Source organism: Parvularcula oceani (genome assembly GCF_000733125.1).
Taxonomy (GTDB): Bacteria; Pseudomonadota; Alphaproteobacteria; order Caulobacterales; family Parvularculaceae; genus Parvularcula; species Parvularcula oceani.
In genome coordinates this window covers 167,434-278,463 of record NZ_JPHU01000003.1, presented here as the reverse complement: position 1 = coordinate 278,463, position 111,030 = coordinate 167,434, and the positions used below count along the sequence as shown (strand labels likewise).

Sequence of the window (111,030 nt, the reverse complement as noted above, 5' to 3'; positions counted from 1 at the left end):
AGACCGCATTCGCGCGGGGATTGATCCGCGCGGGCTGCGGCGCCGAGGAGGTTCCGAGCCCGAGCTTCGCCATCGTCCAGCCCTATGAGGGAACGCCGCCTCTTTACCATCTCGACCTCTACCGCCTTAATGATCCTTCCGAGCTCGAGGAGCTGGGACTGGACGACATGCTGGATACGGGCGTCGTGCTGATCGAATGGCCTGAAAAGGCCGAAGGCTGGCTTCCGGCCGATCGCCTGCGCGTCACCGGACGGATGCTGCCGGACGGCGCGCGGGAATGGCGGTTTCGCAGAGGGTAGGATGGCGAGCGGGACGAGGGCCGCAGAGCGCGAGGCGTTCCTGAAGAGCACGGACTGGAGAGGGGCGCGTCTCGCGCCGCTGCCGGCCGACGCCTCCACGCGCAGCTATGTCCGCCTTCATGGCGGGCCGTCGCCGGCGCTCCTGATGGATGCGCCGCCCGCCGCCGAAGGGGCGGCCTGTCCGCCAGAGGCGAGCCCGCAGGAGCGCGAGGCGCTCGGCTACAATGCGCAGGCGCGGCTTGCGGGGCCGAGCCTCCATGCCTTCGCCGAACTGGCTTCGTGGTTGCGGGCGCGGGGGGTGCGGGCGCCCCGGATCCACGCCGCCGACGAAAAGGCGGGCTTCGCCGTGATCGAGGATCTCGGCGACGACCTCCTCGCGCGCAAGGCCGCCGATCCCGCGGCCGAGCGAGTCCATTACGGCCGCGCCCTCGAAGTGCTCCACCGCCTGCGCGAGGCGGGGGCCGTGGCCGGACAGGCCGGCGCATGGCCGCTCCAGACCTATGACGACACGGCCCTCATGGCCGAACTCCGCCTGCTGACGGAATGGTATTTCCCCTTCGCGGGCATCGCTGCGCCGGAGGGGGCCGAGGCGGCCTTCGAGGCCGCATGGCGCGAGGTGCTGGCAGGGCTCGGCCCGCGCGATACGCTCGTCCTGCGCGATTTCCACGCCGAGAACATCCTGGTGCTGGAGGGCGAAGGCGCCGACGGCGTCGGGGTCATCGATTTCCAGGACGCGCTGGTCGGCCATGCCGCCTACGACCTCGCCAGCCTGATCGAGGATGCGCGGCGGGACATCGCGGCCCCGACCGCGCAAGCGCTCTATGACGACTACGTCTCCGCCCTGCCTGACCCGTCCTCCTTCGAGCGGGACTATGCGATCCTCGCGGCGCAGCGGAACACCAAGATCCTCGGCATCTTCGCGCGGCTCGTGAACCGCGACGGCAAAGAGAAATACCGCGCGCTGATGCCGCGCGTGCGCGGGCACCTCGCCCGTGATCTCGAACGCGCGCCGCTGAAGCCGGTGCGGGACTGGACCGAGCGTTACCTGCCGGAGGTCCTTCATGGCTGAGATCGACACCGCCATGGTCCTCGCCGCCGGGCTCGGCACCCGCATCCGCGCGATCGCGGCGGGCAAGCCCAAGCCGCTGGTCGAAGTCGGCGGCCGCGCCTTGATCGACTATGCGCTGGACGAAGTCGCGCGCGGCGGGGCCGGGCGGGCCGTGGTCAATGTCCATTACGAGGCGGACCAGATCGAGGCGCATCTGAAGGACCGCGCCGCCCCCGCCATCACCATTTCGGACGAGCGCGATGCGCGGCTCGAAACGGGCGGCGGGCTGATGCGGGCGACGCCGCTTCTGGGCGAGGGGCCGGTCTTCTGCACCAATACCGATGCCATCCTCGAAGGCGGCGCGGCGCGGCTTGCCGAAGGCTGGCGCGATGCCGAGATGGACGCGCTCCTCCTGCTCGTTCCGCAGGAGCGCACGAGCGGCTATGCGGGGAGCGGGGATTTCTGCCTCGGGGCCGATGGGCGGGTCTCCTGGAACGGCGAGAGCGAGAAGCTGGTCTTCACCGGCCTCCAGGTGATCCATCCGCGCCTCTGGGCCGGGGAGGAGCCGCGCGCCTGCTCGACCCGCGAGTTCTGGGACCGCGCGATGCGCCAGGGCCGCCTGTTCGGCCTTCTCCATGACGGCTTCTGGATGCATGTCGGCGATCCCGAAGGACACGCGGCCGCGGAGGCGCGGCTTGGGAGGGGGCGGTGACCGCTCCGCTCTCCGACCTCTTCTGCGATGGTCCCGCCCTCTACACGATCCCGGCCGGGCGGCCCTTCCTCGCCGATCTCGCCCGCCCGCTGATCGAGGCGTATAGGGACGACCCCCTCGGGCTGGCCGATGTCACGATCTACCTGCCCAACAGGCGGGCGACGCGGGCGCTGGCGAGCCAGTTCCTGGAGCTTGGCTCCGAAGCGGTCCTCCTTCCCCGCCTCCGCGCGCTCGGCGATGTCGACGAGGAAGACCTCTCGATCCAGGACGCGCCGCTATCGGCCGAGGAGGCGCTGCTGCCTGCGGCGGAAGGGGTGGAGCGCCGCCTCGTCCTCGCCCGCCTCCTGCGCGCCGCGAAGGAGGCGCAGGGCGGGGCCGTGCCGTCCTGGCCCGCAGCGCTCGCAGGGGCGGACGAACTCGCCCGCCTGCTTGACGATTTCCACACTGAGGATGTGCCCTTCTCGCGCCTCGGCGCCCTCGTCACCGACGATGCCGTGCCCCAGGGCGCCATGCACTGGCAGCGCTCTCTCGACTTCCTGCGCGTCGTCACGGAAGCCTGGCCCGGCTGGCTCGCCGAGCAGGGCCGGATGGAGGGGGCGGCGCGGCGGCGGGCGCTGGTCGACGCCCTGACGAAAAGCGTCGGCGCCCATCCGCCGCGCGGACCGGTCATCGTCGCGGGGTCGCTCGGCACCATCCCCGCCACGGCGCGGTTCATGGCGCAGGTGGCGAGCCTGCCGCAGGGCCTCGTCGTCCTGCCGGGCCTCGACCGGGAGCTCGACGAGCGCGCCTGGGCGCAGATCGAGCCGCCGCACCCGCAGGCGCTGTTCAAGGCTCTCCTGAATAACAGCTTCGACGGCCTGGAGCGCGGCGCGGTCGAAGCCTGGCCCGGCAGTCCGGCCCGTCCCGAAGAGGCGAGCCGCAGAGCCTTCCTGTCGCTGATCCTGCGGCCGGCCGAGGCGACCGATGACTGGTTCGGCCGCATGCGGCAGTTCCGCGAGCATGACGATCTCGGCCGCGCCACTTCCGGCCTGCGCACCGCCGTCGCGCGGAACGAAGACGAGGAGGCGAGCTTCATCAGCCTCCTCCTGCGCGAGACCCTAGCCGAGGAAGGGAAGACCGCGATCCTCGTCACCCCCGACCGGACGCTGGCCCGCCGCGTGCGGATGAAGCTCGGGGCCTGGGGCGTGCGGGTGGACGATTCTGGCGGCACCCCGCTCGGCGCGACCTATCGGGGCACCTTCCTGCGCGCGGTCGCCCACTGGCTCTGCGATGTCAGCCATCCCGTGCATCTTTGCGCCGTTCTGAAGCACCAGCTCTGCGGCATGGGCCGCGGCAAGGCCGAGTTCGCCGCCATGCTGCGGGATCTCGACCGGGCGCTGCGCGGCCTGCGGCCGGGGCCCGGCTGGGACGGCCTGCGCGCGGCCTTGACCGCCCGCTGGGCGCGCCAGGTCGGCAGCGAGGACCGGCTGGACGCCGTCCTCGCGCTGATCGCCGATCTCGAAGCGGCCACCGCGCCTTTCGAGCAGGCGGCGAGCGGAGAGGCTCTGGTCCGGGCATTGGTCGAGGTCGCCACCCGGCTCGCCGCCACGCCCGAACAGGAGGGCGAGGAGCGGCTGTGGCGCTTCGAGGACGGCGAGGCGCTGAGCCTGCATCTCTCGCAGCTTCTCGCGGCCGGCCCCCTGCTGCCGGACATCTCCCGCCGCGGCTTCGGCGGTTTCGTCGACACGGCGCTCAGCGGTCCCGTCGTGCGGCCCCGCGGCGGCACCCATCCGCGCATCGCGATCCTCGGCCTCCTCGAAGCGCGCCTTCAGCATGCGGACAGGATCATCCTCGGCGGCCTCAACGAAGGGGTCTGGCCCGACGATGCGCGCTCCGACCCCTTCTTGTCCCGGCCCATGCGCGAGGCGCTCGGCCTGCCGAGCCCCGAGATGATCATCGGACGCTCCGCGCACGATTTCAGCCAGCTCGCCGCCGCGCCCGAGGTTTTCCTCACCCGGGCCGAGCGGGCGGGGCGGGGGCCTGCCAAGCCCTCGCGCTGGATGGTCCGCTTCGAGAGCTTCCTCAAGCATACGGGCGAAGAGGTCTCGAGCGCGCCGCGCCTCCGCACGCTGATCGCCCGCCGCCATGGCTGGGACAAGGCCGAGCCGGCGCCGCGGGTCGAGCCCCGCCCGCCCGCCGCCGCCCGCCCGCGCAGGCTGTCGATCAGCGACATCACCACGCTGCTGCGCGATCCCTATGCGATCTACGCCTCCAAGGTGCTGCGCCTGCGCGCTCTCGATCCGCTGGACCGGCCGGTCGATGGCGGCGCCAGGGGCACCTTCTATCACGGCCTGTTCGAGGATTATGTGCGCGCGCATCCCGAACGACGGGGGAGCGATGTGCCGGCCATCCTTCAGGAGCTGGCGGGCGACGCCTTCGACCGGCAGGCCCTGCCGCCGCACCTTCGGACCCTGTGGCGCTCGCAGATGGCGCTCGCCTTCGAAAGCTTCGCCCTGCTCGAGGATACGGTGCGGGCGGACCATGCGCCCGCCGGGATCGAGGTCAGCGGCGAGTGGCGCTTCGAGGTCGGCGGCGAGGAATTCATCCTGCATGGCCGCGCCGACCGGATCGATCGGCGGGCGGAGGACGGCGCGGCGCTGATCCTCGACTACAAGACCGGCACGCAGGTGCCCACGGTCGCTCAGGCCAAGACCTTCAACCCGCAGCTCAGCCTGACCGCGCTCATGCTGCGCGAGGGGGCCTTCGCGGATCTCGGGCCGATGGAGACCTATCGGGTCGCCTATCTCGAAAGCCTGCCCAAGGAGCGGCAGACGGAGGTCTTCAAGAAGAACCGGTCCCTCGCCGACGACGAGCTGCGCGAGGAACTCGCGCTCGTCGAGGAGCGGCTGAGGGACCTCCTTTGCGTCTTCTGCGACGAGGCGACGCCCTATCTCTGCCAGCCCCGGCCCTTCATGGAGAACTCTTACGGTCAGTACGACCATCTCGCCCGCCGGGGCGAATGGGGCGCTGCGGGAGGAGAAGATGGCTGACGGCACCTTCACCGTGCTCGAGGACACGACCGCCCGCCAGCGCGCCGTCGCGGACCCGGCCGCCTCGGCCTGGGTCTCGGCCAATGCGGGCTCGGGCAAGACTCACGTCCTGATCCAGCGGGTGACCCGCCTCCTCCTGCCGCGCGAGCGCGAGGACGGCAGCTGGAGCGACGGCACGCCGCCCTCCAAGATCCTCTGCATCACCTACACCAAGGCGGCCGCCGCCGAGATGGCGAGCCGTCTCTTCGGGACCCTCGGCGCCTGGGCGCTGATGGAAGACGATGCGCTGCGCGAGCAGATCCGGAACATGACGGGCGAGGCGCCGCCCGACGAGGTCCTGCCGCGCGCCCGCCGCCTCTTCGCACGCGCGCTCGAGACGCCCGGCGGCCTCAAGATCCAGACGATCCACTCCTTCTGCGAATCCGTTCTCGGACGGTTTCCGGTCGAGGCCGGGGTCGTGCCGGGCTTCAAGGTCATGGAGGAGGCGGAGTCCGAAGCGCTGCTGCGCGAGCTGGTCGATGGGCTGGCGGAGACGGCGCTCCGCGAGGAGCCGGAGCTGCTGGAAGATTTCGACCTCCTCGGGCGGCACTATCGCGAAGACGCGCTGCGCGGCCTCCTGCGCGAGCTGTCCGGGCGGATGCGCGAGATCCGCGCTGCGGCGGGCGGCGACGAGGGAGGGTTCTGCAGCGCCTATTTCGCCGAGCATGGCCTGGCGCCGGGCGCGAGCGAGGACGATTTGGTCCGCGCTGCGGCGGGACGCCTCGACAGGCTCCTCCTGCGGGAGATCGCGACGCTGTTCGGGCAGGGGGGCAAGAAGGACGAAGCGCTCGCCGAGGCTGCATCCTTGTTCTTCGAGGACGAACTCGCCGGAACGCGCGCGCTCGCCGGCATTCTCTGCAAGGTTGATGGCGGACCCACCCAATTCGTCGGCGGCAAGAAGGTCCTGCCGCTGATCGAGGACTGCGCCGACCGCATGCGGATGATGCAGACCGTGTTGGGCGAGGTGAAGCAGGCGCCGAGCATCATCGCCTTCTGCGAAGCGAACGCCGCGCTCCACCGCCTCGGCTTCGCCGTCGCCCGCGCCTATGACGCGCGCAAGGCCGCGCTCGGCGCGCTCGATTTCTCCGACCTCATCGACCGCACCGTCACCCTGTTCGAGGATACCTCGCAGGCCTGGGTGCTCTACAAGCTCGACCAGGGCCTCGACCACATCCTCCTCGACGAGGCGCAGGATACGGGCGCCCTGCAATGGGCCGTCTTCGAGAAGCTGGCCGACGAGTTCTTCGCCGGCGAAGGGGCGCGGCCCGAGGACGGGGAGGGCGGCCGCACCGTCTTCGTCGTGGGCGACAAGAAGCAGTCGATCTATTCCTTTCAGGGCGCGGACGCCAAGCTGTTCGACAAGAAGCTCGGCGAGCTGACCGAGCGGCTCGCTGTCGGCGGCTATCCCTTCCGGCCCGAGACGCTCTATCTCTCCTTCCGCTCCTCCGCCGCCGTTCTCGAAGCGGTCGACGCCATGTTCGAGGGGGAGGCGGCACGCGGCGTGCTGGGCAAGGGGCATCAGGCGCACAGGCCGGTCGATCCGGCGCGCCATGGCCGGGTCGAGCTCTGGCCCCTCGTCCCCAAACCTGAAAAGGCCGAGGACGAACCCTGGGACGCGCCGATCAATGCCCGCGGAGAGAGCGATCCCCGCCGCGTCCTGGCAACGGAGATCTGTGAGCGGATCAAGAGCTGGATCGGGCGAGAGCGGCTCGCGCAGAACGGGCGGCCCGTCCGCCCCGGCGACATCCTGATCCTCTGCCAGACCCGTGGCGCGCAGTTCCAGGAGGTGGTGCGCGAGCTTGCCCGGGCCGGCATTCCGACGGCGGGCGCCGACCGCGTGCGGCTGTCCGAGGATGTCGGCGTGCGCGACCTTCACGCCCTGCTGCGCTTCTGCGTGAACAGCGCGGATTGCCTGAGCCTCGCCGAGGTCCTGAGATCGCCCTTCTGGAGGCTGACGGATGACGAGCTCTTCGCGCTCGCCCATGGCCGCTCCGGCACGCTCTGGGCGCGGGTGAAGACGGAGGCGGAAAAGGACACCGTTCTCGGGCGGAAATGCCGCCTCGCCCGCGACGAGATCGAGGCGGCGCGCACCGAAGGCCTGCGCGGCGGCGCCTTCGCGCTCATGTCCTCCGTTCTCGAGAACGGCCATCCGACCGGCTGGCAGCGCCTGCGCATGCGCCTTGGCGGCACTTCGGACGAAGCGGTCGAGGAGGTGCTGGCCGAAGCGCTCGATTTCGAGGCGCGCGCGCCGCGCACCCTGCAGGGCTTCCTCGCCCATCTCGACGCCTTCGAACGGGACGTGAAGAAGGAGGCGGGAGAGGGCGGCGACACCGTTCGTGTGATGACGGTCCATGGCGCCAAGGGGCTGGAGGCGCCGATCGTCATCCTTGCCGATGCGGGCCATAGGACGCGCCGCCAGGACATGCTGGTGCCGCTCGGAGCCGGGGAAGGGGACAGCTTCGCCCCGACCCCCGGCCGCTATGCCTGCGTGCCAGGGGGCAAGTCGTCCGATACCCCCGTCAGCGCCGCCGCGCGCGCCTATGCCGAGCGCCTCGCCGCCGAGGAACGGCGGCGCCTCCTCTATGTCGCCGCGACGCGTGCGGAGGAACGCCTCTATGTCTGCGGCACGCAAGGGCAGTCGGGCGGCTTCGACAAGGAGCGCGAGGATCTGGACGGCGCCTGCTGGCACACGCTCGTCCAGCTCGGCTTCGAGCGCCTTTCCGGCACCGAAGAGGCGGAGGAGTTGTGGGGCGGCAAGGTGCTGCGCTTCGAGCATGGCAGCCGCGCTGCCGAGACGGCGGCGGCGCTGCGCGAGGACGCGGAAGAGGAGGCTTGTCCCGGGTGGCTCTTCGAGAAGGCTCCGAAGGAGGAGGCGGACGCCCTGCTGTTTCCTTCGGCGGGGCCGCCGGGGGCCGGTGACGAGGAGCGGATCGACGAGGGGCCGGCCTATGCGCCCGGGCAGAGGGGCGCGGCGGACCCCTATGCGCGCGGCTTCGCGATCCACGCCCTGCTAGAGCGCCTGCCGGACCTGCCGCGCGGCGAGCGCGAGGCGCGCGGCCGGGCGCTCCTCGCCCGTTTCGCCGCCGGTGCCGATGTGGAGACCCGCGGCGAGTGGCTGGCGGAGGCGCTGCGCGTTCTGGACGATGCCCGCTTCGGCACGGTCTTCGGGCCGGGCAGCCGGGCGGAGGTGCCGGTGCAGGGGCGCGTGGGCGGGCGCGCCTTCAGCGGCCAGATCGACCGGCTTCTCGTGACGGATGAGGAGATCCTGATCGTCGACTTCAAGTCGAACAGGCCGCCGCCGGCGGAGCCGGAAGGCGTGCCGCGCAGCTATCTCTACCAGATGGCCGCCTATGAAGCGCTCATCCGCCGCGTCTATCCCGGGCGCGATGTCCGTTCCGCGCTCCTTTGGACCTATGCCCCGCGCCTCATGCCGCTGCCGTCAGACCTGCTGGAGGGGGCGTTAGGATAACGGGGGCGGGCGCCGTCTTGCGCTCTTCGCACGCCGCCTTAAGTCCCCTGACAATGGCAGATGTGGCGAAGGAGGCCGCGATGGCGATCAAGACCGTGACCGATGACAGCTTCTCCTCGGACGTGCTCGGCGCGTCGGGATTGGTGCTGGTGGATTTCTGGGCGACGTGGTGCGGGCCCTGCAAGCAGATCGCGCCTGCGCTCGAGGACATCGCCGGCGACATGTCGGGGCAGATCGAGGTCGCCAAGGTCGATATCGACGAGAACCCCAATACGCCCGGCCAGTACGGCGTGCGCGGCGTGCCGACCCTGATGATCTTCAAGGACGGCGAGCCGATCGCGACCAAGGTCGGCGCCGCGCCGAAGAGCCAGCTCGAAAGCTGGGTCAAGGAGACCGTCGCGAACGCGTAAGCCTCTCGCGCCGTCCGAAAGAAAAGGCCCCGCCGAGGCGGGGCCTTTTTTCGTCTGCGCGCCGGATGCCGCGGCCAGGACCTCAGCGCCGCGCCTCCGCCCTGTCGCCTGCGGCCTCCGCCGACGCTTCCCCGGGCTCGTCGGCCATGTCTGCCGGCGCGGGCTCGACCACGATATCGGTCGCCGCCGGCGCGGGAGGCTGCGCGCCTTCTTCGGCGCTGAACTCGTCTTCCTCGGCCCGGCCGCGCCCTTGCGGCGCGGGCGGCGCGCTGAGGCGCAGAAGCTCGTCCTCGGTGAGGCCCATCGAGACGGCTTCGAGCGGCGGCGGGGCGAGGCGGCCATGTTCGCCATATTCCTCGATCAGGCGCCGCCATCCTTCGGTGGTGAGGGAGAAGGTGCCGTCCTGCCCGGGCAGCGGCTCGCGCGGCGCGGCGGCGGCGCGTTCGCGCCACGGCCTGCCGGCCCCCTCGCCATGCTGGCCCTCCATCAGATCGGCCATGGCGATGAAGGTGCGCGGACCGGGCTGCGTCTTCAGAAGCGGCTCGAGAAGCGCCTTCGCCTCGGAATATTCGCCGAGCGCGATGTGCTGCTGCGCGAGGAGGAGGCGGCTTTCCTCGTGCTCGGGGTTCTGAGCCGCGAGCTTGCGCAGCCGGGCGACGCGCCGGCTCTTCTTCGCATCGCCGAGAAGGTCTTCCATCGTGCGCGCGATCGCGGGATGAGGCGTCTTCGCCCAGGCCGCGTCGAGAATCTTGTTGGCCTTCGAAGTCTTGCCCGCTGAGGCATCGAGGCGGGCGGCGAGAACGGCGGCGGGCACGAAGCCCGGGCTCCGCTTGAGCGCCGCCTCGGCGTCCTTGCGGGCCGTTTCCTGATCGCCGCTGTCATGGGCCGCATAGCCCTGTGCGGTCAGAAGGGCGGCCTCTTTTCGCTTCGTCGCCTCGTCCTCCTGGATGCCCTGCTTATGGGCGAGGCGGAGCGCTTCGCGCGCATCGCCCCAGGCGCCCCGCTCGACGCTGAGCGCGTAGACGCTGTCGAAGGCCCAGGGCGCGCCCGGGCGCAGGCGGAAGGCCCTGTCGGCATAGGCCTTGGCCTCATCCTTGTCCCCGCGCGCCATGGCCTGGAGATAAAGCCCCCGCAGGCCCAGAAACTCGGTCTCAGGCGCCTCCAGCATGGCGGCATAGGCGTCCCGCGCGGTCGAATCATCGCCCGCGAGATGCGCCGCCTGCGCCGTCAGGAGCCGGGTCAAGGCAGGCTGTTGCAGGTGGCGCGTCGCGAGCTTCGCATTGCGCTGGGCGTCGTCCGCATCGCCCGCGGCGACCGCTTCCAGGCCGCGGGTCAACGCCGTCATGCCCCGCTCCTGCTGCCGGTCGTCCCGCCGCCGGCGCACGCGGGCGGGAAGGCCCGACAGCCACGCGATGATCGACGTGCCGAAGATCAGCAGGACGCCGGCCACGAGGGCGACGCCGATAAAGGCGGCCGTCGGCCCCACCACCGACTGGTCGCCGATGCGCACCTCGGTCAGGCCCTCGATATCGGCGAGCCAGATCGTTAGTGCGGTGACGGCCAGGACCGCCAGAAGGTAGACGAAGATGCGGATCATGGGATCAGTCCGAAATGCCGCAGCGGAAGGGCGCCGTCACTCATCCGGCCTCGACCAGAACGGCCTGCTCGAGCGCGTCGAGACGCTCGCGCACGCGGGCCTTGGCATCGGCATCCTGGATCCAGGGCTGGAACGCTTCGGCAGCCGCGCCTTCGAGCGCGCGGAGTTCGCGAACGGCAGCGCCAAGATCGCCCTGCTCCAGCGCGACTTCGGCGCGGGAGATGATGGCCGACGGCGTATCGCCCTCGACATCGCCGAGTTCGCGCACGGTGAAGAGGCCGGTCAGATTGGCCCAGAGGCGCTCGAAGGGACCCTCGGCGCTTTCGCGCCGGGCACGGGCCAGGGCCTCGCGCGCCGCCTCCCGGAACCGCTCGCGCAGCTCGGCATCGGTCGGCAGGCCCGTTCCGGCATAGCGCCGGGCGAAGTTCAAGGAGCGGGCATTGGGCGCCAGGCGCTCGACATCGGCCAGCTGGCGCTCGAAGGGACGGCCCTGTTCGAGTTCGGTGCCGAGGCTCGACAGGGCGAGGATCAGCACGCCCTGCTGCGTCGCCGTCACGTCGCGGTTCTGGAGCACTTCGAGACGGTCCTGAAGCTGCGCGATGCGCTGGCTCGACCGCTGTTCCTGCTCGGTCATGGCGGAGCGCAGCGCCTGCACCTCGCGCTCGGTCTGCGCGATGACGGTCTGGATGCGTTCATCCGTCTCCGCCAGCACTTCCTCGCGCACATCGGCGCGAACGGCGTTCAGGCGCTCGTCGAGATTGGGATCCGCCCGCACCACCGCCGGACGCGGCTGGATCGGGGAGGGGCCTTGGCCGGTTTCGGCCTCGCCGGCATCCTCGTCCTCGGCCTCATCGGCCGGAGAGAGCGAGGTCACGCGGCCCGTCGGCCGGGTCACGAAGGGCGTGCTCTGGCTGTCCTGTTCGGGGCGGCTCGCGGGGGTCGAGGGGCGGGCGAGTTCGGCGGGTGCCTGAGCCTCGTCCTCGGCCCCTGCCTGTTGCGCTTCCGCCTGCGGGGTTTCGGCTTGTCGTGCTTCTTGCCGGCTGGCTTCTGCGGCGCGGCGCGCCTCGGCCTCCCGCTCGGCGCGCAGAAGCGCGGCGCGGCGGCGCGCGGCCTCCTGCATCCGGCTCTCCTGCGCGTTCCCGGCGGCGGGAGCCTCGGCCTGCGCGGAAGCGGCGGGTTCGCCGTCCTGGCCCTGCGCTGCAGGCTCTTCTTCGTCCGTGGCCTGCTGCTCGGCACGCCGCTCGGCGGCGCGGGCGCGCAGGGCGCTGATGGCGCGTGTCCGTTCCTCGTCCTGAACGGCATCCTGCCCGCCGGTCACCGGAGCGGCCGTGATCGGTTCATCGTCGCCATCGGTCGCTTCCATCCGCGCAGCGGCCGCCGCAGCGGCGGCGATGGCGGCGCGCTGGGAGGGACGGAGCGCTTCATTGCCCGCCGCATCGGCCTCGACCGCGGCCTCGCGGGTGCCGGGCGCGGCGACGGCGACGATCGGGCCCTCGGCCGGATCGTCGAGTTCATTGCCGGGGAAGGGCGCGGTGTCCTCCGCATCGGTCACGACGATCCCGTCGCGCCCTGCGAGGTCCGCATCGTCGCCGTCGAAGGCGCCGAGGAAGAAGGCGATCAGCGCGATCACCGCCAGCGCGACGACGAGGATGATCAGCCAGGTCGCGCCGCCGCCTTTCTTCTTGTGGGGGCGCCCCGCAGTGCCTGTTCGGTCCGTCGTGCCGGACGCCGCCGCATCCGCCGTGCCGAGCGTCTCGCCGCTCTGCACGCGGTCCTGGTCCACGATCTCGGCATCGACCGTCTCGGGAGCGTCCTTGTCCGTGCCAGCCGGCTCCGAGACCGTCACCTTCTCCGCTTCGGGACGGGTCGTATCCGCCTCGGATTTGTTCTTGGGGTCGTTGGAAGGTGTCTTCGGCGTCTCGTCAGCCATGATGCCTCGCCTTGGGTCCGCGTGATCGGGCGCTCCGCTGCGGAGCAAGCCTCATGCAAAAGGGGATCGGCCCTCGCCGTCACCCCTCCCGGCTTATGTGCGGCGGGCCGAAAGGATGTCAACGAAACCGCTGAGGTCGCGCCGGTCCGAGACGATCACGTCCGCGAAGGGAATGTCGACCGCCTCGGCCACGGCCGGACTGAGAGCGGCGCAGCGCGTGTTCCGCAGTTCGTCCTGAAGACCTGCCTCGCGCACGAGGCGGCAGAAGAGCCTCGCCGAGCGCGGCGAGAAGAGAAGGACGAAGGACAGCCCGGCGCAGATCGCGCCGCGGGCCTCCGGCGGAAGCGCCGTCTCGGCCACGGCCTCGTAAAGGGCGATGGCCTGGACGGGCAGCCCTTCGCGGCTCAATCTTCCGGTCAGATCGCCGGCCAGCGCCGTGCCGCCGACATGGAGGACCCGGCCCGGCCGCTCCTTCGCGATCAGCGCGGCGAGCGTTTCGACGTCTCCTTCGGCCACGCCCGCTACGGGCAGGCCGGCCTCGCGCGCGGCCTCGGCGGAGGCGGGGCCGACGACATAGCAGGGCCGGACGGAGCCGCCAGCGGCCCGCCATGCCCGCACGCCATTGGCGGAGGTGAAGGCGAGGGCGTCGCAGTCCGGGGCGTCTTGCAGCGCATGGGGCCGAAGCGCGATCCGCATCAGCGGCGCGACGATCGGGTTGAAGCCATGCGCCTGGACTTCGGCGGCGGTGCGGTCCGCATCCGGCTGCGGCCGGGTGATGAGGACGGTGCTCATCGCGCCAGCATGGCCCTCAGCGCAGGTCCTGCCTCTTCGGCCAGCTCCGCGCCCATCTCCGCCCCCGCGGCAAGCGCGTCGAGAAGGCAGGCCTCGTGATCGCGCCCGGCAATGGCGATCTCGCGCTCGCGCCGAAGCGAACGTGTCCCGTCGAGGGTCAGGATCTGCGCCTCGAAGCGCAGCACGCCCTTCTTCTGGATCGCCAGCCCCGCCATCGGCGTGCGGCAGGACCCGTCGAGCGCCGCGACGAAGGCCCGCTCGGCCGCCGTCGCGAGCTCTGTCGGAATGTCGTTGATCCGCGCGCAGGCGGCCATCGCCGCCTCGTCCTCTCTCCGGGCCTGAACGCAGAGCGTGCCCTGGCCGAGCGCCGGCAGCATGACGTCCGGGTCGAGCACGCGGCGCTTCACGTCATCGCGGTGCAGGCGTTGAAGGCCCGCCTCGGCGAGGAAGGTGCCCTCGGCGGCGCCGTCTTCGAGCTTGCGCAGGCGGGTCTGGACATTGCCGCGCATCTCCACGACCCGGAGGTCGGGGCGGCGGCGCAGGAGCTGCGCGGCGCGCCGCACCGAGCTCGTGCCGACAGGGGCGCCTTCTGGCAGGCCGTCGAGGCTGCGCCCGTCCGTGGTGACGAAGGCGTCGCGGGGATCGTCGCGCGGCGGGGTCGCCGCCTGGACGAGGCCGTCTGGCATCTCGGCGGGCATGTCCTTCATCGAATGGACGGCGATATCCGCCTCGCCCGTCAGGAGCGCCATCTCGATCTCCTTGACGAACAATCCCTTGCCGCCGATCTCGGCGAGGCTGCCGGTCTGCTTGCGGTCCCCCGTGGTCACGAAGGTCAGGAGAGGGAAGGCCGCCTCGGCTTCCGCTTCGGGAATGGCGTGGGCGGCGGCGAGACGGCGGCGCACGGCCTCGCCCTGCGCCACGGCGAGGGGCGAGCGGCGGGTCGCGATGCGTAAGAAAGGATGGCCCGGCATGATCGGGGTGCTAGGCGGGGCGGCATGAAGGCGCAAGAAATGCTCGTGCTCGGAATCGAGAGCAGCTGCGACGACACCGCGGCGGCCGTGCTGCGCGCGGGCGAGCGGCCGGAGGTGCTGTCCTCCGTCGTGGCGGGTCAGGACGAGGATCACGCGCCCTTCGGCGGGGTCGTGCCCGAGATCGCGGCGCGCGCCCATGCCGACCGGCTCGACGCCGTGATCGACCGCGCCATGGCCGAGGCGGGCGTCGCCTATGACGAACTCAGCCTCCTCGCCGCGACGGCAGGCCCCGGCCTCATCGGCGGCGTCATGTCCGGTCTGACCGTGGCCAAGGGCCTGTCTCTCAGCCTCGGCATTCCGCTCCAGCCGGTGAACCACCTCGCTGGCCATGCCCTGTCCGTCGCGCTCGAAGAGCCGGTCGACTTTCCCTTCCTCCTGCTCCTCGTCTCGGGCGGCCACACCCAGCTCGTCCTGGTCGAGGACGAAGCCACTTTCCAGCGACTGGGCACCACGATCGACGATGCGGCGGGAGAAGCCTTCGACAAGACGGCCAAGCTGATGGGCCTCGGCGCGGGCGGGCCTGCCGTCGAACGCGCGGCGCGCACCGGCGATGCCGCACGCTTCGCGATGCCCCGGCCGCTGATCGGGCGGAAGGGCTGCGACTTCTCCTTTTCGGGGCTCAAGACCGCCGTGCGGCAGGCCGCCGAGGAGGCCGCGCCCCTGTCCGAAGGCGACAGGGCGGATCTCGCCGCCTCCTTCCAGGCGGCGGCCGTCGATCACCTCGCCCGGCGCACCGCCGCCGCGATGACGGCGGTGGGCGGCCGGACGAACAGGCTCGTCGCCTCCGGCGGCGTCGCGGCGAACACGCTCCTGCGCGAATGCCTCGGCGCGCTGGCCGCAGAGGAGGGCTGGCGCCTCGTCGTGCCGCATCTTCGCTATTGCACCGACAATGCCGCCATGATCGCCTGGGCGGGCGCCTGCGCCTTCCGCGGCGGCGGCGAGGCAGAGCCGCTCGCCTTCTCGCCCCGCGCGCGCTGGCCGCTCGATGCGCGGACGGCCGGAATCGGCGGCGGCAAGAAAGGCCCCAAGGCCTGAGGAGTTCGAGATGAGCGTCGAGAGAGATCCCTTCGGCAGCGTCTATGTCGCCGGTGCCGGCTCGTGGGGAACGGCGCTCGCCGCGCTCTGCGCCCGCGCCGGGCGGAGAACCGTGCTCTGGTCGCGGGGCGAAGAGGTGGCCGAGGATGTGCGCCGGAACCGGGTGAACAGCGCCTATCTGCCGGAGATCGCGCTGCCGGACAGCCTCGAGGTCACGACCGACCGCGCCGCTGTGCGCGAGGCCGAGGGCGTGCTGCTCGTCGTCCCCGCCCAGGCCGCCCGCAGCGAACTCGAACGCCTGCGCGAGGCGTCGGGCGGCGCGGCCCTGCCCGTCGCCCTGTGCTGCAAGGGGATCGAGCGGGGCACGGGCCGCCTCATGCATCAGGTCCTGGCCGAGGCTTGGCCCGAAGCCCTGGGCGCGGTGCTCTCCGGGCCGAGCTTCGCGGCCGATGTGGCGCGCGGCCTTCCGACCGCCGTCACCCTCGCGGATAAGGACGAAAGCTGCGGCACGCGCTGGCTCGGCACGGTCAGGACCGAAAGCTTCAGGCCCTATTACTCCCCGGACGTGCTCGGCGCCGAGCTCGGCGGCGCGATCAAGAACGTCCTCGCCATCGCCTGCGGCGTGGTCGAAGGGCGGGGCCTCGGCGAAAGCGCCAAGGCGGCGCTGATGGCGCGCGGCTTCGCCGAGGCGCGGCGCTTCGCCCTCGGCATGGGCGCGCGGCCCGAGACGCTGGCGGGGCTGTCGGGTCTCGGCGACCTCATTCTGACCTGCTCCTCGCGCCAGTCGCGCAACATGTCGCTCGGCTACGAGATGGGGCAGGGGCGCAGCGCGGCGGACATCATCGCCGAGCGCCGGACGGTGAGCGAGGGCGCCGCGACCGCGCCCGTCCTTCTCGGCCTCGCCCGCGAACGCGATGTCGAGATGCCGATCACCGAGGCGGTGGCGGGCCTCGTCGCGGGCGACGTCTCGGTCGAGGCCGCCATCGCGGACCTGATGAGCCGCCCGCTGAGGATCGAGGGATGAGCCGCGTCTTGAGGCACGGTTAAGCCTCGCGCGTTAGGGCGGCGGGGGGCCGTCCAGCGAAGGAGGGGGGATGCAGTTCCAGACCTATGCGCCGATCTCGACCGCGCTGCATTTGCGCGTCGGCTGCGATCCGCGCGCCTCGTCCTATCGGCGGGTTCTCGACGCGCTGCCGGAGGATGACGGAACCTTCCGCGTGCCCAACCGCGCAGCGCTCGCGGCGGCGGAGTTCGAGGACCTGTCCGAAGACGGCTACGACCTGCGCCTCGCCGTCTGGACGCCGCCCGCGAAAGAGGGCGAGGCGGCGATCTGCTATCACATCTATCAGACGGGCGTGACCATCGCCGAGACGGTGCTGGATATCGAAGGCCCGCCCGATGCGGAGCATCTGGAGCAGGAGGTGCAGCGCCGCACCCGCGCCGTCCTGGCCGCGCATGAAGAGAGGCTGCATGCGCTGCTCCTCGACCTGGCGGCCAGGCTGCCCCGGGACCTGCTGCGCGACGAGCCTCGGGACCGCCTGAGCACGGGCAACTGGATCTCGCGCGCCGCCATCCTGACCGATGCCGACCGCAAGGACCCGGCGGTGGAAGCCTTCGTCGAGGACTGGCTGCGCCACACGATCCGGCCGGAGGACGCCGAGGCCGTCCTCAGCGGGCGCTGCGACCACTCCATGACCTGGCTCAACTATGTCGTGGTACGGACGAGCGAGGAGCGCTTCGAGCAGCTCACCTCGGTCATGCGCATCTCGCAGGCGGTGTGGACGGCGCAGGACCGGCTGAACAAGACGCTGCGCGAGACCCTGTCGGTCAACCTCCACTCGCCGAAGATCCGCGAGGCCGCCGAAGAGCTGCGCGCGGGGCGGGCCCGGATGCAGATGCTCCGCATCCAGTACGAAACGCTCCAAGGCTATATGAACCGCGAAAAGCTGCGGCTGCTCGAAGACATCATGGACGGGTGGGGCTTCTCCCGCCTGATGACGCTCGGCGAACGCATGGTCGCCCTCGCATCCGCCCGCATCGACGAGATCCAGGCCCAGCGCGCCGAGCGCGGCAGCCTCGTCACCGACCTCATCCTCGTCGGCATCGGCCTCATCGCGGTCCTGGAGCTGTCGCTCTACCTGACCGAGTTCAGCCGCGAGATGCTGACCCGGCCCGCGCTCGGCTATAATGACGAGCGGGTGTCGGACATCCTCTCCTTCTTCGCAGGCGTGGACGCCGACACCATGTTCGGGTCCGGCCTCGCCCTCGTGACCATCCTGGGACTGATCTATGTCTACTGGAAGACGCGCCGCTAGCGCTCTCCTCCTTCTGTTGGGCGGGCTCCTCGCCGCGCCGGCCGCCGCGCAGGAGGCGCTGGCGGTCTATACGGACAGCTGGCGGCCATTCGTCAATCCGCAAGGCGAGGAGAGCGGCGCGGCGACCCGCGTGATGCGCCTCGTGGCGACGGAGATGGGCATGGAGCCCGAGATCAGGCGTTTCGACTTCGCCTACACCTACCGCCTCGTGCGCGAGGGGCGGGTGCCTCTGGCCTATCCCTATATCCCGACCGATGCGCGCGAGCGCGAAGTGCTGTTCTCGGAAGAACCGATCCTGTCCATGCGCAGCCGGGTCTATCTGAACCGCCGCTTCCTGTCGCCTGCGGCGTTCTTGGAGCGGGAGGCGGCGGGCACGCTGCGCCTCGGCCGGGTGGCGGGCTATGCCTATGGGCCGACGATCGACGCGCTGATCGCGGCGCAGGACGCGGAGGCCGCCGCCTTCGCCAGCGACCGTGACGCGCTCGCCGCGCTTCTCGCGGGCGAGGTCGATGCCGTGCCCATGGCCGCTCCCGTGGCGCGGGCGAGCCTCGCGCGGGAATTCAGCGCCTACGAGAAACTGGTGCAGGCCGTGCCGGACGTCCAGGACGAGACTCCGCTCCACGCGATCGCGCCGCGCACCCCTGCGGGCGAAGCGCTGATGGCGCGGTTCGATGCCGCGCAGGCCCGGCTCCTCGAGGCCGGCCTCCTCATTCCGGGCGAGACCCTGCCCGCCCCGCTGCCCGACCGCGAACGGGACCGCGGGCGGATCATTCCTGCCGAAGGCTATCCGATCGCGCTCGGACGGCTGCCGGGCGAAGCGGGGAAGGGGGCTTGCGTCGAAACCCCGCCCGAGCGGCGGCAGGAGGGGGGGAAGTTCCCCCTGCCGCCGGGGACCAGCCTCATGATCCTGGCCTGGAGCTGCAGCGCGGAAAGGCCCGGCACCGGCGCGCGGCTCTACCGCACCATGACGGATGAAAGCCTTGTCCTCGTCCTCGACGGGCCCGCGGCGGGCCGCGAGCTCCTGGTCAAGAACATGCACATCGCGCTCGGCCAGTGATGCTGGATCTCATCGGCTGGGCGGGCACGCTTCTCTATCTCGTCAATCACGGCCTCCTCTCGCGCGCTGGCGGGGCGGCGGACAGGCGCTATTACGTCCTGAACCTCATCGCGGCGGCGGCCCTGACCTTCACCTCCGCGATCGAGGCGTCGTGGCAGGCGGTCGGCACCAACGCCTTCTGGACCGTGCTCAGCCTCTACGGGATCTTGGGCCTCGATGACGGCCCGGCGCTTCCCCTTCGGCCGAAATGGCTCCTGCCGCCGCTGGCGGCCTTGGGGGCGGCCGGCATCGCGGCTGCTCCCTTCGCGCCGCTCCTGGGCGCAGAGGCGCTCGGCTGGGCCGGCACGCTGACCTTTTCGCTGTCCTATCTGCTCTTCTCGGCCGGACGCATCGTGCGCAGGGACTTCCTCGGGCTCAATGCCCTCGCCGCGCTCGCGCTCATTCCGATCCTGGCAATCGACGGCAACTGGCCGGTCTTCGGGCTCGAAGTGGCGTGGTTCGTCTTGTCCGTCTGGGGCTGGCGCAGCGTGCGCGGGGTGGCGGCTAGCCCGCCGCAACCCGCTCGCGGCGCAGATCGCTCGCCCGGCGCTTGACGCTCTCGGTCTTGAGCTGCCCGCAGGCGGCGCCGACATCGCGCCCGCGCGGGGTGCGGATGGGCGAGGCATAGCCCGCCCGGTTGATGATCTCGGCGAAGCCCTCGATCCGCTCCCAGTCCGAGCATTCATAGGGGCTGCCGGGCCAGGGGTTGAAGGGAATGAGGTTGATCTTGGCCGGGATGCCCTTCAGCAGGCGGACAAGCTCGCGCGCTTCGGCATCCGAATCGTTCACGCCCTTCAGCATGACATATTCGAAGGTGATCCGTTTCGCGTTCGAGGTGCCGGGATAGCGGCGGCAGGCATCGAGAAGCTCGGCGATCGGCCATTTCTTGTTGATCGGCACCAGCTCGTCGCGGAGTTCGTCATTCGTCGCATGCAGGCTGATCGCCAGCATGGCGTCGGTCCGCTCCCCGAGCGCGTCCATCTGGCTGACGACGCCCGAGGTCGAAACCGTGATCCGGCGGCGCGAGATCGAGATGCCTTGGCCGTCCGAGATGATGTCGATGGCGCTCGCCACGCTGTCCAATGCGTAGAGCGGCTCTCCCATGCCCATGAAGACGATATTGGACAGCTTGCGGTCGTCGCGGCCCGAGGGCCATTCCTCGATGTCGTCCTTGCAGGCCAGGACCTGGCCCACGATCTCGGCCGCGGTCAGATTGCGCACGAGGTTCTGTGTGCCGGTATGGCAGAAGGTGCAGTTCAGCGTGCAGCCCACCTGGCTCGACACGCAGAGCGCGCCCGCCCGGCCGACGCCGGGAATGAACACGGCCTCCGCCTCGATGCCGGGCCCGAAGCGCAGAAGGTATTTGCGCGTGCCGTCATTGGAGACATGCCGCTCGACCATTTCGGGCCGCGACAGGTCATAGGCCCGCGCCATCGCCTCGCGCATCGGCTTGGCGATATTGGTCATCGCCTCGAAATCCGTGGCGCCGTGATTGTAGAGCCAGCCCCAGACCTGGGATGCGCGCATCTTGGCCTTCTTGGGATCAAGGTTCAGGTCCTCGGCGAGGCGCGCGGCCAACTCGGGCCGGGTCAGCCCGATCAGGGTCGGCTTGGCGGCGGCGCGCTGCGGCGCGCGGTCGAGAAGTGTCGGCACGGGCGGCCCCCGGAAATCACGTTGCGGCGAAACTTGCGAAGCGGAACATAAGGTCTCTCATCCGGTTTCGCGAGCGGGGGCCTGTACAGGGAAAGGGCGCCGAAGGCCAGCGGCGCCGGAAGGGTCACTCGTCGTCGAAGACGAGGATGTCGCCCGGCTGGCAGTCCAGCGCGCGGCAGATCTTCTCGAGGGTGGTGAACCGCACGGCCTTCGCCTTGCCGGTCTTGAGGATCGACAGATTGGCAATGGTCACGCCGACCGCATCCGAGAGCTCGGTGAGGGACATGCGCCGTTCCTGCAGCATGCGGTCGAGTTGGACGTTGATGGCCACGGTCGTGAGCGGTTCCTTTCCTTCCCGTAACACCAAATGTGTTGCGGAAGTGCCGGGCCGTTACAAGGCCTTGTTGCCAAGGCGGTGCACGGCCCGGTCTGTTGCGGGGGCCAAGGCTAGACGATCAGCGTCAGGTCGTTCATGGCGCCGAGCACGCCGACGGCGATGAAGACGGTGGCCACGGCGGCGGCGATGTTGGGCACGCTGGACATGACGAGGGCGGGCAGTTTGCTGAGGGACATGGATCGGACTTTCTTTCGGTTCGGGTGACAGGATCGACAAGGCCTCGTCGTTATTCGATATGAGTTTGCCGTTTTTCGATACAAGAGGGCGTTGTGAAAAATTTCGATTCGCGCAGCTTCGACGGCGACCGGCTGGTCCTCGCCAGCCACAATCAGGGCAAGCTGGCCGAGCTGAGGGCGCTGCTTTCGCCTCTTGGAATCAGCGTCTTGTCCGCGGGCGAAGCCGGACTGACAGCGCCCGAAGAGACCGGCGCGACCTTCGAAGAAAATGCAGCGCTCAAGGCGCGCGCTGCGGTCGGGGAGACCGGCCTGCCCGCTCTGGCCGACGATAGCGGGCTGTCGGTCGACGCTCTGGGCGGCGCGCCGGGCGTCTATTCGGCCCGCTGGGCGGCGGCGGACGGCGACCATGCGCCCGCCATCGCCCGGGTGGAGCGGGAGCTCGGAGAACAGGATCCGGCTGCGCGATTCGTCTGCGTGCTCGCGCTCGCCTGGCCTGACGGCCATGTCGAGTTGGCGCGCGGCGAGGCTGCGGGCCGCCTCGTCTTTCCGCCGCGCGGGGAGAGCGGCTTCGGTTACGATCCCATATTCGTGCCCGAAGGCGAGGCGCGCAGCTTCGCGGAGATGACTCCCGGGGAGAAGCGGGCCCACTCGCACCGCTCGCGCGCCATGGCGGCGATGATGGACAGAGTCTTCGCCGCGCGATGAGCCGCCCGACCGGCCTCTACGTCCACTGGCCGTATTGCGCGCGGATCTGCCCCTATTGCGACTTCAATGTCCGGCTGGCCCGGGACGTGGGCGAGGCCGCGTGGGCGGCGGCTTTCCTCGCCGACCTTGCCTATCTGCGCGACCGCCACGGCCCACGCCCGCTCGTCAGCCTCTATGTCGGCGGCGGCACGCCGAGCCTGATGCCGCATTCCGTGCTGGGGGCGCTGATCGAGGCGGCGGACGAGACATTCGGGCTTCTCCCCGGCGCCGAGGTGACCCTCGAAGCCAATCCGAACGACGTCGCGCCCGCCGCGATCGCGGCGTGGCAGGCGGCGGGCGTCACCCGGCTGTCGCTCGGCGTGCAGAGTTTCCAGAACGAGGCGCTGGCCTTTCTTGGCCGGGATCACGATGCGGAGCAGGCGCGCCGGGCGATCGACCTCATGCTGGGCGGGTTCGAGCGGTCCACCTTCGATCTCATCTATGCCCGCCCCGGCCAGGGCCTCGCGGAATGGGAGGCGGAGCTGAAGACGGCGCTCTCGACCGGCATCCTTCATCTCTCGCTCTACCAGCTCACCGTGGAGCCCGGCACGGCCTTCGGCCGCGCCGTGGAGCGGGGGCGCTGGCAGCCCGCGCCGGAGGGGCTGAGCGCGGACAGCTACGCCTTGACGGATGCGGTGACGCGGGCGGCGGGCCTGCCGCTCTACGAAGTGTCGAGCCATGCGGCACCCGGCCATGAGGCCGTGCACAATGCTCTTTACTGGGCCGATGCCGACTGGCTCGCCATAGGGCCCGGCGCGCATGGGCGGCTGACGACCGAGGGGAGGCGGATCGCGACGGAAGGGCAGCGTTCGCCAGCGCGCTATCTCGCCGCCGCGCCCGAGGAGCGCCTCGCCGAAGAGCCGCTGTCGCGCGAGGACTGGCTCACCGAGAGGATCGCGGGCGGCCTGCGTCCCGCCGCTGGCCTGCCCCTGGCCGAGCTCGGCGATGCCGCGCCGCTCGTCCGGCAGGCGGCAGCGCCTCTTCTGCGAGACGGGTTCCTGGTGCTGGAGGAGGGGCGGCTCGCCGCCACGGCCGAGGGGCGCCTCGTCCTCGATGCGCTGACCCTGGAACTCAGCGCGGCGCTGTGAGCGCGCGGGGCGTCAGCTCGCTTCCTGCGTCTCGCCTTGCGCCTCGCCCGTCCAGCGTTCGATCATCGAGAGGAGGTCGCTCGGGTCGAAGGGCTTGGAGAGGAAGTCGTTCATGCCCGCTTCGAGGCAGGTCTCGCGGTCGGCCCGCATGGCATTCGCCGTCAGCGCGATGACCGGCAGGCGGGCGCTGGCCGGGTCCGGCAGGTCGCGCAGGCGGCGCGTCGCCTCGAGCCCGTCCATGACCGGCATGTGCATGTCCATCAGGACGATGTCATAGGGCGCCTGCGACAGGGTCTCGAGCGCTTCCTGGCCATTTCCGGCGACGTCGACGTGGTGGCCCGCACGCTTGATGATCGCGGTCGCGAGAACCGCATTGATCTGATTGTCCTCCGCCAGAAGGACCCGGCGCTTCGCGCCCTGCCGCTTGGGCGCCAGTCCGGCGGCGTCGAGCCGCTGCTGCGGTTTCAGTTCCTCGCCCTTGGTCACCAGCCGTTCGGCCAGGCTGGCCTGGCGGATCGGCTTGATCAGATAGCCGTCGAAGCCCGCGCGCTTGAAGGCCTCGAGCCGGCCGCGCGCCAGCGGCGACAGGAGGACGAGCGCATGGTCGGCGGCCTTGGTCAGCTTCTGGCCGGCGGCTGCCGCGATCGGCAGGTCGCAGAGGAGGGTCGCCCGGCCCTCGCGGGCGAGCGCGGCGGCGGCCTCTTCGGCCGTCTCGACGAAGACCGTCCGCCTCACGCGCAGCGCGTCGAGCTTGAGGGCGAGGGCCCGGCGCAGGATGGGCGATGCGGTCGCGACGACGACGCTGTTCTCGGGCGCGGTGAAGGTGCCGCCCGGCTCTGCGCTGACGGCTTCGAGCGGAACGGTGAAGGTGAACTCGCTGCCTTCGCCGACGCGGCTGTCCACGGTGATCCGCCCGCCCATGGCCCCGACAATGCGCTGCGCGATCGTCAGGCCGAGGCCGGTGCCCTCATATTGCCGCGCGCGGGTCTCGTCGGCCTGCGCGAACTCCTCGAAGATCTTCTGGGCGGCGGCCTCGGTGATGCCGATGCCCGAATCGCGCACCACGAACCGCATCGCGGTCCGGCCATCGGGCAGGGTGTCGCCGTGCAGCTCGATGATGACGCCGCCTTCCTCGGTGAATTTCACGCCATTGCCCGCAAGGTTCAGCAGCACCTGGCGCAGGCGGCCTTCGTCGCCGCGCAGGCGGGCGGGCACCTTTGGCGAGACGAAAGAGGCGATTTCGAGATCCTTGTGCGCCGCGCGCGGAGACAAGAGTTCGGTCACGGACTGGACGAGGGCGGCCGGATCGAAGGGGTGATCGTCGAGCTCGAACTTGCTCGCCTCGATCTTTGAGTAGTCGAGAATGTCGTTGATGAGCCCCAGCAGGGCCGAGCCGCTTTCGCGCACGGCTTCCGCATAGGCTTTCTGATTGGGGTCGAGACCTGTATCGAGCAGGAGGCCCGTCATGCCGAGAATGCCGTTGAGCGGCGTGCGCATCTCGTGGCTCATGGTGGCCAGGAAGCGCATCTTGCTTTCGGAGGCATCGGCCGCCGTCTTGGCCAGCGTCTTGAGGTGCTGCCAGCTCTCCCGGTCCCGCGTGACATCGAGGCCCAGCCACAGCGTGCCGGTATCGATCTCCGAGGGCCGCCATTCGATGAGGCGCCGGCCTTCTTCGAGCTCGATCGCCGTGGTGAACCGGCCGTCATCGCCGGCCTTCTGGCGCATGGGCGAGAAGCCCTGCGGCATCGCGGATTCGTGGAACGGCTTGCCGAGCAGATCCCGGTCCAGTTCCTCCATGCAGGCGTTCGTGCGCACGACGAGGCCGGCCTCGTCGGTCAGCACCGCGAAGAGAGACAGCCGGTCGAGGAGGTCTTGAGAAGGTGTCATGGGCTACCGTGCGCTTCGCCGTGCACTGTGCCCCGGAAGGCTTGCTATTCCGTTGCAGGGCCGCCCTCTGACGCTTCTGTGAAAAGTTTCAGACCGATAGGCTCTGGCCTTGGCCCGGCGAGGGCACGCCGGGCTCGCGCCGGCGGAAGCTGATGGCCTCCGCGATGTGGCGCCGGCGGACCGCATCGACGCCGTCCAGATCGGCGAGGGTCCGCGCGACCCGCAAGGTGCGGGTATAGGCGCGGGCCGAAAGCGACAGGGTCTCGCAGGCGCGCACGAGCAGGGCGGTTCCGTCTTCGTCGGGCTGGGCGACGCGCGCCAGCTCGGTCTCGCCCAGCGCCGAATTGAGCGGGGCCAGCCGCTCTTCCGCCGAGCGCTCTTCTTGGGCCGCCCTCGCCGCCGCCACGCGCGCGGCCACGACCGCCGTGCCCTCGCCATCGGCCGGACGGGCGAGGTCGAGCGCGCTGACCGGCGGGGTGTCGATCGCGATGTCCATGCGGTCGAGGAAGGGACCCGAAACGCGCGACTGGTATTTCGCCTCGCAGTCCCTGCCCTGGCCGCAGGCGCGTCCCGACGCCTTTCCGTGACCGCAGCGGCAGGGGTTCATCGCGGCGACGAGCTGGAAGCGGGCGGGGTAACGCACATGCGCATTGGCCCTCGCGATCATGACGTCTCCCGTCTCCAGCGGCTGGCGCAGGCTGTCGAGCACCTGGCCCGAGAACTCCGGCATTATGGAGCAAACTCACCAGATAAGGTGATGACATAACCATCAATGGTGAGTAGCTTGGGGCATGACCTATGAACGCCCCAACACCGTCTCCGGTCTGGTCGCCAAGCATAAGGAGCTGTGCGACCTCCGCGACCGCTACAAGGCCGAGATAAAGAAGCTCACGGTGGACATAGACCACCTGGACGCCTGCATTCGCCTGTTCGATCCGAACGCCGACACCTACGCCATAAAGGAGTACGTGACGAAGTACCGGGCCGAGAAGGGGCAGGTGAAGCGCTTCGTGCTCGCGCAGTTCCGAGAAGCGGACGGGCCGCTCACGTCCCGCCAGATCACCGAGGCTTGGGCGAAGGATCGCGGCCTAGCCGCCGACGACGCGACGCTCACCACACTCCGGAAGCGCATCGGCGCCTGCATCAAGGCCTGCAAGGAGCAAGGGCTGGTCGAAGGCGTCGGCATGACAACCGATCACGACGCGCATGGGCCTTACAAGCTGTGGCAGGTACGCGAGAGCGGATAAGAAATGGGGCGCCCCGCGGGGCGCCCCTGTCTTCTCACGCTGCGGGAGGAAAGTCGTCCGGCAGATCATTCGCGGGCGGTATTGCCGAGAACTTACGTCCTGACTTCACGTCCGCAACACGCCCAAAGTTCAGGCCAAAATACGACGTGATACGTGCGTAGTTATAGCCTTCGCTCAGGGCCTTCTTAATCACCGGCACCATTTCCGGCGTGAGTTTCTGGTCTTGCATAACGTGCCTTTCTGCACGCTGCGCAACCACTCGGCGGTTGACGGATTCTCCGGAAAGGTGGAGAACCGTATTGCTTATGTGTCCGCCAAGCGGTCACGGGTTACGGGCTGCGACCATCGCAGCTCGATAGGCGTCGGGCGAGGTCGGGGACAGGATACCAGCCTGCCCCCTCCCTTCACGCCCTACGGCGCTGCCAACATGGTGGGGTGTAGAGACCCTGCCATGTCGCGGCCTTAGTTATGGGCATCGCAATCTTCCTCCTTACTGATACCCAGCGCGATTCGTTTCGCGCTGGGTCTCTTTACATGCGACTCCTCCAGCGCCGCAACCCCTTCCGCCGTTTTTGCTGATTGCGCCACTGCGCCATTTCCGCTAACTCCGCGGTTGACGTCAGGAAGCGAGTAAAAACATGGCCCGTGGCAGAAGCCCGAAATACCCGAACCTACCCCTGCGAAAAGCAATCGAGGCAGCATCAGCGGTGTTCTCGGCCGACCGCAGCAATCCGGTAGATCGGGAGGTGGTCGCGAAGCACATGGGGTACAGCGGGCTGACCGGGACTTCCGACAAGGCCATGAGCAGCGTGATGCAATATGGACTGCTCGAAAGAGTCGCGAAGGGGGAGGTCCGCGTATCTGCGCTCGCGCAGGACATCATCATTCCAGAGAACGAAGAGCAGCGCCGGGAAGCCCTTCGAAAGGCGGCCAGTCATCCGCCATTGTTCAAGATGATTGCGCAACGGTTTCCCGACGGCCAGCCGTCAGACGACGCCCTGCGCACATATCTTCTTCGTGCGGAGTTTCTTGACCGGGCAATCGGCCCCGCTGTTGCCGCTTACCGCGACACACAAGCATTTTTGCAGCAAGAGAACGCGATGGACAGTGGTGGAAACACCTCCAGGCCGGAGGCAGATTTGCACCCGTCGGAGGCCAGAGCGGCCCCTGACCGCGACCTCTCTATAGGTGCTTACGTTCAGTGGGAACCTAACGGCGTCGCGCAGTTCAACCCGCCTCGACGGGTCCGGGCCATTTCTGATGACAAGGCTTGGGTCTTCGTCGAGGACAGTGAGACAGGTGTTCCCATGTCTGAATTGTCTATCGCGACACCGGCCGCCGCCGAGAGGTCTCAACCGCCAACGATGCCTCTGCCCGCAGAGGACGCCACACCGAAAGCAGGAAGCCGTCGCGCGGTGTTCCCGCTGTCAGAAGGTGACGTGTCGATCGTCTTTCCAGAAGGCCTCTCTAGGGATGGCTTGGAGGAGCTTGATGCCTACTTGCAGATCTTCCTGAAACGCGAGTGGAAGCGTCACAACGATACGGAGGCACAGTAATGGCCTACTATGTTGTTAAAATACGCCTTCGCGATCCTGACTACCTTATGCCGCCAATTGTTGTGAATGTCGGGACTGAGGACGAGGCCTATGAGCTGACGAAATATTATCATCCTTCCTCCGCGGATGAGGTAAAAATCGCTGCTGTCAGGCCGGATGTGGCAGAGGCGGCCTACGGCGCCATCCCACTAGGAAAGGGCATGATTGCCAATGATTGGGTATGGTCCGAAGCCGCGGCGTCGGAACTTGGCGGGGTGAAGATACTCGAAGGCTAGGCTCTCCGTTGCCAGTACCCGCACCACGCCGCCGACTTCGGCGCTACCGCCGCAGCACTCACGAGCATGGCGAACTGGTTGCCGTTGGATTGGCGGCGCGCGTCCTCGCGCCACGCCATTTCGTCGGCGTAGGCGCTGAGATAGTCGCCAGCGATGTGGTGGTGCGTCCCGACCTCGGCGCGGCGCAGACGGCTGAAGAAGCTCTCGGCTTGGTTGGTGCAGGCGCCGTCCGCCGAGTAGGCCTTCTGGTGGTTGATCCGCTTTATCGGGAAGTAGGCCGCCAGCTTGTCCCAGTGCGAGGCTTCGTCCGCGTGGACAGTGGCATCCTTCGCGACATTGGCGCGAGCGATGGCGACACCTTCGGCTTCGGCCTTGCCGACATGCGTGACGGTGCGGCCGCCGCGCTCGCGCACGGCGATGACGACCTGACGCTTGCCGTTCTGGTGGACCTTCTTGCGGCGGTCCTTCCGGTCCTCGCGCTTGTTCGCAGGCTTCACATAGCCGCCGAAATAGGCGCCATCGACTTCCACGTTGCCTTTGAGGGCGCCTTCCTGGCGGGCCAGCTTTATGGACTCGCGCAGCTTGTGCAGGAGCACGAAGGCGGCCTTATAGTCGCAACCGAGGTCGCGGGAGAGCTGAAGGGCGCTGTAGCCCTTGGCGCCGTTGGTGAAGATCGCGATGGCGCCGAGAATATCGCGCAGGCTGAGCTTGCGGCTGTGGAAGATGGTGCCTGAGGTCAGGCTGAACTGCTTCGTGCAGGCCTTGCACTTCCAAACCGGGCGGCTCTTGAGGTCATAGTGCTCGGTGCCGCCGCAGGCGGGGCAAACCGGCTCGCCGTCCGTCTCTGCCCAGCGGATCGACCGGAACGCCTTGGCCGCTTCCGCGTCGGACATGCGGAGCACCTTGATCAGCGAGAGGGTCTTCGCGGCGGGGGAGAGCAGGAAGTGTTGAGCCATAACCAATCACCATATTTGGTGATAACCAGATACGGTTAGACCTAGGCCGCGTCAAGTGCTATCTCACCAAAGAAGGTGAGAAAAGGTACACCGGCATGAGCACCGCGACCGCGTCGAAGCGCAGCAAGCCGCCCGCGCCCTCCAAGCGCAAGGACGATCCTGTGCTTCAAGAATATGAGGAGCGGGCCAAGGCGACGATAAGAGCCGCGATGAAGGAGCGGGACGCCGACATGAAGGCGCTGACCGAAGGGCTGGCCGCGCTCGGCGTGCGAATCAGCGAAGGCGGGCTCGCCAACAAGATAAGCCGGGGCAGCTTCTCCGCCGCTTTCCTGCTTCAGTGCCTCGACGTGCTGGGTGTGGCGCCCCCGGACGCCCTGGGCCGGGAGAAATAATACCTCTTTATGACGCTTCTTGAGCATGCAACGGCGCTTGGGGATGTATTGCGCGCAATCCCGGCCCCGACCGAAGAATGGAGTGAGATTGTTGGCCACCTCGCCTGGCCGGTGACTCTCATCCTTTTTGCCTCACTCCTGCGGAAGGAAGTTCAATCTGCAGCGGGCACGATAGCCAGACGGCTCGAGACGGACGACATTGAGGCCGGAGGCTTCAGGATGAAGTCCGGGGACTCGCAATACGACCTTGGGGACGATGAAGATGACCATGCAGAGCCTGATCTATTCGGGCATGAATCAGACATAATAGAGACTATATTTGAATTTCTTTCTATTGAGGGGAATTATTCACGGCTCGTTGACTGGATGGAAGCCAACCTTGACAAAGGCCATTCTATAGACGATTTTCTAACAGCGACAGAATTCGCCGATGAACGTTTGCGTTTTGTTCAGCATGTTGTCAGGGGAGGGTGAGGTGAAAAAGAAGGTATTTACCAACGTTTCAGCGAAAGCCGCCGAAGGCATCAGGCGTGTTTATGAAAAGCAGGGCGCTGAAGTTGAGATCTACGCTCGGCACAGCGGCAAATCGACGGTCGTCGTTCGCTTCCATTCTCCGAGATCATGGTTTGGATTGCTGGGGGGCGGACCGCGTAAGCGCGAAAAGGCCGCCGCCTAGCTAATCACCTTATTTGGTGAGTTTGCTCCATAATGCCGGAGAACTCCGGCAGCTCGTCGAGGAAGAGGACGCCTCTATGCGCGAGGCTCGCTTCGCCGGGCTTGGCCCGCATGCCGCCGCCGACCATGGCCGCCATGGAGGCGGAATGGTGCGGCGCGCGGAAGGGGCGGGCGCGGCTCAGCCGCCCTTCCTCGATCAGGCCGGCCACGGACTGGATCATCGACACCTCGAGCATCTCCCGCGGCGTGAGCGGCGGCAGGAGGCCCGGCAGGCGGGCGGCCATCATGGACTTTCCCGATCCGGGCGGGCCGGTCATCAGGAGGTTGTGCCCGCCCGCCGCGGCGACTTCGAGCGCGCGCTTGGCGGTCTCCTGCCCCTTCACCTCGGACAGGTCCGGCACGTTCGCGCCGGAGGCGAGCTCTCCGGGCTCGGGCGGGGAGAGGACCTGCGTCCCCTTGAAGTGGTTGGCGAGCTGGATCAGCGATTTCGGGGCCAGCACTGCCGCGCCGTCGCCCGCCCATGCGGCCTCCGCGCCGGACCCTTCTGCGCAGATCAGGCCGAGGTCGAGGCCGTTGGCGGCAACGGCCGCGGGAAGGGCGCCCGCCGTCGGCTCGATCGTGCCGTCGAGGCCGAGCTCTCCGATGACCGCATAGCCTTCGGCCGCATCGGCGGGCATCGCGCCCATCTCGACCATCAGCGCCACCGCGATCGGCAGGTCGAAATGGCTGCCCTCCTTGCGCAGATCGGCGGGCGCGAGGTTCACCGTGATCCTCTTGGGCGGCAGGCCGAGGCCGATGGCGGAGAAGGCGGCGTGAATGCGCTCGCGCGATTCCGAGACGGACTTGTCGGGCAGGCCGACGATGAAGAAGGCGGGATTGCCGCCCGAAAGCTGGCATTGGACAGAGACGGGCTTCGCCTCCACGCCCTCGAAGGCGAAGGTTGTAACGCGGCTGACCATGACGAATCCTCGCTGCCCGGGCTGCAACCTGTCCGAGAGTGCGGGCGCAGGGCAAGCGCAGTCTGCGGCGAATCGCGCAGCCTCCTCACAACCTTGACGATTCCTCGCTCCTATCCTCACAGTCGCCGCAATACCGGCGTCCAAGAACGACAAACGCGCCGGTCAGGGAGGAACGGGACGTGAGGAACGACAAGAAGAAGGATTTCGCGGTGAGGCTGGCGCTCACCGGGGCGGCGGCGCTTCTGGCGCCTATCATGCCCGCGGCGGCGCAGACGGCCGGTTTCGACCGGCAGATCACCTTCGGCGACAGCCTGTCCGATGGCGGCGCCTATGCGGCCTTCGTGCCCCCGGGCGCAGGCAGCTTCACGACCAATCCCGATCCCGTCTGGGTCGAGGTGCTGGCCGGGGGGCTCGGCCTGACGCTCGATCCCGCTTCGCAGGGCGGCCTCAACTTCGCCGAGGGCGGCGCGCGCGTCGCAACGCCACAGCCGCCGGGCCTCTTCACCCAGACCAATATCGCCGCGCAGATCGACGGCTATCTCGCAGGCGGCGGAACCTTCTCGGCCACCGACATCGTCACCCTGCAAGGCGGAGGCAACGACATCTTCGCGCTGCAAAGAGGGGATGCGACGCTGGCCGACATCGATCAGGCCGGCCGCGACCTCGCGGCGCTGGCCCAGCGCGTGGTCGATGCGGGCGCGGGCACGCTCGTCCTCGCCAATGTCCAGACGCTCGACCTCTTCAATCAGCCCTTCGAGGCGGCGCTGGCAGAACAGGGCACAAACGCGCTCTTTCTCGACGTGGACGGCCTCTATGGCGAGATCGCCGCGGATCCCGCCGCTTTCGGCTTCACCAATCTGACCGATCCCGCCTGCACGACGTCGAGCTCGCTCAGCTGCCTGCCGGGCGATTACGTCACCGCGGATGCGAACGAGACCTATCTGCTCGCCGACAGCGTCCACCCGGCGGGCCGGGCGCAGGCGATCCAGGGAAACATGGCGCTCGCCGCCGTGCTGGCGCCCGCGCAGATCGGCCAGCTCGCCTATGTGGGCGAGGCGGAGCTGCTGCGCACCGCGTCGGCGGCGGAAACCCTCGCCAGCGCGGAAGGCGCGCCGGGCCTTCTGCGCCTGATCGGCGGGGTCAGCTATGGCAGCTTCGAGATCGCCGGGGACCAGCAGCGCGTCGGCCTCGAGGACGACAGCTGGACCTTCCGTGCCGGGATCGAGGCGGAGAAGGAGGCGGTGCTGGGCTTTACGAGCCTCGGGACGGGGCTCTTCGTCTCCTACGGCCTCGGCGATGGCAGCTTCGGTCAGGGACGCGGCGGCTATGACAGCGAGAGCCTGACCGGCACGCTCTACATGCGCGGCAAGCTCGGCGGGCTGCGCCTGCGGGGGCAGGCCACCTATGGCGAGATGCAGTTCGACGAGGTCACGCGCGCGGTCGCGCTGACCGACGACCTCACCCGCTTCGAGATGGGCGATACGCAGGCGGAGCTGTTCGGCGGCTCGGCGGAAGCGGCATTCGCCCTCGTCGATCTCGCCATATCGGTCTCGCCGCTGGTCGGTATCTCCTATGTCGATGTGCAGATGGACGGCTATGCGGAGGAAAGCGGCACCGCGACCGCCATCGCCTTTTCCGATACGGATTTCTCGGCGACGCGCGGCTATGCGGGGATCGAGGCGCGGGGCGGCCTTCTGGGCGTAGAGCCCTATCTCCGCGTCGCCTATTTCGAAAACCTGGGCGATGACGACGAGCGGCTGATCACGGTGACGCCCGAGGGGGCGCCGGTCAGCTTCACCACCGGCGCCTATACGGCCGATGACAGCTATGTCGGCTTCGAGGGCGGCGTGTCGTTCGAGCCCGTCGGCGGCATCGGCCTCGCCTTCGGCGTCAGCGGCCAGGCGGAGCGGGAGGATATCGACCGGCTGAGCGCGACGGCGCGGCTCTCCTTCACGTTCTGACCGCCTGAAGAAAAGGTCCGGCCACGCATGAAGGGGCGGCGGATGCGCCGCCCCTTCGCTTTCGTCCCGAGCCCGCTTCAGCGGCGGCCGCGGCTCTCGCGGGCCGAGTTGCGGCGACCGGCGTCGCGGGCGCGGCGCAGGCGTTCCGCCGTCTCGACCTTGCGATCGAGCGCGAGCGACTCGTTCATCACGTGGTAGATGTAGTTCTGCTCGACCGTGCCGTCGAAGAGATAGGCCTTCGGCCCGCCCGCATAGATCGCGACATCCTGCCCGCCATGCGTCTCCGAGCCGGCCGGGACGAGAGCGGTCTGGTTGTAGTTCTTGTCCGTGACCGGAACGCCCGCATCGCGCGGATCGGGGCGGACGGTCGGCGTGTCGAAGAAGGGCGAGGAGCCGCCATTCGCATAGGCGAGGGTGGTATAGGGCTTGCCGTCCGCGGCCAGAACCGGACCCGGCAGCGGCTCTCCCGCCGCATCGACCGTGTCGGCCATGCCGAGTATGTCGTTGTCGAGCGTCGGATAGCCGGCCATGGTGAAGACGTGGCCGTGGTCGGCAGTCACGATGACCAGCGTGTCGTTCAGGTCGACCTTGGCGAGCGCCGCTTCGATCCCGTCGTCGAAGGCCTCGGTATCGCCGAGCGCCCGGGCGGCGTTGACGCCGTGGTGGGCGTGGTCGATCCGGCCTGCTTCGACGACCAGCATGTAGCCGTCGCGGTTCTGAGAGAGGTTGTCGATGGCGTAGGACGTCATCTCGGCGAGGCTCGGCTCGCCGCCCGCGCTGTCGTCGCGGTCGAGCTCGTATTGCAGATGGCTCGACTCGAAGAGGCCCAGCACCTTCGCATCCGCCGGCAGCGCCTCGAATTCGCCCTTGGTGAAGACGGAGTAGTGGTTGGGCGATTTCGCTTCCCACTCGGCGGTCAGGTCGCGGTTCACACGGCGGCCCGAATCGCCTTCGGGACCTTCCTGCCCGGAGGTGAGGAAGTTGCGGCGGCCCCCGCCGGGGGCCAGCTCGATGCCGTCACCCCAGGGAAAGTCGATCAGCTGCGAGGCGATGTCCGGGCAGTCCGTGCCGCCAGGCAGGCCGTCCAGATTGATGTCGCCGTCATTCTCAAAATTGCGTTCGACGACCTGGGCATAGGTCGCGGCGGGCGTCGCATGGGTGATGCGCGCGGTCGAGATGACGCCGGTGGACAATCCCGCGGCCTCGGCCAGGCCGAAGATCGGCGTGAGCTTGTTCTCTTCCGGTGCCGTGCAGTCGCCGCGCGTCGTGATCGGCAGATAGTTGATGAGGCCCTGCTTCGTCTTCACCCCCGTGACCATGGCGGTCATCGTGCCGGCGCTGTGGGAACCTGGACATTGGTGTTGTAGGTCTTGGACAGCGCGACATGGGGCAGGGTCTCGAAGTCGAGGATATTGCGCACGCCGGGCAGGTCGTCGCCGTCACGCTGGCCTTCATAGATCCGGCCTGCGGTCACCGTCGTCGGGCCCATGCCGTCGCCGACGAAGAGGATCACGTTCTTCGCGGTGCCGTAGATCGGCCGCTTGGCGCGGTTCGCTGCGAGCGCATCCTGCGCCAGGTCCCAATATTCTGACTGCTGACGGGCGTCTGCGAGATCGGGCGCGTCCTGAGCGCCGGCGGTCGCGGTGAAGGCGAGGAGGCTCGCCCCCAGCGTAAGGATCGTTTTGTGCACGGATGGTCTCCCGGGGTTTGGTGACGCGGCCGTGATAGTGCCATTGTGTGACAGTTGAACGAATAAGAGAGAAGTAAAATCAGCAAGAAGCGCAAGTATTTCGCATATAGTGAAAACAAAAGAGCCCCGCGGAAGGATGTCCGCGAGGCCCTGAATCTTTGCAGTCTTTCTTAGCTGCGGCGGGCGCGGCGGCGGAGGAGGCCGCCGAGGCCGAGGGCGGAGGCGAAGAGGGGCAGGGCGCCCGGAAGCGGGATCGCTTCGGCAAGCTCGTTCAGAGAATAGAGCTCGCCTTCGATGTCGAAGAGCTCGAACCCCGTGAAGACGATGATGCTCGTCGAGCCGTCGGTATTGCGGAAGGTCAGCTCGGTCGCATCCGCGAAGGCTTCTGACATGGCGATGCCGACGATGTCGCCGAGCGTGGTGGCGAGGTCGAAGCCGATCAGGTCCTCGCCTTCCCCGCCATCGAACAGCGTGCTCTCCGTGCCGCCGACAAATGCGCCGAAGAGGCCGTCCAGATAGACGTCGTCATCGCCCGCGCCGAGGGACACCGATCCGTCCATGACCGCGCCGCCTTCGATCGCGAACATGTCGGATCCTTCGCCGAGCAGCACGTCTCCTTCGATCGTGCCGCCGGAGAGGAGGTCGACGATGTCGTCGCCCCGGTCGAAATCGATGCCGATGCCGCCCGTGCCGGCGATCAGTCCGGCATTGGAGACGACGTGGCCGCCCGTGTTTCCGCGATCCTCGAGAATGCCGATCTCGCCGCGGATCGTGCCGTCATTGACGATCTCGACGCTGCCTTCGCCCTCGTCGACATCGATGCCGGCTTCGGCGCCGTCTTCGGTTGCGGTCAGGCCCCGGGCGCGCGATTCGATGAGGCCGCTTTGCGCGTTGAAGATCGTGCCGCTGTCGATGTCGATGCCGTCGCCATTGATCAGGCCGCCATAGATCGTGCCGTAATTCGCGATATCGCCGTTGAGCTGGACCTGGACGCCGTCCTCTCCGCCAGAGGCGATCAGCGCGCCCTCTTCATTGGTGACGAGCGCATCGTCGCCCGCTTCGAAGACTTCGTCGTAAGCGGTGATCGAGCCGTAGTTCTCGAGCGTGCCCCGATTGCCGGTGCCGAGCACGACGCCCCGATTGCCGTCGCCGTCGCCGCCTTCGATCGCGCCGAAATTGACGACGGTGATGTCGTCGAGCTCGTCGCCGTCCACGGCGTCGTCTGCGGCCGTGATGGTGCCGTCATTGACGAGCGTGCCGCCCGCGCCGAGCACGACGCCATCCTCGCCCGCCTCGATCAGGCCCTGGTTCTCGACGCGGGAGTCCATGCCCTCGAGCACGACGGCATCCTCCTCGGCGGAGACCGTGGCGGCGGGGACCACCGAGAGGATCGCGCCGTCGGCATCGGTCTCGAACCCGTCCGTATCCGTACCGGTGCAGACGATGGCGGAGCCATCCTCTTCGCATTCGGCATGGGCCGGCGTGGCCAGAAGGAAGGCAGGCAGGAAAGTCGACAAGAGAAGTGCGCGGCGCATGGGGATCTCCCTCAGGTTACGCCCTGCGCCTATGTGGTTTCCTTAACAGTTTCTTGACGCGATGTGAGATTCGTATGCGGAGCGCACGGCGTGCGCGGAAGTGCGCACATCGTGCACTGACGGATCACGCCTTGGCGCGTTCGGTCCAGTCCCAGAAGAGGGCGGCGAGGTCCGGACCGCCGAAGCGGCGCAGCTCCTGAACGCCCGTCGGGCTCGTCACGTTGATCTCGGTGATGAGGCCGCCGATCACGTCGATGCCCGTCAGGACGAGGCGCCGCCGCTTGAGCTCGGGGCCGATCGCGGCGCAGATCTCCCGGTCGCGCGCCGACAGCTCTGCCGCCTCGGCCCGCCCGCCCACATGCATGTTCGAGCGGGCCTCGCCTTCGGCCGGGACGCGGTTGATCGCGCCGACGGGTTCGCCGTCGAGCAGCAGGATGCGCTTGTCGCCCTGGCGGACAGCCGGAAGATAGCCCTGCGCGATCACCGGAACGGGGCCGCCGAGCGCGTTGGGCGGGGTCAGGAACATCTCGAGGAGGCTGGCGAGGTTCTGGTCGTCCGGGCGCAGGCGGAACACGCCCGCTCCGCCATTGCCGTAGAGCGGCTTGACGATGATGTCCCCGTGCTCCTCGCGGAACTCGCGGATGGCGCGCGGATCCGCCGAGATCAGCGTCGGCGGCATGAGCTCGGGGAAGTCCATGACGAAGATCTTCTCGGGCGCGTTCCGGATCTCCGCCGGATCGTTGAGCACGAGCGTCGTCTCGGGCAGCGCCTCGAGGATGTGGCAGCCGGTGATATAGGCCATGTCGAAGGGCGGGTCCTGGCGGATCAGGACGACATCGGCCTCGGACAGGTCGCGCAGCTTCGCCTCGCCATAGCGGACATGGTCGCCCTGCTCATGGGTCAGTTCGATCACTTCGTGGGCGAAGGCGCGGACCTTTCCGCTTTCGAGGCGCAGGGTCTCGACGCCATAGGTCCAGACCCTGTGCCCGCGCGCCAGCGCCTCATGGGCAAGGGCGAAGGTCGTATCCCCCCGGACCTGCACCCCGTGCATGGGGTCCATCTGGATGCAGATGTCGAGTCCGGGCATGGGGTATCGCTTTCCGTGTCAGCGCTGCGTGCGGCGGCGGGGATCCCCCACATAGGCGACATGGCTGACGACTTCACGCACGCCGGGCACCGCTTCGGCCTGCGCGATCACGCGCTGGAGCTCGTTGGGGCCCTGCGCGACGCCGAGCAGGTAGACGATGCCCTGGCTGACGACGATCTGATAGTTGTTCCGGTAGATGCCGCTATCGGTGAGGAGCGCGGCGCCGAGCCGCTGGTCGATCAGCGCGTCCGCCGCGCCCTGCCGCATCGAGGTCTGTTCGGCGACGCGGACTTCGTCGATCACCTCGCCGACCCCGCCGACGCGCCGCGCCTCGGCGAGAAGCGCCTGATGGGTGGCCTGGTCCGGGACGGTGCCCGCGAGGAGCAGGCGCCCCTCGAAGACGGAGACGTCCACATCCGAGGTGTCGATGTCGCGATTGGCGAAGAGCCGGCGCTTCATGCTGAGATCGGCGCCGACATCGTCGATGCCCGCGCCGAGCGTGCGGTTCTGCACGCAGCCTGTGGTCATGCCGAGCGCGGCGAGGCCGCAGAGCAGGGTGCGAACGGGAAGAGTGCGGTTCTGCATATGCGTCTCCGGTCGGGACAGCGGCGCGCGCAGGAGCGCCGGGGGAATTGCGCGTCCTCCCATTATCCCTACCGGCGGGTTAAGGAAGCGCGAAAATTCGTAATCATCCTGCCGGTCGCGCTCAGGACCGCCAGGCATCGGCGTGATGGCGGGGCAGGGCGCCGGCGACGGTCACGATGTCGAAACGGACAGGCGCATCGAGCGTCCGCAGCCTCTGCGCCTGCCATGCGGTCGCCGCGGCCTCGATCCGGCGGCGCGCCCTCGGCGTGACGGACAGGAGGGCGGCCGCGTGATCGGCGCGCGCCTTCACCTCGACAAAGGCGACGAGGCGTCCGCGCCGGGCGATCAGGTCGATCTCGCCCGCATGGCAGCGGAAGCGGCGCTCGAGGATGCGGTAGCCCTTGAGGCGCAGGAGGAGGGCGGCAAGCGTCTCGGCCCTCCGGCCGGCGCGCTCGGCCGCGACGCGGCTCGCCTTCGCCCTCAAGGCTTCAGGGCGAGCGCGCGGGCATAGAGGTCGCGCTTTGGCAGCCCCGTGCGCTTGGCGACCATCGATGCGGCATCCTTGACCCTGTGTCCGGCCAGCGCCTCGCGCAGAAGGGCGTCGATATCCGCCTCGCTCGGCGCGGCATCCGGGGCGGGGGGATGGATGATCAGGACGATCTCGCCCTTGGTCGGGCTCTCGGCGAAGCGGGCGGCGAGATCCGCCGCATCGCCCTCGACGACCTCCTCATATCGCTTGGTCAGCTCACGGGCGACGGCGACGGTGCGGCTTCCGAGGCTCTCGGCGATATCGGCGAGCGCGCTTGCGAGGCGCGGGGCGGTCTCGAAGAAGAGAAGCGTTTCCTGCCGGTCCGCCAGCGCGGAGAGCGCGCTCTTCCGCGCCGCCGTCTTGGCGGGCAGGAAGCCATGAAAGCTGAACCGGTCGGTCGGCGCGCCCGAGACGCTGAGCGCGGTCAGGGGCGCGGAGGGGCCCGGCACCGCATGGATGCGGATGCCGCGCGCCCGCGCCTCGCGCACCAGCTTGTAGCCGGGATCGGAAATCAGCGGCGTGCCCGCATCCGAGACGAGCGCCAGCGCTGCGCCCGCTTCGAGGCGGTCGAGAATGCCCGGCCGGACGCTCGCGCCATTGTGGTCGTGATAAGGCTGGAGCCGCGCCTCGATCCCGAAGGCGGAGAGGAGCTTGCCGGTCACCCGGCTGTCCTCGCAGAGAACGGCGTCCGCGCCGCGCAGCACGCGCAGCAGGCGCGCGCTGGCATCGCCGAGATTGCCGATCGGGGTCGCGGCGACATAGAGGCCGGGTTGCAGAGGTGTGTCTTCCACGCACCAGCTCTGCTCGCCTGCGCAAACGCCGTCAACAGACAAGGGCTTGCCGCCTTCCGCGCGATTGTCGCTGCGGGGAGCCTGCCCTATGGTTGCGTTCAAAAGCATTTCGCGAGGGATACCCATGACATCACGGCGCGGCGGTTTCCGCCTGACGGCGCTTGCGCTCGGCCTCCTGGCGCTCGGCGCCTGCGAGACGCCGCGGGCGCCCGAGCGGCTTCCCACGCCCCGGCCGGAGGTCACGGCCCGCCCCGCAACGCCGCCCGAACGCGATCCGGATGCCTTCGCGACGGTGCCGACGCAGCAGCGCGACGAGGTCGTGCGGGTGGCGCTCCTGCTGCCCTTCACCTCGACCTCGGACAATGTGGAGACCGTCACCGCCGCCATGCTGAAGGCGGCGCAGATGGTCGCTTTCGAGAGCGACAACGAGCAATACCTGCTGATCCCCAAGGATACCGGCGGCACCGTCGACGGCGCCTATGCGATGGCGCGCGAGGCGATCCAGGAAGGCGCCGAGATCATTCTCGGCCCGCTCTTCGCCGATTCGGTCGAGGCCATCGCGCCGCTCGCGCGGGCCTCGGACGTGCCGGTGATCGCCTTTTCCTCGGATTCGACCGTGGCCGGGGACGGCATCTACCTCCTCAGCTTCCCGCCCGAGGACGAGGTCAGCCGCGTCACGGATTACGCGGTTTCGCAGGGCTATGCCCGCTTCGGCATGATGGCGCCCTATACCGAGTTCGGCGACCGGGTGGCCCGCGCCTTCTCAAGCGAGGTCTATGAGCGCGGCGGCGAGCTCGTTCACACCGAGCGCTATGAGCGCTCGGCGGACGCGATGATGGAGCCCGCGCGCCGCCTCGCCGAATATGCCGCCGAGGAATTCGTGCCGAGCTATCCGGACGAGCCCGATTACAGCGATCCGGGCCGCGATCCCGAGGCCGAGCGCCGCGACTATGGCGACGAGGCCTATGACGCGCCCTATTTCGAAGAGCGCTATGACGTGCCTCCGGCCGAAGAGGGAATCGTCGGCCTGCCCAATGGCCCGGATGTCGGCTTCCAGGCGGTCCTCCTGCCCGAGCAGGGGCGCCTCCTGCGGGCGCTCGCGCCGCTTCTGCCCTATTACGACGTGGATATCCGCGAGGTGAAGCTGCTCGGCCTCTCCTCCTGGAACAACCCGCTCCTGACCCGTGAGCCCGCTCTGCGCGGCGGCTGGTTCGCGGCCCCCGACCCCGCGCTCGCCGAGGGCTTCAAGCAGCGCTACGAGCAGGCTTACGGCGAGGTGCCGCCGCGCCTTGCGAGCCTCGCCTATGACGCGGCGCTGCTGACCGCGCGCCTCTCCGAACTGCCGCCGCGCCAGCGCTTCGCGCCCCAGACCATTGCCAATCCGAACGGCTATCTCGGCGCGGACGGGCTGTTCCGCCTGATGGAGGACGGCACCGTCGAGCGCGGCCTCGCCATCCTCGAAATCCGGCCTTCCGGCATTGCCGTGGTCGACCCGGCGCCGAGGAGCTTCGCGCCCGCCCAGGGGTATTGAAGGGGCTGCAAGCAGCCTGCGGGCGGAACCATCGCCCCGGGCGCGGCATTGGCGGGCCATGCTCCGCACGATGTCCGCCTGTCTTCTGCTCTTCTGGATCGGCCTGTCCGCAGCCTCGGCGCAGACAGGCGATCCGCGCCGCTCCCAGCCTGCCGGAGAGGAGGGCCCCGCCTTCGAGGCGCGGCTCGACGCGCCCTCGGCGCCCTTGCGGGTCGGCATCGCCGAACGCCCGCCTTTCTCGCTGCGCGGAGAGGACGGCACCTGGCAGGGGCTGGCGGTCAATCTCTGGCGCACCGCCGCCGAGGATCTGGGCTTCGACTACGAATTCGTGGAGCTGTCCGAGGACGGCCTCATCGACGCCGTCGCCGACGGGCGGGCGGATGTCGCCCTGCCGGTCTATGCGACGAGCGAGGCCGCAGAGCGGGCGGACCTCGTCTTCCCCTTCTACACGGCCACGCTCGGGGTCGCCGAGCAGCCCTCGAACTCGTTCGTCGACACGGTGATGAACCTCTTCTCCTGGCAGTTCCTGCGCATCATCCTCTATCTCTCCGTCCTCCTCCTGATCGTCGGGGCGATCGTCTGGCTGCTCGAGCGGCGGCGCAATGACGACCAGTTCGACCGGTCCTGGCTCAAGGGCCTCGGCGACGGGTTCTGGTGGGCGGGCGTCACCCTCACCACGATCGGCTATGGCGACAAGGCGCCCCGGACGACGAGCGGCCGGGCGGTCGCCATGCTGTGGATGCTGATCGGCCTCTCGGTCAGCGCCGCGCTGACGGCGGCGGTGGTGTCGGCGACGGATATCCGGTCGCGGAGCACGGACGATCTCGCCGCCTATGTCGGCAAGAAGACCGTGGGTGCCGTTCCGGGCACCGGGGCCTTCGACTATCTGGACCTCAGCGGAAAGGCGCCCCGGCGCTTCGACACGCTCGGCGCGGGGCTCGAAGCCGTTGCGGACGGCGAGATCGACATGTTCGTGCACGCCGCGCCGGCTCTGCGCTTCACCGCGCAGGGGCGGGGAATGAACCTCGACGTCTCAACGACCAGGGCCGAACCCTTTTTCGTCACCATGGCCGTGCGCGACGACGACGCGCTCGCCGAGACGCTTGAGCGGGCGGTCGTGACCCGCGCGACGACCAGCGCCTGGTGGTCCCATGTCGACCGCTGGATCCCGGAGGGCCGCCAGAGATAGCCGGGCGATCACGCTGTTGCGAGAAGGGAACAGTCCGGCATGGCTTCTGCTTCTTAACGGATCGTGAAAGCGGGGAGGGGCCGAGCGCCTATAGGATGAACCCATGAGCACAGCGAGGACACCGACCGCACCGGCCCTGACATCGACCAAGAGCCGCTTCGCCAATGCCGCCGAACGCGCGCATACGGCGGCAGAAGAGGCCTGGCACGCCGCGACCCACGGCATCGGCATCCCGCTCGCGGTCACCGCGCTCGTCTTTCTCGTCCTCAAGGCCCATGCCAATGCCGGCGCGGCGGAGATCGCGGCCGTGTCGATCTATGGCGGGTCGGCCATCCTGCTCTATCTCGCCTCGACCGTGTATCACGCGGCGTTCGGATCGGCCTTCCAGCCTTTCCTCGGGGCGCTCGACCATTCGGCGATCTATCTGAAGATCGCGGGGTCCTATACGCCCTTCGCGGTGATCACGCTGCCCGGCGGCACGGGGCGCGCCATCCTGATCGCGGTCTGGGCGGTCGCGGCGATCGGCATCGCGCTGAAACTGGTCGCCCATTGCCGGTCGAGCCTCCAGCAATGGGAATGGCTGTCGCTCGCGGCCTATGTCCTGATGGGATGGATCGGCATCTTCGTGATCGGCCAGCTCTTCACCGGCCTGCCGCTGGCGGGCTTCGTCTGGCTGATCGCGGGCGGCGTGTGCTTCTCGGTGGGCGCTGTCTTCTATGCTTGGAAGCGGCCCTGCTACACGCACACGGTCTGGCACCTCTTCGTGCTGGCGGGCAGCGCCTGCCATTTCATCAGCATTTACGGCTTCGTCCTGCCGAGCGAGGTGGCCTGACCGCCGACGCTCCCGCGCCGGCGGCCCGATCCCTCAGAGGATGAATTTCGACAGGTCGGCATTGCCCGCCAGCCCTTCGAGGCGCGCCTCGACGAAGGCCTTGTCGACGGTCACGGTCTCGCCCTTGCGGTCCGCCGCTTCGAAGGAGACCTCTTCGAGCACGCGTTCGAGGATGGTGGCGAGGCGCCGCGCGCCGATATTCTCGACATTGGCGTTCACCTGCGCCGCCGTGTCGGCGAGGGCGTCGATGCCGTCCTCGGTGAATTCCAGCGTCAGCCCCTCGGTCTCCATCAGCGCCTTGTACTGCTTGAGGAGGCTCGCATCCGTATCCGTCAGGATGGCGCGGAAATCCTCGCGCGTCAGGGCCGACAGCTCGACCCGGATCGGCAGGCGGCCCTGAAGCTCAGGGAGGAGGTCGGAGGGCTTGGCGGTGTGGAAGGCGCCCGAGGCGATGAAGAGGATGTGGTCTGTCTTCACCTGGCCATGCTTGGTCGCGACCACCGCGCCCTCGATCAGGGGGAGGAGGTCGCGCTGCACGCCCTCGCGGCTGACATCGGCGCCCTGGCGGTCCGAGGACTTGGCGACCTTGTCGATCTCGTCGAGGAAGACGATCCCGTCATTCTGCACGGCCTCCAGCGCCTCGGCGGTGATCTGCTCGTCGTCGAGCAGCTTGTCGCTCTCGTCGGCGATCAGCGGCTCATAGGCCTCCTTGACGGTCATCTTCTTGGTCTTGGTGCGTCCGCCGAACGCCTTGCCCATCATGTCGGACAGGTTGATCATCCCGACCGAGCCGCCCGGCATGCCGGGAATGTCGAAAGTCGGCATGGAGCCCGTATCCGAGACCTCGATCTCGACCTCGGCATCGTCGAGCGTGCCTTCGCGCAGGCGGGTGCGGAAGCTCTCGCGCGTGGCTTCCGAGGCCGTCTCGCCGACCAGCGCGTCGATCACGCGGTTCTCCGCCGCCTCGCGCGCCTTGGCCTTCACCTCCTCGCGCCGCCGGTCGCGCACGAGGCCGATCGCGACCTCGACGAGGTCGCGGACGATGGAATCGACGTCCCGGCCGACATAGCCGACCTCGGTGAACTTGGTCGCCTCGACCTTCACGAAGGGCGCGTCGGCGAGTTTGGCCAGCCTGCGCGAGATCTCGGTCTTGCCGACGCCCGTCGGGCCGATCATCAGGATGTTCTTGGGCGTCACCTCCGAGCGCAAGAGCCCGTCGAGCTGGCGGCGGCGCCAGCGATTGCGCAGCGCCACGGCCACGGCGCGCTTGGCGTCCTTCTGCCCGATGATGAAGCGGTCGAGTTCCGCGACGATGGTCTTGGGGGTGAGGTCGCTCATGCTTCGATCGTCTCCAGGGTCAGCCTGTCATTCGTGTAGACGCAGATGTCGCCCGCGATCTTCATCGCCTTGCGCACGATCTCGTCCGCGGGAAGGTCCGTGTTCTGATAGAGGGCGAGGGCCGCGGCCTGCGCGTAGTTCCCGCCCGAGCCGATGGCGATGACGCCGCCGCCGTCCTGCGCCTCGGGCTCGATGACGTCGCCGAGGCCCGACAGCATGAGGGTGGTGTCCTTGTCGGCGACGATCATCAGCGCTTCGAGGCGCCGCAGATAGCGGTCCGTGCGCCAGTCCTTGGCAAGCTCGACGCAGGCGCGGGTCAGCTGTCCCGAATATTGCTCGAGCTTGGCTTCGAGCCGTTCGAGCAGGGTGAAGGCGTCCGCCGTCGCGCCTGCGAAGCCCGCTATGACCTTTCCGTCCGCCAGGCGCCGCACCTTGCGGGCATCGCCCTTGGAGACGGTGTCGCCCATCGAGACCTGCCCGTCGCCGCCCACGGCGACGGTTCCGTTGCGGCGGACGGCGAGTATCGTTGTCATAGAGGCTCCGGATCTGCGTGCGGGTCAGGTGGGGATCGTCCTGCTAGGCCGAAACCCCGGCGCGGAAAACAGCTCCGGCGCTTGCCGGCGGCTCCATCCGGCGTAGCTTCCCGCCATGACGGATCATTCTGCCAAGACCTTCATCGTGACCGGCGCCAATACCGGCGTGGGGCTGGAAACCGCGCGCGGCCTCGCTCGCGCGGGCGCGCGTGTCCTATTGACCGTACGCAGCGCGAAGAAGGGGGAGGCCGCGCTCGACGAGCTGCGCCGCGATACCGGCAGCGACAAGCTGAGTTTCGTAATACTCGATCTCGGCAGCTTCGGCAGCATCGAGACCGCCTCGGAGAAGCTCTCCGAGCGGTGCGACAGGATCGACGGCCTCATCAACAATGCCGGGCTCGGCGCGGCGAGCGAGGGGCGGACCGAGGACGGCCTGCCGCTCGTCATGGGCGTGAACTATATCGGCCCCTTCCTTCTGACCCGGCGCCTGCTTCCGCGCCTTCTCGAAACGGCGCGCCAAGAGGGGCAGGCGCGGGTGGTCAATGTCTCTTCCCTCGCGCACCGCTTCGCGCGCCGTTTCGATCCCGAGAACCTCCTGCCGGACCCCCGCCCGAGGGCGCGGGACGCCTATTCGGAAAGCAAGCTTGCCAATCTGCTGCACGCGCGGGAGCTGGCGCGTCGCCATGGCGGGGAAGGGCTGCATGCCCATGCGGTGCATCCGGGCTTCGTCGCTTCCGACTTCGGACGCGCGGAGCATTTCCCCGGTCCCTGGCAGCTCGTCTTCAAGGCGACCCGGCCCTTGCAGATTTCGCCCGCAAAGGGCGCGCGGCCGTCCCTCCATGCGGCATTGTCGGAGGAGGCGGGCCGGACGAACGGGCTCTACTGGACGAAGGCCACGCCTTCCGATCCCTATCTTCCCGAAGATGCGGAAACCGTTCAGGCGCGTCTCTGGGCAGAGACCGAGGCCTTGATCGAGGCGGAGCGCGGCAGCGCGTCAGCTTGAGGCCGCAACTCTGCCGAACGATGCATGAATTTGCCCGCCTTTTGACAAGATTTGAGGTGCTTTGTGTGTGCGTAGAGAACAGAATAAGGTATTTTTTGGATTAACGTTTCCGTGACTTTAACTCTACCGGGCGGCGCCATAGCTTCTTGGAGACGGCGGCGAGACCCCGCCGCAGCGAACTGAAGGAGACTTCGATGACCCGCTTTCTGACCGCTTCCGCCTCCGCCCTGGCGCTCACCTTCGCCGGCGCCGCCTTCGCCCAGGACACCGAGACGGACATGCTTCCGCCGGTCCAGGACGATGAGACGATCACCCAGGAAGAGAACAGCTGGGACGAGCAGGCGACCGAAGACGAATACATGGAGCCTCAGGGCGACGCCAATTACGACATGGGCGAGCCGATCGAAGAGGAAGAAGACCTCTATGCCGACGAAGTCGAAGGCGACGAGGTCGAGCCCGAAGAGGGCGAGCTCTTCGAGGACGAGGAAGGCTACGAGGACCCCGACCTCTAAAGCCTGCCGCCCATCCCTGCACCGGACGCCCCCGCCGAAAGGCGGGGGCGTTCGCGTTTTGCGCGGAGTGTCTTTATAGGAGGGATGCGCCTCCGGGCGCGGCGAAGGAGACGAGACCGCAATGCCCCTCGATACAGCGACCCCGGCCAGAAGCGCCGAGCGCAGCCGCAAGACCAAGGAGACGGACATCACCGTCCGGATCGACCTCGACGGCACGGGCCATGCGGATGTCGAGACCGGAATCGGCTTTCTCGACCACATGCTCGAAGGCTTCGCCAAGCATGCGCTGTTCGACCTTCACGTGCGGACCAAGGGCGACCTTCACATCGACGGGCATCACACCACCGAGGATACGGGCATCGTCATGGGCCTCGCGCTCAAGGACGCGCTGGGGGACATGGGCGGCATCACCCGTTTCGGCTCGGCCTATATCCCGATGGACGAGACGCTCAGCCGCGCCGCCGTCGACATTTCGGGCCGCCCCTATCTGATCTGGAAGGCGCAGTTCACGCGCGACAAGATCGGCGACATGGACACCGAGCTCTTCCGCGAATGGTTCCACGCCTTCGCGATGAATGCCGGCCTGACGCTCCACGTCGAGACCCTCTATGGCGAGAACAACCACCACATCGTCGAGAGCTGCTACAAGGCGCTCGCCCGCGCGCTCAAGCAGGCGGTGACGCCCGAGCCGCGCCTTGGCGGCGCCGCCGCCTCGACCAAGGGGTCCTTGGGGTCCTGAGACACCTTCGCGCTTGCTCTGCGGGCGCGAACCGCTAGTCCTCGCCGCATGTCAGTCGTCTGTCTCATCGATTACGGCTCCGGGAACGTGCATTCGGCGCGCAAGGCGCTGCTTCATGCCGCAAGCGAAGCGGGCCGGGGGCAGGAGGTCGTCCTGTCCTCCGATCCCGAAACGATCCGGTCCGCGGACCGCCTGGTCCTGCCGGGCGTCGGCGCCTTTGCGAGCTGCATGGGCAGGCTCGAAGCGGCGGACGGCGTGATCGCGGCGCTGCGCGAGGCGGTCTCTTCGGGCCGCCCCTTTCTCGGCATCTGCGTCGGCATGCAGCTTCTGGCGGACAGGGGGCTCGAGCATGGCGACACCAAGGGCCTCGGCCTCATCGGCGGCACCGTCCGGCCGCTTGAAACCGGCGCGCTCGCCTCGCCGCATATGGGCTGGAACACGGTCGCGCCCGCAGGCGCGCCTCATCCGCTCCTTCCGCCAGAAGGCGACGCCTATTTCGTTCATTCCTACTGCTTCGACCCCGCTGACCCGTCGGATGTCGCGGCCGAATGCGATTACGGCGAGCGCTTCCCCGCCATGGTCGCTCGCGGCAATGTCGCGGGCACGCAGTTCCACCCCGAGAAGAGCCAGGGCTTCGGCCTGAGCCTTCTCCGAAACTTCCTGGAGTGGCGCCCGTGACTTTCGAACTCTGGCCCGCCATCGACCTCAAGGGCGGCGAATGCGTGCGCCTTCTGCATGGCGACATGGCGCGGTCGACGACCTATGCGAAGAGCCCGGCGGCCCAAGCCTGGCGCTTCCGCGATGCGGGCTTCGACCGGCTGCATGTCGTGGACCTCGACGGCGCCTTCGCGGGGCGGCCCGAGAACGCGGAAGCGGTCCGCGCCATCCTCTACGAAACCGACGCCAAGGTGCAGCTCGGCGGCGGCATCAGGGACCGGGAGACGATCGAGAACTGGCTGGAACTCGGCCTCACCCGCGTCATCCTCGGCACGGCGGCGGTCAAGGACCCCGCCCTCGTCAAGGGCGCGGCCAAGGCGCATCCGGGGCGTATCGTCGTCGGCATCGATGCGCGAGACGGCATGGTCGCGACCGAGGGTTGGGGCGAGGCCTCAGAGCTGACCGCCGAGGACCTGGCGCTTCGTTTCGAAGACGCAGGCGTCGCCGCGATCATCTTCACCGATATAGGCCGCGACGGCGCGCTTACCGGCGTCAACGTCGAGGCCACGGCCGCGCTCGCGCGCAGGCTGAGCATTCCCGTCATAGCCTCGGGCGGCGTGCGCGACGTAGACGACATCAAGGCGCTGAAGCTGCACGAGGAAGACGGCGTGGCGGGCACGATCCTCGGGCGATCCTTGTACGAAGGAACGATTCACCCGGCGGAAGCGCAGGCGGTGGCGGCGGCATGACGCTCAAGGCCCGCATCATCCCCTGCCTCGACGTCGCCAATGGCCGCGTGGTCAAGGGCGTCAATTTCGTGGACCTGCGCGATGCGGGCGATCCGGTGGAGGCCGCCGCCGCCTATTCCGATGCGGGCGCGGACGAGATCTGCTTCCTCGACATCACGGCCAGCCATGAGGGGCGGGACACGCTTCTCGACATGGTCACCCGCACGGCGGAGCGGGCCTTCTGCCCCCTGACGGTCGGCGGCGGCGTGCGCTCTGTCGAGGGGCTGCACGCGCTGCTTGCCGCAGGGGCGGACAAGGTCGCGATCAATTCGGCCGCCGTGCGCGATCCCGCCCTCATCACCGCTGCCGCGCGCGATGCGGGCAATCAATGCGTCGTCGTCGCGATCGATGCGAAGCGGGTGGAGGAGGGCCGCTGGGAGATCTTCACCCATGGCGGCCGCACCCCGACCGGCATCGACGCGGTGGAGTTCGCGCGCGAGGCGGCGGACAGGGGGGCTGGGGAGATCCTGCTCACTTCGATGGACCGCGACGGCGTGCGCTCGGGATACGACCTCGCGCTGACCCGCGCCGTGGTGGATGCCGTCTCGGTCCCCGTCATCGCGTCCGGCGGCGTCGGCACGCTCGATCACCTCGCCGAAGGCGTGCTCCAAGGCGGGGCGAGCGCGGTGCTCGCGGCCAGCATCTTCCATTTCGGCGACCATACGCTGGACGAAGCCAAGCGGCACATGGCGCAAAGGGGCATCCCGGTGAGGCTGACATGAGCACGATCGGACAGGCGCTCGACGCCCTGATGGCGACGGTCGAGGCGCGCAAGGGCGCGGACCCCGAGACCTCCTACACGGCAAGCCTGCTCAGCGCCGGCCCCGCTCGCTGCGCCAAGAAGCTCGGCGAGGAGGCGGTCGAAGCCGCGCTCGCAGGCGCTCTTCAGGACGAAGAAGAGCTGACCGCCGAAGCGGCCGACCTCCTCTACCACCTCGCCGTGCTCCTCGCCGCCAACGATGTCGGCTGGGACCAGGTGGCGAGAGAGCTCGAAGGCCGGACGGGGCAGTCCGGCCATGAGGAAAAGGCGAGCCGTTAGAGGAGGCCCGCTTCCTTGCCGAGCGCCTTGAGGCTCTTCTCGGGGCGCGGGCCCATATGGCTGATCACCTCGGACGCGGCGAGCGAGCCGAGCTGGGCGCATTTGGCCAGCGGCCAGTCGCGCGTGAAGCCGTAGAGGAAGCCGCCCGCATAGGCGTCGCCCGCGCCGGTGGTATCCACCAGCTGCTCGGGCATGACCGCCGGAACCGCCTCGGGCTCGGCGTCCGGGCCGAAGACGATGGAGCCATGCTCGGAGCGCGTGACGGCGGCGAAGGGCACGAGGCCGCGCAGCGCTTCGACCGCCGCATCGACAGTGTCCGTCTTCGTCAGCGCCATCGCCTCGTCCTCATTCGCGAAGAGGAGGTCGACGCCTTCCTTCAGGAAGGCCATCAGCCCGTCATATTGCCGCTCGACCACGCCCTTGTCGCACAGGGTCAGGGCGACCTTGCCGCCCGCCTCGCGGGCGGCCTTGGACGCCTTGGCGAAGGCGTCGCGCGGATCGTAGCTCTCGAAGAGATAGCCTTCGAGATAGGTCACCGCCGCGCTCTTGATCTCGTCCTCCGCCACGTCGCCCGGCGCGACATGCCCGGCGGCGCCGAGGAAGGTCGCCATGGAGCGCTCGGCATCGGGGGTGACCGAGATCAGGCAGCGGCCGGTCGGGATGCTGTCATGGACGCCCGTGTCGAAGGCGACGCCGATCTCGCGCATCGAGGTCCGGTAGACCTCGCCCAGCGCATCGTCGCCGACCTTGCCGACGAAGCGAGCTCTCCCGCCGAGGCTTGCGAGGCAGGCGACCGAATTGCCCGCAGAGCCGCCCGCGACTTCGGCGGTCGCGGCGAGAGCGCCGGTGATCTCTTCGGCCTTGGCCGTGTCGATCAGCACCATGCCGCCCTTGGGCACGTCGTGCTTCGCCAGAAAGGCGTCATCGGTGTGCCCGAGCACATCCACGATTGCGTTGCCGACGGCGATCACGTCTATTTCGGTGGTCATCTGGAGGAGCCCCGTTCTTGTCCTTCTTTCGCGTCATAGCCGTTCCCGCCCTCGCCGCAACGGCGCTTGCCGCCTGTTCCACGACGACGGCGCCCGAACCCCTCGCGCCGGTCACCACGCGCAGCGCCGCGCCCGCAGCGCCGGTCATGGCCGCGCCCGTCCGGCCCGTGCGGGTGCCGGGGCCTTCGCCCGACACCTTCATCGGCCGTCCGGTGGATGCGCTCGAAGCGCTTCTGGGCGAGCCGGACCTCGTGCGGCGCGAAGGGGCGAACGAGTTCCGCCGCTATGACGTCACCGATAGCTGCCGCGCCTATGCGGTGGTGATGCCGGCCGGCGGCAATGTGGCGAGCCTGACGACGGGCCATGCCGTGCAGGGCGTCGAGGCGCCCGCCTTCGAGGATTGCACCGCCCGCGAGGTCGTCACGGGCGCTTGAGGGCGGCGCTGCGCGCCCGGCGGATCCACTCGATCACGCTGGCCGCGACGCCCAGAAGGCCCAGAAGCGCGGTCAGGATGAAGACATAGGCAAAGCCGCGCTCGTCGATCAGCTCGCCGAGCAGGCCGCGCCCGAGCACCGCGACGAGCAGGCTCAGCGAGGCGAGGATCGCGTATTGCACGGCGGCGTAGTGCTTGTTCACGAGGCCGGAGAGATAGGCGACATAGACGACGCTCGCGATGCCGACGGCCAGGTTCTCCGCCGCGATGACCAGCATCAGGCGCCCGAGGCGGTCGCCGATCTGCACGTCGTCCACCGCCAGCAGGTTCACTACCCAGTTGAGCGCCGGGAAGATCGTGTCGAGCCGCAGCGCCGCGATGAAGGCATCCGTATAAGCCGCATCGAGCGCGAGGTCGGCATAGAGGAGGTTCGTCGCCGCGGCGAGCACGGCGCCGACGACGAGCGCGGGCATCTGGCCGAGCAGCTTCAGCATCGCGCCGCCCACGCCGACCCCGGCAATGGTCATCAACACGCCGAAGGTCTTGGAGGCGGCTGCCACCTCGATCAGCGAATGGCCGAGGCCGCCATTCACCTCGGGCGCGCCGAGATAGAAGGGATAGGCGAAGGCGCCCCAGACCCCGTCCGCATAGCGGTAGAAAAGGACGAGGAAGACGATGGGGATCAGCGCGAAGCGGAAGCGGCTGACGAGGTCGATGAAGGGCTCGAGCAGGTTGCGGTAGAGCGTGTCGAGCGGCCCGGTGCTCATCGCATGGTCGTGCAGCCGCTCGCCCGTCTTCCGCATCACGCCGATGGCGGCGAGGATGGGCGCGAGAAGGCAGGCCGCGACGATGACGGGCCCCGCATAGAGCGTGAAGTTCCGCGTGCTCGCCGACGGGTCGAGCGCGAGGATGTATCCCATGAAGCCGAGCACAACGGCGAGGCTGAGGCCCCATGCGCCGAGCACCGGCAGAAGGAAGCGCCGCCGCTGCGCCGGGCTCAGCGAGCCGCCGAGCACGATGGGCTGGTCCTGCGCCGCCTCTTCGGCATCGACCGCAGGGTCGGGCACGAAGAAGACGGCGGCGAAGCACACGCCCACGAGGCCCGCGATCGCCCACCATGCCGCATCCCAGCTCGCGTTCTGGGCGATGACGAAGGCCACGGCCGCCCCGAAAAAGGCCGCCGTGCGATAGGAGAACTGCTCGATGGCGACGAGGCCGTTCAACTCGTCCTCGTCTTCGGCGATCCGGATGCGCCAGCCGCCGATGGCGATATCCTGCGTCGCCGAGGCGAAGATCGCGATCAGCGACAGGAAGGCGACGAGGCCGAGGCTGTTCGTCGGGTCGAGATTGGGCAGCAGGAACAGGACCGGCGTGATCAGGCCGAGGCTCAGGAGGATCCAGGAGCGCAGGCGGCTCATCCCCCGGATGCGGCCGAGCCCCGGCGGGCTGTAGGCCCCGAGGAGCGGCGACCAGAGGAACTTGAAGACGTAAGGCAGGCTCGACATCGAGAAGACGCCGATCGACTTCGCATCCACCTCATAGGCGGTGAACCAAGCGATGATCGTGCCGGTGAAGACCGCATAGGGCAGGCCCGAAGCAAAGCCCAGGACCGCCATGGCCGCGCGCTTGCCGAGCGTGAATCCGGTCCGTCGAGCGGCAGGCGCCGCCATGTCAGTGCTGCTCATCGAAGTCTCCGAGGCGCCGAGGCTAGCCGACTGAGCGGGCGAAGGGTTAACGCCATCCTAAAGCCTCGGACATGTTTCTGGCGCTACCGCCTTCGGCTACTTGAGCGCGTGTTCGCGGCTTTGCCGCTCACGGGGTAGGCGGCATGGTTCGGAGTCGGCGGATAAAGAGGATGGGCAGGATGACGACGCAGCGGAAGAGATTTCGAAATCTGATCGGAAGCGTTCTGTCGAGCGGGCTCCTCCTTTCGGCCTGCGCCACTCCCTCACAGCAGCCGGTCGATGCCGAGGCGCTGCCCGCACCGGCGGCTGCATCACCTCTTGCCCCGCCTTCGCTCGCCTTTCCGGGCCTGTTCCAGGCCGTGGCGCTGTCCGGCCTCTACGAACCCAAGGACTGGGCCGATGCGCGGCCTTTGGCCGAGCCGGAGGCGATCCTGGCGGAGTGGGAGGCGATCGGCGCGCCGCGCGACAGGACCCGGCTGCGCGGCTTCGTCGAGGCGAATTTCGAACTGCCGGGCGAGGTCGCGGCCGATCCCCTCGACCTACCCGAGGACCGCACGCTCGAAGAGCATATCGACCTCCTCTGGCCGGTGCTGACGCGGGAGGCGACGGGCCTAGTGGCCGAGGACGGCTCGCTCCTGCCGCTGCCCGAGCCCTATATCGTGCCGGGCGGGCGGTTCCGGGAGGTCTATTACTGGGACGCCTATTTCACCATGCTCGGCCTGAGCGGCGAGGCGGAAGCGCTTCGGGCGGACATGGTCGAGAACTTCGCGAGCGAGATCGACGCCTATGGTTTCGTGCCGAACGGCAACCGCACCTATTATCTCAGCCGCTCCCAGCCGCCCTTCCTCTTCGCGATGATCGCCCTTCTGGACGAAGACGATCCCGCCAGCGCATGGGCCGCGCATCTCGACACGCTGATGGCGGAATACGATTTCTGGATGGAGGGCGCGGAGGGCCTCGCGCCAGGGAACGCATCGGCCCGCGCCGTGCGGCTGGCGGACGGAGCGGTCCTCAACCGCTATTGGGATGCTCGCGACGTGCCGCGCGACGAGAGCTATCCCTACGATGTCCGCACCGCCGCCAGGACGGCCCGGCCCTCGGCGGACGTCTATCGCGACCTGCGCGCCGCGGCGGAGAGCGGCTGGGACTTCTCCTCGCGCTGGTTCGGAGAGGGGAGCGATCTTGCCAGCACCCGGACGACGCGCATCCTGCCGATCGATCTCAACGCGCTTCTCTTCGGCCTCGAAGAGGCCATCGCGGGGGGCTGCGAGCGGGCGGGGCGGCCCGGTTGCGCGGCCCGCTTCGAAGCGGCGGCCGCCGCGCGCCGGGAGGCCATGAGCGCGCATCTGTGGGACGGGGCGAGCGGCCATTTCGCCGATTACGATCTCGATGCGGGCGGCCCCACCGGCCGGCCGAGCGCCGCCATGCTCTACCCGCTCTTCTTCGGCGCCGCGACGCAGGAGCAGGCCGACAGTACCGCCGATGCGGCGATGCGGCTTCTGCTCGCGCCGGGCGGAATGCTCGCCACGCCCCGCTGCACCGAGGAACAGTGGGATGCGCCCAATGGCTGGGCGCCCCTGCAATGGATCGCGGCGGAAGGGCTGTCCCGCTATGGCGAGGACGCGCTCGCCGAAGAGGTCGCGGCCCGCTGGGTGCGGACGGTCGCCCTGGCGTTCTGCGAGACCGGCAAGCTCGTCGAGAAATACGACGTCATGCGGCCCCGGCCCGGCGGGGGCGGCGAATATCCGACGCAGGACGGCTTCGGCTGGACCAATGGCGTGACCGCGGCCCTGATCGAAGAGCGTCCCGCCCTCGCGCCGCTCGGGCAGGTCAGGGTGCTCGGCGATGCGGCGGCCTGCGCCGGGGCCGTGAGCGAGGCAGTGCGTTAACGCAGCCTAAAGTCGCGCGCTGTTCTGTGGCCCGAGCGCCGCGGGAGCGATCATGAGTTTCACGAGACGAGCTGGGATGGCGATCCGTCTTCTTGCGGCGATCCTGCTGCCGGTGGTGCTGGTCTTCTCCCATCGCAGCGTCACCATGATCGCGCTGCTGGCCGGGCTTGCGGGCCTCTTCGCGCTCAGGGGCTACCGCCCGCCGATCTGGGGGCTGATCGCTCTTCTCCTCACCGGCTACGCCGCGGCGAGCGCGCTGTGGTCGCCCTATGGCGATGCGGCCTCCTGGCCCCTCTACCTCCTGCTTCTGGCGCTGACGGGCGTGGGCCTGGCCCGCTCGGAGGACGCGGTTTCCACGCGCGTCTTCGTCGCTGCGGGCGCCTTGTCACTCCTCCTCCTCGGGCTCGAAGCGGCGACGGGCGGAGTGCTGCGAGACCTCGTTCCGCCGGACAACCGCCCGGACAAGGACGATGTGTCGACCGCGCGCGGAATCGGCATCGCGGTCAGCCTCGCCCCCGGCATCCTTCTCGCGCTGGTGCGCCAAGGGCACCGCCTCCTCGCGCTCGGCCTCGGCGTCCTTCTCCTTTTCGCGTCGAGCCGCTTCGGGATCGCCGCCAATCTCCTCGCAGCGCTCGCAGGCCTTCTTTGCGCAGGCCTCGCCTATGCCGCGCCGCGGCGGACCCTGCGCCTCCTGACCCTGGCCGCCTTCGCTGGCTTCGCGGCGATGCCGATCCTCTCGGTGCTCCTGCCGCCGGCCGACGAGATGGCGAGTTGGACCGCCGGTCCCGCCTCCTGGCGCCAGCGCCTCATCATCTGGAAGACGATCTGGCCCGCCGTCACCGACAGCCCGCTCACCCTTCTCTTCGGCCACGGCGTCGAGGCGAGCCGGGTCTTGGGCGAACAGGCCGGGCGGATGGTGCTGGCAGGGGTCGATGTGCGGCTCGATCTCGTGCCGACCCATCCGCACAACCTCTTCCTTCAGATCTGGTACGATCTGGGCCTCATCGGCGTCGCTCTGACCCTCTGCGCCCTCGGCCTCGGCGCGCGCAGCCTCGCCGACGAGGCGGACGACCGGGGACGGACGGCCGCCGTGGCCGCATTGTTCGGCGCCACCCTCGTCTTCGCCTCCGTCGAGACGAGCCTCTGGACCCTGTGGCGCGTGGCGGCGCCCATGCTCGGCGCCTGGCTGATTCTGGCCGCGGCCCGCATCCCCGCGCGGCCGCGGAAGCGCGGCTGACGGTTCAGCCCGCCCGCCGCTCCTCGATCCACTCGTCGATGCGCGCTTCCAGAACGGGCAGGGGCATCGAGCCGTCGAGCAGCACCGCGTCGTGGAAGGCGCGGATGTCGAAGTCATCGCCCAGCGCCTCTTCGGCGCGCGCCCGCAGCTCCAGGATCTTCAGCTGGCCGAGCTTGTAGCTCGTCGCCTGTCCCGGCCAGACCGAATAGCGCTCGACCTCGCGGGTGACGGCGGCGCGCGTCTCGCCGGTATGCTTGACCATCCAGTCAATGGCCTCCTCGCGGGTCCAGCGCTTGTCGTGCAGGCCGGTATCGACGACCAGGCGCCCGGCGCGGAACAGCTCGGACTGCAACCGGCCGAGCTGGCCGAGCGGATCGCCCTCATACATGCCCATCTCGTCGGCGACCTTCTCGGCATAGAGCGCCCAGCCCTCGCCATATTCGGAATAGAACATCATGTTCCGAAGGAGCGGCATGTCCTCCACGTCCTGTTGCAGGGCGATCTGGAAGTGATGGCCCGGCACCGCCTCGTGATAGGTCAGCGTCTTGAGCGTGTAGCGCGGCCAGTCCGACGTGTCCTTGAGGTTGATCCAGTAGATCCCCGGCCGCGTGCCGTCGAGGCTCGGGCTCGTGTAATAGCCGCCCGGCGCCGAATCCTGCTCGTAGACCGGGATGCGCCGCACCTCGACCGCCTGCGGGGGCAGGGTGCCGAACCAGTCCGGGGCGAGGGCGTTGATCTGATCGACCTGGCCGCGCAGGGAGGCGAGCAGCTCTTCCTTCGCCTCGTCCGTATTGGGATAGATCATCTCGGGTCTTCGGCGAGCTGCTGGAAGCGCTCTCCCGCGGTGCCTCCGGTGATCCCCATCTCCTCGAAGATGGCGTTCATCTCCGCCGAGATCCGCTCGACTTCGGACAGGCCGAGCTCATGCACTTCGGCGGCCGTCATGCCCGAGGCGCCATAGCTGTCGAGGGCGTGCTGGTAGAAGGCCGCGCCCCCGTCGAGGCGCCACACGCCCGCATCCTGCCCGGCCGCATCGCGCAGGGACAAAAGCGCCTCGCGCAGGTCCGCATAGGCGGGATAGACGACGCGCTCGACCGCGGCTTCCGCATCCTGCGCCAGCCGGCCGCGCTCTTCCGCGCTCAGATCGCCGATGCCGGACAGGCCGCTTCGGAAATGGGTCACGAGCGGATGCTCGCCTGCGGGCGCCTCCGTCAGCGTCTCGATCGAGCCGGCAGCGCCCGTCAGCGCGAAGACCGGCGGGACCACGCCGCGTTCCGCATCCAGCAGCAGGCTGTCGCGGGTCTCCGCCAGCGCCCGCCCGATCTCGCGCAGGCGGGCGATATAATCCCGCGCTTCCTGCGGCGTGGTCAGCGGCTGTTCGGTGAGGAGCAGGCGCGGCAGCTCGATATGGGGGCCCGAAAGCTGCGTGACGATATAGGGCGGGTTCGAGCCCAGGACGGCGCCGCCGCCGAAATCGTACTGGTTGCGCGCCGCAGCCGTTTCATAGGCGTTCAGAAGCACGTCATAGGTGACGAGCGCCGTGCCCGACAGCGCTTCGCGGTCGATCCCCTGAAGGTCGCGCAGGAACTGGTCGTTCAGCTCCAGCGCCTCGTCCCGGGCGAGCGGCGAGTAGTCGCGCAGGCGCGCGCCATAGCCCTCGCCGCCGATATCGGTGCTGACGCCGAGCGAGGTCGCAGCCTCCGGCGCCCGCTCAAGAACGGTGCGCGCATGCCGCTCGGCGAGCGCCATCAGCGCCGCGTTCTGGGAGGCGTAGGCGGTGTCGCTCGCGGCGGCCTCCCGGACCGCCGTCCGGCCCTGCTCGGCCGATTCCGCCTGTTCGGTGCTGCAGGCGGGAAGAGCCATGATCGCGCCGCTGCCAAGAAGGGCGGCCAGGAGCAGTCGTTTCGTCATCGTGATGCGCCTTCCATTCGGTCGCGCCCTTGTAGCGAAGCATGGGGAGTGCGTGAAGCAGCGCCATCCGGGGCCGAATTCCTTCCCGAAAACAAGAAGGAACTTCCTTTCGAGCGATCTGTTGACGGAGTCCGCTGCGACAGGCCCCTTCGATGAGCAAGACCCCGCCCGCTCCCAAACCCGTGACCGCCTTCCGGGATTTCATCGGTGGCCGGGACTTCCCCTGCGTCGGCGCCAAGTCGGCTCTCGGCAAGGAGCAGCTGACCCATCTCGTGCTCGAGGACATGGCCTCGGAGGGGGAGGACAGGCGCCTGCTGCGCGCCTTTTACGGCTTCGTCGACAACTACCGCCAGAATCCGGCCCTGTTCACGAGCTTCGCGGTCAGCTGGCGCGGGCCGCGGGGGTTGAGCGAGCGGGCGTTCGAAGCGCTTCTGTGGGAGCGTCTCCGGGCCCTGCACCGGCTCGACCGGGGCGAGCATGACTGGGACGAGCGGGTCGATCCCGATCCGGACAGCCCGCATTTCTCGTTCTCGCTGCGCGAGGAGGCCTTCTTCGTCGTCGGCCTGCATGACGGGGCGAGCCGGATGGCGCGGCGGTTCTCCTATCCCACCCTCATCTTCAACCTGCACGACCAGTTCGAGAGGCTGCGCGAGGAAGGGCGCTATCAGAAGCTGCACGACACGATCATGGCGCGGGACGAGGCGCTTCAGGGCGAGCCGAACCCGATGATCGCCCGCCACGGCGAGGCGCCCGCCGCGCGGCAGTATTCGGGCCGCAAGGTCGACGAGGACTGGGAATGCCCCTTCTCCCCGGCTAGCGAGCAAGGATGACCAACCGCATCCCGCCGCGCAGCGGCACCGCATTCACGCTTTCCGCCGGGCAGCATCTGACCGTGATCGATCCCGAAGGCGGGCAGGTCTCGGACCTCGTCGCCTTCGCGCGGGACGACGTCGCCGAGTTCCTGTCCAACGGACGGACCTTCGATTACGGCGAAAGCATCAAGGTCGCGGGCGAGGGAACGGTGTTGTGGTCGAACCGGTCCCGCAAGATGCTCACGATCACGCGGGACGATGTGGGCGTGCACGACTTCCTGCTGACACCCTGTTCCAAGGAGATGTGGGGGCTCCTCTACCCGGAGGAGCCGCCGCATAGGGGCTGTCTCGGCAATCTGGCCGAGGCGCTGGAGCCTTACGGTGTCACGCGGGATCAGGTGCCGACCGCGTTCAATGTCTTCATGAACGTGCCGGTGCGGCCCGACGGCTCTCTCAGCGTCGAGCCGCCGGTGTCCAAGGCCGGAGACGCGCTGACCCTGCGCGCCGAGATCGATCTCGTGATCGGCCTGACCGCCTGCTCGGCGGGCGCGTCGAACGGCTATGTCTACAAGCCGATCGACTGGATCGTCGAATAGCGCTCTCGCGCTTCAGAAATTCGCGCGCCGCTCTTCGGGAACGCTGCGCAGGGCCGCGCCGAGACCGATGGCGAGGTGCAGGCTCACGAAGCCGAGCAGGGTGATCGTCGCCGCCGCGATGAGGGCGAGCGTGCCCAGGCGCGGGTCGATGAGGAAGCCGAAGCTGACCAGCGCTGCGGTGACCAGAAGGACGGTCGCCGTCATGAGCGTCGAGAGAAGCCAGCGCTCGGTTCCGGCAGCGGGCGTTGCGGACAGCGCGGGGGCGGCGGTGTGCGGGAAGGCATGCATGATGGCATCTCCTTTTCTTGTCGGACGGACGCGGCCGATCGGTTCGGCCGCGGCGGCGCCGGTCCCGCCCCGGCCGGGAGAGCCCGGCGAGCGCGAGAGACCATTGCCTTTCGCACTGCAACATAAACGCTTCCCGGCGCCGCTCAACGCGTGGTAGGGCAAGACACTCGTGACCTCGCGTCATGAATGGAGCGGGAAAACCGTCACATTCATGCGCGAGCCCACGGGGACAGGGCAGCTCGGGGACAGGGATGGACAGTCTCGGGGAAATCAAGGTCTTCGCCGAAGTCGTCCGGACGGGCAGCTTCGCGGGCGCCGCCCGCGCCCTCGCCATTACTCCCTCCGGCGTGAGCCGGACTCTGGCGCGTCTCGAGGAGCGCCTGGGCGTCCGCCTCCTCAACCGGACCACGCGCTCTCAGACCCTCACCGAGCCGGGAACGCTGCTCTACGAGCGGGCGCTGCGCATTCTCGAAGAGGTCGAGGAGGCCGAGACGATCGTCCGGGACCATAGCGGGCAGCTCAAGGGCAGCCTCAAGGTCGCCGCTACCGATGCGTTCACCATCCTCGTTCTCGTGCCCTTCCTGCGCGAATTCCTCGACCGTCATGAGGGGCTGTCGGTCACGCTGACCCATGGCGACGGCGCGATCGACATGCTGGGAGAGGGCGTCGATCTCGCCATCCGCTTCGAGCGTCCGACCAATGCTGGATTCGTCTCGCGCAAGATCGTGGACGACCCTTACGTGCTCTGCGCTTCGCCGGATTATCTCGCCCGCTGCGGGCAGCCGGAGCGTCCCTCCGATCTCGCCCGCCATGCCTGCCTGACGGTCCATGCGCGCGGGCGGACCAGCGACCGCTGGAGCTTCGCGAAGGACGGCCAGACCGAAACGCTGCACGTGAAGGCGCGGTTTTCCGGCATCGGCCTCGCCGTGCGGGAGGCGGCGCTGGCGGGGCTCGGGATCACGCGCCTCGCCCATTACGTCGTGCGGCCGGAAATCGAGAACGGCACGCTGGTGCCGCTTCTCGAGGATTACGTGCTGGGCGAGGACCGGGCCATCCATGCGGTCTATCCGAGCCGCGAGTTCCTCGCTTCGAAGACGCGGGTCTTCATCGACGAGCTCTGCGAGTTCAGCCGCAGGTCCGCGCCGAGGCTGTCGGAACGGGCCGGGCGCGAGGCGGGCTGAACGAGAAAGGGCGCCCCGCGGGGCGCCCTCCGGACATTCGGGAAGAGGACCGCTCAGTCCTTCTTCTCTTTTTCCTTGCCGGTCTCCTGGTCAACGACCTTCATCGACAGCTTGACCTTGCCGCGATCGTCGAAGCCGAGAAGCTTGACCCAGACCTCGTCGCCTTCCTTGACGACATCGGTGGTCTTCTCCGGGCGGCCTTCGTCGAGCTGGCTGATATGCACCAGGCCGTCACGCGGGCCGAAGAAGTTGACGAAGGCGCCGAAGTCCATCGTCTTGACGACCTTGCCCTTGTAGATTTCGCCGATCTCCGGTTCGTCCGTGATCGACTTGATCCACTTGACGGCCGCGTCGATGTCCTTCTGGTCGGAGGAGGCGACCTTGATCACGCCCTCGTCGTCGACATTGATCTTGGCGCCCGTCTGCTCGACGATCTCGCGGATCACCTTGCCGCCGGCGCCGATGACGTCGCGGATCTTCTCTTTCGGGATGGTCAGCGTCTCGATGCGCGGCGCGAATTCGCCGAGTTCCTCGCGGCTCTCGCCGAGGGCCTTGTTCATTTCGCCGAGGATGTGCATCCGGCCGTCCTTCGCCTGGGCGAGGGCGGTCTTCATGATGTCCTCGGTGATCCCTGCGACCTTGATGTCCATCTGGAGGCTGGTGACGCCTTCGGACGTGCCGGCCACCTTGAAGTCCATGTCGCCCAAGTGGTCCTCGTCACCGAGGATGTCGGACAGGACCGCATGCCGATCGCCTTCGAGGATCAGGCCCATGGCGATGCCGGCCACGGCGCGCTTGATCGGCACGCCCGCATCCATCATCGCGAGCGAGGAGCCGCAGACCGTCGCCATGGAGGACGAGCCGTTGGACTCGGTGATCTCCGAGACGAGGCGGATGACGTAAGGGAACTCGTCCTGGTCGGGCAGGACCGCCTTCACCGCGCGCCATGCGAGCTTGCCGTGGCCGATCTCGCGGCGGCCCGGGCTGCCCATGCGGCCGGTCTCGCCGACCGAATAGGGCGGGAAGTTGTAGTGAAGGAGGAAGTTCTCCTTATAGGTTCCCTGAAGCGCGTCGATGAACTGCTCGTCGTCCGCCGTGCCGAGGGTCGCGACCACGATGGCCTGCGTCTCGCCGCGGGTGAACAGGGCCGAGCCGTGCGTGCGGGGCAGGATGCCCACTTCGCCGAGGATCGGGCGGACCGTCTTGGTGTCGCGTCCGTCGATGCGCGGCTTGCCCTCGATGATCGCGCCGCGGACGACGTTCGATTCGAGCTCCTTGAGCAGGCTCGACAGGATCTGCGCGTCGATGCCGTCGGGGTTCTCGTCCGAAGCGGCGAGCTGGTCATGCGCCTTCTGCTTGGCGGCCGACAGGGCGGCGACGCGCTCGGACTTGTCCTGGATGCCGTAGGCGGCGCGGATGTCCTCGCCGACCAGGCCTTCGACCTTGGGCATGTGCTCGGAGTGATCCGGCGGGGTGTAGTCCCACGGCTCCTTGGCGCACTGCTCGGCGAAGGCGATGATCAGGTCGATGACCTCGCGGCTCGCCTCGTGGCCCTTCATGACCGCGCCGAGCATGACGTCTTCGGAAAGTTCCGACGCCTGGCTCTCGACCATCATGACGGCGTCCTGCGTGCCGGCCATGACGAGGTCGAGATCCATGTCGCCGACTTCGTCGACGGCCGGGTTCACGACATATTCGCCGTCCTTGTAGCCGACGCGCGCCGCGCCGATCGGGCCCATGAAGGGGATGCCCGAGATCGTCAGCGCGGCGGAGGCGCCGATCATCGCGACGATGTCGGGATCGTTTTCGAGGTCATGGCTCATGACGGTGCAGACGACCTGCACCTCGTTCTTGAAGCCCGGCGCGAAGAGCGGACGGATCGGCCGGTCGATGAGGCGGCTCGTCAGCGTCTCCTTCTCGGAGGGACGGCCTTCGCGCTTGAAGAAGCCGCCGGGGATGCGGCCCGCGGCATAGGTCTTCTCCTGGTAGTTCACGGTGAGCGGGAAGAAGGACTGGCCCGGCTTCGCCTCGCGCTGACCGACCACGGTCGCGAGAACGGAGGTGTCGCCATAGGTGACGAGAACGGCGCCGTCCGCCTGCCGCGCGATGCGGCCCGATTCGAGGGTCAGCTCCCGGCCTGCCCACTCGATGGTTTTCTTGGTGATGTCGAACATGAAATTCGTCTTTTGGTTGTCCGCGGAAGCCGGATTGCCCCCGCGCTTTGGGGTTCGTTTCTGATCGCTTACGAACTGGGGCGCTTGTGAACCGCGTGCGCCGCCGATGCAACCGCGAGGGGGATGAGGGATCGTCAAGCGCCCTTAGCCGGCCTCAGAGGCAGGGGGCGAAGAGCCCTTCGAGCGTTTCGGCGAGCTTGCGGATGTCGTGCCGGGCCTCGACGCGCCGGCGGCCCTCCTTGCCCTTTTCGGCAAGGGCGCGGGGCGTGGCTTCGAGGCAGGCGCGCACCGCGCCGCGGATATGCTCGACCGAGCCCGCGGGGAAGATCCAGCCGCAGCGCTCGTCCAGCAGTTCGGGAATGCCCGCGATATAGGTCGACAGGGCCGGGCGCTCCATCGCCAGCGCTTCCATGATGACGATGGGCAGGCCTTCGGCGAAGCTCGGCAGGAGGAGGGCGCGGGACTGGCCGATCCGCGTCCGCACTTCGGCATTGGAGGCCCAGCCGGTCAGCTCGACATGCCGCTCGAGGCCGAGCCGCGCGACCTCGCCCTCGATCTCGCCGCGCGTCTCGCCATCGCCGATCAGCACGACCTTGAGGTCCGGATAGTCCCGGGTCAGCGGCGCGATCGCCTCGGGAATGAGCGTCTGGCCCTTTTGCGGGCACAGCCGCCCGACGCAGACGAAGGTGTTGCTGCTGTCGGGCGCGCCCATGGGCGCGAAATCCGACAGGTCGATGCCGCAGCGGGCGATATGGATCTTGTGCCGGTGCTGCATGCCGCCCCAGCGCATGAGCTGCATCTTGGAATAGTGGCTGATCGCCACGGCGAAGGCGGCGTGCTCGACCTTGAGGTCGTAGCGGTTGGATTCCGGATCGGTGAACTCGTCCGGGCCGTGCGCGGTGAAGCTGTAGGTCGGCCCGCCCATCAGGCGGCACAGCATGGCGACGGCCGGGGCATTATTGCTGAAATGGCAATGCAGATGCGTGACGCCGTCGGCGGCCGTGCGCTGCTTGAGATAGGCCGCTTCGGCGAGATAGGCGCTCGGACGGACGATTCCGTCGACACCCGTGGCGAGTTCGCGCAGGGCGCGGCCGGCCCGCGCGACGCCAGCGCCGTTCGCGGCGAACTCGGCGGCCAGGGCCCTGCCGAGGCCGGCGGCATTGCCCGTCAGGACGTATTGGGTCGCTTCCTGCTCGGCGCGGTCGGCGGGGTCGACCAGCTCCTGGTCCCAGCGCCGCACGGCATAGCGGGTGACCGGCACCCCCCGTTCCTCGAGCGCGTGGATCTCGCGCCGGATGAAGGTGCCGGACGTTACCGGATAGGTATTGAGGAGATAGCCGAGGCTCACGCTCTGTTCCGTCCGGTCAAGAAAACGCCCGGCGCGCTGCGAAAAGCGTGCCGGGCGGGAAAGCGGGGGCGCTTAGCGGCGCAGGCCGAGGCGGGTGATGAGGTCGCGATAGCGCTCTTCGTTCTTGCCGCGCACGTAATCGAGCAGGCGGCGGCGCTGGCTGACCATCTTGAGGAGGCCGCGGCGCGAGTGGTTGTCCTTCTTGTGCTCCTTGAAGTGCTCGGTGAGGTTGTTGATCCGCTCGGTGAGGATCGCGACCTGCACTTCGGGGCTGCCGGTGTCGCCTTCGCCGCGCGCATATTCCTGCACGAGCTCGTTCTTGCGGTCCGCAGTGATGGACATGGTTCTTTCTCCGTGCGCCGTGTTCTCATGTCCCGCGCCGGGGCGCCGTCCAGCGGGGGGAAGCGCGCAGCTAGCGGAGGCATCGAAAAGGCGCAAGCCGCAGCGAAATCCTAAGCCGCGTTAACCAGTCGGCAACTTCGGGTTGCGTACACCGCAACCTATGATAGCGATCCTTGGACTTGGCGTCACCGTTTGCATGGTCTTCGGCGGATATATCCTCGCCGGGGGCAAGCTTTCCATCATTCTGCACTCGCTGCCCTTCGAGATGATGATGATCGGGGGGGCGGCCACCGGCGCCTTCCTGGCCGCCAACGACTTCTCGACGATCAAGCATGCGGGCGCGGATCTCCTGGCGGTCATCAAGGGGCCGAAATGGAAGAAGCAGGACTACCAGGACCTGCTCTGCCTGATGCACGAGCTTCTCGCCGTGCTCCGCGACAGCCCCGTCGAGATCGAGGCCCATATCGAGGATCCGGAGAACTCGGCGATCCTCGCGCGCTACCCGAAGATCCAAGGCGATCCGGCCGCGGTCGAGATGATCTGCGACACAGTCCGCTCGATGACGCTGCAATTCGACAACGCCTTCCAGGTCGAGGAGATGCTCGAAAAGCAGCTCTCCCAGATGAAGGAAGACAGCCTTCACGGGGCGCATGCGCTCTCCAATGTGGCCGATGCGCTGCCCGCCCTCGGCATCGTCGCGGCCGTCCTCGGCGTCATCAAGACCATGGCCTCGATCGACAAGCCGCCCGAGGTCCTGGGGCAGATGATCGGCGGCGCCCTCGTCGGCACCTTCCTCGGCGTCTTCCTCGCCTACGGCATGGTCGGCCCCTTCGCCGCCCGCGTGAAGTCGGTCCGCGAGGAAGAGCATTCCTTCTACGGGCTGATCCGCGAGGTCCTCGTCAGCTCCCTGCACAGCCATCCCGCGCCGATCTGCGTCGAGGTCGGCCGCCGCAACGCCCCTCACAAGATGCGCCCCTCCTTCCAGGAGATGGACGATGCGATCCGTGAACTGAAGAAGGTGGCCTGACATGTCCGACGCGATCACCGCCAGCCTGTCCCGCCAGACCGGCCTCCTCAAGGAGCTCTCCGTCCTCGCCGGGAACATCGCCAATGCCGGGACCGCAGGGTTCAAGCGCGAGGCGTCCGTCTTCACCGAATACGTCAACGCCGACCTCGCGCCGGGCGGGGTCGCCATGGGGGCTCTTCGCGGCCGCTATGCGGTGATGGAGGAGGGGGCGCTGGTGGAGACCGGCGGCACATACGACCTCGCGCTGACGGGCGAAGGGTTCTTCGGCATCCAGCGGGACGGCGAAGTGCTGCTCACCCGCGCGGGCCGCTTCCAGACCGATATGGAAGGCCGGCTGATCACGGCGCGAGGCGATCTCGTCCTCGACGAGGGCGGCGGCGCCATCGAGATCCCGCAGGAGGCCGCAGAGGTCGTCTTCAGCCCCGACGGCACTCTGTCGGCGGACGGCCTCGCCATCGCGCAGATCGGCGTCTTCGACGCGCCGCAGGCCTCGATGAAGCGGGTCGGCGACACGCTCTGGCGGCCGGAGGGCGGCTATGCCCCGCGCGAGGACGCGCAGCTGCGCCAGGGCTTTCTCGAGCAGTCCAATGTGAACCCCGTCGCCGAGATGGCGCGCCTGGTCGAGGCGCAGCGCCTCTTCGAGGCCGGCCAGAATCTCATCGAAACCGAACACCGCCGCATGGACGCGCTTCTGCGTGCCCTCAACGAGTTGAGATAGGATGACCAACGCCCTTCGCATCGCCGCCACCGGCATGGCCGCCCAGCAGACGCGGGTGGATACCATCGCCAACAATATCGCCAACATGTCGACCACGGCCTATGCGCCGCGGCGCGCGGCCTTCGCCGACCTCATGTACCGCCAGGAGCTGACGCCCGGCGCGGTCTCCTCGCGCACCGGGACGCTGGTGCCCGGCGGCATCCAGATCGGCCTCGGCGTGCGCACCGCCGCCGTCACCGCCGACCGGGTGCAGGGCACGCTGACCTCCACCGGCGCCGATCTCGACGTCGCCATCGAAGGGCGCGGCTTCTTCGACGTCGAGCTGCCCTCGGGCGAGATCGCCTATACCCGCGACGGGCGCTTCAGCCTCGACCCACAGGGCACTCTGGTGAACACGGACGGCTTCCCGGTCTCGGGCGGCATCACCGTGCCCGAGGATGCGCGCGGGGTCAGCATCACCAATGACGGCGAGGTCTATGCACTGTTCTCGGACGGCACCGGCGGACAGCTCATCGGCACGCTCGGCCTGACCGTCTTCGCCAATGAAAAGGGCCTCGAGGCGCTGGGCGGCAATCTCTTCCGCGAGACCGAGGCCTCCGGCGCGCCGGGCGGCGGGGTCGCGGGCGTCGAGGGGGCGGGCTTCATGCGCCAGGGCTATCTCGAGGATTCCGGCGTCGATGTCGTCTCGGAGATCGCCGAGCTGATCGAGGCGCAGCGGGGCTATGAGCTCAATTCCAAGGTGCTGACGGCGGCCGACGAGATGTACGCCGCGGCCACGCGGATCAAGTGATGATCGGCCTCGTCCTCTCGCTCGCCCTGCTCGGCGCCGAGCCGCATGTCCTCGCGGCGCGGCCGCTGCCGCGCGGGACGGTCATCACCGCCGATATCGTGGACAGCCAGGGCGCAGACCTGTCGGGCTATCTCGGCAAGCAGCTCCGCCGCCCCGTCTTCGCGGGAAAGCCGATCCTCGCTTCGGACCTCGCCGCGCCGGACGCCGTCGCCCGCCAGTCGAACGTGACGGTCGCTTTCAGGAAGCGCGGCCTGACCCTCAGCCTGCCGGGCCGCGCCATGCGCGCGGGCGCGGTGGGCGATGTCGTCACCGTGCTGATCGACGGCAGGCGGCGCCCGGTACGCGCGGTGGTGACCGGCCCTGGCGAAGTGGAGATCGGACGATGAGAACGCGCCTCCTCCTCCTCGCGGGGCTCTGCGCCTGCGCCTCGGCACCGGAGCCGGTAGAGCCCGAGCCCCGGCCGAACCTGCCCTATGAAACGGCCGTGCCGGCGGCGGGCAGCCTGTGGAACCAGGACCCGCAATCGCTTTTCGGCAATCGGCGGGCGCGGGACATCGGCGACATCCTCACCGTCATCGTCGAGATCGACGAAGAGGCCGAGATCGGCAATGAGGTCAGCCGCAACCGGGCCAGCAACCAGACATTCGGCCTGCGCGGCCTGTTCGGACTGCCCCAGCTCGCGGCGGACGAGCTGCCCGGGGGCGCGACGCTCGACCCCGGCGTCGATTTCGACCGGCAGCAGGCCCAGTCGGGCGGCGGCAATCTGCGGCGGGAGGACCGGGTCACCCTGCGCCTCGCCGCCCGCGTCACCGACCGTCTGCCCAATGGCGATCTCGTCATCCAGGGGCACCAATCCGTGCAGGTCAATTACGAAGAGCGCATACTGCGCGCCGCCGGCATCGTCCGGCCCGAGGACATCTCGCGGTCGAACACCATCACCCACGACAAGATCGCCGAGGCGCAGATCGGCTATGTCGGGCGCGGCGCCATCGACCGGGCCGTGCGTCCGCGGGTCGGCAACCGCCTGCTCGACATCATCGTTCCGTTCTAGGAGGAAGACATGAAGCTCGCGCTCGGGATCGCCGCCAACATCGCCGCCGTGGCGGCCGGCACGGCAGGGGGCACCCTTTTGAGGCCGGACGCGGCGGACGCGGCACCGGCCGCCGAAGCGCAGGAGGCAGCGCCCGTCGCCCATGCCGATGACGGGCCGAAGCCGCCCGAAGCGGAAGCGGCGGTCATGGCCGCAACAGAGGGCGCAAGCGGAGCCGCATCAGAGGCCGCAGCCACTGCCCCGACGGACGCGCCCCGCAAGCATGGGGCCGAAGAGGCGAAATCCGACCCGGGCGCCGAGGACAGCCATGCCGGCGCTGAGGCCAAGGACACCTATACGATCAGGTTCAGCCGGCCCTTCATCGTCCCGGCCGCCGATGGCTGGCGCACGCAGGCGCTGGTCGTGCTCAATCTCGGCGTCACGATCGACCAGAAAAGCGGGGAGGCGATGGACGGCCTCGAGATCAAGATACGCGACCGCATCATGACCGCGCTCGTCGCCTATGCGCATGAAGGCGGCTTCGACGGCCCGGTCGCCGATCCCTACACGCTGGAGCGGGTGCGCGACCGCGCATCCCGCGCGGTCGCAACGCTCTTCGAAGACGGGCACCAGGAAGTGCTGATTGCCGACATGATCAAGAAGACCGTCTGAACGCGCCGCCCTGAGGTCCGAGGAAGGCCCCGCCTGACCGGCGGGGCCTTCGTGCTATTCGGCGGCGGCGAGCCTCTCGAGGATCGATTCGAGATGGCGATTGGTCTGCACCTGCTGCTCGAGCGAGGAGAAGGTGGCGAGCTGCTCGACGAAGGCCGTCGAATCGAGCGGGGTCAGCGGGTCCTGGTTGCGGATCTGGGTCGTCAGCAGGGAGAGGAACTGCGTCAGCTCCTCGGGCTGCCCTGCCTGCGGCGCGCCGCTGGCTGGGGCCGCCGCGCTCGAGGCGGGGGCGTTGGCGAGGGGAGAAAGTGTCGTCATGGGTCCTCCTGTCAAAGACGGATATCGACCAGTCCGAGCGGCGCGAGGCGGGGCGCATCGGCCGCGAGGACGGGCAGGGGCCGGGGGGCGGCATGGGGCAGGGCCACGGGCCGCCACCGTTCTCCACGGTCGGGCGGCGCGTCGCGCTCTTCTGCGAATTCGATATCGATGTCGCCGAACCCTCCTTCGAGAAGCTCGCGCGCCAGCGCGCCGCCGCCGCGGCGCAGCAGGGTCAGCGTATCGGGCTCGGCCGCGCTGACCACGGCCTTCACCGCGTCGCCGGTGAATTCGAACTCCACGCGAACATGGCCGAGGCTCGGCGGATCGAGGCGCACCTCGATCGCCCGCTCCTGCGGGCGGCTCACCACGGCCCGCGCGATCTGGGCCGCAGCGGCATCCGGCTGCGCCTGGACCTGGATGGTGTCTGCACAAAGCGGCGCCGCCGGGGCGGGTTGGAGCGGGGAAGGCATCGCAGGCGCGCTGAACGGCGGGGCCGCGGGAGCGGCTGGCGGCAGAGGCGCGGCCTGCGCACTCGGCGAAGCGGCGTCGCCCGAGGGGCGAAGCGGGGTGAATGTCCTTGTAGCCTCGCCCGCATCCCTGGGCGATACCGCTGCGGGCGCCTTCCCGTCGGGAACGGGGGGTGCGGACTGTCCGTCTGCCGCCGAAGGCCGGATGGGCGAGGCCTGAGCGGCGCCGGGCATCGCAGGCAGGGCTGGCTGCGGCAGCGGCCGTCCGCGCCGGCCCGCCGGAGGCATGGCGGCGCCCTCGTCTTTCTCCGCCAGCTCTGCTTCGGCGCCTTGCGCCCGGGCGGTGTCGGGGGGCGCATCGTCCGCGAGCAGGCCTGCCTGCGGCATGTGCGCTTCGGCGGCCGCTTCGCTGTTCTCGTCGGGAAGGGTGCCGAGAAAGCTCAGGAACCGGAATGCGGGCTGCGCGGCCTGCGGCGACGGCGGGCAAGGCCGCTTCGGCGCCGCCGAAGGCCCGCTCAAGGGAAGAAGAGAACTCGCTGGCATGCGACCAGAAATTGCAGCAAATGGTTTACTATACCTTTACGTGCAGGGGGCGAGTTGGCACAACCAGACCAAGCGAGGTGCCCATGCTGATTCCGACCCACACGACCTTCAATGCAACGCCTGCGGATCGTCGCGATGCCGAGGCGCCGCTGCGCGACGCGGCGAAGGACCTTCACCGCCAGTTCCTCGTCCAGATGCTGAAGGACGCGAAGCTGACCGAAGCGCTCGGCGCGAAAGGCGGCGAGGCGGCGGCCCTGTCCGGCTTCGCCGCCGATGCGCTCGCCGGACGAATGGCCGAGGCGCAGCCCGAACTCGCCGAGCGCATCTATCAGGCGCTCCAGCGTCCGGAGGGGGCATGACGGAGATCAGGGGTGTCGCGGCGGCGGTCGTCGCTCTGGCCGACGCGATCGAGCGGGAGAACGACGCTCTTCGGCGCGGCGACATTTCCGCCGTGGCCGGAGAGCAGGAAGAGCGCGAGCTTCTGCTCGATGCGGTCGAGTCCGGCATGGCCGCGCGGAGCAGCATGCTCCCGCAGGAGATGGGCAGCGCGGCGCGCCGCCTCGCCAGGCTGGCGGAGGAGAACCGGCGCCTGATCGCCGCCACGGAGGCGGGGGTGCGGGCGGCGGAAAAGGCGGCGCAGACGGCGGCCTATGCCGCCGATGGCTCCGCTCTCAGGACCGAGCAGGGGCAGCGGACGCGCCACCTCTGACGCGTTTACCCTTAGTCAATCAAGAGGTGCGATCACTCGGACACCGCAACCGGAAGTTGCGGGTGAGCGGCAGGGCCTAGGATGGGATGCCTGCCGGTCTTTTCCGAGGAAACTGGCATGTCCAGCATCAACTTCAACCAGTCCGCAATGGTCGCACTCGACACGCTGCGCGACATCAACTCCAACCTCAGCCGCGTCCAGAACGTCATCTCGACCGGCAAGAAAGTCGCCACCGCCCGCGACAACGCGGCCGTCTGGTCGATCTCGACCGTGATGAGCACGGACGTCTCCTCCTTCCGCGCGATCACCGACAGCCTCAATCTCGGCGCGGCCACCGTGGGCGTCGCCCGTTCGGCGGCCGAGCAGGTGACGGGCCTCCTCCAGGAGATGAAGACGCTCGTCGTCTCCGCCCAGGAAGAGAACGTCGATCGCGGCAAGATCAACACCGATGTCCAGGCGCTGAAGACGCAGATCGAATCGATCGTCGACGCGGCGCAGTTCAACGGCCTCAACCTCCTCAAGGGCGGCGGCTCGATCGAGCTTCTCTCCTCGCTCGACCGCGATTCGGACGGGTCGGTTTCGGTCGCGAACATCTCGGTGTCCAAGCAGGACCTGCAGACGGATGCCGAAGTCTTCGGATCGGCGGGCGCCATCACCAAAGGGACGGTGGCCGGCGACGGCACGGTGACCAACACCAACGCCACGACCGTTACCTTCTCCAGCCAGGAGATCGTCGAAGGCGACAGCTTCCGCGTGACGGTCGACGGCACGGCCTACGAGTATGTCGCCCGCGACGGCGATACCTCGAACGACGTGGTCCGCAATCTCGCCGGCCGCATGAGCGATGCCGCCGTCGATGTGACCTTCACCGCCGCAGCCGACCCGGCAACGGGCGACGCGGTGCTGACGGTCACCAACAACACGGGTGTCGATGTCACCACCGCTGTCGCTCAGAACTCGGGCGGCACTGCGGGCGGCGGCCTCGCCGAACTCAACGGCATCGATGTCTCCACCGATGCTGGCGCGACCGACGCCCTCAACAAGATCGAGGGTCTGATGCAGGCCGCGATCGGCGCTTCGGCTCAGTTCGGCTCGGCGCAGAACCGCGTCGACATCCAGAACGACTTCATCCAGTCGCTGATCGACTCGATGGAAGCGGGCGTCAGCGCCCTGACGGATGCGAACCTCGAAGAGGCTTCGGCCCGCCTTCAGTCCCTGCAGGTCCAGCAGCAGCTGAACATCCAGGCGCTGACCATCGCGAACCAGTCGCCCCAGTCCATCCTGGCGCTGTTCCGCTGATCCAGGATCGGCGCGGGGGCGCGAGCGCCCCCGCGCCTTCTTCTTTTTCCCAATGACAGGAGCCGTCTCATGCATTCATGCGGGTATGCTGCCGCGCAACGCCAGACGCTTTCGGGCCGAGATCTCGAGCGCGAAGTTCTGACCCGGATCACCGCCAGGCTTGCCGCCGCCGATCCGGACCTGCCGGGCGGCAACACGGCCCTGTTCGAGGCGCTGGAGGACAATCGCCGCCTCTGGTGCGCGCTCGCCGTCGACCTGGCGCAGCCCGCCAATTTCTGCCCGCCCGCGCTGAAGGCGAGCCTTCTCAGCCTCGCCGCCTTCGTCGAGCGGCAGACGAGCCTCGTCCGCGACGGGGGCGGCGACAAGGCCATCCTGGTGGAGATCAATCGCAATGTCGCGTCCGGCCTTTCGATGAGAACGGCAGAGGCGGCCTGACGTGAGCGGCCTCGTCCTGAACCTGCGTCCCTACGAGAAGGTCCTGATCGGCGGCGTCGTCCTGCAGAACGGCCAGCGGCGCGGGCAGCTTCGTGTTCTCGACGAAAAGGCTAGCGTGCTGCGCCTGTCCGAGGCGCTCCACCCCGATGCCGTCAAGACGCCACTGACACGCGCCTATTACGCAGCACAACTTCTGGTCAGCGGCGATGCCCCAGAGGGCGAAGGGCACCCCATCCTCCAGCGTCTCCTGGCCGATGCCGTCGGCGGGTTCGAAGGCTTCTCCTTCGCTTCCACCCTGCAAGAGGCCGCCGAGGCCGCAGGGGCGGGCCAGTACTGCCGCGTCATGCGCCTTCTGAAGCCTCTCCTGCCCAAGGAGGCAGCCATCCTCTCGCGCTCTCGCGGCGACCGGCAGGACAGATTGCCCGAACATGAACCGGAAATGGTTTCGTTAACCGGCTAGCAACCATAGGCTGTGCATCTTCGGGTTTCGTTAAGCATAACGGAGCCCGTTCATGTTTCCCAATCCCAGCCTCCTGAACCTCAGTTCGGCCATGGCCCGCCATGCCGGCCATGTGCACGAAGTGACCGGCAGCAATATCGCCCGCGCGGACATGCCGGGCGCGACGGCGAGCGAGGCCGCAGGCTTCGCCGAGGCCCTCCGCGCCCTGTCCGAAGGTGAGGCCGTGAGCGCGCGCGAGGGCCGCGCCCCCATCTCTCTCGACGAAGAACTCGTCCGCATGGCGCAGAATGCGACGCGGCACGACATGGCCGTGACCGTATGGTCGCGCACGCTCGACATGGTGCGCATGGCGGGGGCGAGCCCGCGATGAGCATTGATCCCATTCTCGGCGCGATGAAGGCGGCCTCGACCGGCATGGAGGCGCAGACGACGCGTCTGCGCCTGTCCTCGGAAAACCTCTCCAATGCCGACACGCCCGGCTATCGGCGCAAGCTCGTCGCCTTCCGGGCGGACGAAGGCGGCGTCTCCGTCGGCCGCGTGCAGCTCGACCGGACGGAAGGCGAGCGGGTCTTCGACCCCTCCCATCCCCTGGCCGACGCGAACGGCACGGTCCTCATGTCCAATGTCGACATGATGGTGGAGCTCGCCGATGCCCGCGAGGCGGGGCGCAGCTTCGATGCCAACCTCCAGGTCTTCAGCCAGGCCCGCCGCCTCTATGACGGCCTGCTCGGAATCCTCAAGCGATAGGGAAGGATACGGAATGTCGATCCAGATGATGAGCGCCGTGAACGGCTACGGAAACCTCGCCGAAACGCTGAAGGCGAAGCCCGGCAATCCGGCGGCGGAGGGCATGGCCCGCTTCGCCGAGGTCTTCGACAAGGCCGATGCCGCGACGCAAGGCTTCGCGGCTGGCCATGTCGATGCGCAATCGGTGGTCGAGGCGATCAGCCAGGCGGAGATGGCGCTTCAGACGGCGGTCACGATCCGTGACCGGATCGTCGGCGCCTACCAGGAAATCCTGCGCATGCCGCTCTGAAAGCGGTACTTGGGGAAGGGGAGAGTCCGCGTGACCGAAACCGATATTCTCGACCTCCTGAGGGAGGCCCTGGGGTCGGCGGCGCTGATGTCGCTGCCGCTTCTGCTGGCAGCGCTTCTCACCGGGCTGATCATCGGCCTGTTGCAGGCGCTGACCTCGATCCAGGAAATGACGCTGACTTTCGTTCCCAAGATTGGCGTCATGCTGCTCGTCTTCTGGGCGAGCGCCGGAATGATGGTGGGCCTGGTCGTCAAGCTCTTCGACGACCGCGTCCTCGCTTTGATCGCGGCTTGAGGTTCCCATGTCCCTGACCAAGCTGCCCCTCTCCTCGACCGTCGGCCTGGCGCTCGGCCTCATGGCGGTGCTCGTCATGATGGTGCTGCCCGTGCCGCCCATCGTGCTCGACCTCGGTCTCACGGCCAGCTTCGCCTTCGCGATCCTGATCTTCACGGTGACGCTCTTCGTCGAACGGCCGCTCGACTTCTCGTCCTTTCCGGCGATCCTCCTCGTCTCGCTCCTCCTGCGGCTTTCGCTCAACATCTCCTCGACCAAGCTGATCATCGGCGAAGGGCATACGGGAACGGGCGCGGCCGGAAGCGTGATCGAGGGCTTCGCCATGTTCATCATGGGCGGCAATCTGGGTCTCGGCCTGATCGTCTTCATCGTGCTGATCATCGTGAACTTCATGGTGATCACCAAGGGCGCAGGGCGGATGGCCGAGGTCGGCGCGCGCTTCGCCCTCGACGCCATGCCCGGCAAGCAGCTCGCCATCGACGCGGATGTCGCGGCCGGGGCGATCAGCCATGAAGAGGCCAAGGCCCTCCGCGCGAAGGAACAGGAAGAAACGGCGTTTCTGGGCTCGCTCGACGGCGTCTCGAAATTCGTCAAGGGCGATGCGGTCGCGGGCCTCCTGATCACGCTTCTGAACCTCGTCGCGGGTATCGGGATCGGGATGGTCTCGCATGGCGTCTCCTTCACCGACGCCCTCCAGAACTATTCGATCCTGACCGTGGGCGACGGCCTCGTCAGTCAGATCCCGGCGGTCATCATTTCGGTCTCCGCCGCGCTTCTCCTGTCCAAGGGACGCGGGGAGGGGGCGGTCGACCTCGCCCTCCTGCGCGAACTCGGCGGGCGGCCCGAAGCGCTCGGCACCGTCGCGGCCGTGCTCGTGGTCTTCGGCCTCTTTCCCGGCCTGCCGCTCCTGCCCTTCCTCGCCGGCGCCGGGGGGCTCGGCTATGCCGCCTGGCGCGCGCGCAAGGTGGTGCCCGAAGACGCTCCTCCCACAGAAGAGATCGCGCCCCGGCGCGAGCCGAGCCTCGGCGACCTCCTCGACGTCGATGACATCCATATCGAGCTCAGCCCCGATCTCGTCGCAGCCATCATCGAGGGCGATGGCAGCTTCGATGGCCGCGTCGACAAGATCCGCCGCTTCGTCATCCAGGAATTCGGCTTCATCATGCCGCCGGTCCGGGTCACCGACCGCGCGACGCTCGCCCCCGGCAGCTACGAGATCAAGGTCCAGTCGGTCACGGCGGCCGAGAACGCGCTGCGCATCGGCCGGCACCTTGCGCTCGTCGGAGAGGGCACGCTTCCGGACGTGCCCGGAGAAACGGTGCAGGAGCCGGTCTATGGCGCCAGCGCCCGCTGGGTCGACGCGGCGGGCAAGGACCGCATGGTCCTCGAAGGCGTGACCGTGGTCGACCCCGCCGAAGTCCTCGCCACCCACCTCCTCGAAACCGTGCAGGCGCAGTTCTCCCGCCTGATGACCCGCCGCGCCCTGCGCAGCATGCTCGACGCCTTCTGCGAGGTTTCCGACCCCGAGCGGGCGCAGGCCAATCGCCGCTTCCTCAACGAGATCGTGCCCGAAAAAGTGCCCCACGACCTCCTCCAGCAGGTTCTGCGCGACCTCCTCTCCGAGCGGGTCTCCGTCCGGAACCTGCCGCTCATTCTCGAGGCCATCTGCGAGGCGCGCGGGCCGGATATGCGGATCGAAGCCATCGTCGAGCATGTGCGCCGCCGCATCGCCTTCCAGTTCGTCAGCCGCCTGACCACGGGCGAGGGGCAGCTGCCCGTCGTCCAGCTGACCGAGAGCTGGGAGAGCGACTTCAAGGCGCATGAAGGCGAGGAGGCCGTGGCCCTCCCGCCCGCCCTCATCACCCGCCTCGCGGGCAAGGTGCGCGCCGCGCTCGACCAGGCGGCCGAAGGCGGCGCCTATCCGGTCATCGCCACCAGCGCGGCGCGGCGTCGCCTCGTCCGGGGGCTCCTCTCGAACCAGGGCGTGCGCAACCCGGTCCTGTCCTTCGACGAGATCGCGGGCTCCGCCCGGCCGCTCGTCCTGGGGACGGCGTGAGCGAACTCCTCCAGTCCCTGGGGCCGCTGGCGGGGATCGCGCCGCTGGTGGTCCTGCCGGCCATCGCGCTCTTCACCCGCATGTCGCTTCTCGTCTTCCTCCTTCCCGGCCTCGGCACCCGCGCCATTCCCGTCCGTGTGCGCCTGATCGCAGCGCTGGCCGTGACTGCGCTCCTCTTCCCGGCCGTCGCGCCGCTGGTGGAGGAGGGGCCGGTCCTGCCGCTCCTCGCAGGCGAGGCGCTGGTCGGCGCCTTTCTCGGCTTCGGCTTCCGCGTGCTCGTCTTCGCGCTGTCGATCGCGGGCACCATCGTGGCGCAGGCCCTGTCGCTCAGCCAGATCTTCGGCGCGGGCATCTCGGAGGATTCGAGCACCACCGTCTCGACCCTGCTCACCCTCGCGGGCGCCGCCTTGTTCCTGACGGCCGATCTGCATATCGCGGCCTTCGGCATCCTCCTCGACAGCTACAGGACCTTTCCGCCCGGCGGCTATGAGGGCGCCAGCGGGCCCATCGCCCAGGCGGCGCTTTCGGCCTGCGCGGATGCCTTCGCCTTCGGCCTCTCCCTCGCGCTGCCCCTCGTCCTCCTCAATCTCGCCTACAACGCGCTTCTCGGCGTCCTGAACCGCGCCATGCCGCAGCTCATGGTGACCTTTGTCGGCATGCCCGCCATCACCTTCGGCGGCATCGCGCTCCTGACGGCGGCGGTGGGCGGCATGCTGATCGTCTGGATGGACAGGGCGCAGGCCCTGTTCGGGAGCGTCCTGCCGTGAGCAAGGAGGACGCCGGCAACAAGTCGTTCGAGGCGACGCCCGACCGCATCCGCAAGGCGCGGCAGAAGGGCGATGTCGCGATCTCGACCGATGTGGCGGTCTTCGCGTCCTATGCGGGCTGCCTTCTCGGCCTTCTCCTCGCGGGGCGCGCCGCCTTTTCCGCGGCCGAGGCGCTGTCGGGCGTCTTCAACGCGCCCGAAGCCGTCGCGGGTACGCTGCTCCGCGGGGGCGGCGCAGGCCTCTCCGCTGCGGGCTTCGCGCCTGTCGGAGCCATCGTCCTTCCCGCCGCTGCCCTCGTGGTGGCGGGCATATTCGCGCAGCAGGCTTTCGTCTTCGCGCCGAGCAAGCTCAAGCCGGCCCTGTCCAAGATCCACCCGGTCGAGAACGCCAAGAAGAAATATGGCGGGCAGGGCCTCGGCGAATTCGCCCGCAGCGCGATCAAGATCACCGCCGTCGCCTGCCTCGGCTCGGCCTATCTCTGGTCGCGCCGCGACGGCTATCTGGCGGCGACCGGCCTTCATGCGGGGATGCTGCCCGGCATGCTGCGCGGCGAACTCTTCGGCGTTCTCGGCCTCGCCGCGCTTGTCGCGGCGCTCGTCGCCGGCATCGGCTTTCCCTTGCGCAGGATGCAGCACGCCCGCCGCCTGCGCATGACCCGCCAGGAAGTGCAGGACGAGAACAAGGAAAACGAAGGCGACCCGACGCAGAAACAGAACCGCAAGAAGCGGGCGGGCGAGATCGCGCGGAACCAGATGCTGCGCGACACGGCCGAAGCGGACGTCGTGCTCGTCAACCCGACCCACTATGCCGTCGCGCTCAAATGGGATCGGCGCAGCGACACGGTGCCGGTCTGCGTCGCCAAGGGCGTCGACCACCTGGCGCTCGCCATCCGTCAGCGGGCTGAGCTCAGCGGCGTGCCCGTGCGCGAGGACGTGAGCACCGCGCGGGCGCTCCATGCCGCGGTTGAGGTCGGCGAGACGATCCGGCCCGAGCATTACGCCGCCGTCGCCGCCGCCATCCGCTTCGCCGAAGCGATCAGGCGAAGATCGGGTCGCGCGTCAGCCTGAGGGCCTGGCGGCCGCGATCCTTGCCAAGCTCGGCCTCGGCGATCTGCCGCCTCGTCTCTCCGCCCTCGACCATCACCGCGACCGCATCGACGGACGCTGCGGGCAGGGGCAGGACCATGCCGGGAGTGAATGCCGCGACCTCCCGCGCCGTGACCTCCCAGCTGTCGAGAACGGCGGCCAGTATGACCGGCGCCGCGGAGGCGGCGCGGCGGGCGCCCGGCGCCCCTGTCACGACCGGAGTCGGCGCGGCGAAACATTCCGTGTCGCGCGTGACGAACACGGTGATGGCGGCGCTGACCTCGCCGGCCGTGAAGGGCAGGCGGACATGGAGGACGGGACGCGCTTCCTCCTCCATGCCCAGAGGCCAGTCGAAGAGCGGTTTTTCCTCATCGAGGGCCAGGTGGACCTCGAAAGCCGTGTAGAGCTGGCCGAGGACCGCCTCGATCACCGGGCGAAGCAGCAGGCCGTCGAGAAGGGCGGGCGCTTCGGGATCTTCGGTGCCGGGCGAGGCGCGCAGCAGCAGCGCGGACAGGCGCAGCGCATCGCTCCGGCCGATCCGGACCCAGGACCCCGCTCCCGAAGGCGACGTCATGGCGAACAGGACGCCCGGCTCGGGCGCGGCCGCGCGCATGTCGGGCAGGGCGATAAGGTCGATCAGGGGCGTCTCGGCGGCAATGTCCGCATCGAGAAGGCGGCTGAGATCGGGCAGCATGCGCTGGCTCGCCTCGTGCCAGCGCCGCGAATTGTCGAGGAAGGCTTGCGGGAGGGTGACGGTCTTCCGCGTCAGGCGCCTCAGATGGGGTTCGGTCACGGCCGGTCTCCAGACGGTTCGTAGGGGACCGTTACACGCGAGGCGGGTTAAGCGACCTTTTACACGCATAGGTTACGGCGCTTATTCTTTTCTCAAGGAGCGCCCGCCGTGAGCGTCCAGCCCATCATCGTCAAACGCAAGAAGACCATCGCCAGCGAAGGCCATCACGGCGGGGCGTGGAAGGTCGCCTATGCCGACTTCGTCACGGCCATGATGGCCTTCTTCCTTCTGATGTGGCTCCTCAACGCCACGACCGAGGAGCAGCGGGCGGGCCTCGCCGACTATTTCGATCCTTCCGTGCCGATCTCGGCGATCTCGGGCGGGGGCATGGACATGATGTCGGGCGACAGCGTCTACGCCACCGAAAGCCTGGCCCATGACGGCCATGGCGGCGCGGGCGACGATTACGAGCTTCGAGGAGAGATCACGCGCAGCGTTCTCGGGGCGCTGAAGGACGTGATCGACGAGAACCAGGTCAAGGTAACCCTGACGCCGGAGGGCACGGTGGTCGACCTGATCGACGCGGATGGCGCGCCGCTCTTCGCCCTTGGCGGCTCCGCGCCATCCGACCTCCTGCGGGACGTCGTCGCGAAGGTTACGCCGGTCCTGGCCGAGAGCGGCCGGCGTGTGAAATTCGTCGGGCATACGGACGATATCCCGTTCCGCAAGGGCGCGGCCTATTCCAACTGGGAGTTGTCGGCCGATCGCGCCAATGCCGCGCGGCGGCTGGCGCTCGCGGCGGGATTCCCGATCGCGGCGATCTCCGAGGTTTCGGGGCGGGCGGACCGCCAGCCGGTGAACGGCGATGCCTCCGCGGCCGAGAACCGGCGCATTTCGATCATCATGCTGAACGAGAGCGTTTCGAGCGGATCCGTTAACTCTTCGGTCACTCCCTGAGCTCTACAACTCAAGATAGAAACAACGGAGTCATGCAACCATGTCCATGTCCTCCTCCCTGAACGCCGGCGTCATGGGGCTGAACGTGAACGCGACGCGGCTGGCCGCGATCTCGAACAACGTCTCGAACGCCTCGACCTTCGGCTATAAGCGGACGGAGGCGAATTTCGCGTCCATGGTCCTGCAACAGCGCCGCAACGCCTATGCCGCGGGCGGCGTCCGCGTCGACACGACGAAGCTCGTGGACACGCGCGGTTCGCTGATCTCGACCGGCCGCTCGACCGACATCGCGGTCGCAGGGCGCGGCCTCCTGCCCGTGACCACCCCCGGCGGCGTGAACGAGGGCGGCGAGAACCGCTCGCTGCTCCTGACCCCGACCGGCGACTTCGCCCCGGACCAGGACGGGTTCCTGCGCACCTCCGGCGGGCTGCACCTGCTGGGCTGGCCGACCGATGCCAGCGGCGATCCGGGCGCGATCTCCCGCCGCTCGGGCGAGAGCCTTCAGCCGGTCAACATCAATGTCGCGCAGTTCTCCGCCCAGCCGACGACGCGCATCGAGCTCGGCGTGAACCTGCCCGCCACGGCGACCGAGGCAGGCGGCCTCGGCGATCCCTTCGTCCTTCCGCTCGAATATTACGACAATCTCGGCAAGCTGCAGGAGCTGACGGCGGAATTCACGCCCGACGTGTCGGGGACCGGCGCCTCGAACAGCTGGACGGTCACACTGACGGACGAGGCGCAGATCCCGCCCGCGCAGGTCGGCACGCTGAACGTCACCTTCAACGACACGCCGGAGGCGGGCGGGACGCTTGCCACGGTGACCCCGGGGAACGGCGCGACCTACGATCCCGCAACGGGCGAAGCGCAGCTGAACCTCTCCTCGGGCCCGGTCTCCATCTTCGTCGGCAAGGAAGGCCGCAATGAAGGCCTGACCCAGCTCTCGGCGAGCTTCTCGCCCTATGCCGTCGCCAAGAACGGCGCGCCTGTCGGCGATCTGTCTACGGTGGAAATCGACGGGTTCGGCCGCCTCCAGGCGATCTACGACAATGGCTTCCGCCGCACGATCTTCCAGATCCCGGTGGCGGACGTGCCGAACCTCAACGGGCTCAACCCGACCGACAACCAGGCCTACACAGTCAGCCAGGAAAGCGGCGACCTCTATCTGTGGGATGCGGGCGAGGGACCGGTGGGCGAGACGGTCGGCTACGCGCTGATGGAAAGCACCACCGATATCGGCACCGAAATGACGGACCTGATCAAGACGCAGAGGGCCTACACGTCCAACGCCAAGATCATCCAGACCGTCGACGAGATGCTTCAGGAAACCACGAATATCATCCGTTGACGAATTAGAAAGCTGATCCCGTGACCTTCTCCTCGGCTCTTTCCAACGCGATCTCGGGCATGAACGCCGCCACCACGGCGATCCAGGTCCGGGGCCACAACGTCGCCAATGCCATGACGCCCGGCTATGCGCGGCGCGACGTGATGCTGACGGCGCGAAGCCCTTCGGGCGGCGTGCTCGTCGAGACGATCCAGCGTGCCGAGGCCGGCCGCCTCGGCGGCCTGCGCCTCGCCGCCGATGCGACGAGCGCCGGCGCTATGGCGAAATCGGATGCGGCGGGCGAACTGAGCCGGCTTCTGGGCGAGCCCGGTGACGAGGCGGGCCTCTTCGCCCGTTACTCACGGCTCGAAACCGCGCTCGCCGATCTCGCCGCCACGCCGGAATCTGCGGCCTATCAGAGCGCTGCTCTGGACGCGGCGAACGGCCTGACCGCCGCCTTCCGCAGGATCGGCGACGCGGCGCAGGCCATGCGCGGCGACGCCGATGCCGGCATCGCTGCGGGCGTCGATGCGGTCAACCGGGCCCTGCTGGGTCTCGAAGAGATGAACGAGCGCGTCACTTCGGAAGGCAACGCCCTGTCCGACATGCCAGAGCAGCGCCAGAGGCTCATCAACACGATCGGCGAGCATCTTTCGATACGTGTGCAAACGAATGCGCGTGGCCAGGTCCGCATCGCCACGGCCGAGGGCGTCCCGCTGCTCGGCGACGAGGCGCGCCTTCTGAGCTTCAGGCCGGCCGGCGTCGTCGCGGCCGGGCAGACGATGGCGACCGGCCACCTGTCTGGCCTCTCCGCCGGGGGCATCGACATCACGCCCGGCGAGGGGGTGCAGGCTTCGGCGGCCGGAAAGATCGCCGGGCTCTTCGCGGTCCGCGACGCGACCGTTCCGGCCTTCTCCTCCCGTCTCGACGCGCTGGCCGAGAACCTCGTTTCGCGCTTCGCATCCGACGCGTTCGACCCGACCAAGGCGCCGGGCGCGGACGGCCTCTTCACCGGCACGCCCGGCCCCGGCGCGGCGAGCCGGATCGGCGTCAATGCTGCCGTCGATCCCGAGCGGGGCGGAGCCCTCTGGCGCCTCCGCGACGGGTTGAGCGCGACGGTTCCGGGCCCTGCAGGCGCATCGGGCATCCTGCCCGCGCTGAACGCCGCGCTGTCCGAACCTGCGGCCGTGCCGGACGCCACCGGCAGCCCCTCCGCCTACAGCGCCTCCGATGCGGTGGCGGCCTTTTCCTCCTCGCTCGGCACCGAGCGCCTCGCCGCAGATGCGCGCGCCGCCGCGGTCGGCGCTTCTGCCGATGAGCTGCGACAGCAAGCGCTGTCTGCCACCGGGGTCAATACGGATCAGGAGCTTCAGAGCCTTCTCCTGATCGAGCAGGCCTACGCCGCGAATGCCCGCGTCGTTCAGGTCGTCTCAGACATGATGGCTCGCCTGCTGGAGATCTGATCCATGATCCGCGCACTTCCAGACCTGCTGTCGTCCTCGCTGTTCTCGAGCGTCACGACGCGGCTTCGCGCCGACCTCGACCGGTCCGCGATGGAAGCCGTGACGGGCACCCGCTCGGACGTCACGCAAGCTTCGGGCGGAAAGCTCGGGCAGGTCCATAGGGTTCGAAACATCCTCGACCAGTCGAATGCGACGCAGACCCGCCTCGCCCTCGTGACCGGGCGCTACACCCATGCCTCCGCCGCGCTGAAGGGGGCGCGGGAAGCCGTCGGCACTCTGGGGGTCGAGGCGATCACCAATGCCGTCTCGCAGAGCGCCTCAGCGATCAAGGCGAGTTCCGATGCCGCCCGCTCGGCCATGGGCGCGGTGGTGACGGCGCTCAACGCCCGCTTCGACGGACGTTCGCTCTTCGCAGGAGCGGCGGCAGGGCAGCCCGCGCTGGCCCCGGCCGAGGCGATGCTGTCCGAGATCGGCACCGCGCTGTCCGTTGCGCCGGATGCGGCGTCCAAGCGGGCGGCGCTCGATGCGTATTTCGCCCCCGGCGGAGGGTTCGAAGCGAGCGCCTATGGCGGGGCCGATAGTGACGCGGCCAAGGTCGTCCTGCCGGACGGGACGACGCTTCCGCCTGCCATGCGGGCGGACAGCCAGGCGGCGAAGGACCTTTTGAAAGGCCTCGCCTTCGTCGTTCACGGCATCGACCTGCCGCCGATGGAGGTCGTGGACTGGGTGCGGCAGGGGGCGGACCTGATCCGTTCGGGCACCGAAGCCCTGACGCTCGAAGAGGCCCGCCTCGGCACCGCCCTCAAGCGTCTCGGCGAAGCGACCGAGCGGGAGGCCGATGGCCGTCTGGTGGCCGCCGAGACGCTGGACCGGATCGTCGGGCGGGACGCCTATGAGGCGGCCTCTGAGACGCAGCGGCTGGAGACGCGGCTGGAGGCGGCGTATACGCTGACCTCCCGCCTGGGACGGCTCTCCCTGACGAATTTCCTGCGATGAGGGGGCTCCTCCTCGCAGGGCTTTCGGCCCTCTCGCTCCTCTCTCCCGCGGCGGCGCAGACGCAGGTTCGGCTCAAGGACCTCGTCGATGTCGAGGGGGTCCGGGGCAATGAGCTCCTCGGCTATGGCCTCGTCGTGGGCCTGAACGGCACGGGCGATACGCTGCGCAATTCGCCCTATACGGAGGAGGCGCTTCAGAGCCTTCTCGAGCGCCTCGGCGTCAATGTCGCCGAGGAGCGCTTCCGCCCCGACAATGTCGCCGCCGTGGTCGTCACGGCGGAGCTTCCGGCCTTCGCCCGGGCAGGCTCCCGCCTCGACATCCAGGTGAGCTCGATCGGCGATGCGAGCTCGCTTCAGGGGGGCATGCTGGTCATGACCCCGCTTCTGGCGGCGGACAGCCAGGTCTATGCCGTGGCGCAGGGGCCGCTCGTCGTCTCCGGCTTCTCCGCCGGGGGGCAGGCGGCCGGGGCGGTCCAGGGCACCCCGACCCTCGGCACCGTGCCCGGCGGCGCACGGGTCGAGCGCGAGGTGCCCTTCGCCTTCGGAGAGATGGAGACGATCCGCCTCGCCCTCAGGAACCCCGACTTCACCACCGCCTCGCGGATCGAGCGGGCGCTGAACGACCGCTTCCAAGATGCCCCCGCCCGCATGCTCGATGCGGGAACGGTGGAGCTCGACGCGCGGCTGGCGGGCCTCAACCCCGCCCAGCTCATCGCCTCGGTCGAGCGCACGCTGCTGACCCCCGATCAGGCGGCGCGCGTGGTCATCGATGCCCGCTCGGGCACCATCGTGCTCGGCGCGGATGTGCGGATCGAGCCCGTGGCGGTGGCGCAGGGCGCGCTGACGATAGAGGTCGAGGAAACCCCGCTGGCCGTGCCCGGCGCACCCTTCTCGAACGCAGAGACGGCGATCCTACCGCGAACCTCGGTGCAGGTGGACAAGGGCGCGCCCGGCGTCTCCGGCCTGAGAGGCGGGGCGACCCTCCGCGATCTGATCGAAGGGCTCAACACGCTGGAGGTCGCGCCGCAGGACATGATCGAGATCCTGGAGGCGCTGAAGGCCGCAGGCGCGCTGCACGCCGAGATCGTGCTGCAATAGGCGTCAGCCGCCGCGGCTCACCGGCAGGCCCGCCTCTCGCCAGGCGCGCATGCCGCTCTCCATGTGGGTGACGTCCTCGAAGCCCAGCTCGTCGAGGACGCGCAGCGCCTTGGAGGAGCGGCCACCGCTCTCGCAGTGGAGGAGGACGGGGCGGTCGCGGTCGAGCCTCGCCACCTCTTCGCGGAAGTCCTCCGCGTTCCAGTCGACATTGACGCTGCCGGGGATCGCGCCCCTAGCATGTTCCTGCGGCGTGCGGACGTCGAGGACGAGCATGTCGCGGGTTTCGATCAGCTCTGCGGCTTCCTGAGGGGTGGCATCGGTTGCGTTGCCCGGCTCTGCGGAGCAGGCGGCGAGGAGGGCGAGGGCGGCGAGGTGAATGCGCATCCTCGCGACCTAGCGCCGAACGCCGCGCAGGCCAAAGCGCCCGCTCGGGGCAGGGTGCGAAGAGACGGGGTGCCCGGGCGGGCCTTTCGGCCCAGGAGCTGGAGATAGGAATACCGTTTCGGACCGTCCGGCCCGCCCGGCGGCGCGGTTCTGCGAGGGGCCGGGCAGGGGCCGCCGCCTTGAGGGGCGGCTGTCCCGCGCGGGCGCTTCAAACCCTCGGAGGGGGGCGGGCAAGAGCGAGGTCCTCTCGACCCCTCGCAACCGGATGCCATCCGTCCCGCGCCCCTGGCGCCGTCCCGCAGGCGGAAAGGTGGTTGGCCTCACCGCCCCGCATGCCTGCGGGAACGGGGAAAGCTTAGGCGGGCTTTTCGTCCCCGGGGACAAGTTTCGCGTCGTGCTCGGCCAGAAGCTTCGCCCAGGCCGCATCGGACTTGGCATGCGCGCTCTCGACGATGTGGTCCTGCAGGGCGCGTTGTTCGGGCGTGAGGGGGCGGCGCGAAGAGTAGCGGTTCACGATCTCCTCCGTCCGCCGCTCGCGCTCGGCCTTGGCCGCCTTGGCCCGATGACAGCCCCGCTCCCGCGCGGCCTCACCCGCGAGTCGCCGCTCCTCGGCCAGCACCAGCGCCTCGCGCTTGGCCTTGATGCGCAGGAGGGCGCGTTGCGGGCTGGCGGGCGGTTTGATGCGGCGGGTCATGGGGGGAGGGTAGGGCGGAGAGAGGGGTGTGGGGATAGTCGGGTGGATCGTGATCAACCTTACAGGTGTGGACGTTTTATAGGCTCAGAGATAGAGTTGAACTTACCCGATTCAGGGCAGGGGTGCGTGAGATACGGTGAATGCAATGCGGAGGTGGAAGATCATCTACACGAATGCTACGATCGTATTCTGCTTCGTATTTGCGCTGGCAAAAGTAGATCCGTATGCACAAATGCTGTCAATCGAGGAAGTTCCATTATTGCCGACAATGCTCACGGTTCTGATGGTATGGTATGTCATAGTTCGCCCTAGACCTGAAGATTTTGACGACGATCCCGATCCTTGATTGGCGTTCGGTAGGGTGGATCGTGATCCACCCTACAGGTGCATGTCTTCGGGCGGCTGGCGCCATGGCCGCGCCGCCTCCGCCTTCCATCTGTGCCAAGACGAGTAGGGCCAGTCGTCCATTTCGGTGACATGGCCGTGCTTGACCGGGTTCCAGTGGATGTAGTCGATCTGCGCCGACAGCGCGGCGTCGTCCTTGGGATGGTGTTCCCAGAACCGCCTCTGCCAGACGCCCCGTTCACCTTGCCGCCGTCCTTGCGGTGCGCCCGGCAGGGAACGCGTGAAGCGGTGTTTGATGAGGCGCCAGCGGGTGGAGTAGTCCGCATCCCCCTCGGGCAGGCGCCAGATGGCGTGCAGGTGGTCGGGCAGGACGCACAGGGCGAGAGTCTCGAACGGCCGGTCCCCCCGCACCTGTGCGTAGGCGGCGCGGAACAGGCTGATATGATCCGTCAGCGTCGTTTTGCGCCGGTCGGCGAGGTTCACCGTGCAGGTGACGGTCCCGCCGGGAACGAGGAGACGGCGATAGTCGGGCATGGAGCGACGTTAGCGGCGTTCGTACCGCAGGAAACCGCGCAGCGCAGGCGTAGGGTGGATCGTGATCCACCATGCATTGATTGCCGTTGGCGCGGTTGTCCGGGCGGGGCGCGTGTCGCGGTTGCCGGATGGTGGATCATGATCCACCCTACTAATGTTCGAATCTCCCGAGGAGCGATCATGCTAATCACTGTTATTATCGTTGTCGCTAGTTGCTCCATGCAGACTGAAACACCCTCAGATTCACGTTCTCAGGAGCCGCCATTGCAATGCAACGAAACATTCGGTCATTGGTGTGTCCTTAGGGGGCGGCAGGCCGTTGAGCGACTTGGCGAGAACCAGGCTAAGATTACTGTGCCGCACCTTGATTACTCTTATGCTGAGATAAGCTGGGTAGGCGAGTGTAGGTCCACCCCAATGCCTGAGCGCTCGCTTCAGGCTGCGCTTACTACTGGTGGATGCTTAATCGCGCAAATCTTCCCAGGCCAAAGCGGTGCCGCTGGGGTTGGGCCCTACGTTAAAACGAAGGTTGTAGTACCGGACGCAGAAGGATCATTCGACTTCCCCTTTCAGTAAAACTTGATTCATTCCTCGACCTTAAGAAGGGCGCGTTTTGTTCTCCTTTAGCGGCCAGTTTGTCCTGGCTTGTCTGATCACACACGACGCCCGATGTGCCGGGCGCTCGTTTCGGCTGTGGGCTCAGTGACTTAACCCCAAGTCCGGAATCGTCGTCTTTGGGTGGCCGGGGGGCTACAGCGGCGCGAACATCCCTATGCTGACAAGGGATTGGTGGTGGCCGCCGGATGGTGGATCATGATCCACCCTACGAGCGGAGCGAGCTACTGCTGCTCAGCACGGAGCTTCTTGAACGTCTCGATGTCGGCAAAGCAGGCTTCCACGCCCCCCGGCGTGGAGGGCAGCGCCTTGCATCTCCAAACTTCTCGCTCCGCCTCCGCGAGGTCGGTCAGCCAGCTCGAACAGTAGTAACGCTTCTTCGCCCCCGACTGACCCAACGGGATGGTACGCAGTTTATACTCGATGGCGTAGGTGAGGAACCGACCGGTGCGCGAAACGTCCACGTCGTATTCATCCTCGGGCGAGAGCCTATCGGTACGCCGCCGCCCCAACTCGTAGGCGACGTAGTAGGGAAGGGCGTCTTCGTCGTCTGGCCGCGCGCTCCTGGGCACTTCCGGGGTTAGGTAGCCGATCGCATCGGCTCGGCGCTCCAACTCCTCCCTCGACATCGCCCGCACCTGCGCCAGCAGCCGCTCATGCTGCAAGCGATGCCGGTCGTCCTCGCGGTAGGTCTCGCGACAGTACGCCGCCCGATCGCCTAGGAATGCCGCGCGGTACAAATCGCTCTCGCAGCCTGCGGCGAGGGTGACCGCGACTGCGCTGATCAGATGTCTCTTCACCGCCCGCACCGTTCGCTCCCTGCTTATTGCGTCGCCCATGCTACGGGCCGAGTAGACGTTCGAGCACCGCATGGAACGAAGCAAGACCGGCGTAGGGTGGATCATGATCCACCATGCATTGGTTATCATCGGCGCGGTTGTCCGGGCGGGGCGCATGTGGTGGCCGCCGGATGGTGGATCATGATCCACCCTACGAGGGGGGAGCCTTCCTCGTAGGGTGGCTGGGCCCCTACCGCGTCTGTCCGTACCCGCCCTGTGCGCTGCTGCGCTCGGGGTGCACCTGGCCGCTCGCATTGGTGTGGCGCTTGAGTTCCAGCTTGGCGAGGGTCCTGTTGTGGACCTCGTCCGGGCCGTCGGCGAGGCGCAATGTCCGCTGATGGGCGTACATGTTGGCGAGGAAGGTGTCCGACGAGACGCCCATGCCGCCATGGGCCTGGATCGCGTCGTCGATGATCTTGAGCGCCATGTTGGGGGCGGCGACCTTGATCGCGGCGATCTCGGCGCGGGCCGCCTTGTTGCCGACCGTGTCCATCATCCAGGCGGCCTTGAGGCAGAGGAGGCGCGTCATCTCGATATTGACGCGCGCCTCGCCGATGCGCTGCTCCCAGATCGAGTGCTGGATGATCGGCTTGCCGAAGGCCTCGCGGCTGGCGAGGCGCTTGACCATGGCTTCGAGCGCGCGTTCCGCGGCGCCGATCGTCCGCATGCAGTGGTGGATGCGGCCCGGGCCCAGGCGCCCCTGCGCGATCTCGAAGCCGCGGCCCTCGCCGAGAAGGATGTTCTCGGCCGGGACGCGGACGTTTTCGAGCTTGATCTCCATGTGCCCGTGGGGCGCGTCGTCATAGCCGAAGACGGGGAGGTGCCGCTCCACCGTAATGCCGGGCGTGTCGGCGGGAACGAGGATCTGGCTCTGCTGGCGATAGGTCTCGGCGTCCGGGTCGGTCTTGCCCATGACGATGTAGATCTTGCAGCGCGGATCGCCGGCGCCGGAGCTCCACCACTTGCGGCCGTTGATGACGTAGTGGTCGCCGTCGCGCTCGATCCGGGTCTCGATGTTCGTCGCGTCGGAGGAGGCGACGTCGGGCTCGGTCATCAGGAAGGCGGAGCGGATCTTCCCGTCCAGGAGCGGCTTCAGCCACTTCTCCTGCTGGGCGTCCGTGCCGTATTGGCTGAGGACTTCCATATTGCCGGTGTCGGGGGCGGCGCAGTTGAAGACCTCCGGCCCGATATGGCTGCGGCCCATGATCTCGGCGAGGGGCGCGTAGTCGGCATTGTTGAGGCCGACGCCCCATTTCGGATCGGGGTGGAAGAGGTTCCAGAGCCCTGCGTCCTTGGCCTTGTCCTTGAGCTCCTCGATGACGGGCGGGACCTCCCAGCGGCCCATCTTGGCGTGCTGCTCGTGATAGGTGCGCTCGCCCTCCCAGACATGCTCGTCCATGAAGGCCTCGACGCGGCCGATATAGTCCTTGCAGCGATCGGAATGCTCGAAGTCCATTGTGCGTTCCTTCCCAGGGATATGTTTTCGAAGAGAGGGTAGGGCGCGCGGGGCCGGCTTGCCAAGCGCCCTATGCGGCTCAGTAGCCCGCTTCGGCGAGGAGGGTGAGGAGGGCGGCGCGGGTGGCGCGGGCGGTGTCCTCGTCGGTCCAGCTCTCCGCCGCCGAATGCGCGCCCTCCGAGATGCCGCCGCGCGCCATGGTGACGGCGGGGACGCCGAGCGAGAGGGGGAGGTTGGCATCGGTGGAGCTCGCCGCCGGGGTGGGCTGTATGCCTTCGCTGCGAAGCGCGGCGAGGGCGTGCTGGACCAGCGGGGCGGAGAGGTCGCCCTTGGCGGCGGGGCGCTTGCCGATGGGCTCGACCGTCAGGGTCAGGGGCTCGCCCTGCGTCGCCTCGCGGTTCTCGACCTCGAGCGCGCGCTCCATCGCCTCCTGGAAGGCGGCGTCGACAAGGGCGAGGCGCTCGGGATCGCCCGAGCGCATGTCGACCTCCATCGTGCTCTCGAAGGGAATGGAGTTCACGCTGGTCCCGCCCGAGATCCGACCGACGGAGTAGGAGGATTTCGGCCCCTCCTGCGTCACCGGCAGGGCCATCTCGTCGAGATAGGCGATGGCGCGGCCGAGCGCGTGGTGCGGGTTCGGCGCGCCGAAATCCGACCAGGAATGCCCGCCCGGGCCCTTATAGGTCACGCGATAGCGGTTCGAGCCGACCGCCGCCGTCACGAGGCGCGAGAGGTCCGAGCCGTCAATGGCGAGGACCGCGTCGGGGTGATCCGCGCCCTCGCGGAAGAGGTGCTTCACCCCGCGTAGGTCGCCGAGGCCCTCCTCGCCGACATTGCCGACGAGCAGGATGTCGGCCTCGGTCTCGATATCCGCCGCCTCGATCGCGCGGGCGAGTTCGAGGAGGAGGACCACGCCGCGGGCATTGTCGCCGATTCCGGGGGCGGTGAAGGTGTTTCCCTCGCGGGTGACGGTGACGTCCGTGCCTTCTGGAAAGACCGTGTCGATATGGGCGAGGACGGCGACGCTGCGCTCGCCGCTGCGGCCCTCCCGCCTCGCGATGACATTGCCGACCTCGTCGACCGAGACGTCGCCGAAGCCCGTCTCCTCGAACATGCGGGCGACGAGTTCGCCGCGCGCCTCTTCCTTGAAGGGCGGGGCGGGGGTTTCCACGATCTCGATCAGGTCGGCGATGCTACGTTCCCGCATCGCGTCGATGGCCGCGAAGGCCTCCTGCACGGCGTCCTCGCCGGTCAGGCGCGCGATCTCTTCGGCATAGTGGTCTTCTGCGGGGACCTCCTGCGCTGCGGCGGAGGAGAGGAGGGCGGCGGCGATAAGGGGGAGCATGCGCATCGGGGCATGATGGGGCCATGCGGTCCGGCCCCGCAAGGCGGTTCCCGCAGCGCCGCCGGGCGCGGCCGTCCTGCCTGCCTCCGCGCCTTTCCTCCCCGGCCCCGCCCTCCTAGCCTGCTGCCATGGATATCCTTCTCCCCCCTGCGGGCACCGGCCCTCTCTGGCCGGTCATGCGGGGTTTCGTTTTCCCGGCGGGAGGCGCGCAGGGGCAGGGCCGCGCCTGGGGGCGGTTCCGCATCTCCTTGCCGCCGGAGGCGCGCCATGGCTGAGGGAATGCCCTCCGACGCGGCCTGGATGGCCCATGCGCTGTGCCTCGCGCGCCATGCGGCCGCGCGCGGGGAGGTGCCGGTCGGCGCTCTGGTGCTCGACCCGGCGGGGCAGCTTCTCGCGGAGGGCGCCAATGGCCCGGTCGCGGGCGCCGACCCCACGGCGCATGCCGAGATCGCGGCGATGCGCCTCGCCGCGCGGCGCCTCGGCAATTACCGGCTGACTGGCTGCACGCTCTTCGTCACGCTCGAGCCCTGCGCCATGTGCGCCGGCGCGATCAGCCATGCCCGCATCGGCCGCCTCGTCTATGGCGCGGCCGATCCCAAGGGGGGCGCGGTCGAGCATGGCCCCCGGCTGTTCGAGCAGACAACGCTTCATTCCCGGCCGGAGGTGACGGGCGGCGTGATGGCCGAAGAGGCGGGGAGCCTGCTGCGCGCCTTCTTCCGCGCGAGGCGTTGAACGCGCCGGGGCCGCCGCGGTCGGGAGCGGGCGAAGCGCAGGTCCTGTCGACCCTCACGCACCGGGCGCCAGCCCGTCCCGGCACCCTTCGCCGTCGCAAGTCGCGTTGCGATGGTCTCGCGCGGGACCGTCCTGTCCGGCAATGCAGGCAGGCTGCTCAGGCACACCGTATACGCATCACATGCGGAGGCTTCTCAGGGCTTCCTGAAGATATCCTCCACCGGCATATCGAACAGCCGCGCGATATCGATGGCCAGAGAGAGGCTCGGATCATACCGCTCCTTCTCGATGGCGATGATGTTCTGGCGCGAGACGCCGAGCAGGTCCGCGAGGTGGGCCTGGCTCCATTTGCGTTCGGCCCGCAGCTCCCGCAGCGCGTTCTTCACAGGAAATACCGGGCAGTGGCCGCGTGGACGAGGGAATAGATCCCGGCGGCCAACGGAGCGACGAGGGCGAGCGGCAATTCCGGTGCCCCGAGATGGAGGCTGCATAGCCCCCAGGCCGTGGTGACCCACAGGACGACGCCGCTGGTGATCGCGATCGCCCGGACGGCCACGGCCTTCTCGAAATCCCGAAGCGCCGCGATGTTCCTGGCGCAGACGAAGAACCACGCCGACAAGGCGAGGACGGGGAGCGCCACGGCCAGAAGCCCGGCCGCGATGTTCTCCGGCCCGGTGCCGATACGATCGGAGATCAGAACCGAGCCGGCGAAGAGGACGGCCAGAGCGAATTCGAGGGAAAGTCGCCTGCGCATCTTGGCCTCGTGCCGCATTGGGGATGCCGTCCTCTCGAGATCCACGGTCCTACCTTCGTCCGAAATCGCTCCGCCGGAACGGTGCGCCGAGCACGCGGAACACTCTCGCACGACTCTCCCAGACCGTCAGCCCCAGAAGGCCCGCCGTCGCCCAGAAGGCCAGTTCCGTGGCCACGGCCGTCACGGTGACCGCTATGGCCCAGACCTTCTGGCTGGGTCCCGAGACGTAGAGGCCCGCAAGGCCCAGCCAGATCAGGGCGACGCCGCCCCAAGCTGCGAGGAGAGAGAGTTTTTTCCAGTTCATCGGTGCCTCCATGTAAAGAGCTGTTGACATATCGGCCGGTGGCCACAATGTCAATAGATGTTGACTAGCTCTGTAGACAGAAAGGATGTCGGTCGCATGAGACGCTCTATGAAATGGCTCCTCGGATTATCGTTGCTGGCCGCCTGCCAGAGCACGGCGGAACCAGAGCCGGGCACCCTCTATTTCGGTTACACGGCCGTCGATCCGGCCACGAAGACCCATGAGCCCCGTTCCTGGATGATCGTCCGAGGAGAGACGATATCCGAGCAGGGCCAAGGCAGGCCGCCGCAGGGGGAGGGGCTCGAAAGGCGCGACATGACCGGCTTGTTCGCGCTTCCCGGCCTTGTGGACGGACATGCCCATATCACCTCGGGTCCGCATGCGGTCGAGATGGCCGATGGCGCGCCGGTGGTGACGATCGAAAGCGTGGACGGGATCACGCAGTTCCATGCCAGGATGGCTCTCGCCTCCGGGATCACGACGGTCCGCAATCCCGGCGGCGATCCTGTGGCCAATGCCCGATATGACGAGAATGTCGCCAGCGGCGCATGGGCCGGTCCCGAAGCGCTGCATGCAGGCGCGGTGATCCAGCCGCCGCCCTTTGGCGGGAACGCGTTCGCCTATCCGGCCACGCCTGCGGAGTGGGACGAGGAGGCCGAGCGGCAGGCCGCGCTCGGCATGAGCTATTTCAAGCTCTATTCGAGCCTGACCGAAGACGAGCTTCGGCTCGGTATCGAGGCCGCCCACCGGCACGGCCTTGCGGCCATCGCGCATCTCGACGCGGTGAGCTGGAGCCGGGCTGCGGCGCTCGGCATTGACGGGCTGGAGCATGCGCTGCCGACGAGCCCCGACCTTCTGGAACCAGGCGCGCGGCAGGACTATCTGAACGGTCTTGGCCCGGACAGTAAGCATACCTATCGCTGGTTCGAATTCGCGGACTTCGACGGCCCGCTCTTCCAGGACATGCTCTCCGCGCTCAGCGCGAACGGCGTGACCACGAACATGACGCTCCAGGTCAACCACCTGACCTATGGGGGCGGCGGCTTCGAGACGCTGTTTTCGGCCGAGGACCTCCAGCACATCCATCCGGATGTCCTGGCGGCGTCGCAGGAATTCCTGGTTGCGGGCGCGGCAGGCTGGACCGGCGAAGACCTGGCCCGGGCTCAGGCGGTCGTGCCGAAGCTCTATGAATTCGTCCGGCGGCTGCACGATGCCGGCGTGCCCATGATGATCGGGACGGACAGCAATGGCGGAGGCCCGTTCCTCGCTTTCGAGATGGCCCTTCACGAAGATGCCGGGCTCAGCCGCTGGGACATCCTGAACATGGCGAGTTCCCAAGCCACCAAACTCCTCGATCTCGCGGACCGCACCGGGCGGATCGAAGAGGGGCTGGAAGCGGATGTCGTCTTTCTGCGCGGCGACCCCGCGCAAGACCTGCGCCATATACGGTCCGTGGCGGCGGTGCTGTCGAATGGCCGCGAATTCGATCCGGAGGCGTTGATGCGGGACGCGCGTGCTTCCCTCGAGGGCGACGCGATCGACTGAGGCTTTCGGGTGAGCGGGCGCGTCTTGCCGTCTGGGCGAGGCGCGCCTGTCCGCTCGGCGGCGCCCGGGGTCGGCGTCTGTCCCACATTCCGATTGACGGCCCTGCGGAACCCTCACAGACCTGTGATCTTTGACTTCTGGAAGGGGTTTCGTTTTGAGGTTCAGCCGCGCTTCGAGTGCTTTCATCGCCGGCTTGTCGGCTATCCTGCTGACGGCTTGCGCCACGGGGCCGCAGGCTTTCGATGCCGCCGAGATTGATCGGGTGGAGCGCGGGCAGGCGGCGGTCATCGCCGCGGCCTTCGAGGGGAATGACGAGTTCCATGCCAGCTGGCTGACCCTCGGCAATCTCGACACGAGCCAGCTCTACAAGATCTACGTTCAGGACGAGAACATCACGGCCGCGGCGCGCACCGACAGCGCGGTGGTGTCGCCGGGGCAGTATGTCGTCCTGGCTGCCGAGATCTACTCGAAGAGCCGCGAGAGCGACGTCCCGATGATGCGTTACTGGTTCGCGCCGTTCGAGGTGGAAGGCGGCGACGTGGTGCATCTGGGAACGATCAAGCTCGACGTGATCGACCACGAGGCGCTGCCCGAAAGCCTTCTCGATCAGGCCACCAATCTGGCGAAACGCCTCTCCACCTCCGACAGGAACCGCTACATCTATCCGACCATCGCCGACACCCATGACGGCAAGATCGCGGACGACCTTGCGGTTCGGTCGCCCCAGCTGGCCGGCAGGCTGGAGAAGCTGGAGCTGGACCGGCGCATCGATCCCGCGGCCTTCGCGCGGATCATCGCCGAGGCCTATGCGCCCAATGCCGACGGATCGGCGCCGAGCAGCGAAGAGGCGCGGGCCGAGATCGACGGGAAGATGACGATCATGTTCCAGACCGGGCAGGACCCCGCCGCGGACTGAGGGGCGGGTCAACGCTCTCTGCGGAGCGAGAGTTCGATGTAAGATAGGATAGGGGCGGCGATGAAAAGGCATATCATCCATACCAGGATATCGCCTCTTGTCTCGCTTTCGAGCCTCTCTCCGACGAAAACGAAAGTCAGAAAAAGAACGAAGACGACGGCATTGATGGCTTTGTAGGACACACCGTCGCTGACTCTGAACTTCATCTCAGTACCATAGTTTCAATGCTGGTCCTGTGCCTATGGAGCGCGACAGGCGGATGCTGTGCCGAGGCCGCCTCAGCCCCGAACAGGCCAGACCCGCTCCGCCGCTTCGATGACCTCGCTCAGCGCGCCGTCGAAGCTGCCTGACGACAGGATCAGGATCACGTCCTCTTCGGGGTCGGCGGCGCGGATGACGGCTTCGGCCTCGTCCCGGCCGAAGCTGCGGATATCGGGGTGGCTCGCTTCGGCGACCTCTCGGATCTCGTCGAGCGAGACCTGGTCGTGCGTGCCCGCGCCTTGGGTCGGCGGAGCGTAGAGCCAGACGCGGGCGGTGTCGTTAAAGGCGCTGCGGTATTGGGGCAGGGCGGCGCGGTTTCGCCAGGTGAAGGTGTGCGGCTCGAAGAGGACGGTGAGGCGCTTTTCGGGGAAGTGCTCGCGCAGGGCGCCGATGGCGGCCCGGGCCTTCTCGTAGGACGAGCCGAAGCCTTCGTAGAGGATGAGGCGCGATCTGTCGGTCTTGCGGTCGAGCCTGCGGGTAAGCCCTGAGAAGCTGGCGATGCCTTCGCGGAATTCCTCCACCGTCAGATGGCCGCCGCCGATCAGGAGAGCGGCGGCGCCGGTGATGTTCTCGACCGCGTGGCGGCCGATCTGGGTGGTGGTGAAATCCGTGTGCATCTCGGCGCTGGCGGTCAGGGCGAAGCGGGTGGGGTCGCCGGGCGCGACGTTGACCGCCTGCCAGTCGCGCTGCGGGGCGAAGCCATAGGCGATCCTGGGGCCGACATAGCCGCCGAAGAGGCGCGCGGCCTCGGTTTCGTCGGTGCAGGCGATCAGCGTCCCGCCGCGCGCCGACAGCCCTTCGAGGAGGTCGAGGAAGGGCGCGTGGTAGTCGTTGAGCGTCGGGTAGATGTTGACGTGGTCATGGGTCGCCGAGGTCAGGACCACCGTGTCGGGCTGGTAGTGCAGGAACTTGGCCCGCTCGTCCCAGTTCGCCGAAGGATACTCGTCGCCCTCGAAGACGAAGGGGCCGGCGCCGCCGAGGCTGGAGGATGTGTCGAGATCCTTGGGGATGGCGCCGATGAACCAGCCGGGCTCCTTGCCCGCCTGCTTCAGGCAATGGACGATGATGCTTGTCAGGCTCGACTTGCCGTAGGAGCCGGCGACGACGATGCGCTCTCTGCCCTCGGTCAGCTCCGCGAGGACTTCCGGGAAGGAGCGGACCCTGTCGCCGAAGCGGGAGAGGGCGGCGGCGACCTCTTCGTTCGTCTCGGGCACGAGCTTGGCGTTCTTGCCGATGACGACGAGGTCGGGGTCTTGCGGCAGGTTCTCTGCGCGGTAGCCGACGGAGCAGTCGAGCCCCAGGCGCGTGAGATAGTCGGAGACAGGCGGATAGAAGCCTTCGTCGGATCCCGTGACCTCGTATCCTGCCTCCTGGAGGAGGTGGGCGACGGCGGACATGCCTGCGCCGCAAAGGCCGATCATGTGTGCGGTCTTGCTCATCCGCGAAGGGTTAGCCGCATGGCGCGCGCTTGACGAGGCCGGACGGGGCGCGCAGTTCGCTCCCGTCAGACGGCCGGGCGGCCGCGGGGCGCCTTGGCGCTTCGAGGAAAGTCCGGGCTCCATGGCGGCAGGGCGCCGGGTAACACCCGGCCGGCGCGAGCCGAGGGAAAGCGCCACAGAAAGAAAACCGCCCGCGCCAGCCGCGGGTAAGGATGAAAGGGTGGGGTAAGAGCCCACCGCTGGCCCAGCAATGGGACAGGCATGGCAAGCCCCGCCCGGAGCAAGACCGAGTAGGGATGGCAGTGCGCGCTTTACGCGCGCAGGGCGCGCCGCCACGCCCCGCCATCCGGGTGTGTCGCTCGATCCTGTCAGCGATGACAGGACCAGAGGAATGGTCGCCCAGGGGTGGAATCACCCCGGACAGAACCCGGCTTACAGGCCGTCTGACGCTCCACCTCCCGGATTCTACAGCCGAAAAAGCCCAGCGTTCTCGCGGTGTTCCGGGCGTTAAGCTTTTATCCACACCCTCCTGATCACGTTGACCGGCCACGAAATCCCATGATATCCCATCAAGCGTCACGAAGGGGACTCTCGGGGCACGAATTGAGCAGCAGCAGCGGCGGACCGGTTTTCGCCGTCACGGGAGAATTGCGTCGCCGCCATGGAAGCTCTCGGGACAGTTCGGCAGACGGAGGAGGGCACGCGGTCGCGCGATGCCGCCCGTTTCGTCGGCCGCGCCGAGAACAAGATCGACGCCAAGGGGCGCGTCTCGGTGCCCGCCGACTTCCGCCGCGCGCTCGGCGAGGCCGGCGCGCCGCTCTATGCGCTGCCCTCCCTGACCGATCCCGTCATCGAATGCGGCGGCGAGGAGCTGATCGGGCTGATGCTGTCCCTGATCGACGGCATGGACGTCTATGACGAGGAGCGCTGGGCGCTCGAAGAGACGATCACCGAGGACACGCAGCGCCTGTCCTTCGACGACAATGGCCGCATCATTCTGCCGCCCGCCCTTCGCGAGCATGCGGGGCTCGATGGCATGGCGGCCTTTGCGGGGCGCGGGCAGCGCTTCGTCATCGCCTCGCCCGAACATCTCGCCGAGCGCCGCGCCGCGGCGCGCGCCGCCGCGAGCCGCCACCGCGAGACCTTCAAGGCGAGAACGCTTCCCTCCGTCGTGCGGAGGCGCGAGGCATGAGCGGGCACATCCCCGTCCTCGCCCGCGAGGCGACTGAGGCGCTCTTGCCGCAAGAGGGCGGCGCCTATGTCGACGCGACCTTCGGCGGAGGCGGCTATAGCGGCATCCTCCTCGACGCGGGCGCCCGCGTCTTCGCCTTCGACCGCGACCCTTCGGCCATCGTGAACGGCAGGGCGCGAGCGGAGGCGGCGGAAGGCCGCCTCGTCCTGATCGAGGCGCCCTTCGACCGGATGGCCGAGGCGCTCGAAGAGCGCGGCGCGGCGCCGGTGGACGGCGTGGTCTTCGATCTCGGCGTGTCGTCGATGCAGATCGACCAGGGCGAGCGCGGCTTCTCCTTCATGAAGGACGGCCCCCTCGACATGCGCATGGGCCAGGGCGAGCGGGCGAGCGCCTTCGTCAACGAGGCGGACGAGGCCGACATCGCCAACGTGATCTATCAGTATGGAGAGGACCGCCGCTCGCGGCGCCTCGCCAAGGCCATCGTGGCCGAGCGCGAAGCCTCGCCGATCGAGACGACCGGGCGGCTGGCCGGGATCGCGGAGGCGGCCCTGGGCAATCGCGAGAAGATCCATCCCGCGACGCGCATGTTCCAGGCGATCCGGATCCTGGTGAATGACGAGCTGGGCCAGGTCGTCCGGGGGCTGATCGCGGCGGAGGCGGTGCTGCGCGGGGGCGGGCGGCTGTCGGTCGTCTCGTTCCATTCGCTCGAGGACCGCATCGTGAAGCGGTTCTTCGCCGAAGCCTCGGGCGCCGCCGAGACGCGCTCGCGCCACATGCCGGAAGCCGAGGGCGCGCCCGCCACGCTCGAAGCGGTCGGGCGCAAGGCGGTCGCGGCGGGCCGGGACGAGGTCGCCGCCAATCCGCGCGCGCGCTCGGCGAAGCTGCGGGTGGCCGCGCGGACCGAAGCGCCGCTGCGCCCCTGGACCGAAGAGAGGCTGCGCCGGCTGGGGGCGCCGCCGATCACCTTTTCCGATCTTCAAACGCGCTGGGCTGCATGATGCGTATCGTCACTCCGATCCTCTGTCTGGCGCTCGCGGCCGCAGCCGCCGGGCGCTATCATGCCGAGGCCGATGTGCGGGCCGCCCGCTCCGAGCTGTCGGAGGTCGAGGCGGCGCGCCTCGCCGAGGAGGAGAAGGCCCAGCGGCTGCGCCTGGAGGTCGAGGTCCTCGAATCCGCCGCCCGCCTCGAGGAGCTGAACGCGCAGACGATAAAGCTGGCCCCGGCGAGGGCCGAGCAGCTCACGACCCGCTCGGAATTCGCCGAGCGGATCGGCCGTCCGGCGGGCCGCGATGACAGCGTCGACGCGGCCTCGGACATCATCGGCAATGCGATCACCATGTCCGATCCGGCGCATGCGCCCGGAGGCCGGCCATGAGCCTGCACAGCGCCGATGCGGGCCTGAAGTCCCGCCCGAGCGTCCGCGTCACCTATGACGAGGCGCATGGCGGGGCTGTCGCCGATACGGGCGGCGGGGCGGAGATGATCGGCCGCGTGCGCCTGGTGCTGGGCGCCTTCTTGTGCGTGTTCTGCCTTCTGGGCGTGAGGCTCGCTTATGTCTCCTTCGGCATGGAGGAGGAGATCGCGCTCGTGCGCGCCGCCAATTCCTCCGACATGCGGGCGGAAGTCCTCGACCGCGAGGGCCGCCCTTTGATCATGAACCGGGACACTTACGGCCTCGGCATTGACGGGCGCGACGTCTGGGACGTCGAGGAGACGGTCGCCGCGCTGACCGGCCTGTTCCCCGATATCCGCAGGGACTGGCTCACCGAGCGCCTCGCCGATGGCCGCTACGCCTATCTGCGGTCCGATATCAGCGAGACTGAGCGCGCGGCGGTGGTGGCGCTCGGCCTGCCGGGCATGCGCTTTCCGCCGGGCCGCGCGCGGGTCTATCCGCAGGGCGAGCTCGCAGGGCATGTCCTCGGCTACACCATTCCGGGGCGCGGCGGCGCGGTCGGGATCGAGAAGTCCCTCGACGGCATGGACGAGGCGGGATCGGTTCGCCTGACGCTCGACGTGGCGGTGCAGCAGGTCCTCGAGGACGAGATCGGCGCGGCCATCGAGACCTTCTCCGCCAAGGCCGGGTGGGGCGTTCTGATGGATGCCCGCACGGGCGATGTCGTCGCCCTGGCGAGCCTGCCGGACTACGACCCCAACCGCCCCGGCGACAGCCGCGCCGATGCGCGCCGGAACCGCGCCGTGTCCGACGCCTATGAGCTCGGCTCCGCCTTCAAGCCGATCACGGTGGCCGCCGCCATCGAGAAAGGCGTCGTCACGCAGTCCGAACGCTTCGACGTCAGCAAGCCGATCACGGTCGGCCGCTGGCAGATCGAGGATTACAGCCGCAAGCCGCATCCGCTGACGGTCTCGGAAGTCCTTCAGTACTCGTCGAATATCGGGACGATCCAGATCGCCCAGCGCCTGGGCGAGAAGAGCTTCGTGGAGACGCTCGGCATGCTCGGCCTGACAGAGCCGCTGAAGACAGACCTGCCTGAGGCGCGCCAGCCCCAGCTTCCGCCCCAATGGGGCGAGGCGGAGCTTGCCACCGCATCCTACGGGCACGGCATCGCGGTCACGCCGCTCCAGCTCGCAGCGGCCTTCGCCGCCGTCGTCAATGGCGGCACCTATGTCACGCCGCGCTTCCTCGAGGACACGCCCGTGAAAACCCGGCCGGTCTTCAGCCCCGAGACGAGCGCCGCCCTGCGCGTCGCGCTGCGCCGGGTGATGACGGACGGGACGGGCAGGAATGCCGAAGCGCACGGCTATCACGCCATCGGCAAGACGGCGACGGCCGACAAGCCGGGCGGCGGCGGCTATAACGAGCGCAAGCTGATCTCGAGCTTCGTCGGCGCCTTTCCGGGCTATGATCCGCAATATGTCCTTCTGGTCTCGCTCGACGAGCCTCAGGGCATCGCCAAGACCTATGGCTTCGCCACCGCGGGCTACACCGCGGCCCCGATCTTCCGCCGGGTGGTGGAGCGGGCCGCGCCGACCCTCGGCCTGATGCCGGTCGGCGATGCGGTGGCGCTCGACGGCTTCATCGGCCTGCAGCGCGGCGCGGGCGAGCCGCAGGACCTCGATGCCATGGCGCGCCTGCTGACGGAGGCGGCTCTATGACGACATTGCAGGACCTCACCGCCCTTGCCCGCAACCTGCCGGCGGTCGAGGTGGCGGGCGTCACGGCCGACAGCCGGGCGGTCGAGCCGGGCTATCTTTTCGCCGCATTGCCGGGCAGCCAGGCCGATGGGCGCCGCTTCATTCCGCAGGCGGTCGAAGCGGGCGCGGTGGCCGTGCTCGCGCTGCCGGGGACCCAGGCCCCTGTGCCCGTGATCGAAAGCGAGGAACCCCGCCTGACGCTGGCGCAGATCGCGATGAGCCTGCATCCGGGCCAGCCGCGCCACGTCGCCGGGATCACCGGAACGAACGGCAAGACCTCGGTCGCCCGCTTCGCCGCGCAGCTCTGGACCGCGCTCGGCCATCCCTCGGGCACGCTCGGAACGCTCGGCGCCTTCGCGCCCGGCTATGACTATGCCCTGCGGCACACGACGCCGGACCCGGTCGAGATCCACCAGGTCCTCTCGACCATGGCCCGGCTCGGCACGACCCATCTCGCCATGGAAGTGTCCTCGCACGGCCTCGCCCAGCACAGGGCGGACGGCGTGCGGTTCAGCCAGGCCGCCTTCACCAATATCACCCAGGACCATCTCGATTATCACGGCGACTTCGCCGATTACCTCGCGGCCAAGCTGCGCCTCGTGACCGAACTCCTGCCCGAGGGCGAGACGGCGGTCATCGGCGCGGACGGCGCGGGCAGCGCGGAGGTCATCGCCGCGACCCTGGGCGCGGGGCGCCGGGTGTGCTCGGTCGGGCGCAAGGGCGAGCGCCTGATGCTGCGCTCCCTCGAGCCCCTGCCGACCGGCCTGCGCATGGAAGTCGAGGTGGAGGGGCGCACCCATGCCCTGAGCCTGCCGCTGATCGGCGCCTTCCAGGCCGACAACGCGCTCGTGGCCGCAGGGCTGGCCCTGACGAGCGGACATGACGACAGCGCCGTCCTGCCCGCGCTCGAACATCTCAGCGCCGCGCCCGGCCGCATGCAGCACGCCGGAACCAAGCGCGTCCGGGGCGGCGAGGCGGCGATCTATGTCGACTATGCCCACACGCCCGACGCGGTCTCGACCGCGCTGGCCGCCATCCGGCCGCATGCGGAGGGCGAGGTCCATATCGTGCTCGGCGCGGGCGGCGACCGGGACAGAACCAAACGCCCCCTGATGGGACGGGCCGCGGCCGAAGGCGCCGAGCGGGTCATCGTCACCGACGACAACCCCCGCACCGAGGCGCCCGGCCCGATCCGCGAAGCCGTGGCCGAAGGCGCGCCCGGCGCGCGGATCGTGCCCGACCGCGCCGCCGCGATCCAGGAGGCGGTCGAGGCGCTCGGCCCCGGAGACGTCCTGCTGATCGCGGGCAAGGGGCACGAGAAATACCAGATCGTCGGCGAGGTCACCTACCCCTTCGACGACGTCGCCATCGCGCAAGAGGCCGCACGCGCGGCCTCCGCCGCGTCGTGAGAGCGTGGGAGGGTTTGATGAGCGGACCGCTCTGGACCGCATTCGAGGCCGCGGCCGCGACCGGCGGCCTTCTGACCGCGCGCGGCGAGGCGCCCTCCTGGCAGGCCGACCGCCTGCCCGAGGAGGAGTGGACCGCGAGCGGCTTGTCGATCGACACCCGGACCCTGCGTCCCGGCGAGATCTTCGTCGCCGTCCGCGATGCCCGCGACGGCCATGACTTCGTGCAGCAGGCCTTCCGCGCCGGCGCCTCCGCCGCGCTCGTCTCGCGCGCGCCGCAGGATGCGCCCGAGGGCGCGCCGCTCCTGGTCGTGCCCGATACGATGAGTGGGCTTCACGGCCTGGCGGCGGCGGCGCGCGACCGCTGCTTCGGCAGGCTGATCGGCGTGACCGGCAGCGCGGGCAAGACCTCGGTCAAGGAGATGCTGAGATCGGCTCTGTCCGCCTGCGGCGAAGTCCATGCGGCGGCGGCGAGCTTCAACAATCACCTCGGCGTGCCGCTGACCCTCGCCGCGCTGCCCTCGGATGCCGATTACGGCGTCTTCGAGATCGGCATGAACCATGCGGGCGAGATCACGCCGCTGACGCGGCTCGTCCGCCCGCATGTCGCGATCATCACCACGGTCGAGGCGGCGCATCTCGAATTCTTCTCCTCGGTCGACGAGATCGCCGAGGCCAAGGCGGAGATCCTGCTCGGCATCCGCCGGGGCGGGACCGCCGTCCTGCCCGCCGACAACCGCTATTACCCGCTTCTGCGCCGCAGGGCGGAGGAGGCGGGCGTGGCGCGGATCGTCTCCTTCGGTTCGGGCGAGGGAGCCGATGTGCGGCTGATGGGTTATGAGCCCGGCGCGGAAGGCGCGCGGGTGGAGGCTTCCATCGGCGGCGAAACCTTGCGCTTCCGCCTCGCCGCGCCCGGCCGTCACCAGGCGGTCAACGCCATGGCCGTGCTCGCGGCCGCGCGGGCGGCGGGCGCCGATCTCGGCGCGGCGCTCGCGGGGCTCGAGACCTTCCGCCCCGGCAGCGGGCGCGGCGCCCGGCACGAAGTCCGCCTCGGCGGGAAGTCCGTGACGCTGCTCGACGAGAGCTACAACGCCAATCCCGCCTCCATGCGCGCGGCGATCCGCACGCTGGGCGATGCGGTGCCGCGGGGCGAGGGGCGCAGGATCGCGATCCTGGGCGACATGCGCGAGCTCGGACAGGGAAGCCGGCAGCTTCACGCCGAACTGGCGGAGCCGCTCGAAGGAGCGGGCATTGCCCGCATCCACACCGCGGGCGCCGACATGGCCGCGCTGCGCGACGTCCTGCCGTCCGCCATGCGCGGGCTTCACGCCGATGCCGCGGCGTCCCTGGCAGATGATCTGATCACGGATTTGCACGACGGCGACGTGCTCTTGTTCAAGGGATCGAACGCCTCGCGCGTCGGCGCGCTGATCGAGGCGCTGCTGGCCCGTGCGGAGGCGCGCTGAAGGACCTCATGCTCTACCACCTCCTCTATCCCCTTTCGGGCGAATTCCCGCTCTTCAACGTGTTCCGGTACATCACATTCCGGACCGGCGGAGCGGTGATGACCGCGCTCTTCCTCGCCTTCCTGTTCGGGCCGGCCATGATCGGCTGGATGCGGAAGAAGCAGGGCAAGGGGCAGCCGATCCGCGAGGACGGCCCGCAGAGCCACGTGATCGAAAAGGCCGGCACGCCGACCATGGGCGGGCTGTTGATCCTGTTCTGCATGCTCGTCTCGACGCTGCTTTGGGCGCCGCTCGACAATCTCTATGTGTGGGTGGTCATCGGCGTGACGGCCGGGTTCGGCCTCCTGGGCTTCTTCGACGACTATCTGAAGGTGACCAAGCAGAACACGCGCGGCGTCGTCGGCTCGGGCAAGCTCTTCTTCCAGTTCCTGATCGCCTTCATCGCGGGGGCGGCCTGCGTCCTGTTCCTCAAGACGACGCAGGGCATCGACCCGCGCATCGCGACGGGCATCGCTCTTCCCTTCGTCAAGGGGCTGTTCATCCCGCTGACCCTGTTCGGCATGATCCCCTTCGCCGCCATCGTCATCGTCGGCTCGTCCAATGCGGTGAACCTGACGGACGGGCTCGACGGCCTCGCCATCGTGCCGGTGATGATCGCGGCGGCGAGCTTCGGTGCGATCGCCTATCTGACCGGGAACGCCATTTACGCGGATTATCTCCAGATCGTGTACGTGCCCGAGGTCGGCGAGCTCGCCGTGATCTGCGGCGCCATGGTCGGCGCGGGCCTCGGCTTCCTGTGGTTCAACGCGCCGCCGGCCATGATCTTCATGGGCGATACGGGCTCGCTGTCCCTGGGCGGCGCGCTCGGCGCGATTGCCGTGGCTGCCAAGCACGAGATCGTGCTCGCCATCATCGGTGGATTGTTCGTGTTCGAAGCGTTATCGGTGATGATCCAGATCGCCAGCTTCAAGCTGACAGGGAAGCGGGTGTTCAAGATGGCGCCCGTTCACCACCACTTCGAGCAGATGGGATGGAAGGAGCCGACCGTGGTCATCCGCTTCTGGATCATCGCCGTGATCCTCGCTCTGGTCGGCCTGAGCTCGCTCAAGCTGCGTTGATGGAGAGACCCGTGTTCCCGCTTCCGCAGATGAAGGATCGTTCCGTTCGCGTGCTCGGCCTCGGCCCGGCGGGCCGGGCGGCTGCGGATGCGCTCGCGGAGAGCGGCGCCCGCGTGACGGTCTGGGACGACGATGCGGCGCGCAGGGAAGGGGTCCGCCATCCGGCAAAGGGGCCGCGCGCCTCCCTCGAAGGGCTGGACGGCATCGTCCTTTGCGACGGGGGCGTGGCCGGCATCGCCAAGGCGCTGCTGCCCCAGGCCAAGGCGGCCAGGATCCCGGTCCTGACCGATCTCGACCTCTTCTCCGCCGCGATCGAGGCGCTGCCAGAAGACGCGCGTCCCAAGGTGATCGGCGTGACCGGTGCGGCGGGCAAATCCGTCACCACCTCGCTGATCGCCCATGTCCTGCGGGCCAATAAGGGCAAGCCGATCCTCGGAGGCTCCGACGTGCCCTGCCTCGCCCTGCCGATGGCGGGGCCGGAGGCGACCTATGTCATGGAGCTGCCCGTCAGCCGCCTGAGCGCGGCGCGCAAATTCCGCTGCGACATCTCCGTCATGCTGGGCCTCGGCACATGCGGCGAGCGGCAGGGGCTCGACACCGCCCTTCGCGCCGTGATGCGCGTCTTCCGCCACCACGCGCCGGGCGATGCCGCCGTGATCGGCGTCGATGACGGGCTCGGCCAGAAGATCTGCACGGCCCTGCAATCGGGCGATGCGGCCAAGGTCGGCGCGGCGCGGGTGATCCCGGTCTCGGGCGAAGCGAGCCTCGGCCACGGCGTCTTCGCCCTGTCGGGCCTCGCCTATTCCTCCCAGCACGGGAAGACCCAGCCCTTGGGCGATTTCAGCCGCGCGACCGCCCTGGCCGGTCCCCACCTCAACCAGGACGCCGCCGCCGCCATCGCCGCCTGCCTGACCCTCGATGTCGCGCCGCCGCTCATCATGCGCGCGCTCTACAGCTATCAGGGTCTGCCCGGCCGCTTCGAGACGATCGGCAGCGAGGGGCGCATTCTCTATATCGACGACAGCCGCTCGCGCTGCGCCCGCTCCGTCGAGATGGCGCTAGCGGGGTGCTCGGAAGTCTTCTGGATCGGCTCCCGCGAGGTGGCGGCGAAAGTGCTCGGGCAGGCTCCTTCGCTGCGCGGCGCCTATGTCGTCGGATCGGGCAAGGCGATCCGCGGGGCGAGCCTTCATTCCGACCTGCCGAGCGCACTCGGCGCCGCGCGCCGGGAAGCCCGCGCCTATGCGGACGCGACGCCGGGGGCGGCGCCCGTCATACTCTATTCGCCGGGCTGCGCATCGGACCCGGCGGAGTTCCGGAAACTGATCGGTGAAGGCAGCGAGACGAGGCAGGCGCAGCATGGCTGAGATGACGCTGGCGCGGAGACATGCGCCTTCGGGAGAAATCGCGCGCTGGTGGAGCGAGATCGACAGGCCGCTGGTCACGCTGACCGGCGCGCTGATCCTGATCGGGCTCGTCCTGTGCACGGCTGCGGGCCCCGTGGCGGCGGGCCGGATCGGGATCTCCAACCCGCTGCACTTCGTCGAGCGCCAGATCGTCTTCCTCATTCCGGCGGTCGGCGTGATGGCGATCCTGTCCACATTGCCGCCGCTCGCCGTGCGCCGCTTCGGCGCGGTCCTCGGCGCCGGCGCGGTTTTCGGCATGATGGCGGCGATCCTCATCGGCCCCGAGATCAAGGGCGCGCATCGCTGGCTCGATCTCGGCGCCTTCAGCGTCCAGCCCTCGGAATTCATGAAGCCCGGCTTCGTCATCGCCAGCGCCTGGTTCCTCGCCGAGGGCGCGCGGGACAGGAGCTTCCCGGGCGGCCTCGTCAGCCTCGCGCTCTACCTCGCCTGCGCCGGAACGCTGCTCGCGCAGCCCGATTACGGCCAGTGGATCCTGCTGACGGCGATCTGGGGCGTGATGTTCTTCATCGCGGGCTGGTCCTGGGCCTGGATCGCCTCGCTCGGCGCGGCCGCGGCAGGCGCCCTGGCGGTCGGCTATCATGTCGCCCCGCACGTGCAGAGCCGCATCGACCGCTTCTTGTCGCCCGGAAGCGGCGACACCTATCAGACCGACAAGGCGCTCGAGGCGATCTCGGGCGGCGGCGTCCTCGGCCATGACGTCAAGGGCACGGAGGGCGTGAAGGCCTCGCTGCCCGATGCGCATACGGACTTCATCTTCGCCGTGGCGGGCGAGGAGTTCGGCTTCCTCCTCTGCGCGCTGATCCTCGCGCTCTTCGCGGCCATCGTGATGCGGGGCTTCCGCTTCGCCGGCGAGACGCAGTCGGTCTTCCTGCGCTGCGCCGTGGCGGGTCTGTCCGCGCAGCTCGCCTTCCAGGCCATGGTCAATATCGGGGTGAACCTATCGGTCCTGCCCGCCAAGGGGATGACGCTGCCCTTCATCAGCTATGGCGGCTCGTCTCTGGTCGCCACCGGCATCACCATGGGCCTGCTTCTGGCGCTGACCCGGCGGCCGCAGGCGTGACGGCGGCAGGATCGCGGGGCACCGTCGCGCTGGCAGCCGGCGGGACGGGCGGGCACATGTTTCCCGCGCAGGCGCTGGCCGAGGAGATGCGGCGGCGCGGCTGGCGCATCCTCCTTCTGACCGATGCGCGGGGCCTGCGCTTCGCCGAGGGCTTCCCGGCCGACGAAATCGTAGAGCTCAAGGCGGCCAATCCGAATGTGCGCGGGGCCGGCGCCAAGGTCGCGATGATGCAGGCCATGGCCGCGGGGCTGTGGCAGGCGCGCTCGGCGATCAAGAAGGCGGACCCGGCGCTGGTGGTCGGCTTTGGCGGCTATCCCTCGGCGCCCGCCATGCTCGCCGCGAGGCTGGGGCGGCGGACCCATGGTATCCACGAACAGAACGCCGTGCTGGGCCGGGTCAACAGGCGGGTCGCGCCGAGCGCGGATTTCGTCGCCCATGCCTTCCCGCGGCTCGACCGCCTGCCGGCCGTGCGCGGCGAGGTGGTCCAGACGGGCAATCCGGTGCGCGACGGCGTCCGCGCCGCGGCTGCGCCTTTCACCCTGCCGGGGGAAGAAGAGGCGCTCTCGCTTCTCGTCTTCGGCGGCAGCCAGGGCGCGAGCCTGTTCAGCCGGATCTTTCCGCCCGCGCTGGCATCGCTGCCAGAAGCGCTGCGCCGCAGGCTGCGCGTCGTCCAGCAGGTGCGCGACGAGGAAAAGGACGCGGTCGAGCGTACCTATCGCGACGCAGGCATAGTGGCGGAGCTCGCGCCCTTCTTCTCCGACCTGCCCCAACGCATGAGGGACGCCCACCTCGTGGTCGCGCGGTCCGGCGCGTCCAGCGTGACGGAGCTGGCCGTGATCGGCCGTCCCGCGCTGCTCGTGCCGCTCGGGATCGCGATGGACGATCATCAGCGGGCCAATGCCGAGGTGCTGGAAGCGGTCGGCGCCGCGCGAGTCCTTCTCGAGGAGGAGCTGACCGCGCAAGGCGCGGCGGCCGTCCTCGAGCCCCTCCTGGACGCGCCGGAGCGCCTGAAAGCCATGGCGGACGGGGCGGCGCAATGCCTGCCGGACGATGCCGCGGCAAGGCTAGCCGACCTCGCCGAGAGGCTGCTAGAGGCGAGCGACTAGCCTCGAATACGCCCAGAGCGGGCGAGGCGCCGCCGCAGCGAGACATCCGTGACCGAAGCCGCTCCTATCCAGGTCCGACTGCCCTTTCCGATCGGCCGCGTGCATTTCGTGGGCATTGGCGGGATCGGCATGTCCGGGATCGCGCGGGTGATGAACAATCTCGGCTATGAGGTCTCGGGCAGCGATATCGCCGAGGGCCCGCAGGTGGCGCGCCTGCGCGAACGCGGCATCGACGTGAAGATCGGCCATGCCGCCGGCAATGTCGGCGATGCTGCGGCCGTCGTCGTGTCCGCCGCGATCCCGCCGGAGAACCCCGAGCTCGCCGCGGCGCGGGCCCGGCACATTCCGGTGGTCAAGCGCGCGGACATGCTGGCCGAGCTGATGCGCCTCAAATGGAATGTCTGCGTCGCCGGCACGCATGGCAAGACGACTACGACCTCCATGGTCGCCGCCATGCTCGATGCGGGCGGGCTCGATCCGACCGTCATCAATGGCGGCGTGATCAACGCCTATGGCTCGAATGCGCGGCCGGGGGAGGGCGACTGGATGGTGGTCGAGGCCGATGAGAGCGACGGCACCTTCATCCGCCTGCCCTCGACCGTCTCGGTCATCACCAATATCGATCCCGAGCATCTCGACCATTACGGCGATTTCGACTCCCTGCGCGCGGCCTTCGACGCCTTCGTCGAGAACACGCCCTTTTACGGCTTCGGCGTGGTCTGCCTCGACCACCCCGAGGTGCAGGCGCTGGTCGGGCGCATCACGGACAGGCGCCTCGTCACCTATGGGCGCAATCCGCAGGCCGATGTCCGCGCCGAGAAACTGGAGGTCGCGCCCGATGGCAGCCGCTTCGACGTCGTCTTCCGCCACAGGGCCGAGGGCGAGCGCCGGATCGAGGGCGTCCACCTCTCCATGCCCGGCGAGCACAATGTCCTGAACGCGCTGGCCGCCATCGTGGTGGCGCGGGAGCTCGGCGTCGCGGACGAGGCGATCAAGGCGGGCTTTTCCCGCTTCGCCGGCGTCGGCCGCCGCTTCTCGGAGGCCGGAACCTATCAGGGCGTGCGGATCATCGACGATTACGGCCATCATCCCGTCGAGATCGCCGCCGCGCTCAAGGCCGCGCGCGGCGCGGCCGAGGGGCGGGTGATCGCGGTCGTCCAGCCGCACCGCTATTCGCGCCTCGCCTCGCTCTTCGACGAGTTCTGCGCCTGCTTCAACGAGGCGGACACGGTGCTGATCGGCGATGTCTACGCCGCCGGCGAGGCGCCGCTTCCCGGGGCGGACAAGGCCGCGCTCGTCGAGGGGGTGGCGGCCCACGGCCACAGGGATGTCCGTGCGCTGACCGACTGGCAGGAGCTGGCGCAGGCGGTCGGCGAGGCGGCGCAGCGGGGCGACCTCGTCATCTGCCTCGGCGCCGGGGACATCACCAAGCACGCGAACGGCCTTGCCAAGGCTCTCGAAGCCCGCGGGGTGCAGTTCCCGTGACGCTTCGCGGACGCCTCCTCGAGGGGCAGGCTCTGGCCCCCTATACATGGTTCCGGGTCGGCGGGCCGGCGGACAGGCTCTTCATTCCGCAGGATACCGAGGATCTCGCCGCCTTCCTCGCAGCGCTGCCGCAAGAAGAGCCGCTGACGATGATCGGCGTCGGCTCGAACCTCCTCGTGCGCGACGGTGGGCTGAGGGGCACGGTGATCCGTCTCGGGCCGGGCTTCGGCCATGTCTCGGCGGACGGGATGCGGCTTCGCGCAGGGGCGGGGGCGGTGGATGCCAAGCTCGCCAAGCGCGCGGCGGCCGCGGGGATCGCCGGGCTCGAGTTCTTCCGCGGCATTCCGGGCACGGTCGGCGGCGCGCTGCGCATGAATGCGGGCGCCTATGGCGGAGAGACGGCGGACGTCCTGGTCGAAGCCAGCGCGCTCGACCGGCAGGGGCGGCTTCACACTTTCGGGGTGGATGACCTCGACTACGCCTATCGCTCCTGCGGGCTTCCGGATGAATTCATCTTCGTCGAGGCGCTGTTCGAGGGCCGCCCGGGCGACCCCGCCGCGATCACCGAGCGGATGGACGCGATCATGACCCGGCGCGAGGCGACCCAGCCGGTCAGGGAGCGCACCGGCGGCTCGACCTTCAAGAACCCGACGAGCCAGACAGACCGCTCGTCCTGGCAGCTCGTCGATGCCGTCGGTGGCCGCGGCCGACAGGTGGGCGGCGCCCGGATGTCGGAGCTTCACGCGAACTTCATGATTAATTCGGGAAATGCGACCGCGGCCGATCTCGAGGAGTTGGGCGAGAGCATCCGCAAGGATGTGAAGGCGCAGACGGGAGTGGATCTCGAATGGGAGATCAAGCGCATAGGAGAGACGGCATGACGGATGCCAAGCGGATCGCCGTCCTGATGGGCGGCTGGGGCACGGAACGCGGCGTGAGCCTGATCACCGGCCGCGCGGCGGCGAAGGCGCTGCGCGAGGAAGGGTTCGAGACGGCCGAGATCGACGTGACCCGCGACCTGGCCGCGACGCTGCGCGAGAGCTTCGACGGGGCGGGGCCGGAGGTCGTCTTCCTCGCCCTTCACGGCCCTTACGGCGAGGACGGCACGGTGCAGGGCCTCCTCGAGATCATGGGGCTGCCCTATACGCAT

Annotated in this window: 112 protein-coding genes, 1 other RNA gene and 3 pseudogenes (2 of these 116 cut by a window edge); 76 read left to right on the top strand and 40 right to left on the bottom strand. The window is 68.7% G+C overall.

The genetic code is table 11. From position 1 onward, the window contains the following. The 6 genes from tsaE to trxA all read left to right on the top strand — a co-directional run. Positions 1–299 carry the 3' portion of a tRNA (adenosine(37)-N6)-threonylcarbamoyltransferase complex ATPase subunit type 1 TsaE gene (tsaE, locus tag IE88_RS0105565; protein WP_031551367.1) on the top strand. Its footprint begins 118 nt before the window's first position, so the window shows 299 of its 417 coding nt (coding positions 119–417); its start codon lies off the left edge, out of view; the stop codon is at positions 297–299. Between the two features lies 1 nt (position 300). Further along, positions 301–1,368: an aminoglycoside phosphotransferase family protein gene (locus IE88_RS0105560; RefSeq protein WP_031551364.1), complete on the top strand. Its 1,068-nt coding sequence runs from the start codon at positions 301–303 to the stop codon at positions 1,366–1,368. Beyond that, positions 1,361–2,059, top strand: a complete 699-nt coding sequence (locus IE88_RS0105555) for a nucleotidyltransferase family protein (protein WP_031551361.1) — start codon at positions 1,361–1,363, stop codon at positions 2,057–2,059. Before IE88_RS0105560 ends, IE88_RS0105555 begins: the two co-directional genes overlap by 8 nt. Then, entirely contained in the window at positions 2,056–5,088 is a 3,033-nt protein-coding gene (gene addB, locus IE88_RS0105550; protein WP_051881546.1) for a double-strand break repair protein AddB, read from the top strand. Before IE88_RS0105555 ends, addB begins: the two co-directional genes overlap by 4 nt. Further along, entirely contained in the window at positions 5,081–8,596 is a 3,516-nt protein-coding gene (addA, locus tag IE88_RS0105545) for a double-strand break repair helicase AddA (protein ID WP_031551352.1), read from the top strand. Before addB ends, addA begins: the two co-directional genes overlap by 8 nt. 80 nt (positions 8,597–8,676) lie before the next feature. Next, positions 8,677–9,006 carry a thioredoxin gene (trxA, locus tag IE88_RS0105540; RefSeq protein ID WP_031551349.1) on the top strand — a complete coding sequence of 110 codons (330 nt, stop codon included), beginning with the start codon at positions 8,677–8,679 and terminating at the stop codon, positions 9,004–9,006. Between the two features lie 82 nt (positions 9,007–9,088). Here trxA and IE88_RS17155 read toward each other — a convergent pair whose 3' ends face one another. The 4 genes from IE88_RS17155 to hemC all read right to left on the bottom strand — a co-directional run bounded on the left by IE88_RS17155 (position 9,089) and on the right by hemC (position 14,296). Then, positions 9,089–10,603, bottom strand: a complete 1,515-nt coding sequence (locus IE88_RS17155) for a heme biosynthesis protein HemY (RefSeq protein WP_031551346.1) — start codon at positions 10,601–10,603, stop codon at positions 9,089–9,091. 40 nt (positions 10,604–10,643) lie between these two features. Next, on the bottom strand, positions 10,644–12,533 hold the full coding sequence (locus IE88_RS0105530; RefSeq protein ID WP_031551343.1) for a COG4223 family protein: 1,890 nt from the start codon (positions 12,531–12,533) through the stop codon (positions 10,644–10,646). A 93-nt stretch (positions 12,534–12,626) separates the two neighbouring features. Further along, on the bottom strand, positions 12,627–13,325 hold the full coding sequence (locus tag IE88_RS16340) for a uroporphyrinogen-III synthase (RefSeq protein WP_036766632.1): 699 nt from the start codon (positions 13,323–13,325) through the stop codon (positions 12,627–12,629). Further along, a complete protein-coding gene (hemC, locus tag IE88_RS0105520; RefSeq protein ID WP_031551337.1) occupies positions 13,322–14,296 on the bottom strand; it encodes a hydroxymethylbilane synthase in 975 nt (324 codons plus the stop codon). The genes IE88_RS16340 and hemC overlap by 4 nt, the downstream gene beginning before the upstream one ends. Before the next feature lie 24 nt (positions 14,297–14,320). Here hemC and tsaD point away from each other — a divergent pair, with 24 nt between their 5' ends. The 5 genes from tsaD to IE88_RS0105495 all read left to right on the top strand — a co-directional run bounded on the left by tsaD (position 14,321) and on the right by IE88_RS0105495 (position 19,356). Continuing rightward, positions 14,321–15,391, top strand: a complete 1,071-nt coding sequence (gene tsaD / locus IE88_RS0105515; protein ID WP_031551335.1) for a tRNA (adenosine(37)-N6)-threonylcarbamoyltransferase complex transferase subunit TsaD — start codon at positions 14,321–14,323, stop codon at positions 15,389–15,391. Between the two features lie 10 nt (positions 15,392–15,401). Continuing rightward, complete coding sequence (locus IE88_RS0105510) at positions 15,402–16,415, top strand: NAD(P)H-dependent glycerol-3-phosphate dehydrogenase (RefSeq protein ID WP_031551332.1); 1,014 nt, start codon at positions 15,402–15,404, stop codon at positions 16,413–16,415. Positions 16,416–16,485: 70 nt separating this feature from the next. After that, positions 16,486–17,706, top strand: coding sequence for a hypothetical protein (locus IE88_RS0105505; RefSeq protein WP_031551329.1), 1,221 nt, complete (start codon positions 16,486–16,488; stop codon positions 17,704–17,706). Then, complete coding sequence (locus IE88_RS0105500; protein WP_081871460.1) at positions 17,681–18,763, top strand: substrate-binding periplasmic protein; 1,083 nt, start codon at positions 17,681–17,683, stop codon at positions 18,761–18,763. Before IE88_RS0105505 ends, IE88_RS0105500 begins: the two co-directional genes overlap by 26 nt. After that, positions 18,763–19,356 carry a CBU_0592 family membrane protein gene (locus tag IE88_RS0105495; protein WP_031551323.1) on the top strand — a complete coding sequence of 198 codons (594 nt, stop codon included), beginning with the start codon at positions 18,763–18,765 and terminating at the stop codon, positions 19,354–19,356. Before IE88_RS0105500 ends, IE88_RS0105495 begins: the two co-directional genes overlap by 1 nt. Here IE88_RS0105495 and rlmN read toward each other — a convergent pair. The 3 genes from rlmN to IE88_RS18835 form a co-directional block, all read right to left on the bottom strand. After that, on the bottom strand, positions 19,307–20,455 hold the full coding sequence (rlmN, locus tag IE88_RS0105490) for a dual-specificity RNA methyltransferase RlmN (protein ID WP_031551321.1): 1,149 nt from the start codon (positions 20,453–20,455) through the stop codon (positions 19,307–19,309). The two genes, IE88_RS0105495 and rlmN, sit on opposite strands and share 50 nt — an antisense overlap. 124 nt (positions 20,456–20,579) lie before the next feature. Beyond that, complete coding sequence (locus tag IE88_RS0105485) at positions 20,580–20,786, bottom strand: helix-turn-helix domain-containing protein (RefSeq protein ID WP_031551318.1); 207 nt, start codon at positions 20,784–20,786, stop codon at positions 20,580–20,582. Between the two features lie 116 nt (positions 20,787–20,902). Beyond that, complete coding sequence (locus IE88_RS18835; protein ID WP_272945598.1) at positions 20,903–21,028, bottom strand: hypothetical protein; 126 nt, start codon at positions 21,026–21,028, stop codon at positions 20,903–20,905. Between the two features lie 93 nt (positions 21,029–21,121). Between IE88_RS18835 and rdgB the strand changes: the two genes are divergently transcribed. Together rdgB and hemW are read left to right on the top strand one after the other, a co-directional pair. Continuing rightward, complete coding sequence (gene rdgB, locus IE88_RS0105475) at positions 21,122–21,733, top strand: RdgB/HAM1 family non-canonical purine NTP pyrophosphatase (protein WP_031551314.1); 612 nt, start codon at positions 21,122–21,124, stop codon at positions 21,731–21,733. Further along, positions 21,730–22,860, top strand: a complete 1,131-nt coding sequence (gene hemW, locus IE88_RS0105470) for a radical SAM family heme chaperone HemW (protein WP_031551311.1) — start codon at positions 21,730–21,732, stop codon at positions 22,858–22,860. The genes rdgB and hemW overlap by 4 nt, the downstream gene beginning before the upstream one ends. Before the next feature lie 12 nt (positions 22,861–22,872). Here hemW and IE88_RS0105465 read toward each other — a convergent pair whose 3' ends face one another. After that, positions 22,873–24,747, bottom strand: coding sequence for a response regulator (locus IE88_RS0105465; RefSeq protein WP_051881545.1), 1,875 nt, complete (start codon positions 24,745–24,747; stop codon positions 22,873–22,875). Between the two features lie 88 nt (positions 24,748–24,835). After that, a complete protein-coding gene (locus tag IE88_RS0105460) occupies positions 24,836–25,477 on the bottom strand; it encodes an ATP-binding protein (protein WP_031551305.1) in 642 nt (213 codons plus the stop codon). A gap of 61 nt (positions 25,478–25,538) precedes the next feature. Here IE88_RS0105460 and IE88_RS0105455 point away from each other — a divergent pair, with 61 nt between their 5' ends. Then, positions 25,539–25,994 (top strand): hypothetical protein, encoded by a 456-nt coding sequence (locus IE88_RS0105455; RefSeq protein ID WP_031551301.1) that lies wholly within the window; start codon positions 25,539–25,541, stop codon positions 25,992–25,994. A 34-nt stretch (positions 25,995–26,028) separates the two neighbouring features. On the opposite strand, the gene IE88_RS17790 is transcribed toward IE88_RS0105455, so the two are convergent. Next, on the bottom strand, positions 26,029–26,223 hold the full coding sequence (locus tag IE88_RS17790) for a hypothetical protein (protein ID WP_081871459.1): 195 nt from the start codon (positions 26,221–26,223) through the stop codon (positions 26,029–26,031). Between the two features lie 409 nt (positions 26,224–26,632). Here IE88_RS17790 and IE88_RS0105450 point away from each other — a divergent pair, with 409 nt between their 5' ends. Both IE88_RS0105450 and IE88_RS0105445 read left to right on the top strand, forming a co-directional pair. After that, positions 26,633–27,550, top strand: coding sequence for a hypothetical protein (locus tag IE88_RS0105450; RefSeq protein WP_156032398.1), 918 nt, complete (start codon positions 26,633–26,635; stop codon positions 27,548–27,550). Then, positions 27,550–27,825, top strand: a complete 276-nt coding sequence (locus IE88_RS0105445; protein WP_031551295.1) for a hypothetical protein — start codon at positions 27,550–27,552, stop codon at positions 27,823–27,825. The genes IE88_RS0105450 and IE88_RS0105445 overlap by 1 nt, the downstream gene beginning before the upstream one ends. On the opposite strand, the gene IE88_RS0105440 is transcribed toward IE88_RS0105445, so the two are convergent. Then, positions 27,822–28,781 (bottom strand): IS1595 family transposase, encoded by a 960-nt coding sequence (locus IE88_RS0105440; RefSeq protein ID WP_031551292.1) that lies wholly within the window; start codon positions 28,779–28,781, stop codon positions 27,822–27,824. The genes IE88_RS0105445 and IE88_RS0105440 overlap by 4 nt on opposite strands. Positions 28,782–28,876: 95 nt before the next feature. Here IE88_RS0105440 and IE88_RS0105435 point away from each other — a divergent pair, with 95 nt between their 5' ends. The 3 genes from IE88_RS0105435 to IE88_RS18065 are packed head-to-tail and all read left to right on the top strand — an operon-like array spanning position 28,877 to position 29,849. Then, positions 28,877–29,173 carry a DUF6471 domain-containing protein gene (locus IE88_RS0105435; RefSeq protein ID WP_031551289.1) on the top strand — a complete coding sequence of 99 codons (297 nt, stop codon included), beginning with the start codon at positions 28,877–28,879 and terminating at the stop codon, positions 29,171–29,173. Between the two features lie 9 nt (positions 29,174–29,182). After that, positions 29,183–29,647 (top strand): hypothetical protein, encoded by a 465-nt coding sequence (locus IE88_RS0105430; protein WP_031551288.1) that lies wholly within the window; start codon positions 29,183–29,185, stop codon positions 29,645–29,647. Position 29,648: 1 nt separating this feature from the next. After that, the gene (locus IE88_RS18065; RefSeq protein ID WP_156032396.1) at positions 29,649–29,849 is read left to right on the top strand and encodes a hypothetical protein; all 201 of its coding nucleotides are present in this window, start codon (positions 29,649–29,651) and stop codon (positions 29,847–29,849) included. Positions 29,850–29,886: 37 nt separating this feature from the next. Here the strand turns inward: IE88_RS18065 and IE88_RS0105425 are convergent. Then, positions 29,887–30,807, bottom strand: a pseudogene (locus IE88_RS0105425) (YifB family Mg chelatase-like AAA ATPase); the annotation flags it as partial. 179 nt (positions 30,808–30,986) lie between these two features. Here IE88_RS0105425 and IE88_RS0105420 point away from each other — a divergent pair. Beyond that, a complete protein-coding gene (locus tag IE88_RS0105420; RefSeq protein ID WP_031551286.1) occupies positions 30,987–32,768 on the top strand; it encodes an autotransporter domain-containing protein in 1,782 nt (593 codons plus the stop codon). 77 nt (positions 32,769–32,845) lie between these two features. Here the strand turns inward: IE88_RS0105420 and IE88_RS16335 are convergent. The 6 genes and pseudogenes from IE88_RS16335 to rsmI form a co-directional block, all read right to left on the bottom strand. Then, positions 32,846–34,257 (bottom strand): annotated as a pseudogene (locus IE88_RS16335) (alkaline phosphatase). Between the two features lie 371 nt (positions 34,258–34,628). Next, positions 34,629–35,993 carry a hypothetical protein gene (locus IE88_RS0105410; protein ID WP_031551285.1) on the bottom strand — a complete coding sequence of 455 codons (1,365 nt, stop codon included), beginning with the start codon at positions 35,991–35,993 and terminating at the stop codon, positions 34,629–34,631. A 124-nt stretch (positions 35,994–36,117) separates the two neighbouring features. Continuing rightward, positions 36,118–37,080 (bottom strand): glutathione synthase, encoded by a 963-nt coding sequence (gene gshB, locus IE88_RS0105405; RefSeq protein ID WP_031551284.1) that lies wholly within the window; start codon positions 37,078–37,080, stop codon positions 36,118–36,120. Positions 37,081–37,098: 18 nt separating this feature from the next. After that, positions 37,099–37,665 carry a BON domain-containing protein gene (locus IE88_RS0105400; protein WP_051881544.1) on the bottom strand — a complete coding sequence of 189 codons (567 nt, stop codon included), beginning with the start codon at positions 37,663–37,665 and terminating at the stop codon, positions 37,099–37,101. A 121-nt stretch (positions 37,666–37,786) separates the two neighbouring features. Next, positions 37,787–38,149 carry a YraN family protein gene (locus IE88_RS0105395; protein ID WP_031551278.1) on the bottom strand — a complete coding sequence of 121 codons (363 nt, stop codon included), beginning with the start codon at positions 38,147–38,149 and terminating at the stop codon, positions 37,787–37,789. Further along, positions 38,146–38,985: a 16S rRNA (cytidine(1402)-2'-O)-methyltransferase gene (rsmI, locus tag IE88_RS0105390; RefSeq protein WP_031551275.1), complete on the bottom strand. Its 840-nt coding sequence runs from the start codon at positions 38,983–38,985 to the stop codon at positions 38,146–38,148. Before rsmI ends, IE88_RS0105395 begins: the two co-directional genes overlap by 4 nt. Positions 38,986–39,109: 124 nt before the next feature. On the opposite strand from rsmI, the gene IE88_RS16330 reads away from it, so the two are divergent. From IE88_RS16330 to trhA, 3 genes are all read left to right on the top strand, one after another. Further along, positions 39,110–40,516, top strand: coding sequence for a penicillin-binding protein activator (locus IE88_RS16330; protein WP_036766631.1), 1,407 nt, complete (start codon positions 39,110–39,112; stop codon positions 40,514–40,516). A 70-nt stretch (positions 40,517–40,586) separates the two neighbouring features. Beyond that, on the top strand, positions 40,587–41,705 hold the full coding sequence (locus IE88_RS0105380) for an ion channel (RefSeq protein WP_162178301.1): 1,119 nt from the start codon (positions 40,587–40,589) through the stop codon (positions 41,703–41,705). 103 nt (positions 41,706–41,808) lie between these two features. After that, positions 41,809–42,537 (top strand): PAQR family membrane homeostasis protein TrhA, encoded by a 729-nt coding sequence (gene trhA, locus IE88_RS0105375; RefSeq protein ID WP_051881542.1) that lies wholly within the window; start codon positions 41,809–41,811, stop codon positions 42,535–42,537. A gap of 33 nt (positions 42,538–42,570) precedes the next feature. Here trhA and hslU read toward each other — a convergent pair whose 3' ends face one another. Continuing rightward, the gene (hslU, locus tag IE88_RS0105370) at positions 42,571–43,875 is read right to left on the bottom strand and encodes an ATP-dependent protease ATPase subunit HslU (RefSeq protein WP_031551264.1); all 1,305 of its coding nucleotides are present in this window, start codon (positions 43,873–43,875) and stop codon (positions 42,571–42,573) included. Then, positions 43,872–44,408, bottom strand: a complete 537-nt coding sequence (hslV, locus tag IE88_RS0105365; protein ID WP_031551262.1) for an ATP-dependent protease subunit HslV — start codon at positions 44,406–44,408, stop codon at positions 43,872–43,874. The genes hslU and hslV overlap by 4 nt, the downstream gene beginning before the upstream one ends. 115 nt (positions 44,409–44,523) lie before the next feature. Here hslV and IE88_RS0105360 point away from each other — a divergent pair, with 115 nt between their 5' ends. The 7 genes from IE88_RS0105360 (at position 44,524) to IE88_RS0105330 (ending at position 49,146) form a co-directional block, all read left to right on the top strand. Further along, on the top strand, positions 44,524–45,411 hold the full coding sequence (locus IE88_RS0105360) for an SDR family NAD(P)-dependent oxidoreductase (RefSeq protein ID WP_036766630.1): 888 nt from the start codon (positions 44,524–44,526) through the stop codon (positions 45,409–45,411). A 194-nt stretch (positions 45,412–45,605) separates the two neighbouring features. Then, complete coding sequence (locus IE88_RS0105355) at positions 45,606–45,923, top strand: invasion associated locus B family protein (protein WP_031551256.1); 318 nt, start codon at positions 45,606–45,608, stop codon at positions 45,921–45,923. Positions 45,924–46,044: 121 nt separating this feature from the next. Further along, positions 46,045–46,662 (top strand): imidazoleglycerol-phosphate dehydratase HisB, encoded by a 618-nt coding sequence (hisB, locus tag IE88_RS0105350; RefSeq protein ID WP_031551254.1) that lies wholly within the window; start codon positions 46,045–46,047, stop codon positions 46,660–46,662. Between the two features lie 48 nt (positions 46,663–46,710). Then, positions 46,711–47,340 carry an imidazole glycerol phosphate synthase subunit HisH gene (gene hisH / locus IE88_RS0105345; RefSeq protein ID WP_031551252.1) on the top strand — a complete coding sequence of 210 codons (630 nt, stop codon included), beginning with the start codon at positions 46,711–46,713 and terminating at the stop codon, positions 47,338–47,340. Further along, complete coding sequence (hisA, locus tag IE88_RS0105340) at positions 47,337–48,068, top strand: 1-(5-phosphoribosyl)-5-[(5-phosphoribosylamino)methylideneamino]imidazole-4-carboxamide isomerase (RefSeq protein ID WP_031551250.1); 732 nt, start codon at positions 47,337–47,339, stop codon at positions 48,066–48,068. The genes hisH and hisA overlap by 4 nt, the downstream gene beginning before the upstream one ends. Beyond that, a complete protein-coding gene (hisF, locus tag IE88_RS0105335) occupies positions 48,065–48,829 on the top strand; it encodes an imidazole glycerol phosphate synthase subunit HisF (RefSeq protein WP_031551248.1) in 765 nt (254 codons plus the stop codon). The genes hisA and hisF overlap by 4 nt, the downstream gene beginning before the upstream one ends. Continuing rightward, the gene (locus IE88_RS0105330; protein WP_031551246.1) at positions 48,826–49,146 is read left to right on the top strand and encodes a phosphoribosyl-ATP diphosphatase; all 321 of its coding nucleotides are present in this window, start codon (positions 48,826–48,828) and stop codon (positions 49,144–49,146) included. The genes hisF and IE88_RS0105330 overlap by 4 nt, the downstream gene beginning before the upstream one ends. On the opposite strand, the gene IE88_RS0105325 is transcribed toward IE88_RS0105330, so the two are convergent. Next, positions 49,143–50,135: an adenosine kinase gene (locus tag IE88_RS0105325; RefSeq protein ID WP_031551244.1), complete on the bottom strand. Its 993-nt coding sequence runs from the start codon at positions 50,133–50,135 to the stop codon at positions 49,143–49,145. The genes IE88_RS0105330 and IE88_RS0105325 overlap by 4 nt on opposite strands. Before the next feature lie 17 nt (positions 50,136–50,152). Between IE88_RS0105325 and IE88_RS0105320 the strand changes: the two genes are divergently transcribed. Beyond that, on the top strand, positions 50,153–50,569 hold the full coding sequence (locus tag IE88_RS0105320) for a hypothetical protein (RefSeq protein ID WP_031551240.1): 417 nt from the start codon (positions 50,153–50,155) through the stop codon (positions 50,567–50,569). Here IE88_RS0105320 and IE88_RS0105315 read toward each other — a convergent pair. After that, a complete protein-coding gene (locus IE88_RS0105315) occupies positions 50,556–52,253 on the bottom strand; it encodes an MFS transporter (RefSeq protein WP_156032394.1) in 1,698 nt (565 codons plus the stop codon). The genes IE88_RS0105320 and IE88_RS0105315 overlap by 14 nt on opposite strands. A gap of 179 nt (positions 52,254–52,432) precedes the next feature. Between IE88_RS0105315 and treF the strand changes: the two genes are divergently transcribed. Both treF and IE88_RS0105305 read left to right on the top strand, forming a co-directional pair. Continuing rightward, entirely contained in the window at positions 52,433–54,142 is a 1,710-nt protein-coding gene (treF, locus tag IE88_RS0105310) for an alpha,alpha-trehalase TreF (protein ID WP_081871454.1), read from the top strand. 76 nt (positions 54,143–54,218) lie between these two features. Beyond that, the gene (locus IE88_RS0105305) at positions 54,219–55,379 is read left to right on the top strand and encodes an O-antigen ligase family protein (RefSeq protein WP_031551231.1); all 1,161 of its coding nucleotides are present in this window, start codon (positions 54,219–54,221) and stop codon (positions 55,377–55,379) included. A 4-nt stretch (positions 55,380–55,383) separates the two neighbouring features. On the opposite strand, the pseudogene IE88_RS18665 reads toward IE88_RS0105305, so the two are convergent. Further along, a pseudogene (locus tag IE88_RS18665) lies at positions 55,384–57,128 on the bottom strand (DUF885 domain-containing protein). 314 nt (positions 57,129–57,442) lie between these two features. Here IE88_RS18665 and gntA point away from each other — a divergent pair. After that, positions 57,443–58,120 (top strand): guanitoxin biosynthesis heme-dependent pre-guanitoxin N-hydroxylase GntA, encoded by a 678-nt coding sequence (gene gntA, locus IE88_RS0105295; RefSeq protein ID WP_031551228.1) that lies wholly within the window; start codon positions 57,443–57,445, stop codon positions 58,118–58,120. After that, positions 58,117–58,698 (top strand): DUF1989 domain-containing protein, encoded by a 582-nt coding sequence (locus IE88_RS0105290; RefSeq protein ID WP_031551225.1) that lies wholly within the window; start codon positions 58,117–58,119, stop codon positions 58,696–58,698. The genes gntA and IE88_RS0105290 overlap by 4 nt, the downstream gene beginning before the upstream one ends. Before the next feature lie 12 nt (positions 58,699–58,710). Here the strand turns inward: IE88_RS0105290 and IE88_RS0105285 are convergent, their stop codons facing one another. Further along, complete coding sequence (locus IE88_RS0105285; RefSeq protein WP_031551222.1) at positions 58,711–58,986, bottom strand: hypothetical protein; 276 nt, start codon at positions 58,984–58,986, stop codon at positions 58,711–58,713. A gap of 251 nt (positions 58,987–59,237) precedes the next feature. Between IE88_RS0105285 and IE88_RS0105280 the strand changes: the two genes are divergently transcribed. Further along, positions 59,238–60,167, top strand: a complete 930-nt coding sequence (locus IE88_RS0105280; RefSeq protein WP_036766628.1) for a LysR family transcriptional regulator — start codon at positions 59,238–59,240, stop codon at positions 60,165–60,167. Positions 60,168–60,220: 53 nt separating this feature from the next. Here IE88_RS0105280 and pnp read toward each other — a convergent pair whose 3' ends face one another. From pnp to rpsO, 3 genes are all read right to left on the bottom strand, one after another. Beyond that, positions 60,221–62,341, bottom strand: coding sequence for a polyribonucleotide nucleotidyltransferase (gene pnp / locus IE88_RS0105275; RefSeq protein ID WP_031551204.1), 2,121 nt, complete (start codon positions 62,339–62,341; stop codon positions 60,221–60,223). Between the two features lie 154 nt (positions 62,342–62,495). Beyond that, positions 62,496–63,689, bottom strand: coding sequence for a glycosyltransferase family 4 protein (locus tag IE88_RS0105270; protein ID WP_031551203.1), 1,194 nt, complete (start codon positions 63,687–63,689; stop codon positions 62,496–62,498). Positions 63,690–63,761: 72 nt separating this feature from the next. After that, positions 63,762–64,031: a 30S ribosomal protein S15 gene (rpsO, locus tag IE88_RS0105265; protein WP_031551200.1), complete on the bottom strand. Its 270-nt coding sequence runs from the start codon at positions 64,029–64,031 to the stop codon at positions 63,762–63,764. A gap of 160 nt (positions 64,032–64,191) precedes the next feature. Between rpsO and motA the strand changes: the two genes are divergently transcribed. The 6 genes from motA to IE88_RS17140 are packed head-to-tail and all read left to right on the top strand — an operon-like array spanning position 64,192 to position 68,268. Then, positions 64,192–65,058, top strand: a complete 867-nt coding sequence (gene motA, locus IE88_RS0105260) for a flagellar motor stator protein MotA (protein WP_031551196.1) — start codon at positions 64,192–64,194, stop codon at positions 65,056–65,058. Position 65,059: 1 nt separating this feature from the next. Further along, a complete protein-coding gene (locus IE88_RS0105255) occupies positions 65,060–65,776 on the top strand; it encodes a flagellar hook-basal body complex protein (protein ID WP_031551194.1) in 717 nt (238 codons plus the stop codon). A gap of 1 nt (position 65,777) precedes the next feature. Further along, a complete protein-coding gene (gene flgG, locus IE88_RS0105250; protein ID WP_031551192.1) occupies positions 65,778–66,566 on the top strand; it encodes a flagellar basal-body rod protein FlgG in 789 nt (262 codons plus the stop codon). Then, positions 66,566–66,952, top strand: a complete 387-nt coding sequence (gene flgA, locus IE88_RS0105245) for a flagellar basal body P-ring formation chaperone FlgA (protein WP_031551189.1) — start codon at positions 66,566–66,568, stop codon at positions 66,950–66,952. Before flgG ends, flgA begins: the two co-directional genes overlap by 1 nt. After that, a complete protein-coding gene (locus IE88_RS0105240; protein ID WP_036766626.1) occupies positions 66,949–67,617 on the top strand; it encodes a flagellar basal body L-ring protein FlgH in 669 nt (222 codons plus the stop codon). Before flgA ends, IE88_RS0105240 begins: the two co-directional genes overlap by 4 nt. A 9-nt stretch (positions 67,618–67,626) precedes the next feature. Further along, on the top strand, positions 67,627–68,268 hold the full coding sequence (locus IE88_RS17140) for a hypothetical protein (RefSeq protein ID WP_051881539.1): 642 nt from the start codon (positions 67,627–67,629) through the stop codon (positions 68,266–68,268). A gap of 54 nt (positions 68,269–68,322) precedes the next feature. On the opposite strand, the gene IE88_RS0105230 is transcribed toward IE88_RS17140, so the two are convergent. Together IE88_RS0105230 and fliK are read right to left on the bottom strand one after the other, a co-directional pair. Beyond that, positions 68,323–68,586: a flagellar hook capping FlgD N-terminal domain-containing protein gene (locus IE88_RS0105230; protein WP_051881538.1), complete on the bottom strand. Its 264-nt coding sequence runs from the start codon at positions 68,584–68,586 to the stop codon at positions 68,323–68,325. An 11-nt stretch (positions 68,587–68,597) separates the two neighbouring features. Further along, positions 68,598–69,056 (bottom strand): flagellar hook-length control protein FliK, encoded by a 459-nt coding sequence (gene fliK, locus IE88_RS18060; RefSeq protein ID WP_156032392.1) that lies wholly within the window; start codon positions 69,054–69,056, stop codon positions 68,598–68,600. A 623-nt stretch (positions 69,057–69,679) separates the two neighbouring features. On the opposite strand from fliK, the gene IE88_RS0105220 reads away from it, so the two are divergent. The 12 genes from IE88_RS0105220 to IE88_RS0105165 all read left to right on the top strand — a co-directional run bounded on the left by IE88_RS0105220 (position 69,680) and on the right by IE88_RS0105165 (position 77,719). After that, positions 69,680–69,955 carry a hypothetical protein gene (locus IE88_RS0105220; RefSeq protein ID WP_031551176.1) on the top strand — a complete coding sequence of 92 codons (276 nt, stop codon included), beginning with the start codon at positions 69,680–69,682 and terminating at the stop codon, positions 69,953–69,955. After that, complete coding sequence (locus tag IE88_RS0105215; RefSeq protein WP_031551175.1) at positions 69,952–70,305, top strand: hypothetical protein; 354 nt, start codon at positions 69,952–69,954, stop codon at positions 70,303–70,305. Before IE88_RS0105220 ends, IE88_RS0105215 begins: the two co-directional genes overlap by 4 nt. Before the next feature lie 117 nt (positions 70,306–70,422). Next, positions 70,423–71,604, top strand: coding sequence for a flagellin (locus IE88_RS0105210; protein WP_031551172.1), 1,182 nt, complete (start codon positions 70,423–70,425; stop codon positions 71,602–71,604). Positions 71,605–71,673: 69 nt separating this feature from the next. Then, positions 71,674–72,039, top strand: coding sequence for a flagellar biosynthesis regulator FlaF (flaF, locus tag IE88_RS0105205; protein ID WP_031551170.1), 366 nt, complete (start codon positions 71,674–71,676; stop codon positions 72,037–72,039). A gap of 1 nt (position 72,040) precedes the next feature. After that, positions 72,041–72,499: a flagellar biosynthesis repressor FlbT gene (locus tag IE88_RS0105200; RefSeq protein WP_051881537.1), complete on the top strand. Its 459-nt coding sequence runs from the start codon at positions 72,041–72,043 to the stop codon at positions 72,497–72,499. 52 nt (positions 72,500–72,551) lie between these two features. Continuing rightward, positions 72,552–72,869, top strand: a complete 318-nt coding sequence (locus tag IE88_RS0105195; protein ID WP_031551167.1) for a hypothetical protein — start codon at positions 72,552–72,554, stop codon at positions 72,867–72,869. Continuing rightward, entirely contained in the window at positions 72,866–73,246 is a 381-nt protein-coding gene (locus tag IE88_RS0105190) for a flagellar basal body rod C-terminal domain-containing protein (RefSeq protein ID WP_051881536.1), read from the top strand. Before IE88_RS0105195 ends, IE88_RS0105190 begins: the two co-directional genes overlap by 4 nt. Before the next feature lie 13 nt (positions 73,247–73,259). Next, the gene (gene fliE, locus IE88_RS17135) at positions 73,260–73,535 is read left to right on the top strand and encodes a flagellar hook-basal body complex protein FliE (RefSeq protein ID WP_051881535.1); all 276 of its coding nucleotides are present in this window, start codon (positions 73,260–73,262) and stop codon (positions 73,533–73,535) included. A gap of 30 nt (positions 73,536–73,565) precedes the next feature. Then, on the top strand, positions 73,566–73,829 hold the full coding sequence (locus IE88_RS18830) for a flagellar biosynthetic protein FliQ (protein WP_031551159.1): 264 nt from the start codon (positions 73,566–73,568) through the stop codon (positions 73,827–73,829). Between the two features lie 7 nt (positions 73,830–73,836). Next, the gene (locus IE88_RS0105175; RefSeq protein ID WP_031551156.1) at positions 73,837–75,885 is read left to right on the top strand and encodes a flagellar biosynthesis protein FlhA; all 2,049 of its coding nucleotides are present in this window, start codon (positions 73,837–73,839) and stop codon (positions 75,883–75,885) included. After that, entirely contained in the window at positions 75,882–76,652 is a 771-nt protein-coding gene (locus tag IE88_RS0105170) for a flagellar biosynthetic protein FliR (protein WP_051881534.1), read from the top strand. The genes IE88_RS0105175 and IE88_RS0105170 overlap by 4 nt, the downstream gene beginning before the upstream one ends. After that, entirely contained in the window at positions 76,649–77,719 is a 1,071-nt protein-coding gene (locus tag IE88_RS0105165) for an EscU/YscU/HrcU family type III secretion system export apparatus switch protein (RefSeq protein WP_031551150.1), read from the top strand. The genes IE88_RS0105170 and IE88_RS0105165 overlap by 4 nt, the downstream gene beginning before the upstream one ends. Here the strand turns inward: IE88_RS0105165 and IE88_RS0105160 are convergent. Beyond that, positions 77,688–78,530: a FliM/FliN family flagellar motor switch protein gene (locus IE88_RS0105160; RefSeq protein WP_031551147.1), complete on the bottom strand. Its 843-nt coding sequence runs from the start codon at positions 78,528–78,530 to the stop codon at positions 77,688–77,690. The genes IE88_RS0105165 and IE88_RS0105160 overlap by 32 nt on opposite strands. A gap of 108 nt (positions 78,531–78,638) precedes the next feature. Between IE88_RS0105160 and IE88_RS0105155 the strand changes: the two genes are divergently transcribed. Genes IE88_RS0105155 through IE88_RS0105135 form a run of 5 tightly spaced genes read left to right on the top strand, consistent with a single transcriptional unit; the run spans position 78,639 to position 84,307 of the window. Continuing rightward, positions 78,639–79,427, top strand: a complete 789-nt coding sequence (locus tag IE88_RS0105155) for a flagellar motor protein MotB (protein ID WP_051881533.1) — start codon at positions 78,639–78,641, stop codon at positions 79,425–79,427. A 40-nt stretch (positions 79,428–79,467) separates the two neighbouring features. Next, complete coding sequence (locus IE88_RS0105150) at positions 79,468–80,772, top strand: flagellar hook protein FlgE (protein ID WP_031551142.1); 1,305 nt, start codon at positions 79,468–79,470, stop codon at positions 80,770–80,772. A gap of 20 nt (positions 80,773–80,792) precedes the next feature. Beyond that, on the top strand, positions 80,793–82,214 hold the full coding sequence (gene flgK / locus IE88_RS0105145; RefSeq protein ID WP_051881532.1) for a flagellar hook-associated protein FlgK: 1,422 nt from the start codon (positions 80,793–80,795) through the stop codon (positions 82,212–82,214). Between the two features lie 3 nt (positions 82,215–82,217). Further along, a complete protein-coding gene (locus IE88_RS0105140) occupies positions 82,218–83,210 on the top strand; it encodes a flagellin (protein WP_031551136.1) in 993 nt (330 codons plus the stop codon). Then, the gene (locus tag IE88_RS0105135; protein ID WP_031551132.1) at positions 83,207–84,307 is read left to right on the top strand and encodes a flagellar basal body P-ring protein FlgI; all 1,101 of its coding nucleotides are present in this window, start codon (positions 83,207–83,209) and stop codon (positions 84,305–84,307) included. The genes IE88_RS0105140 and IE88_RS0105135 overlap by 4 nt, the downstream gene beginning before the upstream one ends. Before the next feature lie 3 nt (positions 84,308–84,310). On the opposite strand, the gene IE88_RS0105130 is transcribed toward IE88_RS0105135, so the two are convergent. The 6 genes from IE88_RS0105130 to IE88_RS0105105 all read right to left on the bottom strand — a co-directional run bounded on the left by IE88_RS0105130 (position 84,311) and on the right by IE88_RS0105105 (position 90,525). Further along, on the bottom strand, positions 84,311–84,691 hold the full coding sequence (locus tag IE88_RS0105130; RefSeq protein ID WP_051881531.1) for a rhodanese-like domain-containing protein: 381 nt from the start codon (positions 84,689–84,691) through the stop codon (positions 84,311–84,313). A gap of 355 nt (positions 84,692–85,046) precedes the next feature. Further along, positions 85,047–85,385 (bottom strand): hypothetical protein, encoded by a 339-nt coding sequence (locus IE88_RS0105125; RefSeq protein WP_031551128.1) that lies wholly within the window; start codon positions 85,383–85,385, stop codon positions 85,047–85,049. A 378-nt stretch (positions 85,386–85,763) separates the two neighbouring features. Beyond that, entirely contained in the window at positions 85,764–86,264 is a 501-nt protein-coding gene (locus tag IE88_RS0105120) for an REP-associated tyrosine transposase (protein ID WP_051881530.1), read from the bottom strand. 839 nt (positions 86,265–87,103) lie between these two features. Further along, a complete protein-coding gene (locus IE88_RS0105115) occupies positions 87,104–87,718 on the bottom strand; it encodes a hypothetical protein (protein ID WP_156032390.1) in 615 nt (204 codons plus the stop codon). Positions 87,719–87,908: 190 nt separating this feature from the next. Continuing rightward, positions 87,909–89,174, bottom strand: coding sequence for an acyl-CoA dehydrogenase family protein (locus IE88_RS0105110; protein WP_036766624.1), 1,266 nt, complete (start codon positions 89,172–89,174; stop codon positions 87,909–87,911). Between the two features lie 79 nt (positions 89,175–89,253). Next, positions 89,254–90,525: a M20/M25/M40 family metallo-hydrolase gene (locus tag IE88_RS0105105; protein ID WP_036766623.1), complete on the bottom strand. Its 1,272-nt coding sequence runs from the start codon at positions 90,523–90,525 to the stop codon at positions 89,254–89,256. Between the two features lie 261 nt (positions 90,526–90,786). Between IE88_RS0105105 and tadA the strand changes: the two genes are divergently transcribed. Further along, positions 90,787–91,251, top strand: coding sequence for a tRNA adenosine(34) deaminase TadA (gene tadA, locus IE88_RS0105100; protein WP_036766622.1), 465 nt, complete (start codon positions 90,787–90,789; stop codon positions 91,249–91,251). A gap of 194 nt (positions 91,252–91,445) precedes the next feature. Here the strand turns inward: tadA and IE88_RS18655 are convergent, their stop codons facing one another. From IE88_RS18655 to IE88_RS0105085, 3 genes are read right to left on the bottom strand one after another with little or no spacing between them, the layout of a single operon-like run. Next, positions 91,446–91,637, bottom strand: a complete 192-nt coding sequence (locus IE88_RS18655) for a helix-turn-helix transcriptional regulator (RefSeq protein ID WP_031551116.1) — start codon at positions 91,635–91,637, stop codon at positions 91,446–91,448. Next, positions 91,634–92,005, bottom strand: coding sequence for a hypothetical protein (locus IE88_RS0105090; RefSeq protein WP_156032386.1), 372 nt, complete (start codon positions 92,003–92,005; stop codon positions 91,634–91,636). The genes IE88_RS18655 and IE88_RS0105090 overlap by 4 nt, the downstream gene beginning before the upstream one ends. A gap of 49 nt (positions 92,006–92,054) precedes the next feature. Continuing rightward, on the bottom strand, positions 92,055–92,309 hold the full coding sequence (locus IE88_RS0105085) for a hypothetical protein (protein WP_031551111.1): 255 nt from the start codon (positions 92,307–92,309) through the stop codon (positions 92,055–92,057). A 96-nt stretch (positions 92,310–92,405) separates the two neighbouring features. Between IE88_RS0105085 and IE88_RS0105080 the strand changes: the two genes are divergently transcribed. Together IE88_RS0105080 and IE88_RS16320 are read left to right on the top strand one after the other, a co-directional pair. Beyond that, the gene (locus IE88_RS0105080; RefSeq protein WP_162178300.1) at positions 92,406–93,854 is read left to right on the top strand and encodes an amidohydrolase family protein; all 1,449 of its coding nucleotides are present in this window, start codon (positions 92,406–92,408) and stop codon (positions 93,852–93,854) included. Positions 93,855–94,047: 193 nt separating this feature from the next. Beyond that, a complete protein-coding gene (locus IE88_RS16320) occupies positions 94,048–94,770 on the top strand; it encodes a hypothetical protein (RefSeq protein WP_156032384.1) in 723 nt (240 codons plus the stop codon). A gap of 278 nt (positions 94,771–95,048) precedes the next feature. Here IE88_RS16320 and IE88_RS0105065 read toward each other — a convergent pair whose 3' ends face one another. Next, a complete protein-coding gene (locus IE88_RS0105065; protein WP_081871446.1) occupies positions 95,049–96,470 on the bottom strand; it encodes a UDP-N-acetylmuramate--L-alanine ligase in 1,422 nt (473 codons plus the stop codon). A gap of 65 nt (positions 96,471–96,535) precedes the next feature. Between IE88_RS0105065 and rnpB the strand changes: the two genes are divergently transcribed. The 14 genes from rnpB to IE88_RS0105000 all read left to right on the top strand — a co-directional run. Then, positions 96,536–96,921, top strand: an RNA gene (gene rnpB / locus IE88_RS17175) — RNase P RNA component class A. 210 nt (positions 96,922–97,131) lie between these two features. Next, entirely contained in the window at positions 97,132–97,662 is a 531-nt protein-coding gene (locus IE88_RS0105060) for a division/cell wall cluster transcriptional repressor MraZ (protein ID WP_051881529.1), read from the top strand. Continuing rightward, entirely contained in the window at positions 97,659–98,660 is a 1,002-nt protein-coding gene (gene rsmH, locus IE88_RS0105055; protein WP_036766620.1) for a 16S rRNA (cytosine(1402)-N(4))-methyltransferase RsmH, read from the top strand. The genes IE88_RS0105060 and rsmH overlap by 4 nt, the downstream gene beginning before the upstream one ends. Beyond that, on the top strand, positions 98,657–99,037 hold the full coding sequence (locus IE88_RS0105050; RefSeq protein ID WP_031551094.1) for an FtsB/FtsL family cell division protein: 381 nt from the start codon (positions 98,657–98,659) through the stop codon (positions 99,035–99,037). Before rsmH ends, IE88_RS0105050 begins: the two co-directional genes overlap by 4 nt. Further along, the gene (locus tag IE88_RS0105045; RefSeq protein WP_051881528.1) at positions 99,034–100,776 is read left to right on the top strand and encodes a peptidoglycan D,D-transpeptidase FtsI family protein; all 1,743 of its coding nucleotides are present in this window, start codon (positions 99,034–99,036) and stop codon (positions 100,774–100,776) included. The genes IE88_RS0105050 and IE88_RS0105045 overlap by 4 nt, the downstream gene beginning before the upstream one ends. Further along, complete coding sequence (locus IE88_RS0105040; protein WP_031551084.1) at positions 100,773–102,224, top strand: UDP-N-acetylmuramoyl-L-alanyl-D-glutamate--2,6-diaminopimelate ligase; 1,452 nt, start codon at positions 100,773–100,775, stop codon at positions 102,222–102,224. The genes IE88_RS0105045 and IE88_RS0105040 overlap by 4 nt, the downstream gene beginning before the upstream one ends. Before the next feature lie 17 nt (positions 102,225–102,241). Further along, positions 102,242–103,687: a UDP-N-acetylmuramoyl-tripeptide--D-alanyl-D-alanine ligase gene (locus tag IE88_RS0105035; protein WP_031551081.1), complete on the top strand. Its 1,446-nt coding sequence runs from the start codon at positions 102,242–102,244 to the stop codon at positions 103,685–103,687. 8 nt (positions 103,688–103,695) lie between these two features. Then, a complete protein-coding gene (gene mraY, locus IE88_RS0105030; RefSeq protein ID WP_031551078.1) occupies positions 103,696–104,805 on the top strand; it encodes a phospho-N-acetylmuramoyl-pentapeptide-transferase in 1,110 nt (369 codons plus the stop codon). Positions 104,806–104,816: 11 nt separating this feature from the next. After that, positions 104,817–106,169 (top strand): Mur ligase family protein, encoded by a 1,353-nt coding sequence (locus IE88_RS0105025; protein WP_156032382.1) that lies wholly within the window; start codon positions 104,817–104,819, stop codon positions 106,167–106,169. Then, positions 106,162–107,289, top strand: a complete 1,128-nt coding sequence (locus tag IE88_RS0105020; RefSeq protein ID WP_036766619.1) for an FtsW/RodA/SpoVE family cell cycle protein — start codon at positions 106,162–106,164, stop codon at positions 107,287–107,289. Before IE88_RS0105025 ends, IE88_RS0105020 begins: the two co-directional genes overlap by 8 nt. Beyond that, positions 107,286–108,395 carry an undecaprenyldiphospho-muramoylpentapeptide beta-N-acetylglucosaminyltransferase gene (murG, locus tag IE88_RS0105015; RefSeq protein WP_031551070.1) on the top strand — a complete coding sequence of 370 codons (1,110 nt, stop codon included), beginning with the start codon at positions 107,286–107,288 and terminating at the stop codon, positions 108,393–108,395. Before IE88_RS0105020 ends, murG begins: the two co-directional genes overlap by 4 nt. A gap of 48 nt (positions 108,396–108,443) precedes the next feature. Then, on the top strand, positions 108,444–109,880 hold the full coding sequence (gene murC / locus IE88_RS0105010; RefSeq protein WP_202900429.1) for a UDP-N-acetylmuramate--L-alanine ligase: 1,437 nt from the start codon (positions 108,444–108,446) through the stop codon (positions 109,878–109,880). Continuing rightward, positions 109,877–110,761, top strand: a complete 885-nt coding sequence (gene murB / locus IE88_RS0105005; RefSeq protein ID WP_031551064.1) for a UDP-N-acetylmuramate dehydrogenase — start codon at positions 109,877–109,879, stop codon at positions 110,759–110,761. Before murC ends, murB begins: the two co-directional genes overlap by 4 nt. Next, a protein-coding gene (locus tag IE88_RS0105000) for a D-alanine--D-alanine ligase (protein WP_031551062.1) crosses the window boundary here: on the top strand, positions 110,758–111,030 show its 5' end (the start). 663 nt of this gene lie beyond the right edge of the window; only the first 273 of its 936 coding nucleotides appear in the window; its start codon is at positions 110,758–110,760; the stop codon falls past the right edge of the window. Before murB ends, IE88_RS0105000 begins: the two co-directional genes overlap by 4 nt.

Bases quoted from the DNA above. Each gene is read 5' to 3' on its own strand.
- IE88_RS0105560 (WP_031551364.1), top strand. From the start codon at position 301: ATGGCGAGCGGGACGAGGGCCGCAGAGCGCGAGGCGTTCCTGAAGAGC.
- IE88_RS0105555 (WP_031551361.1), top strand. From the start codon at position 1,361: ATGGCTGAGATCGACACCGCCATGGTCCTCGCCGCCGGGCTCGGCACC.
- addA (WP_031551352.1), top strand. From the start codon at position 5,081: ATGGCTGACGGCACCTTCACCGTGCTCGAGGACACGACCGCCCGCCAG.
- trxA (WP_031551349.1), top strand. From the start codon at position 8,677: ATGGCGATCAAGACCGTGACCGATGACAGCTTCTCCTCGGACGTGCTC.
- IE88_RS17155 (WP_031551346.1), bottom strand. From the start codon at position 10,603: ATGATCCGCATCTTCGTCTACCTTCTGGCGGTCCTGGCCGTCACCGCA.
- IE88_RS0105530 (WP_031551343.1), bottom strand. From the start codon at position 12,533: ATGGCTGACGAGACGCCGAAGACACCTTCCAACGACCCCAAGAACAAA.
- IE88_RS16340 (WP_036766632.1), bottom strand. From the start codon at position 13,325: ATGAGCACCGTCCTCATCACCCGGCCGCAGCCGGATGCGGACCGCACC.
- hemC (WP_031551337.1), bottom strand. From the start codon at position 14,296: ATGCCGGGCCATCCTTTCTTACGCATCGCGACCCGCCGCTCGCCCCTC.
- tsaD (WP_031551335.1), top strand. From the start codon at position 14,321: ATGAAGGCGCAAGAAATGCTCGTGCTCGGAATCGAGAGCAGCTGCGAC.
- IE88_RS0105510 (WP_031551332.1), top strand. From the start codon at position 15,402: ATGAGCGTCGAGAGAGATCCCTTCGGCAGCGTCTATGTCGCCGGTGCC.
- IE88_RS0105505 (WP_031551329.1), top strand. From the start codon at position 16,486: ATGCAGTTCCAGACCTATGCGCCGATCTCGACCGCGCTGCATTTGCGC.
- IE88_RS0105500 (WP_081871460.1), top strand. From the start codon at position 17,681: ATGTCTACTGGAAGACGCGCCGCTAGCGCTCTCCTCCTTCTGTTGGGC.
- IE88_RS0105495 (WP_031551323.1), top strand. From the start codon at position 18,763: ATGCTGGATCTCATCGGCTGGGCGGGCACGCTTCTCTATCTCGTCAAT.
- IE88_RS18835 (WP_272945598.1), bottom strand. From the start codon at position 21,028: ATGTCCCTCAGCAAACTGCCCGCCCTCGTCATGTCCAGCGTGCCCAAC.
- hemW (WP_031551311.1), top strand. From the start codon at position 21,730: ATGAGCCGCCCGACCGGCCTCTACGTCCACTGGCCGTATTGCGCGCGG.
- IE88_RS0105465 (WP_051881545.1), bottom strand. From the start codon at position 24,747: ATGACACCTTCTCAAGACCTCCTCGACCGGCTGTCTCTCTTCGCGGTG.
- IE88_RS0105460 (WP_031551305.1), bottom strand. From the start codon at position 25,477: ATGCCGGAGTTCTCGGGCCAGGTGCTCGACAGCCTGCGCCAGCCGCTG.
- IE88_RS0105455 (WP_031551301.1), top strand. From the start codon at position 25,539: ATGACCTATGAACGCCCCAACACCGTCTCCGGTCTGGTCGCCAAGCAT.
- IE88_RS17790 (WP_081871459.1), bottom strand. From the start codon at position 26,223: ATGCAAGACCAGAAACTCACGCCGGAAATGGTGCCGGTGATTAAGAAG.
- IE88_RS0105450 (WP_156032398.1), top strand. From the start codon at position 26,633: ATGGCCCGTGGCAGAAGCCCGAAATACCCGAACCTACCCCTGCGAAAA.
- IE88_RS0105445 (WP_031551295.1), top strand. From the start codon at position 27,550: ATGGCCTACTATGTTGTTAAAATACGCCTTCGCGATCCTGACTACCTT.
- IE88_RS0105440 (WP_031551292.1), bottom strand. From the start codon at position 28,781: ATGGCTCAACACTTCCTGCTCTCCCCCGCCGCGAAGACCCTCTCGCTG.
- IE88_RS0105435 (WP_031551289.1), top strand. From the start codon at position 28,877: ATGAGCACCGCGACCGCGTCGAAGCGCAGCAAGCCGCCCGCGCCCTCC.
- IE88_RS0105430 (WP_031551288.1), top strand. From the start codon at position 29,183: ATGACGCTTCTTGAGCATGCAACGGCGCTTGGGGATGTATTGCGCGCA.
- IE88_RS0105410 (WP_031551285.1), bottom strand. From the start codon at position 35,993: ATGCGCCGCGCACTTCTCTTGTCGACTTTCCTGCCTGCCTTCCTTCTG.
- gshB (WP_031551284.1), bottom strand. From the start codon at position 37,080: ATGCCCGGACTCGACATCTGCATCCAGATGGACCCCATGCACGGGGTG.
- IE88_RS0105400 (WP_051881544.1), bottom strand. From the start codon at position 37,665: ATGCAGAACCGCACTCTTCCCGTTCGCACCCTGCTCTGCGGCCTCGCC.
- IE88_RS16330 (WP_036766631.1), top strand. From the start codon at position 39,110: ATGACATCACGGCGCGGCGGTTTCCGCCTGACGGCGCTTGCGCTCGGC.
- IE88_RS0105380 (WP_162178301.1), top strand. From the start codon at position 40,587: ATGTCCGCCTGTCTTCTGCTCTTCTGGATCGGCCTGTCCGCAGCCTCG.
- trhA (WP_051881542.1), top strand. From the start codon at position 41,809: ATGAGCACAGCGAGGACACCGACCGCACCGGCCCTGACATCGACCAAG.
- hslU (WP_031551264.1), bottom strand. From the start codon at position 43,875: ATGAGCGACCTCACCCCCAAGACCATCGTCGCGGAACTCGACCGCTTC.
- hslV (WP_031551262.1), bottom strand. From the start codon at position 44,408: ATGACAACGATACTCGCCGTCCGCCGCAACGGAACCGTCGCCGTGGGC.
- IE88_RS0105360 (WP_036766630.1), top strand. From the start codon at position 44,524: ATGACGGATCATTCTGCCAAGACCTTCATCGTGACCGGCGCCAATACC.
- IE88_RS0105355 (WP_031551256.1), top strand. From the start codon at position 45,606: ATGACCCGCTTTCTGACCGCTTCCGCCTCCGCCCTGGCGCTCACCTTC.
- hisB (WP_031551254.1), top strand. From the start codon at position 46,045: ATGCCCCTCGATACAGCGACCCCGGCCAGAAGCGCCGAGCGCAGCCGC.
- hisH (WP_031551252.1), top strand. From the start codon at position 46,711: ATGTCAGTCGTCTGTCTCATCGATTACGGCTCCGGGAACGTGCATTCG.
- hisF (WP_031551248.1), top strand. From the start codon at position 48,065: ATGACGCTCAAGGCCCGCATCATCCCCTGCCTCGACGTCGCCAATGGC.
- IE88_RS0105330 (WP_031551246.1), top strand. From the start codon at position 48,826: ATGAGCACGATCGGACAGGCGCTCGACGCCCTGATGGCGACGGTCGAG.
- IE88_RS0105325 (WP_031551244.1), bottom strand. From the start codon at position 50,135: ATGACCACCGAAATAGACGTGATCGCCGTCGGCAACGCAATCGTGGAT.
- IE88_RS0105315 (WP_156032394.1), bottom strand. From the start codon at position 52,253: ATGAGCAGCACTGACATGGCGGCGCCTGCCGCTCGACGGACCGGATTC.
- treF (WP_081871454.1), top strand. From the start codon at position 52,433: ATGACGACGCAGCGGAAGAGATTTCGAAATCTGATCGGAAGCGTTCTG.
- IE88_RS0105305 (WP_031551231.1), top strand. From the start codon at position 54,219: ATGGCGATCCGTCTTCTTGCGGCGATCCTGCTGCCGGTGGTGCTGGTC.
- gntA (WP_031551228.1), top strand. From the start codon at position 57,443: ATGAGCAAGACCCCGCCCGCTCCCAAACCCGTGACCGCCTTCCGGGAT.
- IE88_RS0105290 (WP_031551225.1), top strand. From the start codon at position 58,117: ATGACCAACCGCATCCCGCCGCGCAGCGGCACCGCATTCACGCTTTCC.
- IE88_RS0105285 (WP_031551222.1), bottom strand. From the start codon at position 58,986: ATGCATGCCTTCCCGCACACCGCCGCCCCCGCGCTGTCCGCAACGCCC.
- IE88_RS0105280 (WP_036766628.1), top strand. From the start codon at position 59,238: ATGGACAGTCTCGGGGAAATCAAGGTCTTCGCCGAAGTCGTCCGGACG.
- pnp (WP_031551204.1), bottom strand. From the start codon at position 62,341: ATGTTCGACATCACCAAGAAAACCATCGAGTGGGCAGGCCGGGAGCTG.
- rpsO (WP_031551200.1), bottom strand. From the start codon at position 64,031: ATGTCCATCACTGCGGACCGCAAGAACGAGCTCGTGCAGGAATATGCG.
- motA (WP_031551196.1), top strand. From the start codon at position 64,192: ATGATAGCGATCCTTGGACTTGGCGTCACCGTTTGCATGGTCTTCGGC.
- IE88_RS0105255 (WP_031551194.1), top strand. From the start codon at position 65,060: ATGTCCGACGCGATCACCGCCAGCCTGTCCCGCCAGACCGGCCTCCTC.
- flgG (WP_031551192.1), top strand. From the start codon at position 65,778: ATGACCAACGCCCTTCGCATCGCCGCCACCGGCATGGCCGCCCAGCAG.
- flgA (WP_031551189.1), top strand. From the start codon at position 66,566: ATGATCGGCCTCGTCCTCTCGCTCGCCCTGCTCGGCGCCGAGCCGCAT.
- IE88_RS0105240 (WP_036766626.1), top strand. From the start codon at position 66,949: ATGAGAACGCGCCTCCTCCTCCTCGCGGGGCTCTGCGCCTGCGCCTCG.
- IE88_RS17140 (WP_051881539.1), top strand. From the start codon at position 67,627: ATGAAGCTCGCGCTCGGGATCGCCGCCAACATCGCCGCCGTGGCGGCC.
- IE88_RS0105230 (WP_051881538.1), bottom strand. From the start codon at position 68,586: ATGACGACACTTTCTCCCCTCGCCAACGCCCCCGCCTCGAGCGCGGCG.
- fliK (WP_156032392.1), bottom strand. From the start codon at position 69,056: ATGCCTTCCCCGCTCCAACCCGCCCCGGCGGCGCCGCTTTGTGCAGAC.
- IE88_RS0105220 (WP_031551176.1), top strand. From the start codon at position 69,680: ATGCTGATTCCGACCCACACGACCTTCAATGCAACGCCTGCGGATCGT.
- IE88_RS0105215 (WP_031551175.1), top strand. From the start codon at position 69,952: ATGACGGAGATCAGGGGTGTCGCGGCGGCGGTCGTCGCTCTGGCCGAC.
- IE88_RS0105210 (WP_031551172.1), top strand. From the start codon at position 70,423: ATGTCCAGCATCAACTTCAACCAGTCCGCAATGGTCGCACTCGACACG.
- flaF (WP_031551170.1), top strand. From the start codon at position 71,674: ATGCATTCATGCGGGTATGCTGCCGCGCAACGCCAGACGCTTTCGGGC.
- IE88_RS0105195 (WP_031551167.1), top strand. From the start codon at position 72,552: ATGTTTCCCAATCCCAGCCTCCTGAACCTCAGTTCGGCCATGGCCCGC.
- IE88_RS0105190 (WP_051881536.1), top strand. From the start codon at position 72,866: ATGAGCATTGATCCCATTCTCGGCGCGATGAAGGCGGCCTCGACCGGC.
- fliE (WP_051881535.1), top strand. From the start codon at position 73,260: ATGTCGATCCAGATGATGAGCGCCGTGAACGGCTACGGAAACCTCGCC.
- IE88_RS0105175 (WP_031551156.1), top strand. From the start codon at position 73,837: ATGTCCCTGACCAAGCTGCCCCTCTCCTCGACCGTCGGCCTGGCGCTC.
- IE88_RS0105150 (WP_031551142.1), top strand. From the start codon at position 79,468: ATGTCCATGTCCTCCTCCCTGAACGCCGGCGTCATGGGGCTGAACGTG.
- IE88_RS0105140 (WP_031551136.1), top strand. From the start codon at position 82,218: ATGATCCGCGCACTTCCAGACCTGCTGTCGTCCTCGCTGTTCTCGAGC.
- IE88_RS0105135 (WP_031551132.1), top strand. From the start codon at position 83,207: ATGAGGGGGCTCCTCCTCGCAGGGCTTTCGGCCCTCTCGCTCCTCTCT.
- IE88_RS0105130 (WP_051881531.1), bottom strand. From the start codon at position 84,691: ATGCGCATTCACCTCGCCGCCCTCGCCCTCCTCGCCGCCTGCTCCGCA.
- IE88_RS0105125 (WP_031551128.1), bottom strand. From the start codon at position 85,385: ATGACCCGCCGCATCAAACCGCCCGCCAGCCCGCAACGCGCCCTCCTG.
- IE88_RS0105120 (WP_051881530.1), bottom strand. From the start codon at position 86,264: ATGCCCGACTATCGCCGTCTCCTCGTTCCCGGCGGGACCGTCACCTGC.
- IE88_RS0105115 (WP_156032390.1), bottom strand. From the start codon at position 87,718: ATGGGCGACGCAATAAGCAGGGAGCGAACGGTGCGGGCGGTGAAGAGA.
- IE88_RS0105110 (WP_036766624.1), bottom strand. From the start codon at position 89,174: ATGGACTTCGAGCATTCCGATCGCTGCAAGGACTATATCGGCCGCGTC.
- IE88_RS0105105 (WP_036766623.1), bottom strand. From the start codon at position 90,525: ATGCGCATGCTCCCCCTTATCGCCGCCGCCCTCCTCTCCTCCGCCGCA.
- tadA (WP_036766622.1), top strand. From the start codon at position 90,787: ATGGCTGAGGGAATGCCCTCCGACGCGGCCTGGATGGCCCATGCGCTG.
- IE88_RS0105090 (WP_156032386.1), bottom strand. From the start codon at position 92,005: ATGCGCAGGCGACTTTCCCTCGAATTCGCTCTGGCCGTCCTCTTCGCC.
- IE88_RS0105085 (WP_031551111.1), bottom strand. From the start codon at position 92,309: ATGAACTGGAAAAAACTCTCTCTCCTCGCAGCTTGGGGCGGCGTCGCC.
- IE88_RS0105080 (WP_162178300.1), top strand. From the start codon at position 92,406: ATGAGACGCTCTATGAAATGGCTCCTCGGATTATCGTTGCTGGCCGCC.
- IE88_RS0105065 (WP_081871446.1), bottom strand. From the start codon at position 96,470: ATGAGCAAGACCGCACACATGATCGGCCTTTGCGGCGCAGGCATGTCC.
- IE88_RS0105060 (WP_051881529.1), top strand. From the start codon at position 97,132: ATGGAAGCTCTCGGGACAGTTCGGCAGACGGAGGAGGGCACGCGGTCG.
- rsmH (WP_036766620.1), top strand. From the start codon at position 97,659: ATGAGCGGGCACATCCCCGTCCTCGCCCGCGAGGCGACTGAGGCGCTC.
- IE88_RS0105050 (WP_031551094.1), top strand. From the start codon at position 98,657: ATGATGCGTATCGTCACTCCGATCCTCTGTCTGGCGCTCGCGGCCGCA.
- IE88_RS0105045 (WP_051881528.1), top strand. From the start codon at position 99,034: ATGAGCCTGCACAGCGCCGATGCGGGCCTGAAGTCCCGCCCGAGCGTC.
- IE88_RS0105040 (WP_031551084.1), top strand. From the start codon at position 100,773: ATGACGACATTGCAGGACCTCACCGCCCTTGCCCGCAACCTGCCGGCG.
- IE88_RS0105035 (WP_031551081.1), top strand. From the start codon at position 102,242: ATGAGCGGACCGCTCTGGACCGCATTCGAGGCCGCGGCCGCGACCGGC.
- mraY (WP_031551078.1), top strand. From the start codon at position 103,696: ATGCTCTACCACCTCCTCTATCCCCTTTCGGGCGAATTCCCGCTCTTC.
- IE88_RS0105020 (WP_036766619.1), top strand. From the start codon at position 106,162: ATGGCTGAGATGACGCTGGCGCGGAGACATGCGCCTTCGGGAGAAATC.